Origin of the sequence: Mitsuaria sp. BK037 (genome assembly GCF_014193045.1) — a bacterium.
Lineage (GTDB): Bacteria > Pseudomonadota > Gammaproteobacteria > Burkholderiales > Burkholderiaceae_C > Roseateles.
In genome coordinates, this window is record NZ_JACHYS010000001.1 from 565,788 (window position 1) to 678,581 (window position 112,794).

Below are 112,794 nucleotides of genomic sequence, written 5' to 3' on the forward strand. Positions count from 1 at the left end.
GCGCACCGGCTCCTCGGCCAGTTTGGGATTGCGCTCCTCCAGCAGCACGCCCTCGACCAGGCGGCGCAGTTGGCCCTCGTCCAGCTCGGCCTTGCAGCTCGCCTGGTAGAGCTTGGGCACGTGGTACTTCGGGCTGGTGAGCTTGTGCTGCAGCGGGCCGTCGTCGGTCAGCAGCAGCAGGCCGGTGGTGTCCTCGTCGAGCCGGCCCACCGGCTGGATGTCGCGGTTGCGCAGCGGCTCGGGCAGCAGCGAGAACACGCTCGGATGGTGGCTGGGCTTGCGCGAGCACTCGTAGCCCGCCGGCTTGTGCAGCAGGATCAGCGCCTTCTCGTGATACGGCCAGGCCTGGCCTTCGACCTCGAAGACCAGGCCGGTGGTGTCGAAGGCCTGCCGCGGGTCCTCGACGAGCTCGCCGGCGACCGACACCAGGCCGTGCTCGACCAGCGCCGCGCAATGCCGGCGGGTGCCGAAGCCCTGGCTGAAGAGGATCTGCGCGATGGCGACCGGCTTGGCGGCCTTGGCGGGGGTGGGGGAACTCGAACTCATGGGGCGGGATTGTCGCCGCGGCCGCGGGGCCGCCCGCCCTCCGGTCGTCCGTCAGCCCGGCCGGACCGCGTCCACCACGGCCCGGGCCACGACCTCGGCGGCCAGCGCGCCGAGCAACGTCATGTCGCCGTCGACCTCGGCGGCGCCGGTCGCCAGCGCGAACAGCACGTCGCCGTCCATCACCGTGTGCACCGGCTGGATCGCGCGGGCCAGCCCGTCGTGCGCGATCTGCGCCAGCTTGGTCGCCTGGGGCTTGCTCAGGCGCGCATCGGTGGCGATGACGCCGATCGTCGTCGCGCTGCCTTGCAGCGCGCGGCCGGGACGCTCACCGTCCAGCAGGGCCCGAACCGTCGAGCAGGCGCGGCCGTCCGGGCCGCGCGGGCCGGCGAGCACCTGGCCGCCGCGCGGGTCGACCACGTCGCCCACCGCGTTCACCACGACCATCGCCGCCAGCGTGACGTCGCCCAGGCGCAGCGAGGCCATGCCCAGGCCGCCGGGCATCGCGCGGTCCACGCCCAGCAGCTTGCCCACCGTCGCGCCGGTGCCGGCGCCGACCGGGCCGCGCGCGCGCTCGGCTGCGGAGGCCGCGTCGCAGGCCGCGCGGCCCGCGGCGGCATCGGGCGCGGTCGCCGCGTCGTGGCGCCACAGGTCGAAGATCACCGCCGCCGGCACGATGGGCACGCGCACCTGGCCGACCGGGAAGCCGTGGCCGCGTTCGGCCAGCCAGCGCATCACGCCGTCCGCGGCCGCCAGGCCGAAGGCGCTGCCGCCGCTCAGCAGGACCGCGTGGATTTGCTGGACCGTGTTCTCGGGACGCAGCAGGTCGGTCTCGCGGGTCCCGGGCGCGGCGCCGCGCACATCGACGCCGGCGGTCGCGCCGGCCTCGCACAGCACGACGCTGCAGCCGGTGGGGGCCGAGGGATGGGTGAAGTGGCCGAGCTTCAGCCCGGCGACGTCGCACAGGCTGCCGGTGTCGGCGCGCGCGGCGCCGGCGGGGGCGACCGGCTCGCTCAAGGCTTGCCGCCCTGGCTCGGCCCCTGAGGCTGCGACTGCGGCTGCGGTTGCGGCTTGAGGCTGCCGCAGTCGGCGCCGAGGTAGCGCGCCTCGCCGGTGGAGCGCAGCACCTCGGTCTTGCCGTCGCGCTGCACGCGGACCTCGCTCCTGGTCCGGTAATGGTCGGTGCCCAGGAAGGTGATCTCGTTCGTCCCCTCGGACGCAGGGTTGGTGCAGCGGAAGTTGACCAGCATCCGGTCGCCGGTGCGCTTGCTGTCGTGCTCGCACTTGCCTTCGGTCTTCGGGATGCCGGCGCGGTCCGCCTGTTCCCGCGTCACGCAGGACTTGAGCGTCAGTTCGCCGCCCTGGAAGTTCATGCTGACGCCGTTCTTCGACATCATCGATTCCAGCTGCTTGCGCTGCTCCGGCGGCAGCGCGGCCATCTGCTTCTGCATCTGCTCCATCTGCGCCTGGCGCTGCGGATCGAGCTCGGGCTTCTGCTTGATCTCCCACAGCCCGGGCTTGAAGTCCTGGGCGGCGGCGGTCATCGCCGCGCCGGCCAGCAGCAGGCCGGCGAGGAAGGAGGCGGCGGCGGAGGTCGCGTTCGACATGGCGTTCTCCCTGCTGCGAAGGCAGCGAGGCTCGCCGAGTGTAGGGGCCGCCGCCGGGCGGTGTCAGGCGTCAGGCGAAGACGCCGGCCGTGTCCTGCATGCGGCGGCTGACCTCGCCCAGGTGATGCAGCGAATCGCCGTACTGCATCTCCATGAGCGTGAGCCGCTTGAAGTAATGGCTGCCGACATACTCGTCGGTCACGCCGATGCCGCCATGCAGCTGGATGCACTGCTGGCCGACGAAGCGCATCGCCTGGCCGAGCTGTACCTTGGCCTGCGAAACCGCGCGGCGGCGTGCCTCGGCTGGCTCGCCCAGCTTGAGCGTGGCGAAGTAGCTCATCGAGCGCGCCAGCTCCAGCTGCATCTTGATGTCGGCCATGCGATGGCGCAGCGCCTGGAAACTGGCGATGGCGACGCCGAACTGCTTGCGCGTGTTCAGGTATTCCGCCGTCAGCGCGACGAAGCGGTCCATCGCGCCGACCGCCTCCGCCGCCTGCGCCGCGATGGCGATGTCGACGGCGTGTTCCAGCACCGCGAGGCCACGGTCGGGACCGACCAGCAGCGTGGCGGGCGTGTCCTGCAGCGTCAGCTCGGCGGCGCGCGAGCCGTCGTGCAGCGCATAACCGCGCAGCGCGACGCCACTTGCCTCCTTGGCGACCAGGTAGAGCGCGATGCCTGCGTCGGCGCCGCCGGCGCGCGCCGGCACGATGAAGGCGTCGGCCGCGTCACCGGCCGGCACCACGCTCTTCAGGCCGGTGAGCCGGTGATCCGCCGTGGCCAGCGTGTCGCAGACCTCGAGCCGGTAGCGCGCGCGGCGCTCCTGGTGCGCGAGCACGACCAGCGCCTCGCCGCCCGCGATGCGCGGCAGCCACTCGCCCTGCGCGTCCTCGCCGGACTGCGCCAGCACCGCCGGCGCGACCAGCCCGCCCTGCGCATAGGGCTCCATCACCAGGCCGCGGCCCAGTTCCTCCATGACGACCATCGCCTCGACCGGGCCGAAGCCCAGGCCGCCGTGGGCCTCGGGCACCGCCAGCGCGGTCAGGCCCAGGCCGGCCAGGGCGTTCCAGACCTCGCGCGAGAAGCCGCCCGCGCGCACGATCGCGCGGCGCTGCTCGAAGCCGTAATCCTTGTCGACGTAGCGCCGCACTGCGTCGCGCAGCGAGTTCTGGTCTTCGGTGAAATCGAAATCCATGTCGTGTCTCCTGCCTCAGCCCAGCACGGTCTGCGCGACGATGTTGCGCTGCACCTCGTTGGAGCCGCCGTAGATCGTCGTCTTGCGATAGTTGAAGTAGTGGCTCGCGAGCGGCGCGCAATGGGCCGCGCCGACGTGGTCGCCCTGCCAGCCCGCCTCCATGGCCTCGTGGATGAAGGGCGTCGCGTAGGGGCCGGCGGCCAGCATCATCAGCTCGGTGTAGCGCTGCTGGATCTCGCTGCCGCGGATCTTCAGCAGCCCCGCCACGTCCAGCGACTGCTTGCCGCTGCTCTCGGCCGAGAGCACCCGCAGCACCATCATCTCCAGCGCGACGATGTCCACCTCCAGCAGCGCGATCTGGTCGCGGAAACGTGCGTCCTCGCGATCGCCGCCGAGCAGCCCTTCGGCCTTGGCGATGCGCTTGAGCCGCTCCAGCTCGCGCTTGGCGCGGTTCACGTCGGCGATGTTGGTGCGCTCGTGCGCGAGCAGGTACTTGGCGTAGGTCCAGCCCTTGTTCTCCTCGCCGACCAGGTTCTCCGCGGGGACCTCGACGTTGTCGAAGAACACCTCGTTCACCTCGTGCTCGCCGTCGAGCATGATGATCGGCCGCACGGTCACGCCGGGCGACTTCATGTCGATCAGCAGGAAGGAGATGCCGGCCTGCGGCTTGACCGAGGCGTCGGTGCGCACGAGGCAGAAGATCCAGTCGCCGTACTGGCCCAGCGTGGTCCAGGTCTTCTGGCCGTTGACGATGTACTTGTCGCCCCGGCGCTCGGCGCGGGTCTTCACCGAGGCCAGGTCCGAGCCCGAGCCCGGTTCGCTGTAGCCCTGGCTCCACCAGACGTCGCCGCTCATGATCCCCGGGAGGTGGCGCTCCTGCTGCTCGCGCGAGCCGAAGGCCATGATCACCGGCGCCACCATCACCGGTCCGAAGGGCACCACGCGTGGCGCGCCGGCCAGGGCGCATTCCTCTTCGAAGAGATGGCGCTGCACCGCGTTCCAGCCCGGCCCGCCGAACTGCCTGGGCCAGGCCCAGCCGTGCCAGCCCTGCTTGCCCAGGATGCGGGCCCAGCGCTGCAGATCGTCCTTGTTCAGGCGCAGCGCGTTGTGCACCTTGTGGCTGATGTCCTGAGGGAGGTGCTCGGCCACCCAGCGGCGGATGTCGGCCCGGAAGGCCTGCTCCTCGGGCGTGAAGTTGAGGTCCATGCGTGTCTCCTGCGGTCTTCGATGTCGGGCCGGCGCTCTGGCGCGTGGTGGGCGCGGTCGGCGCTGTCGGTGAGCTGCGCGGGGTTTTAGCACGAGCGTTCGCTTTTGCCCTGTCCCGACCGGGACAAGCCCAGGGACATGCCCGAGCCGCGCGAGAATGCGCGGCTTCCCGGTTCCCGCTCCGCCGCCGCCACGCCATGACCGCTGCCTTCCCGACCGCCCTGCCGCGCCCCGTGCTCGCCCTCCATGGCGGCGCCGGAACCATCCGCCGCGACCGCATGAGCGCCGCGATGGAAGCGGCCTACCGCGCCGCGCTGACGGCGATCCTGGCCGACGGCGCCCGGCAGCTCGCGCGCGGCGACGCGGCGATGGACGTCGCGGTCGAGGCGGTGCGCCGGCTCGAGGAGTGCGAGCTGTTCAACGCCGGCAAGGGCGCCGTCTACACCGCCGACGAGCGCCATGAACTGGACGCCAGCGTGATGGACGGGCGCGACCGCGCGGCGGGCGCGGTCGCCGGCGTGACGCGGGTGCGCAACCCGGTGCTCGCGGCGCGCGCGGTGATGGACCACAGCGGCCATGTGCTGCTGATCGGCCCGGCCGCCGAGACCTTCGCGTTCGACCAGGGCCTGGAGCGCGTCGCGCCGACCTGGTTCGGCACGCCGCAGCGCCTGGCGCAGCTGCGGCAGGCGAGGGCGCTCGCACAGGGGCAGGTGCTCGATCACGACGGGCAGTCGGCCATGGCGGCCGATGCGCAGGCCGCCGCGCCGGAGCCGGGCGGCCCGATCGACGACCGGACCAAGTTCGGCACCGTCGGCGCGGTCGTGCGCGACGCCGCCGGCCACCTGGCCGCCGCGACCTCCACCGGCGGCATGACCAACAAGCGGCCGGGGCGCGTGGGCGATTCGCCGATCCCGGGCGCGGGCTGTTATGCCGACGATCGCAGCGTGGCGGTCTCGTGCACCGGCACGGGCGAGGCCTTCATCCGCGCCGCCGCCGCGCACGAGGTGGGCGCGCTGATGCGCATCGGCGGACTGCCGCTGACCGAGGCCTGCGCGCGCGTCGTCTTCGACGAGCTGCCCCAGGTCGGCGGCGACGGCGGCCTGATCGCCGTCGACGGGCTGGGCAATGTCTGGCTGGGCTTCAACACCGAGGGCATGTACCGCGGCTGGGTCGAGGCCGGCGGCGAGCCGCTCGTGGGCATCTACCGCGACGAATGACGCGCCCGCTCCTGGAACGACCGATGCGCCATCGATCCGCCGTCCTGCTGATGCTGCTGGTGACGCTGCTGTGGAGCAGCGCCGGCGCGGTGTCGCGCCACCTGGACTCGGCGCGCGGCTTCGAGGTGACCTTCTGGCGCAGCGCCTTCAACGCGCTGGCGCTGACGCTGCTGCTGCCGATGCTGCGCGGGCGCGACTACTGGCGCCAGGCGCTGCCGCGGCTGCGGTGCTCGCCGTCGGTGCTGGGCTCGGGCCTGTGCTGGGCGGTGATGTACACCGCCTTCATGCTGGCGCTGACGATGACCGGCGTGGCCAACGTGCTGGTGACGATGGCGCTGGGGCCCTTGCTGACGGCGCTGTTCGCGCGCGTGTTCCTGCATCAGCGCCTGGCGGCGCGGACCTGGGTCGCGATCTGGATCGCGAGCGCCGGCATCGCCTGGATGTTCGCGAGCGAGATGCGCGCCGGCGCCCACGCCTGGCTGGGCATGGGCGTGGCGCTGGCCGTGCCCGTCGCGGCGGCCAGCAACTGGACGCTGCTGCAGGCGCGGGCCGGCGACGGCGCGACGGACCTGCTGCCGGCCGTGTGGCTGGGCGCGATGCTGTCCGCCGCCGCGACGCTGCCGCTGGCCTGGCCCTTCGAGGCCTCCGGCCGCGACCTGCTGCTGCTGGCCGGGCTGGGCGTGTTCCAGCTGGCCGTGCCCTGCCTGATCGTCGTGCGCCTGACGCGGGTGCTGCCGGCGGCGGAGGTGGCGCTGCTGGGCCTGATGGAAGTGCTGCTGGGGGTGCTCTGGGCCTGGCTGATCGCGGGGGAGGCGCCGTCCCCGGCGGCGCTGCTCGGCGGTGTTATGGTGCTGGCCGCGTTGATTGGCAATGAGCTGCTGGGCGCCTGGCGCCGCCCGGCCGCTTCCAAGAGTGGAGAGATGTCGTTGTGATTCCGTCGCTGCAATCCGAAGGACTGGTCCTGGCCGAGGTCAATGGCTGCCTCGGCCTGATCACCTTGAACCGTCCGCAGGCGCTCAACGCGCTGTCGCTGGCCATGATCCGCGACATGACCGTGCTGCTGAGCGCCTGGCGCGACGATCCGCGCATCCAGGCCGTGGCGGTGCTGGGCGCGGGGCGCGAGGGCAAGCCCGCGGCCTTCTGCGCCGGCGGCGACATCCGCTTCTTCCACCAGGCCGCGCTGGCGGGCGACGCCGCGCTGGACGCGTTCTTCACCGAGGAATACGCGCTCAACCACCTGATCCACCAGTTCCCCAAGCCCTACATCGCGCTGATGGACGGCGTGGTGATGGGCGGCGGCATGGGGATCAGCCAGGGCGCCAAGCTGCGGGTGCTGACCGAGCACTCGAAGCTGGCGATGCCCGAGACCAACATCGGCCTGTTCCCGGACGTGGGCGGCGGTTATTTCCTGTCGCGCTGCCCGGGGCACAGCGGCGAATGGCTGGCGCTGACCGGCCAGGTCATCGGCGCGGGCGATGCGATCGAGCTGGGCCTGGGCGACGTGTTCGTGCGCAGCAGCGAGCTGCCGGCGATCATCGCGGCCTTCAAGACCGGCGCGCAGGACAGCGCCGAGCATGTCGTGGCGACGGTGATGGAGCGCGTGGACCTGGCGCCGGTGGCCGAGCACTGGAACGCGCGGGCGCTGATCAACCGCCATTTCTCGGCGGCGTCGGTGCCGGCGCTGTTCGCGTCGCTGGCGGCGGATGCGGATCCCTGGGCGCAGCAGGTGCTGGCGACGCTGGGCAAGCGCTCACCGCTGATGATGGCGGTGACGCTGGAGCAGATCCGGAGGGCGCGCGCGATGAGCCTGGCGGACGACCTGCGCATGGAACGCGACCTGGTGCACCACTGCTTCCACCTGCGGCCCGGCGCGGCCAGCGAGACGGTGGAGGGCGTGCGCGCGCTGGCGGTCGACAAGGACCATGCGCCGAAGTGGAATCCGGCGCGGGTCGAGGACGTGTGCCGTGCCGACGTCGAGGCCTTCTTCCGCAGCCCCTGGCCGGCGGCGGAGCATCCGCTGCGGGCGCTGGACTGAGCGCCCCGGCCGCCGCCGACTGATGCTGCGCTGACGCGCCGGGACGGCCCGTCAGCGCAGGGGGGATGGCCTACTCGTCTGAGTGCCCCCCAACGAAACGCTCTTCCGAGGGAATCGACAAACGCGTCTTCGCGCCGAAACTGCTGGCCTTCCCGGGATGAGTCCCGCAAGCAGGAGTTGCAGCGATGACGATGAACGAGCAGTTGGCGCGGGCGCGATCCGTGGTGGCGAATCTGCCGCCGTTGGCGCCGAGGCCGCAAGTGGGCGATGACGATCTGATGGCCGTGCTGCAGGAACCGAGCGCTCTGTTCGGCGAACCTGGCGGCGCTTCGGTCTCGTCGCGCGAAGCGGCGAGGACGGTCGAGTGGGACCTGCTGCCGCAGGTGCTTCAGGACGTGGACGCCCAATACAACCTGTCGTGTTCCGAATTGATGGAGGGGCTGCAGGTCGCCGCTGATCTGCTGCGCAGGAACGGGCTCAGGCTGGCCCGGGGCAATCCCGCGGCGATGCATGTGTTCGTGCCGGAGATGGAGGAGGTGGGTTTCCGCTACGTGCTCCGGATCGACGCCCCGCAGGAAGTCGCCGACACCTTGAACGACGCCGTGCGATCGCGCTGGATCGATCTCGATCTCTGCCGGGATGGTTTTCTCTTCTCGTTCATTGGGCAGGAGGACGAGGGGGCCCTCGCCGAGGGCCCCGAAGTCGCCGAGGACGGCGTTCACGGAGGTGCAGTCCATGGGCATCACCACGCATGACCTGCTGGCGCAGGCCAGGGAACGCGGGCGCATTCCAACGGAAGCGAGGCTGCGGATGCTGGTGGGGCGGGCCTACTACGCCTGCTATCACCGCTGCATGGATTGGGAGAAATCCCAGCCAGCGGCCGGGACGCGCCGCACCCGAGCAAAGGGTGTTCATCAGCAACTGATCGAACGTCTGAAGAAACCAGATCATCGCTGCGCCATTGACGACGCGAAGCGATCGAAATGGTTGGGAAAGACGCTGGCTGAGTTGCGAGAGCTTCGGGTGCGAGCTGACTACAAGCTCGGCGAATCCGTGTCGATCCAGGAGGTGCAGAGTCATGTGCAGCTCGCGGGGCGCGTCTTCGACTGCTGCGACGGTCTGGGCAAGCCCTGGGTCCGTCGCCCCGCAAATCGCACGTGACCCTGGGCGGTTCCTCGGCTCAGTCACTCGCTGATGGTCTTCGTCACCAAGGCCGGGTCCTTCGTGATGTCAGCCTCGGAGAACGGCATCCGCTGCCACTGTCCCGCGCTGTAGGCGCGCGTGTAGTCGCCGAAGTGCGGGGACGCCGGATCGTCGCTCTGAGAGAAGGTGAGGAAGGTGTAGGCCTCGACGCCCTCACTCGGGAAACGCACCACCTGCATGTAGCTGTTGGCGCTGGTCGCCGTGTTGAGGTCATAACCGCCCTGGTCGAGCCGGCTGAGCGCGCAGGCCACGGTGAAGTAGCCCTGCGCACCGCAGCCGCCGAACATCGGGATCTTTTCGGTGCCGCGGGTCGCGAACAGCGTCTCGCCCCGGGTCGCCGTCAGCGCGAAGCCACTGGCCTGCACCCGCAGGATGGCCGCGCCGAAGGCCTGCAGCAGCGTGGACCGCAGCGCGGGATTCAGGTCGCGCGGCGTGCGCAGCGGATCGGCGCTGCTGAAGGGCACCTGGAACAGCGAGGCCTCGGGCACCCGCGACGCGCGGGTCCAGAACTCGTCCCACAGGTGCGCGCCGCGCGAGCCCACCAGCCCCTTGCCATCCCAGGCCTGCAGCGCCGCGCAGGCCTCGGCGGGGTCGACGTTGCGCGCCGGGCTGAAGGTCTCGCCGGTGGCGGAGTCGCCGGTCACTGCGATCGTCGTCGCCGGCGCGCAGAACATCGCCAGCGCCTGGTCCTTGAAGAGCTCCGCGGTGAGCGCGCGGCTGTTGATCACCATCGCGCGCACGGTCTCGCTGGTGGCCTTGTTGCCGGCAAGGCCGTCGCTGCCGGCCAGCCGGTCCTGGACCAGCAGGTGCGCCAGCCGCGAGCGGAAGCTGATCGACGCGGTGCCGGCCGGCCCGAGGATGTCCGGATAACCGGTGAGCGGCGCGGCCGCGTTGGCGAGCCAGTAGCTGTCGTTGCTGTTGAGCACGTAGTCGTCGCGCAGCAGGCTGGGCATGCGGGAGGTGCCGAGCGCGCCCGGCTGCTTGGAATCGGCATCGGTCTGCCAGTCGCAGCTGCTCCGCGATCCGTCGAGCACCGGCGTGCGAGGCAGGGCGGCGCTGAGCGCCGCCGTCAGCGCGGTCGCGCAGCTGCTCAGCTGCGACGGCGAGACATTGGGCATCGCGCCGATGTCGGCGTACCAGGCCTGCGCGCTGCCCCGGGCCACGGCCACCGTGTTGACCCAGGGGATGGCCGATTCCTCGCGCTGGATGGTCGCCACCTCGTCCAGCGTCCTGGCCTGGCTCCAGCGCAGCCAGACGCGGAACACGCGGAAGTTCTCCGCGTTGATGTCGCGGATCGCGAAGACGGTGTTGCTGTTCCAACCCAGCGCCGCGTTGAGCGCGCCGAGGTTGACGATCGGGCCGTACTGGGACTCATAGAGCGTGCGCGTGACCGGCGCGACGCTGCCGTCGGCCTGCTTCACCTGCACGGTGATCTCGCGGGCGGTCATCTTCGTCGCGACGCCGTCGCGCAGGTAGCTGGTCGGGTCGCCGGGCACCAGCGTCAGCTGGAACAGGCCGTAGCGCCGCGCCGTCGACACGGTGTGGCTCCAGGCGATGTGGTCGGTGTAGCCGATCTGGATGACCGGCACCGCCAGGAAGGAGGTGCCGGCGACGTCGAGTTCACCCGGAATGGTGAGGTGCGCCTGGTAGAAGCGATCCGGGCCGCGCCAGTACCAGTGGGGATTGCCGAACAGCAGCGGGCTGCCGTCGCCGGTGGCCGCGGTGCCGAAGCCGATCATGTTGCTGCCCACGCCGTCATGGCCGCCGACCTGGAAGGTCGGCAGACGGTCCATGGCCAGCTGCAGGCGCCCGGAGGGACGCGCCGCCGCCTTCGTCGCCGTTGCCGTCACCGCAGCCGTCGCCGGACTGGCCGCGGCCGGCGGCGTCGCGTTGGCGATCGGCGCGACGAAGTTGCTGTAGCCCGCCGCGAAGTGCGCCGCGTACAGGCGCCGGAAGACGTCGGTGTCGCTGATCGGCACGACCCAGGCCTCGTTGCGGCAGGCCGCATGGGCGCTGGGCTCGGCGCCGGCCTTGATCTCGCGGACATAGCGGTTGTAGCCGGCGGCAAAACCCGCCACGAGCTGCTTGAGCTTGTCCGGCTGCGCGGCGATGAGCCGCTGCATCACCGCGTCGTTGAGCACGTGCCGGTGATAGAAGTCGGCATCGAGGTTGCGCGGCTGGCCGATGGTGCCCTGGAAGGGGATGGTCGCGTCAGCGCCGAAGTGGCGGGAGCGCTCGCCGCGGAAGGTCAGCATCGAATTGGCGATCGTGCACAGGTCGTCCTGGGCCTGCGCATAACCGTAGCCGTAGCCGGCACCTCCCCAGTCCGGCGCCTTGATGTGCGGCACCCCCATCGTGGTGCGGCGGATCTCCGCGCGGTAGGTGGCGGCGGGCTCGCCGCCGTCGTCGCCGTCGCCGTTGCAGCCGGCCAGCAGCGCGGCCATTCCCAAGGTCAGCGCGAGCAGCGGCCGCCGGCCGCCTCGAACGGAAATTCGCATGTCTTGTCTCCCTTGTGCCTGTCTCGGCCCGGGCGGGCCGGAGCGCCACAAGAATAGGGCGAGGAGCGCCAGTCGAGCGGACCGCACCGCGTTTCCAGGCGTTTCCGCCACTATGATGCGAGGAATTCTCATTTGAGAACTGTTCGCACTGATGACATGAACGTCACCGTCTCACCGACCCCCTCCGCGCGCCGCGTCGGCGCCTCTTCCGCCGGCGGGCTGGCGCGGCTGCGGGCCGTGCTGCCCTTGATCTCGCGCATCGTCGCGGCGGTGGGCGGCGGTTACGCGCTCGCCGCGCTGGCCAGCGTCGCCGTGCTGGCGCTGCCCGTCAGCCGCATCCAGGCCGTCATCGGCGGCATGCTGGGCAGCTTCGCGGTCTACGCTGCGGCGGTCGTGTGGGTCTTCGCTGTGCGCAGCGCCACCCGCGCCTGGATGGGCCTGCTGGTGGCCGCGCTGCCGCTGCTGCCGTTGGCGTGGTCCGTCTGGCATGGCGCCGCGCCGGCCGTCTCGCCATGAGCGCCCCTGACCTTTCCCCTCACGCCACGCCCGACGCCGCCAGCGGTATCGGAGCGCGCGTCCCGGCCGCGCCGCGCGGCCTCCGGCAGACGATGTCCGACCTGCACATCTGGACCGGATTGCTGCTCGGCTGGTTCCTGTTCGCGATGTTCCTCACCGGGACGGTCAGCTATTTCAAGGAAGAGCTGTCGCAATGGATGCGGCCCGAGATCGCGCACCAGGCCGACCGGCCGGAAGCGGCCGTCGTGGCGGGACGCATCGCCAAGACGCTGGAGACCGTCGCGCCGGGCACGACCCAGTGGAGCCTGCGCCTGCCCGACGAGCGCCACCCGATCGCGAACGCCTTCTGGCGCGTGCCGCCCAAGGATGGCGCCAAGCGTGCCTTCAAGGACGCCAACTTCGATCCGCAGACCGGCCTCAAGGTCGCGGCCCGCGAGACGCCGGGCGGTGAATTCTTCTACCGCTTCCACTTCCAGTTCCATTACATGCCGGTGGCCTGGGGGCGCTGGCTGGCCGGGCTGGCGGCGATGTTCATGCTGGTGGCCATCGTCAGCGGCGTGATCACCCACAAGAAGATCTTCACGGACTTCTTCACCTTCCGATGGGGGAAGGGCCAGCGGTCCTGGCTGGACGCGCACAACGCGCTGTCGGTGTTCGGGCTGCCCTTCCACCTGATGATCACGTACACCGGGCTGGTGACGCTGATGACGCTCTACATGCCGTGGCCTGAAATGGCCGGCATCGAGTCGCCGGCGATGAAGCGTCAGCTGACCTCGGAGATGAATGCCTTCCTCCAGCCGGCCAAGCCGTCCGGCGAGGCGGCGCCGCTCGCGTCGATCGAGGCGATGGTGCGCGAGGCCGAGCGGCGCTGGGGCCCGGGCAGCGTGGCGCGGGTGACCGCGGCCAATCCGGGCGACGCGGCGGCGCGCGTGGCGATCGCGCGCGGCGAGGGCGGGCGCTTGTCGATGAGCCCCCAGTACCTGCTGTTCGACGGCGTCTCCGGTCGCGTGGTCGAGGAGAAGCAGGGCGTGGGCGCGGCGGCCGAGACGCGGGGCGTGATGTACGGGCTGCACCTGGGGCGCTTCGGCGATGGCGCGATGCGCTGGCTGTATTTCCTCGTCAGCCTGGCCGGCACCGCGATGGTGGGCAGTGGCCTGGTGATGTGGACGGTCAAGCGACGCCAGAAGCTGGCCGATCCGGAGCGGCCTCACCTGGGTTTCCGGATCGTGGAGCGGCTCAACATCGCCGCGATCGCCGGCCTGCCGCTGGCGATGGCGGCCATGCTCTGGGCCAACCGCCTGCTGCCGCTGGACCTGTCGCGGCGCGGCGAGTGGGAGATCCACGTCGTCTTCATCGTCTGGGCACTGGCGCTGGCGCATGCGGTGCTGCGGCCGCCCCGGCGCGCCTGGATCGAGCTGTTCGCGCTGGGCGCCGCGGCCCTGGCGCTGCTGCCGGTGCTCAATGCGCTGACGACGGATCGCCCGTTGTGGCGAAGCCTGGCGCAGGGCGACTGGGCCTTCGCCGGCGTCGAGCTCGTGGGACTGGCCTTCGCGGCGCTGCTCGCCGGGCTGGCGAGGCGTGTGGCGCGGCATCGGCTCAAGGGCGCGCGGCCAGGCCGGGCGAGGGCCATCGGAACGCCAGCACGACCAGCGGCCGACGCCGCCGCGGCGGTGGAGGGCGCGCGATGACGCACTTCGCCAGCCTGCTGATCTGCGTCGGGGCCTTCGCCGCGCTGGCGATGGCGACGGAGCGCGCCCAGCAGGACGTCCTTGAGCGGACGTTGTCGCGAGACGCGACGCGCGCGCTGCGGATCATCGGCTGGGCGCTGCTGCTCGCGAGCCTGGCGATCGTCGTCGGCGCGCAGGGCTGGGGCCTGGGGCTGGTGAGCTACAGCGGGCACACGAGCGTCGCGGCCGGCCTTGTCTTCCTGGGCCTGATCGCGCGCCAGCGGCGCAAGGGCTGAGGGCGACCGGGCGGGTTTTGGGCCGGCAAAGCGTCAGCGAGCCGGTGCCGATGCCGGCGTCGACACCGCCGCCGCAGCGGCGGCGGCCGGCAGCAGCGTGGCGCGGGCCTCGGCCTGGCGCAGGAAGTTGTCGTAGGCGCGGGTGGCGTCGTCGGCGTCGCGGCTGCGCAGCATCATGACCACCGTGCTGTGGCGGGTGAGGGCGGCGAAATATTCCTGCGTCTCCGCGCTCCAGACCAGGCGCACGACCTCGTCGCCAAAGCGCTGGCGGCGCAGGGTCTCCACCGCGCTGCCGAAGAAGCGCAGGTCCGGGCCGTCGGAGATCGGCGTCAGCGGCACGGCCGGCAGCAGCGGCTCGGGGAGCGTGGCCTCGGTCATCCGGCCGAGCAGCACCGGGCGCCCGACCTCGCCCGCGGCGGCCATGCGCCGGAAACTGTCGAAGCGTTGCCAAGCCTCGGCCTCGTCGGACGACACCAGTGTGCGCCGCAGCTCGCCGTGCTGCAGGACGGCGACGTAGAAGCGCCGTGGCATGGCGTTCGACCAGACCTCGATCGAGACATCGTCGACCTCGACGCGCCGCATCAGCAGCAGCGTGCGAGCGGCCAGACGCGCGCGCAGCTCGTCGATGTCCGCGGCCTCGGCGTTCACCGCCGGCGCGGCGGTGGCGACCGTGGAGATGGATGCCGTCGCCGCAGCCGTCGCTGCCAGCGCCGTCGCTTTCGGGGTGCCGACCGGCTTGGCGATGCCCGTCGACGTCGAGCGTCTGGCGTCCTTCGAGCCCGTCGATGCCTTCGACGCTAGCGAGGCCTTCGATGGCTTCGAAGCCTTTGATGCCTTCGAGGCTTTCGGGCCCGTCGACGTCTTCGCGGCGCTCGTCGTTTTCGCGACTGGCGCGGCTTTCGCGGTTTTTGGGGCCCGCGTGGACGACGCCCAGTTCCGCTTGGACGACTGGGCGCTGGTGGTCTTCGCGCTGTTCGCGACCTTCGCCGGCGCCGCGGTCTCGGTCGCGGCCAGGGCTCGCGGCAGAGGCAGCCACGCTGAGATCAACAGCGCGAGGACGGAGCCGCGGAGACGCCAAAGGCTCCGGAGCGGGCGAGGGGACGGGTACATGAGCGGTCGGCATGGTACGACGCCGCGTGCTTCCTTGGCAGGCGGGCGCCGCGCCCGGGCGTGTGGGGATTCGCGCTCCGGGATAATCCGCGCCCATGTCCCCGACGTTCTCCCCTTGGCGCCTGTCCGTCGCTCCCATGCTGGACTGGACGACCGCCGATTGCCGTTTCCTGCATCGGCTGCTGACGCGTCACACGCTGCTCTACACCGAGATGGTGACCACTGGCGCCATCCTGCACGGCGACCAGCCGCGCCACCTCGACTTCAATCCGGAGGAGCATCCGGTCGCGCTGCAGCTGGGGGGCTCCGAGCCGGCCGACCTGGCCGCCTGCGCCCGGCTGGCCGAGCAGTGGGGCTATGACGAGGTCAACCTGAATTGCGGCTGCCCGAGCGAGCGCGTGCAGCGCGGCGCGTTCGGCGCCTGCCTGATGGCCGAGCCGGCGCTGGTCGCCGATGGCGTCAAGGCGATGCGCGATGCCGTCTCCATCCCGGTCACCGTCAAGCACCGCATCGGCATCGACCGGATCGAGAGCTACGACTTCGTGAGGGACTTCGTCGGCCAGGTCGCCGAGGCCGGCTGCGAGGTCTTCATCGTCCATGCGCGCAACGCCTGGCTGCAGGGGCTGTCGCCGAAGGAGAACCGCGACATCCCGCCGCTGCGCTACGAGCTGGTTCATCGGCTCAAGCGCGAGTTCCCGCGGCTGACGATCGCGATCAACGGCGGCTTGAAGTCGGACGACGAGATCGCCGAACAGCTGAACCACGTCGACGGCGTGATGATCGGCCGGCAGGCGTATCACGAGCCCTGGCAGATGGCGCACTGGGACCAGCGCTTCTTCGGCGAGGCGCAGCCGCGGGTCACGCGCCGCGAGGAGGTCGAGGAACAGTGGCTGGCCTACCTGGACCGCCAGGTCGCGCTCGGCCGGCCGTGGTCGCAGGCGATGCGCCACGCGTTGGGACTGTGGAACGGCCTGCCCGGCGCGCGCCGCTGGCGCCAGGTGTGGTCCGACCACAAACTCAAGGCGATGGCGCCGCGCGAAGTAGCCCGCCTCGCGACCGAGGCCCGGCTGCAAGCCGCCGAGATCGCCAGCCAGCATCCGGCGTTCAAGCCGCCCGTCGAGTCCGCTCCTGCCACGGGCTGACCGCGTCGCGGATCAGGATCGCGCCATGGCTCCGCAGGTGTTCTTCCATTGCTATCCGACGGTGCTCGGCCACTGCGGCATCGCGTGGACCGAGCGTGGCGTCGTCGGATCGCAGCTGCCGGAGGAGACGCCGTCGCTGACCCGCGATCGCATGTGGGTGCGATTTCCGGCGGCGCGCGAGGTGGCGGCGTTCGGGGAACTGCCCGCGGCGGTGCAAGCGGCCTGCGAGGGCGTGCGGGCGCTGCTCGCGGGCGAGGCGCGCGACCTGCTCGAGGTCGAGCTCGACGACAGCGCGGTGCCGGCCTTCGATCGCGAGGTGCTGGCGCTGACGCGCCGCATTCCGGTCGGGCAGACGCTGACCTACGGCGAGGTCGCGATGCGGCTGGGCCAGCCCGGCGCGGCGCGCGCCGTCGGCCGCGCGGAGGGGCACAACCCGTTCGCGCCGATCGTGCCCTGCCACCGCGTGATGGGCGCCCCGTCGGCGGGCAAGGCGGCGAACCTCACGGGGTTCTCCGCGGCAGGCGGCGTGGCGACGAAGCTGAAGATCCTGGCGATCGAGGCCCGGGCCACCGGTCAGCAGGCGGGCGAACAGCAGGACCTGTTCTGAGCGGCGTTTCCCTGCGGACCACCGTTCCCGCTTGAGGGAGAGCCCCCTCACCCTAGCCCTCTCCCCCTCTGGGGGCGAGGGGATGGCTCGCTGACGAGGGGAAATCTGGTTGAGGGCTGCTCCCGGAGCGTTGACTTGGGAGCGGGCGGCGGACTGTGCGCTGAACACTCCCTCTCCCGCTTGCGGGAGAGGGCAGGGGTGAGGGTCGTCGCAGCGCGCGGTGCCTCAATCCCAGGGCGCCGCTTCGGTGGCCAGGTCCTCATCCTTGGCCGGCGAGGCCGCCGCAGGCGCGGGCGCCTTCGCGCCGCCCGGCGCATGCTCGGCCGCGATCTTGGCCGACTGGCCGATGAAGTCCAGTTCGCCGCCCAGGCCCTCGATCATGTCGGGGATCAACTGCGCGAGCTCACCGGTCGCCAGCGCCGCGTCCACGTCGAAGGCCTCGTCCTTGGCCGGCTTGTCCCGCCCGTCGAAGACCACGTCCAGGAACTTGATGCCCTTGATCTGCATCGTGTCCGTCAGGGTGAAGGACACGCGCTCCTTCCAGGTCATCGCCAGGCGCGTGGGCATCTTGCCGCTGGTCAGGTGCGCCTTGACCTCGTCGGTGTCCAGGTTGTGGCGGGCGTAGCGCACCGCCGCCTTCATCTCGTCGGCGGCCTTGAGCTCGCAATCGCGGTCGATCACGAAGTCCTTGGGCGGCACGCCGTCCATCAGCCACGCCGCCATGCAGGCGGCCGGCGATTCGGCGCTCTGCAGCAGGTGCAGGTTGATCGACGAATCGGCCTTCACCAGCAGCGTGATCAGCTCGTCGGCCTTGCCGATCGAGCCCGCATCCACCATCAGCAGGCCCTGCTTGGGCGAGATCCACACCCGCAGGTGCGATTGCAGCGTGAACGCGCGCGGCAGCAGCTCCAGCGTGGCCTGCTCCTTCATGTCGCGCTGCTGCTTCTTGCCGGGCCGGCGGCCGGTCTCGAGCTCGATCCGCTCGACCATCTCCTCGACCTTCTCCCGCACCACCGAGCCGGGCAGCACCCGCTTCTCCATGCGCAGGCTCAGCAGCCAGTGGCCGTCGATCTCCTCCAGCAGCCGGGCGCCGGGCTCGCCGCGCGGCGGCACCCAGCCGGCCGACAGGGCTTCCGTGGCGCCGCAGGGCGCGAAACGCTCGTTCTCGAGGGCGTCCTCGAGCTTCTCGGCATTGGGCTGCCAGTCGTTGGACAGGCGGTAAACGATCAGGTTCTTGAACATCTGGAAACTGCGTCAGGCGGTGACGGCGCGCGCACGCGCCAGGAATGACAACGGGGCCAAGCGGACGACGCGTGGCCCCGTTCAAACGATGGGCGGATTGTCTCAAATCCGGCGGCCGGTCCGGACGCGGATCAACCCCCTTGCGTGACGACCCGTGCGCGTGCTCCAGGACGCCGAAGCGTGCCGGTCAGGCCTGCCCCGCTTCGGCGGCGATCTGGCGCAGCGCCTGCTCGAAGGCCTCCGGCGGCTGGCCGCCCTGGATCAGGTACTTCTCGTTGATCACCACCGCCGGCACCGAGCTGATGCCGCGGCCCAGCCACAGCGACTCCGTCTCGCGCACGTCCTCGGCGAACTCGCCGCTGTCGACGACGCGGGCGGCCTCGGCGGCGTCCAGGCCGATCTCGCGGACCGCCGCCAGCAGCGTCTCGCGGTCACCCGGATTGCGGCCATGGGTGTGATATGCGGTCAGCAGCGCCAGCTTCAGGTCGCGCTGCGCCTGCGCGGACTGCAGGCCCGCCCAGTGCAGCAGCCGGTGCGCGTCGAAGGTGTTCCAGATGCGGCTGCGAGCGCCCTCGGTGAAGGTGAATCCCACGTCGGCGCCGCGTTGGCGCAGGTGCGCCCGGATCTGCTGGCGCTGCTCGCTGGTCGAGCCGTACTTGCGGGTGAGGTGCTCCTCGATGTCCTCCCCCTCCGGGGCCATCTGGGGGTTGAGCTCGAAGGGCTGGAAGTGCAGGTCGACGGCCACGTCCGGCAGGCGGGCGAGGGCGGTCTCCAGCGACTTCAATCCCACCGCGCACCAGGGGCAGGCGACGTCGGAGACGAAGTCGATGCGCAGCGGGGGGAGGGTGGGGGCGGTGGCGGCGGGGGTGTCGTTCATGCCGGCGACTCTAGCCAGAAGCTCAAGTCAACACGCGGTCGCTGGGCTTTGCCAGGTAGAACCACTCGTGGCCGGGCTCGGCGTTGTTGTTGGGGAACACGATGCGGCCGCCGAAGGGCGCCAGCACCGGCGTGCCGTCGGCGCGCGTGCCGATGCGCTCGCCTTCGGCGATCGGGTCGAAGCTGGCCCACTGGCGCTCGAAGCGGTCGTCGACGCTTTCGCGGTCGATGACCTCGTAGAGTTGCAGCAGCTCGACCGGCCGCTTCGGATCGGCCGGCTCCACCGCCTCCGGCGCGACCATGCCCAGCAGCGCCAGCGTGCGCAGGATCGCCTTGAAGGCGACCTCCGGCCCCTGCGGGTCGGCGTGCTGGCCGCACTCCAGCGTGATGCAGTAGCCGCCGGTGCTGCGCATGTACTCGGTGGTGCCGACGCCGTAATGCGGATCCTGCTGCAGCGCCATGCGGCGCGAGCCGTCGGCGGCCTTCTCGGCGCGGCGCTTCAGGCCGAGCGCATACGTCGAGAGCCAGCCCTCGACGATGCGCGACGTGCCCACCGCCAGCGCCAGCGCGCTCTCGGCGGCCTGGTGGCGGAAGGGCTCGAGCTCGCCGTCGTTGTCGCGCGGGCCGAGCATCGCGAAGGCCGGCCCGGGATTGTTGAAGCTGTGCAGGTCCAGCATCACGTCGCTGGCGGCGATCCAGGGGCACAGGCGGTTGGCGATGCGGTCCTCGAAGTCCTGCGGGATCGGGTTCACGCGCAGGTTGCGGTTGAGGTTGCGCTCGCCCTCGCGGCGCTGCAGCCGGTGCGCCAGCGGGTTGACGATGGGGATCATCGTCAGTGTGCCCTTGAGCAGCGTGAGCCGGCCCTCGTCGAGCATCCGCATCACGCGCTCGATCGCGCCGACGCCGGCGACCTCGTTGCCATGCACGGCTGCTGTCACCAGCAGCTTCGGGCCGGGTTTCAGGCCGGCGAACTGGTGGACGCGGAGGTGGGTCGGGGGGGCGGTGCGGGCGTCGCTCATGGGGTGAGGGAGGGAGCTCGAAAGAGGGAAGCGCCGAGCATAGGCCCGCCGCGCGGACGCGCGTGCGCGCCGCGTATGCCGAAAGCGCGACCGGCGATGAGTTCAGGTTGGGGCGCGGACGGCGCTCAACCGCCGAGCAGCGCCTTCGCGTCGAGCGGCGTGTCGCAGGACCAGTGCGTGCTGGGCAGGTCGCTGGCGGGCGCGCCGTCGACCCAGCGCGTCAGCCGGTACAGCGTGCCGAAGGCGAAGTCCGGCGGCGCCTCGCCCGCGCCGGCGAGCAGCTCGCCACCGCGACGCACGTTGTCGGCCATCCAGGCCGGCAGGCGCAGGTGATACGGATTGCGCGCAATCTCGCCGTGGTGGCAGGCCAGCGCGCGCACCAGCCGGGCGGTGTCGCGCTGGCCGGTCTCGATCAGCGTGGTCGGCGCCGGCTGTGTCGCCCAGAACTCGGTGTGGGCGAAGACGGTGGAGATCCGCGCCTGGGTCAGCGCCTCGGTGACCAGCAGGTGGACGCCGATGTGGGTCGGAATGCCGTCGCCCGCATGCGGCACGAGGATCAGCGCCGGCTGCTCCGCCGCCAGCAACTCGGCGACCAGCCTGACCTGTTCCTGCCACAGCGCCGTGCGCGCGGCCGCCGCTTCGGGCTTGACCTGCTCGAAGCCGTCGGCGGCCAGCAGGCGCAGGTCGAAGCCCAGCACGTCGCAGGCGGCGCCCAGTTCGGCCCAGCGCTCGGCACGGCGTTGCTGCTTGCTGCCCAGGGTCACCGCGATGTTGGTCACCCGCCAGCCGGCTTCCTGGCGCAGGCGCAGCGGCAGCGCGCCGACGATGCATTCGTCGTCCGGATGCGGTGCGAAGACCAGGACGTGCGGGGACGGATGGGCCGAGGCATCGGCAGCGCCGCGGGCGCCCGAAGGCGCCAAAGGACTGACACCGGTACGCAGTGGCTGCCCCAGGAGGGTATACCAGCTGCTGATCCAAGACTCCCAGTCCGCCTGGCTGGCGGTGGCGGCGACGACGGTCGGAAGCGGAGGCGTGAGGGCCGGGGAAGGGGCGTTCGCGTTCATCGGCGGGGATGGGCGGTTCGGAAGCGAGCGCTTCCGGCAAGTTCGATCAGCCCATCTTAGCGGGTGAATCCCTAAATGGTATTACATTGGTAGTAAAACTGGACTAAGACCGGTGGAATCCCTGGGTTCGACTGGTCTGGCGCGCCGGCCAGGTGGCGAGCATCACGCCGCCAAGCGCCAGCGCATAGGCCACCAGCTGGATGGCGTTCATGCGTTCGCCGAGGAAGACCAGTCCCACCAGCGCCGTCGACACCGGCAGGAACACCATGAAGACGCCGGCCTTGGCCGCGCTGACGTGCTGCAGGCCCTTCATCCAGAGCCAGACCGTGATGGTGCTGGCGGCGATCGCGTAGAAGAGCAGCAGGCCCCAGTCCTTCACCGCGACGGCGCCGAAGTCGAAGTCCATCGCCTGCCACAGGCCCAGCGGCGTGACCAGCACCAGGCCCCAGAGGTTGATCAGCGCGCTGATGCGGCGCGGCGGCAGGTCCGCGGTCAGGCGCTTGCCGATGACGACGTAGCTGGCCTCGCAGCACATCGCGCCGACCAGCAGCAGCGCGCCCCAGCCCGAGGTCGGCGCGCCGGCGCCGTCGCCGTGCTTGCTGAGCGCCACCAGCGCGATGCCGCCGACCGCCATCGCGATGCCGGCCAGCGTGCGCGGGGCGATGCGCTCGCGCAGGAAGAGCCAGCTCATCAGCGCGACCGTCGCCGGGATGCCGGCCATGATCACGCCGGCCACGACCGCCGAGCTGTGCTTCATCCCGAACAGCAGGCAGATCGAGAACAGGAAGTTGCCGAAGAAGGATTCGAGGAAGAGCAGCCATCGGGTGCGGCGGGAGAGCGGTGCCTCGGCCGGCCCGCGACGCAGCCACGGCAGCATGAACACCGCGGCCATGCCAAAGCGCAGGAAGGCCAGCAGGAAGACCGGAAAGACCAGCACCAGCAGCTTGGACAGCCCGACGTAGCTGCCGATCACGCTGGTGCTGGCGGCCAGGCTCAGGTAGGAGAGCCAGGGGACGTGATGGCCCGGATGGCCGGGAAGGCCGTGAGGGTCGTGTGGGCCGTGCGGCGCGGGGCTGTCGGGCGGTGTGAGCGCCGCGGCGGGCGCGGCAGGCGTATCGGTCGTGACGCTGGACATGGGGCGGGATGATGCCCGAGGCCGCGGCGGGCGCGCCCGGCCTCGGGGCGGGGTTACTTCAGGCGTCGCAAGGCCACGCGGATCGCGTCGATCATGCGGTCCAGGTGCTCGCGCTCCGCGATCAGCGGGGGCGACAGCGCCAGGATGTCGCCCGTGGTGCGGATCAGCACGCCTTGCTGCCAGCAGTCGAGGAAGGTCTCGAAGGCGCGTCGGGTCGGCTCCCCGGCGCGCGGCGACAGCTCGACGCCGCCCACCAGCCCGAGGTTGCGCACGTCGATCACATGCGGCTCGCCGCGCAGCGCATGCAGCTGCTCGGCGAAGTAGCCCTGGAGCTCCGCGGCCCGCGTCAGCAGGCCGTCCTCGGCATAGGTGTCCAGCGTCGCCAGGCCCGCCGCGCAGGCCAGCGGATGCGCCGAGTAGGTGTAGCCGTGAAAGAACTCGATCAGGTGGTCCGGCCCGGTCATGAAGGCGTCGTGGATGCGCTGCTGCGCCAGCACCGCGCCCATCGGCACGCAGCCGTTGGTCAGGCCCTTGGCGACCGTCATCAGGTCCGGCGTCACGCCGAAGGTCTGGGCCGCGAAGGCCTGGCCGGTGCGGCCGAAGCCGGTGATGACCTCGTCGAAGATCAGCAGGATGCCGTGCCGGTCGCAGATCTCGCGCAGGCGCTGCAGGTAGCCCTGCGGTGGGATCAGCACGCCCGCCGAGCCGGCCACCGGCTCGACGATCACCGCCGCGATCGTCGACGCGTCATGCAGCGCCACCAGGCGCTCCAGGTCGTCGGCCAGTTCCGCGCCATGCGCCGGCAGGCCGACGCTGAAGGCATTGCGGGCGATGTCGTGGGTGTGGCGCAGGTGGTCGACGCCGGCCAGCAGCGTCCCGAACATCTTGCGGTTGGCGACCATGCCGCCCACCGACATGCCGCCGAAGTTGACGCCGTGATAACCGCGCTCGCGGCCGATCAGGCGGGTGCGCTGGCCTTCGCCGCGGGCGCGGTGGTAGGCCAGCGCGATCTTCAGCGCCGTCTCCACCGACTCCGAGCCGGAGTTGGTGAAGAACACCTTGTTCATGCCCTCGGGCGCGATGCCCGCCAGCCGCGAGGCCAGCTCGAAGGCCTTGGGATGGCCCATCTGGAAGGGCGGGGCGAAGTCCAGCTCCGCCGCCTGTTCCTGGATCGCCCGCACGATGCGCGGCCGGTTGTGGCCCGCGTTCACGCACCACAGGCCGGCGACGCCGTCCAGGATCTGCCGCCCCTGGTCGTCGGTGAAGTACATGCCGTCCGCGCGCGTCAGCAGGCGAGGCGACTGCTTGAACTGCCGGTTGGCGGTGAACGGCATCCAGTAGGCGTCGAGATCGGGACGGGTGGGGGTGGACATGGCGGTGCTCCCGGGGCGGCGCATTCGGCGCGGGTGATCGATCGGGGCAGTCTAGGCAAGCCGGCGCGCAATCGGTGAGCGTTCCGGCAGCGGGTAAACCCGCGACGGCGCAATCCAATGCGGCTGCGAACGCATTTCGTCGAACACAATGCCGCCCATGCTCAAGGAAGTGCAATTGGATGCGATCGACCGCGCGATCCTCGCGGTCTTGCAGCGCGACGCGCGGATCTCCAACCAGGACCTCGCCCAGCAGGTCCACCTGTCGCCGTCGGCCTGCCTGCGGCGCGTGAAGCGGCTGGAGGACAGCGGCGTCGTCGACCGCGTCGTCGCGCTGCTGAATCCGAAGGCGATCGGCAAGCCCGGCACCAGCTGGACCATCGTCAACCTGGAGCGCATGACCCCGGCGGCGCTGGCCGAGTTCGAGCAGGCGGTGAAGGATGCGCCGGAGCTGCTCGACTGCTTCTACGTCGCCGGCACCAACGACTACCTGCTGCGCTTCGCCTACAAGGACGCCGAGGACCTGGAACGCCTGCACACCCACGTGCTGATGCAGCTGCCGGGCGTGGCCAAGGCCAATTCGATGCTGGTGCTGCGCACGGTGAAGAAGACCAGCGCCTTTCCGCTGGACTGAGCGCGACGTCGGGCGCTCAGGCCGCGCGCGGCCGCAGCACGCGCAGCATCGGCAGCAGCTGGATCAGCAGCATCGCGCCCAGGATCAGCGCGCAGCCCAGCAGGCCGGCGGCATTGAGCCGGTCGCCCATCATCAGGTAGCCGAAGACGGCGGCGAACAGCGTCTCGGACGACAGGATGATCGCGGCGTCCGCCGCGTGGGCATAGCGCTGCGCCACCACCTGCCCGGTGAAGGCGATGCCCACCGACAGCACGCCGGTGTAGAGGATGGGCCCGGCGGCGGCCTGGATGCCGGCCCAGCTCCAGGACTCGAAGGCGAGGGCCCAGGCCAGCGCCACCACGCCGCAGAACAGGAACTGGCCGCCGGCCACGGTGAACGGCGCGTTCATCCGGTCCGCGACCATGCCCACCAGCAGCACGTGCACCGCCCAGGGCAGCGCGGAGGCGATCACCCAGGCGTCGCCCAGGCCGATGTCCAGTTCATGCGCGCCCGACAGCAGGAAGGCGCCGACCAGGCAGGCCAGCGCGCCCGGCCACACCGACCAGTGCGGCAGGTGGCGCAGCAGCAGCCAGCCCAGCAGCGGCACCAGCGGCACGTACAGCGCGGTCAGGAAGCCGGCGTTGGTGACGGTCGTGTACTGGATGCCGATCTGCTGCAGCGCCGCGCCGGTGGTCAGCAGCGCGCCCAGGCCCATGATCTTCAGCGCGTCGCCGCCGCGCAGCACCGTCGCGCCGGGCGCGCGGCGTTCCCGCACGATCAGCGGCAGCACCACCAGCGCGCCGATCAGGAAGCGGATGCCGGTGAACATCATCGGCCCGATGCTCTCCATCCCGTGGGCCTGGGCGACGAAGGCCGAGCCCCAGATCATCGCGATGAGGGTCAGCAGCAGGTTGGCTTGGATGCGGGTCATGGGGCGGAGTGTCGACGATGGCGGAGGACGGGCCGGGGCGCAGCTTCGCGCCAGCCTTCATGAGCGGAGATAGGCCAGTTCTTCGTCGCTGAAGCCGGCGCCGCCGCGGGCCTCGAGGTTGAAGGGCGGGCGCAGCTTCGGGGCCTCGTGGCGCTCGACCAGCTCGGGGTAGAGCGCGACCGGATCCAGGCCGCGCTCGCGGCACAGGTGGCGGTACCAGTGGTTGCCGATGCGCACATGGCCGACCTCGTCGCGCAGGATCACGCCGAGGATCTCCACCGCGCGCGCGTCGCCGGCCTTGGCGAACTTGGCCTGCAGCGGCGGCGTCGCGTCCAGCCCGCGCGCTTCCAGCGTGCGCGGCACCAGCGCCATGCGGGCGAGCACGTCGCCGGCGGTGCGCATCGCCATCGTCCACAGGCCGTCGTGCGCGTCGAAGTCGCCATAGGCGCGGCCCAGGCCGCGCAGGTGCTCATCGAGCAGGGTGAAGTGCAGCGCCTCCTCGGCCGCGACCCGCAGCCAGTCGAGGTAGTAGGCGCGCGGCATGTCGGGGAAGCGCCAGACGGCGTCCAGCGCCAGGTTGATCGCGTTGAACTCGATGTGCGCGATCGCGTGCAGCAGCGCCGCGCGACCTTCCGGCGTGTAGGGCGACCGCGAGGCCACCTGCAGCGCGGCCACCAGCCGGGGCCGGGCCTGACGGCCGGGGGGCTCGGTCTCCGGGACCAGGATGGCGCTGGTGTCGAGCCAGACCTCGGGCGCGAGGGCGGGGCTGGTGCCGCAGTCGGGGCTGGGGGTGATGGGCGCGCCGTCGGCGGCGGGCGAGGCGGACGGTGTGCCTGTCATGGCCGTCGCGGCGGCGTGCAGCTCGCGAGCCGCGGCCGCCTTGGCCTGCGGGTCCGCGATCAGAAGGACCTGCAGCGCGCGGGTTCGAAGTTCCATTCGTAGAATTATCCCTTTTGGAGAAACGCATGGCCGTCTACCGCCTCGGCGAGCACACGCCGGAACTCGGCGCCGGCGTCTGGGTCGCCGAGAGCGCGCAGGTCATCGGCCGCGTCACGCTCGAGGACGAGGTCAGCATCTGGTTCAACGCGGTGCTGCGCGGCGACAGCGACCACCTCACCATCGGCGCCGGCAGCAACATCCAGGACGGCAGCGTGCTGCACGCGGATGCCGGCATGCCGCTCACGCTCGGGCGCAACGTCACGGTGGGCCACCAGGCGATGCTGCATGGGTGCACCATCGGCGACAACGCGCTGATCGGCATCGGCGCCGTGGTGCTCAACGGCGCGCGCATTGGCGCGAACTGCCTGGTGGGCGCCGGCTCGCTGGTCACCGAGGGCAAGGCGTTCCCCGACGGCAGCCTGATCATGGGCTCGCCGGCCAAGGTCGTGCGCGCGCTCACCCCGGAGCAGATCCAGGGCCTGGCCATGAGCGCGGCCCATTACGTGCGCAACGGGCGCCGCTATGCCGAAGAGCTGGTCCGCATTGACGATCCGCGTTCCGCCCCCAGATCACCCGAATTCAAAGGAGTCCCATGACCACGTCGACCAAGCCCGCGCCCAGCGAGCTCCACAAGTTCCTCTTCGAAGGCCTGCCGGTGCGCGGCATGCTGGTCCGCCTGGACGAGAGCTGGAAGGAGTTGCTGGGCCGGCGCAAGGAGCCGCTGACGCCGGCGGTGCGCGACCTGCTGGGCCAGATGACGGCGGCGGGCGTGCTGATGCAGGCCAACATCAAGTTCAACGGCGCACTGGTCTTCCAGGTGATGGGGGACGGCCCGCTGAAGCTGGCGGTGGTCGAGGTCCAGCCGGACATGAGCTTCCGCTCGACGGCCAAGACGCGCGAGGCTGTGCCGGATAACGCGACGCTGCAGCAGATGCTCAACGTCCACGGCCAGGGGCGCTGCGCGATCACGCTCGATCCGAAGGACCGCCTGCCGGGCCAGCAGCCTTACCAAGGCGTGGTGCCGCTGAGCGGGCCGGACGGACAGCCGCTGGAAAAGCTCAGCGATGTGCTGCAGCACTACATGCGCCAGTCGGAGCAGCTCGAGAGCACGCTGGTGCTGGCAGCGAACGACCAGCTCGCGGCGGGCCTGCTGATCCAGCGCCTGCCCATCGAAGGCGAGGGCAACCTCGAGGCGGGCGCCAGTTCCGGCGTCGTGCGCGAGGAGATGGAAGAGGCCTACAACCGCATCAGCATGCTGGCCGCCACCTTGACGGCCGAGGAGCTGCTGACGCTGGACAGCGACACCATCCTGCGCCGGCTGTTCTGGGAGGAGACGGTGCGCCGCTTCGACCCGCAGTACCCGCGCTTCGCCTGCACCTGCTCGCGCGAGCGCGTCGGCCGCATGCTGCTGGGGCTGGGTCGCCAGGAAGTGGACGAGGTGCTGGCGGAGCTGGGCGGCGTCGAGATCGGCTGCGAGTTCTGCGGCAACCACTACGTCTTCGACGCGGTCGATGTCGGCGAGCTCTTCACCGACCCGCAGAACCAGGCTCCGGGCTCCAGACAGGTCCAGTGAGCTTCAGCGCGGATCCTGGTCCACGCGGATCACGCGATCCAGCGCGGTGGCCTTCACCCGCCCATTGCCCTGCGCCTTGAAGTAGGCCTCCAGGGCCTCGACGTCCATCGGCCCGGTCTGCAGGAAGCGGGCTTCGGTGAAGGTCTTGAAGCTGTCCCCACCGACCTGCAGGAAGTTGTTGATGGCGACGCGGACCTTCTGCTCGGGCGCGATCACGCGGCCGTCCAGCGTCATGCTGCCGGGCACCACGCGCGACCCGACCGGGCGGCGCTTGTCCCAGCGGTAGCTGAAGCCCTGCGAAGTCTGCAGCGGCAGCCACTTGGCGTCGCCGGCCCACCACTGTTCCTCGAGCGCCCGCTGCAGTTGGGCGCCCGACATCTCCACGACCACCAGCGCGTTCGAGAACGGCAGCGCCGCGAACAGGTCGCCGAAGGTGACGCTGTCGTCCGGGCGATGGATCAGGCCGGTGCGCACGCCGCCGACGTTCTGGAAGGCGACCTGCGCGCCGCCGTTCTCCGGCGCGCGCGTCGCGGCCAGCATCGCATCGGCCACGAGCTGGCCCATCGTCGTGCCGCCGCCGTCGCCGCGGTCGTCGCCTTCCTTGCTCAGCGCCTGCGCCAGGAAACCGACCCGGCGCTCGATCAGCGGCTGCGCCACCTGCTGGTAGCTGCTGATCAGCAGGGTCTGGCGCGGGTCCCTGGCGGTCTCCGGACGCACGATCACGTTGTTGGCGCGGGCCTCGGTCAGGGTGCCGGTGGCGCGGTCCAGCGTCAGGTCGATCTCGGTGACCAGGGTGCCGTACTTGTCGCCGCTGGTGACCAGGCGGCCGTCGATGCGGCAGTTGTAGGCGCGGTGCGTGTGGCCCGACACGATCAGCCCGACGCGCTTGTCCAGCTTCTTGACGATGTCCACGATCGGCCCGGAGATCTCGGGGCAGTCGTTGATGCCGCCGCTCGGGTAACCGCCCTCGTGGATCAGCACGACGATCGCATGCACGCCCTGGCGCTCGAGTTCGGGTACCAGGCGGTTGATGGTCTCGGCCTCGTCGTCGAAACGCAGCCCGCGGATGCCGATGGGGCTCACCAGTTCCGGCGTGCCCTTCAGCGACAGCCCGATGAAGCCCACCGGCACGCCGTCGAAGCGCTTGATCGCATAGGCGGGCAGCACCGGCTGGCCGGTCTTCTCGTCGATGGTGCTGGCGGCCAGGTACTGGTACTTCGCGCCCTTGAACTCGGTCGGGCCCTTGCAGCCGTCCTTCGGGTGGCAGCCGCCGCGCTGCTTGCGCAGCAGTTCGGTGATGCCCTGGTCGAACTCGTGGTTGCCGACCGAGGAGATGTCCAGCCCCATCAGGCCCAGCGACTCGATCGTCGATTCGTCATGGAACAGCGCCGACAGCAAGGGGCTGGCGCCGACCAGGTCACCGGCGGCCACGAACACGTGATTGGGATTCTTCGCCTTGAGTTGCGCGACCAGCGTCGCCATGCGTTCGGCGCCGCCGGCCTGCAGGGTGACCGTCTTGGCCGGATCCTGCGGGTCCGGCAGCTTGATGCCGCCGGCCGGGGGCAGCAGGTTGCCGTGGAAATCGTTGATCGCCAGCACCTTGACGGCGACCGTCCCGGTGGCGGCCTTGGCCGGCGTCACCGGCGCGTCCAACGTGGGCGGCAGCGGCGCCTGGGGGGCGGTGGAACTCAGCGAGCCGCAGGCGGCGAGCAGCGCCGCGCTCAGCAGCATCGACAGCGCGCCCAGCGGGCGGCGCACGGAAGGACGGGTCATCGGGAAGGCTCCTGGGGCGCCAGATCAGAGGATCGCAAATGTTTGCGGTCCGGAACGCGGCGGATTGTGCCTCGCCCGCATGGCCGGATCGTGAGGGCGGCGTTCAGGCGCGCGGCTGGCGTTCCAGGAGGCGGGCGGCGTGCTCGCAGGCCGGGTCGTCGCAGCGTTCGCAGCGCCAGTCGCCGCCCAGCTGTTCGCCGCGCTGCAGCAGCCGGCCGAAGAGACCGTCCTCGCGACCGAGGTGCGGACGCAGCAGCGGCCCGAGCGCGTTGAGCGCCTGCCGCAGCCGCTCCGGACCGGCGCCCGACACCAGGCTGTAGCCCAGTCCCGCGTCCCGCAGCGCCCGCCGCAGCAGGCGATCGGTGGGCTGCTGCGCATGGGGGCCGTCGCGCATGCCATCGCCGACCCACGGCAGGTCCAGCGCCATCAGCAGGGTCGCATCCATGCGGGCCTGGATGCGCAGCGCGAAGGGATGGAGCGAGGTGTCGCCGAAGAGCTGCTCGCTGTAGACCGCGGTCATCAGCGGCGTGGTGTCGTGCAGGACCAGGTCGTGGTCGGCGGCGACGGCCTCGGCGCGGCGCCACTGTTCCTCGGCGATCGAGCGCTGCTCGTCGGGGCGCGGCGTGCGGCCTTCGCGCTCGCACCACTCGCGCAGGAATTCGCCCACCAGCGAGCAGCGCAGCCGCGTCTGTGACCGCAGGTGATCGAGCAGGTCCACGCCGAGCTGGCTCTTGCCGGTGCTCTCGGCGCCGACCAGGGCGATGTGCAGCGTCATGAGGGAGGGCCTGCGAGGACGGCGGCGATCGGCCGCGGGATCAGGCGGCGACCGTCGCCGGCCGCAGCTGTCGCTGCCACGCGCGCCAGCCGGCCACCGACATCGGCACGAACACCGCGTACAGCACCACCGTCAGCCAGTAGCCCTTCAGCGCGAAGAGCCCGATGCTGACCAGGTTGACCATCACCCAGACGGGCCAGTTCTCCTGGTACTTCCGGCCCAGCAGCCACTGGCCGGTGATGCTGGCCACCGTGGGGAGGGCATCCCAATAGGGGAGGGGGGAATCGGTACGGTGCTGCAGGAACAGCCCCAGTAGCGGCCAGGCGGCCAGCGTGACCAGCAGCGCGGTGACGCGGCCCTTGGGGCCGAGCGTGCGCACATGCAGCGTGTCGCCCTCGGCGGTGCGGCCGCGCAGCCATTGCCACCAGCCCCACAGCGCCAGCGCGGCGAAGAGCAGCTGCAGCGAGGCCTCGCCGTAGAGCTTGCCGCTCCAGAACAGCAGGAAGTAGAGCAGCGAGCTGGTCAGCGCCAGCGGCCAGGCCAGCACCTGCACCCGCATGTTGCACACGACCATCCAGATCGCGAGCACGAAGGCGACCAGCTCCAGCCAGCTGATAGGGCTGCCCAGCGCGGTGAACGCCGGCGCGAGGGCCAGGTTGAGCGATTGATCGAGGGCGGCCGACAACGGCCCGAGCAGCGCATCCATCCGCGAGAGCATGCAGGAAGTGGGGAAGTTCAGCGGCGCAGCGGGACGAAGACCTCGTCCGGCTTGACCATGCCCAGTTCCATGCGGGCCTTTTCCTCGACCATCTCGAGGCCTTCGCGCAGGTCGAGCAGTTCGGCCTGCAGCTGCGCGTTGCGCGCGCGGGCCTTCTCATTGGCCTCGGCCTGCTCGCGCAGTTCGGCGCGCAACTGGACACCACGGGCCAGACCGCCCTTGCCGAACCAGAGCTGGGCCTGGATGGCGACAAGGAAGGCGGTGAGGACGATGGCCAGGGCTTTCACAGGCCGCGAGTGTAGCCGCCTCGCGTGGCAGCCCGTGCCCAGGCCGCCCGCGCGAGCCCCGGATTCACGGGGATCCGTGGCGTTCGCGACGCATCCGGCAGTGCAAAAGGGCGAGCCCGATGGACTCGCCCTTCTTCGTCGCCAGGCGGCCGGACCCCGAGGGGGTCAGGCCGCGCGCAGGCTCAGCGCAGGTTGTAGAACGCGGCGCGGCCGGGGTAGACGGCGACGTCGCCCAGGTCTTCCTCGATGCGCAGCAGCTGGTTGTACTTGGCCATGCGGTCCGAGCGCGACAGCGAGCCCGTCTTGATCTGGCCGGCGTTCAGGCCGACGGCGATGTCGGAGATGGTCGAGTCCTCGGTCTCGCCCGAGCGGTGCGAGATCACGGCGGTGTAACCGGCGCGCTTGGCCATCTCGATGGCGGCGAAGGTCTCGGTCAGCGTGCCGATCTGGTTGATCTTGATCAGGATCGAGTTGGCGATGCCCTTGTCGATGCCTTCCTTCAGGATCTTGGTGTTGGTGACGAACAGGTCGTCGCCCACCAGCTGCACCTTGTCGCCCAGCTTCTCGGTGATGTGCTTCCAGCCGTCCCAGTCGCCTTCGGCCATGCCGTCCTCGATCGAGATGATCGGGTACTTGTCGACCCAGGTGGCCAGCATGTCGGTCCACTGCTCGGCCGTCAGCTGGATGCCGCCTTCGCCTTCCAGCACGTACTTGCCGTCCTTGTAGAACTCGCTGGCGGCGCAGTCCAGGCCCAGCGCGATCTGCTCGCCGGCGGTGTAGCCGGCCTTGTCGATCGCCTCCAGGATCATCTGGATCGCGGCTTCGTGGTTCTCGACGTTCGGGGCGAAGCCGCCTTCGTCGCCGACGGCCGTGGACATGCCCTTGGCGTCGATGATCTTCTTCAGCGCATGGAAGACCTCGGCGCCCCAGCGCAGCGCTTCGCGGAACGACGGCGCGCCCACGGGGATGATCATCAGCTCCTGCAGGTCGATCGAGTTGTTGGCGTGCGCGCCGCCGTTGATGACGTTCATCATCGGCACCGGCAGCTGGTTGCCGGCCATGCCGCCGAAGTAGCGGTACAGCGGGAGGCCCGACTCTTCCGCGGCGGCGCGCGCCACGGCCATCGACACGGCCAGCATCGCGTTGGCGCCCAGGCGGCTCTTGTTCTCGGTGCCGTCCAGGTCGATCAGGGTCTTGTCCAGGAAGGCCTGCTCGGAGGCGTCCAGGCCCAGCACGGCTTCCGAGATCTCGGTGTTGATGTGCTCGACGGCCTTGAGCACGCCCTTGCCCAGGTAGCGCGACTTGTCGCCGTCACGCAGTTCGATGGCTTCGCGCGAACCGGTCGACGCGCCCGACGGCACGGCGGCACGGCCCATCACGCCGGATTCCAGCAGCACGTCGCATTCCACGGTGGGGTTGCCGCGGCTGTCGAGGATCTCGCGGCCGACGATGTCAACAATGGCGCTCATGGGAACAGTCTCCAGAAGTGAAAAAACTCGGTCGGCGCGCATGGTGCCAGCAACGGGTTACCTGTGCTGAACAAGCTGCGGCCAGAAAGGGGGACGAAAGAGGGGCGAAAAAAAGCCACCGGGCCGCATCGCCCGTCTGGACGGGGAATGGGCGCGATGGCTGGTGCGGGGCATGGCGAAGGATCAGACGCCGTCGACGACGACCATGTGCATCACGCCGGCCTGCTGGCGCAGCGACTTCGCATGCTGGTAGGTCTCGGATTCGTAGAAGCGCCGGGCCGCCGTGCGGTCCGGGAACTTCAGCACGACCAGCCGGCTCGGCGTCCAGTCGCCTTCCAGCACCTCGATCGTGCCGCCGCGCACCAGGACCTCCGCGCCATGCTCCTGCATCGCCTTCGTGCTCCATTCGCGGTACTTCGCCATCTGGTCGGCGTCGGTCACGGTCACGTCGGCAATGATGAAGGCGGGCATGCGCGGTGTCTCTTTCGTCGTGGATCGGGAAGTCGCCGGAGGCACGGCCTCTGACGCCAGGCGTCAGGCGGCCGCGGGAGCGCTGACCTCATGGCCGACCTTGGCCTTGTGTTCCAGCGCGGCCTTGATGAAGGCGATGAACAGCGGGTGGCCGTCCCACGGCGTCGACTTGAACTCGGGGTGGAACTGCACGCCCATGTACCACGGGTGCACGTTGCGCGGCAGCTCGACGATCTCGGTCAGCTTCTCGCGCTGGGTGATCGCCGAGATCACCAGGCCGGCATCCTGCAGCTGGTCCAGGTACTGCTCGTTGGCTTCATAGCGGTGACGGTGGCGCTCGTTGACGACCGGACCGTAGATCTCGTAGGCCAGCGTGCCGGGCTTGACGTCCGAGCTCTGCGCGCCCAGGCGCATGGTGCCGCCGAGGTCGGACTGAGCGGTGCGCTTCTGGATCGAGCCATCCGCGTCCTGCCATTCGTCGATCAGCGCGATCACCTTGTGCGGCGCGTCGGGTTCGAACTCGGTCGAGTTCGCACCGTCCAGCTGCGCCTTGTGGCGCGCGTACTCGATGGTCGCGACCTGCATGCCCAGGCAGATGCCGAGGTAGGGCGTCTTGTGCTCGCGGGCGTACTGGGCGGCGAGGATCTTGCCCTCGACGCCGCGCTTGCCGAAGCCGCCGGGCACCAGGATCGCGTCGTACTTGTCGAGCTGCTTGACGTGCTCGGCGTCCAGCGTCTCGGAGTCGACGTATTCGATGTTGACGCGGGCATGGTTGTGGATGCCGGCGTGGCGCAGCGCCTCGTTCAGCGACTTGTAGCTGTCCGACAGGTCGGTGTACTTGCCGCACATCGCGATCGTGACTTCGGTCTTCGGGTTCTCGACCTCGTTGACCAGCATGTCCCAGCGCTTGAGGTCGGTGGACTTGGTGTTGAGCTGCAGCTTGGTGCAGATCAGCTGGTCCAGGCCTTGCTCATGCAGCACGCGCGGGACCTTGTAGATCGTGTTCACGTCCCACATCGAGATCACGCCGTACTCGGGCACGTTGGTGAACAGCGAGATCTTCTCGCGCTCGTCGTCGGGCACGCGGCGGTCGGCGCGGCACAGCAGCGCGTCGGGCTGGATGCCGATCTCGCGCAGCTTCTGCACGGTGTGCTGGGTGGGCTTGGTCTTGAGTTCGCCCGCGGCGGCAATCCACGGCACGTAGGTCAGGTGCACGAACGCGACGTTCGTGGGACCCATCTTCAGGCTCATCTGGCGGGCGGCTTCCAGGAAGGGCAGCGACTCGATGTCGCCGACGGTGCCGCCGATCTCGACGATCGCCACGTCCACCGCATCGGCAGTGCCGTGACCGGCGCCGCGACGGATGAATTCCTGCATCTCGTTGGTGATGTGCGGGATCACCTGGACGGTCTTGCCGAGGTAGTCGCCGCGGCGCTCCTTCTCCAGGACCGACATGTAGATCTGTCCGGTCGTGAAGTTGTTGGAGCGCTTCATCCGCGTGGTGATGAAGCGTTCGTAGTGGCCCAGGTCCAGGTCGGTCTCGGCGCCGTCGTCGGTGACGAAGACTTCGCCGTGCTGGAACGGGGACATCGTGCCCGGATCCACGTTGATGTAGGGATCCAGCTTGATCAGGGTGACTTTGAGGCCGCGGGACTCGAGAAGGGCCGCGAGAGAGGCCGATGCGATGCCCTTGCCGAGGGAGGACACGACACCGCCGGTGACGAAGACGTACTTGGTCATTGTCTTGCAGCGCCTGATTGCGTCCGGATGCGTCGTACCGGACCTCAAAACGCCGTGGTGGTAAAGCGCGATTATAGCGACGCCGTCCTGCCCTTCATTTCGTCGATCAACTCGAGCACCAGCCGGGCCGTGTCGTCGGGACGCTCGAAGGGGTAGAGGTGGGTGCCCTCGAACCAGCGGAACAGGTCCTTGGCCAGGGCCTTGGAGCCAGCGGCCGTGGCCTGGCGCAGTTCCTCGGATTGCGTGCCCGCGACGAAGGCCACCGGGCACTTCGGCGCGTGGCGTCTGAGGATGCGCGGCAGGTTGTGCGGCAGCGTGTTGTAGATGCGGGTCTCGATCTCGCGGGTGAAGCCCAGTCGCACCTGGCCGTCGGCGTGGTCGTCGAAGCCGCTGTCGACATAGTCCTTCAACACGCGCGGATCCCAGCGCGCGAACTTGCTCTTGGACGCGAAATGCGCATGCACGTCCTGGCGGCTGGGCCATTCGTAGCGGCGCTGGTGCGAGATCTTGCCGGGCGACACCTTCTTGATGAGGCCGGCGGACTTCGCCACCCGCAGGCTGTGCGCGCGCCATCCGTCGACGACCGGTGAATCCAGCATCACCAGCCCCTGGGCCAGCGCCGGCTTGCGACACGCCGCCAGCAGCGACAGCAGGCCGCCGAGCGAATGCCCCACCAGCATCACCGGTCCGGTCGGCTTCACCTGGTCCTGGATGAACTGCAGGAGTTCGTCGCGCAGGTGCGGCCAGTTGCTGGTGACCGGATAACGCGGGTCGTGGCCGATGCGCGGCAGCGCGTGCACGGTCCAACCCGCGTCGCGCCACACCTCGAAGAGCACGCGGTAGCAGCCGGAGGGGAAGCCGTTGGCGTGCGAGAAGACGAGGGTGCGGGAGGGTGCCATGGCGTGGGGCGGCGGGGCGGCGGGTCGTTGCGGCGGCCGGCGGCTCAGGCGCGCGTCGTCGCCAGCGTCTTGAGCTGGTAGAGCGCCGCGAGCGCCTCGCGCGGGCTGAGCGCGTCGGGATCCAGGTCCCGCAGCGCGTCGAGCAGCTCCGAGGGCTCCGCGGCCGAGGCGCCGGGCGCCGGCTCGGGCGGCGGGGCGAACAGGTCGATCTGCGTCTCGCCTTCGGTGGCGCGGGCCTCCAGGGCCTCGAGCGCGGCGCGGGCCTGACGCACCACCGGCGAGGGCATGCCGGCGAGGCGCGCGACCTGCACGCCGTAGCTGCGGCTGGCCGGGCCGGGCTGGATCTCGTGCAGGAAGATGATGTTCTCGCCGCTCTCGACCGCCGACACATGCATGTTGACCGCCTGCGGGTGCTTGGCCGGGAACTCGGTCAGCTCGAAGTAGTGGGTCGCGAACAGGGTGAAGGCGCGGCACTTGTCGTGTAGGTGGGTCGCGATGGCCCCGGCCAGCGCCAGGCCGTCGAAGGTCGAGGTGCCGCGGCCGATCTCGTCCATCAGCACCAGCGATTGCTCCGTGGCCGCGTGCAGGATCGCGGCGGCCTCGGTCATCTCCAGCATGAAGGTCGACTGCGCGTTGGCCAGGTCGTCGGCGGCGCCGATGCGGGTGTGGATCGCATCGATCGGCCCCAGCCGGCAGGCGGTGGCCGGCACGTAGGCGCCGATCGCCGCCAGCAGCGCGATCAGCGCGACCTGCCGCATGAAGGTGCTCTTGCCGCCCATGTTCGGGCCGGTGATGACCAGCAGCTTGGTACGCGCGTCGAGCCGGCAGTCGTTGGCCATGAACTCGCCGGCGCCAGTCTCGCGCAGTCGCGCCTCGACGACCGGGTGGCGGCCGCCCTGGATGTCGATGCAGGGATGCGAGACGAACTCGGGGCGGCACCAGTTCAGCGTGGCGGCGCGCTCGGCCAGCGCGGCGAGCACGTCCAGCGCGGCCAGCGAGCGCGCCAGCCGGCCCAGCGCCTGCATTTCCTCGGACAGCTGGTCGATGACCAGCTCGTACAGCATCTTCTCGCGGGCCAGCGCCCGTTCGTTCGCCGACAGCGCCTTGTCCTCGAAGGCCTTGAGCTCCGGCGTGATGAAGCGCTCGGCGTTCTTCAGCGTCTGGCGGCGGGTGTAGTCGGCCGGGATCTTCTCCAGGCCGCTGTTGGTGACCTCGATGTAGAAGCCATGCACCTTGTTGTACTGGACGCGCAGGTTGGCGATGCCGGTGCGGGCGCGCTCGCGGGTCTCCAGCGCGATCAGGAAATCGTCGCAGTTGGTCTGGACGGCGCGCAGGTCGTCGAGCTCCTCGTCGAAGCCCTTGGCGATGACGCCGCCCTCGCGGATCAGCGCGGCCGGTTCCTCGGCGATCGCGCGCGTCAGCAGCTCGGCGATGTGCGGCGAGGCGCGCAGGCCTTCGCCCAGCTGATCCAGCAGCGCGGCGCCGGCGGGCACCGTCTGCGCCAGTTCCGGCAGGATCTGCAGCGTGGCGCGCAGGCCGGCCAGTTCGCGCGGACGCACCTGGCGCAGCGCGATGCGCGCCGCAATGCGCTCGACATCGGAAACTTGCCGCAGCGCTTCGCGCAGCGGTTCGAAGCCGGTCGTCATCAGCTCGGCGATCGCGTCCTGGCGCGCATGGGCCGTGGCGCGCTCGCGCTGGGGATGCAGCAGCCAGTGGCGCAGCGCGCGGCTGCCCATGCCGGTGCGGCAGGTGTCCAGCAGCGACAGCAGCGTCGGCGAGGTCTCGCCGCGCAGCGTCTGCGTCAGTTCCAGGTTGCGCTGGGTGGCGGGGGGCAGGTCCAGCAGGTCGGTGGCGCGCAGCACCTGCAGCCGCTTCACATGCGTCAGCGCGCGGCTGCCCTGGGTGCTCTCGGCATAGGCCAGCAGGCAGGAGGCGGCCGCATGCGCGGCGGGCAGGTCCTGGGCGTTCAGGCCTTGCAGGCTGGCCACGCCGAGCTGCGTGCAGAGCTTGCGCAGGCCCAGCGCCGCGTCGAACTGCCAGGCCTGGCGGTTGGTGATCGGCAGCCGCGCGGCGAGCACCGCCTGCGGATGCTTCTCGCGGTCGACCAGCACCTCGGCCGGCGACAGGCGCGCCAGCCACGCACCGAGTTCGCGCTCGCCACATTGCGCCAGGCCGATCTCGCCCTGCGTCATCGACAGCCAGGCCAGGCCGATGGTCTTGCCCTGGGTCGAGAGCGACAGCAGGATCGCGTCCTGCTTGTCGGCCAGCAGCTCCGAATCGGTGATGGTGCCGGGCGTCACGACGCGTACCACCTTGCGCTCGACCGGACCCTTGGTCGCGCCGACCTCGCCGACCTGCTCGGCGATCGCCACCGATTCGCCGAGCCGGATCAGCTTGCCCAGGTAGGACTCGAGCGCATGCACCGGCACCCCGGCCATGACGACCGGTTCGCCGCCGCTCTGGCCGCGCGTGGTCAGCGTGACGTCCAGCAGCGCATTGGCCTTGCGGGCATCGTCGAAGAAGACCTCGTAGAAGTCCCCCATGCGATAGAACACCAGCGTGTCGGGATGCTCGGCCTTGATGCGGAAGTACTGCTGCATCATCGGCGTGTGCTGGCTGAAATCGTCGGTCGCGGCGCTGCTCATCGGAGGAGGGAAATGGACAACGCCCTCGGTGGGAGGGCGTCGCGTTGGGTGGCTGGGAAGGGAGTGTAGGGCATGGCCGCACGCGGCGAGAGAGGCAGGAGGCCATGCTAGGTCCGATGCGGCGCGGGCGGCTCGATGCACTTGCGCCAAAAGCGACAAAGCCCTCCAAGGGAGGGCTTCGCGATACTGGCGTCAGGAACGCCGCGGCGGCTGTTCAGGCCGATGGCATCGGGGATGGCGTCAGGCCTCGGCGCCGTCGTCCGACTTCTTGATCCGGACCGGGCCCCGCTTCTTGGGGGCGTCGCCTTCCGCGGCGGCCTTCTTTTTGGGGGCGGGTTTGTCGGCCGGCGTCTCGGTGGCCGCCGCGTCGGCGTCCAGGTCGTCCTGCGAGATCACGCGGGAGTAGGGCGCCAGGATCTGCACCAGCGGGCCGTAGATGCGCGGCGTGCCGGCGACGATCTCGCGCTGGTGCAGGAAGTCCGGCTCACCGGTGAAGTTGCCCACCAGGCCGCCGGCCTCGGTGATGATCAGCGAGCCCGCGGCCACGTCCCACGGGTTCAGGCCGGTCTCGAAGAAGCCGTCGTAGTGACCGGCCGCCACGTAGCAGAGGTCCAGCGCCGCGGCGCCGGGGCGGCGCACGCCGGCGACCTGCTGCGAGATCTCCTCGAACATCTTCAGGTAGCGCTTGAAGTTGTCGCCGCGGCGGAACGGGAAGCCGGTGCCGATCAGCGCATCGCTCATGCGGGTGCGCTTGGACACGCGGATGCGCTTGTCGTTGAGGAAGGCGCCGCGGCCGCGCGTCGCGTAGAACAGGTCGTTGCGGGTCGGGTCGTACACGACGGCCTGCTGCACGACGCCACGGTGCGCCAGCGCGACCGACACGCAATAGAAGGGCAGGCCGTGAATGAAGTTGGTGGTGCCGTCCAGCGGGTCGATGATCCACTGGAACTCCGAGTGCTTGGCGCCGTGTTCGCGGCCGGACTCTTCGGCCAGGATGCCGTGGTCGGGGTAGGCCTGCAGCAGCGTCTCGATGATCGCCTGCTCGGCGGCCTGGTCCACTTCGGTCACGAAGTCATTGGGCGACTTGGTGTTGATCTTCAGGATGTCCAGGTCCAGCGACGCGCGGTTGATGATCGCGCCGGCGGTACGCGCCGCCTTGATGGCGACGTTGAGCATGGGATGGAGGGCGGCTTGCGTCATGCGGGACGATTCCTGTGGAAGAAGTGGACTGGCGAAGGGAAAGAGCAAGCGCCGGACGTCGATGTCGACCAACGTCCGGCGCGGATAATGCGCGATTTTGGCACAGACTCGTGGTTTCCCCTATGCCCCCGGCTGACTCCGGCCTGAACGCAACCCCCCTGGCGTCCGATCCGACACGCTTCGTGCTGATCGAGACCAGCCATCCCGGCAACGTCGGCTCGACCGCCCGGGCGATGAAGGTGATGGGCTTCCGCGACCTGGTCCTGGTGCGTCCGCGCTTCGCGGACGTGCTCAGCCAGGAGGAGACCGTCGCGATGGCCAGCGGCGCGGCCGACATCCTCGCCCGCGCCCGCATCGTCGACCGGCTGGAGGACGCGCTGGACGGCTGCACCTTCGTCTGCGCCACCGCGATGACGCCGCGCGATTTCGGTCCGCCGACCCACCAGCCGCGCGAGCTCTTCGCGCGACTCGCCAATCCCGCCGACCCCGCCGACCCCGCCGGCCACCCCCATCGGGTGGCCTTCCTCTTCGGTTCCGAGCGCTACGGCATGAGCAACGAGGATGTCTATCGCGCGCATGCGGTGCTGTCGATCCCGACGCATCCCGACTACGGCTCGCTGAACCTGGCCCAGGCGGTGCAGCTGCTGGCCTACGACTGGCGCCAGGCGCTGGGCGGCTACGAGGTCGCGGCGCGCACCGCCGATCCGCAGCTGGCCGACGCGCGGGCGGTGCAGGGCCTGCTCACCCATCTGGAGGGCAGCCTGGTTCACCTGGGCTACCTGGATCCCGCCGCGCCGAAGAAGCTGATGCCGCGGTTGAACCAGCTCTTCAACCGCGCCGGGCTGACGCAGGAAGAGGTCCACATCCTGCGCGGCATCGCCCGTGCGATCGAGAAGACCCGCCCGGCGGCGGACACGCCCCCCGCACTCGGGGGAGACGAGTAGCCGGACGTGCTCCCCATAAGGCCTGAGGCGGGCAAGGTTGAGGCCCGCCGCTAAACTGGCCGACCCTCATCACCGAGCCCCACGCGGGCTTGCATCGGGTTCCCCCACCATGTTCCAGCGTCTTCGCGAAGACATCGCCTGCATCCTCGAACGCGACCCCGCCGCCCGCTCGGCCTGGGAGGTGCTGACCTGTTATCCGGGTCTGCATGCGCTGATGGTGCATCGCTGCGCGCACTGGTTCTGGACCCGTGGTTTCCGGTGGCTGGGGCGCTTCACCTCGCACATCGGCCGCTTCCTGACCGGGATCGAGATCCACCCCGGCGCGACCATCGGCCGGCGGGTCTTCATCGATCACGGCATGGGCATCGTCATCGGCGAGATGACCGAGATCCACGACGAGGTCACGATCTACCAGGGCGTCACCCTGGGCGGGACCTCGCTGGTGAAGGGCGCCAAGCGGCATCCGACGCTGGAGCGCGGTGTGATCGTCGGCGCCAACGCCTGCATCCTCGGCGGCTTCACCGTCGGCGAGGGCGCGCGGGTCGGTTCCGGCGCGGTCGTGACCAAGCCGGTGCCGCCGGGCGCGACGGCGGTCGGCAACCCGGCCCGGATCATCGAAGCCAAGGTCGAGGCGCAGCGCGAGGAGGCCGCGGCCCGCATGGGATTCTCGGCCTACGGCGTGACGCAGGGCGACGACCCGGTCGCGCAGGCCATGAAGGGCCTGATCGACAACGCGGCGGGGCACGAGCACCAGATCGCGCTGCTGTGGCAGGCGATCGCGAAGCTGTCGGAGGCGGAGCGCAAGGACTGCGTGCCGCAAGAGGCCCAGCAGGCCGAGAACTTCGACGCCGCCGAGCTGTCGAGATTGGTGAAGTGAGTCGCTGACGCGGCGCTCTCCAACTCCCTCTCCCCCTCGCGGGGGAGAGGGAATGAGAGATCAGTGATGGTGGCCGTGATCGCCGTGGGCGTGGCCGTGCTCGATCTCTTCCTGCGTGGCGGCGCGCACGTCCTTGACCTTGACGCTGATCTTCAGGTGCTGGCCCGCCAGCGGATGGTTGCCGTCCAGGTGCACGGTGTCGCCCTTGATCTTCACGACGGTGAAGACGTGGAATCCGTCATCCGCGGCCGGTTCCTCCTCGCCCTCCTTGGCCTGGCGGATCTGCAGCTGGCCGCCGACCTTCACGCCGGGCGGGAAGTCCTTCTTGGGGATGGTGATCAGCAGGCTTTCGTCGCGCTCGCCGAAGCCGGTCTCTGGCGTCAGTTCGATGGTGGTGGCGAAGCCCTTTTCCTGACCTTCCAGCGCGGTCTCGATGGCCGGCAGCGTGTTGCCGTAGCCGCCGATCAGCAGCGCCATCGGCTCGTCGGTCTTCTCGATGACCTGGCCGAGCTTGTTGGCGACCTTCAGCTCGACGGTGGCGATGGTGTCCTTGGTGATCTTCATGGGGTGTCGTTTCTCGTTGGGGCTTCTCGTGGAAGCGGTTGAAGCGTCGGCGGGGCAGGGGCCTGCGGCGGCCGCCGTCGTCGCGGTCACGCCGGACGCGGTGGGCGCTGCGCGGTCTTGGGACGGAACGCGGCGCAGACCGCGTCGCGGGTTTCCAGATAGGGGCCGCCGAGCAGATCGATGCAGTAGGGCACCGCGGCGAAGATGCCGCTGGCCGCGGCGTGGCCGGCCAGCGTCTCCGCGATTGCCTTGGGCTGACCTGGCAGGTTGATGATCAGCGCGCGGCCGCGGATCACCGCGACCTGCCGGGAGAGGATGGCCGTGGGCACGAAGTGCAGCGAGATCTGCCGCATCTGCTCGCCGAAGCCCGGCATCACCCGGTCGGCGACGTCCATCGTCGCCTCGGGCGTGACGTCGCGGATCGCGGGGCCGGTGCCGCCGGTGGTCAGCACCAGGTCGCAGGCGGCCTCGTCGACCAGGTCCCGCAGCGTGGCGGCGATCTGCTCGCGCTCGTCGGGGATCAGCCGCGGCTGGAACTCGATCGGATTGATCAGCGCGGAGCGCAGCCAGTCCTGCAGCGCGGGCAGGCCCTTGTCCTCGTAGACGCCGCTGGAGGCGCGGTCGCTGATCGAGACGATGCCGATCCGCACCGGCTCGGGCGGGGGCAGCGCGGCGGCGTCGACCGGGGCGGCGTCACTCATCGTCGCTCTCGTCGTCACCATCGTCCGCGGCGTCTTCGTCGCGCGACCCGCCCTTGGCGGCCAGCAGGTGCGCCTTGATGAACTGGAACAGCTCGCGCCAGGCGCGGCCGTTGCGCTGCTCGACCGCCTGCGCGCGGTCCTTGCGGGCGGCGCGGATCAGGCTGCGCAGTTGCTGCACGTCGACCGCTTCGAAGCTGTCGATGAAGCCCTGCAGCGCGTTGTCGTCCTCGACGAGGCGGTCGCGCCAGCGCTCGGCCTGGTGCAGCTCGAGCGAATCCTGCGCGCGACCAAGCTTGAACTCGGCCACGGCCTCGCGGATCGGCGCTGGATCGACCTGGCGCATCAGCTTGCCGATCAGCTGCAGATGGCGCTTCTTGCCGCTGCGGGCGGTGCCGGCCACGATGCGGCGGCCTTCCTTGATCGCGTCCATCAGCGCCTCGGGCAGGTCGAGCGCGGCCACGCGCTTCTCGGGCAGCGTCAGCAGTTCGGCGCCCAGCGCCTGCAGCGCGTCCATGTCGCGCTTGAGCTGGCTCTTGCTGGGGCGGTCGTCTTCGAAGTCGTCGAAGTCCGCGCGGTCGTCGTGGTCGTCGTGATCGGGGTGCATGGGGGAAGAAAGCGAGAAGCCCCGACCGGAAGGGGCGGGGCACAGCGCCCGTATGATAGTCGCCACCCCGCCGCGGCCTCGGATCTCCCCAGGCCGCGCTGCTTTCACAGAGACCGCATTCATGAGTCAAGCCGAGCAAGGATTCGCCTACAGCCAGGACCATTTCCGCCAGTTGATCGAGGACGTCCTGGCCGAGGCCAAGCGCCTGGGCGCCAGCGACGCCGGCGCGGAAGTGTCCGAGGGCAGCGGCATGTCGGTGTCCGTGCGGCGCGGCGCGCTGGAGAACGTCGAGCGCAACCGCGACAAGTCGCTGGGCATCTCGGTCTACCTGGGCCAGCGCAGAGGCAACGCCAGCACCTCGGACTTCTCGCCGCAGGCGCTGCGCGACACCGTGCGCGCCGCCTACGACATCGCCCGCTTCACCGCCGAGGACGAGTTCGCCGGCCTGCCTGACGAGCAGGACCTGTCGCTGGACGAAGCCGCGCGGCCGTCGCTGGACCTGTTCCATCCCTGGGCGATCACCGCCGAGCAGGCGGCCGAGCTGGCGCTGCGCTGCGAGGACGCGGCGCTGAAGACCGACCCGCGCATCACCAATTCGGAAGGCGCGGCGGTGTCGGCGCAGCAGTCGCACTTCTTCTCGGGCAACTCGCGCGGCTTCCGCGGCGGTTATGCGAGTTCGCGGCATTCGGTGTCGGTGGCGCCGATCGCCGGCCGCGGCGCCGGCATGGAGCGCGACGCCTGGTACAGCTCGATGCGCGACGCGGCCGAGCTGTCGTCGCCCGAATCGATCGGCCGCTATGCCGCCGAGCGCGCGCTGGCCCGCCTCAAGGGCCGCAAGGTCAGAACGGCGAGCGTGCCGGTGCTGTTCGAGGCGCCGGTCGCCGCCGGCCTGCTGGGCGCGCTGGTGCAGGCCACCAGCGGCGGCGCGCTGTACCGCCGCGCGAGCTTCCTGCTCGACAGCCTGGATCAGCAAGTCCTGGCACCGCACGTGGAGGTGGTCGAGGACCCGCATGTGCTCAAGGGCAAGGGCAGCTCGCCCTTCGACGACGAAGGCGTGACGACCAAGGCCCGCACCGTGGTCGAGGCCGGCGTGCTCAAGGGCTACTTCCTGTCGACCTACTCGGCGCGCAAGCTGGGCATGCGCACGACCGGGCACGCCGGCGGCTCCCACAACCTGACGATGCGCAGCAAGGCCACCGCGCCCGGCGACGACCTGCCGACGATGCTGCGCCGGCTGGGCACCGGCCTGTTCGTGACCGAGCTGATGGGGCAGGGCGTCAATTACGTGACCGGCGACTATTCGCGCGGCGCGAGCGGCTACTGGGTCGAGAACGGCGTGATCGCGCATCCGGTCCACGAGATCACCATCGCCGGCAACGTCAAGGAGATGTTCCAGCAGATCGTCGGCATCGGCGCGGATACCTACACGCTGGGCAGCAAGACGGTGGGATCGATCCTGATCGAGCGCATGAAGCTGGCCGGCGCCTGAACGGCCCGGGCTGCTCCGTTTTCCGATGAAGCGGCGCCTCGGCGCCGCTTCTGTTTTTTCGCGCCGCCGTCCTGGGCGCCCCCCGGGCTTGTCAGGTTGACGCCAGCCCGGCGGTGGTTAATCCTGCGTGCGCCCAAGGCCGCCCCGGGAGGGTGGTCCATACCAACGAAAGCAGCGAAACAGGAGACTTCATGGAGCGTCGTTCCTTCGTCAAGAATGCCGGCCTGGCCGGCGTGCTGGCCGCCGGTGCGGCCCCGGCCATCGTGCATGCGCAGGCCAACATCCGCTGGCGCATGGCTTCGAGCTTCCCCAAGCAGCTCGACACGATCTACGGCGGCGGCGAGGTCTTCGCCAAGAAGGTCAGCGAGCTCAGCGGCGGCAAGTTCCAGATCAGCGTGCATGCGGGCGGCGAACTGATGCCGGCCTTCGGCGTCGTCGACGGCGTGCAGAACGCGACGGTGGAGATCGCGCACACGGTGCCGTACTACTTCTTCGGCAAGGACGAGACCTTCGCGATCGGCGCGTCGATCCCGTTCGGGCTGAACTCGCGGCAGATGACCGCGTGGACCTTCCACGGCAATGGCCTGAAGCTGATGCGCGAGTTCTACCGGAACTACAACATCATCAACTTCCCCGGCGGCAACACCGGCGCGCAGATGGCGGGCTGGTATCGCAAGGAGATCAAGTCGGCGGCCGACTTCAAGGGCCTCAAGTTCCGCATCGGTGGCTTCGCCGGCCGGGTGATCGAGCGCATGGGCGGCGTGCCGCAGAACCTGCCGGGCGGCGAGCTCTATTCGGCGCTGGAGAAAGGCACGATTGATGCGGCCGAGTGGGTGGGACCGTATGACGACCTGAAGCTGGGCTTCAACAAGGTCGCGCCGTTCTACTACTACCCCGGTTGGTGGGAAGGCGGCCCGCAGGTCGACTTCTACATCAACACCAAGGCCTACGAGGGCCTGTCGGCGGAGTACAAGGCGATCGTCGAGGCGGCCTCGGCCTACACCCATGTGGACATGCAGGCCAAGTACGACGTGCTGAACCCGCAGGCGCTCAAGCAGCTGGTGGCGGCCAAGACCAAGCTGATGCGCTTCCCGAAGGATGCGATGGACCTGGCGTTCAAGGAGTCGATGGCGCTGTACAGCGAGCTGTCGGCGAAGAACCCGAACTGGAAGAAGGTGTACGAGGATTACGCCAACTTCCGGCGCGACCAGAACCTGTGGTTCCGCTTCGCGGAAGCGGGCTTCGACGACTTCATGCAGTCGCAGCGGTTCTGAGCGAGCTCAGGCCTGATTGAAGCGAGCCGTGTCCGGGAGGGCACGGCTTGTTGGCTTTTGGAGGGGCGTGTTGCTGACCAGCCGGAAGCGAGGCATCGCGGGTGGCCGGATCTAGTCGTCAGCTTCGTCCCGAATCCGCGTTTTGCTTGGCCGCGCGCACCATCGCGCGATAGTCCATCAGTCTTCGAACTAGATCCTCGTCCCGAGCGTAAAAGACCTCAGGGCAGGGGGTGGTGGGACGAACGGCGTTGACGATCAACTGCCCAAGGCGTAGGTCAGGTGACTCTTCCCAAGCGGCTCGCAACGCTGACAGGATCTCGTCGATTCGGGCGGGATTTCGCATGGGGCAAAGCCTACTCCAAGCAGCCGTCCGACTGGCCCCAAGTCGATTCATTGAAAAGAGAGACAGCCTCGGCCGCGGCGCTCAACTGCGGCGGCCGGCCACGCCCATCGGCCCGTTCATTTGATGCGGCGGTCGTAGTGCCATGCTCGCAGCTTGCTGGCCGTGATGTCCTTGATCGCTGGATGGATCGGATTGATGAGCACGTTCGATTCTTCGGGAACGATCACCGACGGCACCACCAGGAGCGGTGATTCGCCTTGCGTCAGCCATGCGTCCCCGATGTCCAGCGAAACCCGCCCCTCGGGAATAGCGCTCCAACCCGGGTTCAGGTCTTCCGCCCGAAGAACGGACTTGCAGGCCCACACCTCCTCCGGCACGTCGATCCGAATGAGATAGCGATTGAGCGGGAGCGAGCCATCTTGCAGATGCACGACAGTTTCCAGGCAGGACAGGGAGGCGGTGACCGAGGTGTAGACAACCGGACGCCCAGCACGATTCCAACGGCCGCCCGAGATTTCCGCGCCCTTGCCGCTGAGGTCCTCGGCCAGGTACTCGCGGGTGTCCGTCGCGATCCGCCAGAGCTGGATGCTCACGCGTAGGCTCCACTCTGCATGCGCGCGATCAGGTTGGACACCAACTGCTGACCTTCCGCGGTATCCATGAAATCAGCGGGCTTCCTGCCTCCCAACGCCGGCAGCGGACGATCCAGCCACGTCGCGGTCCAGGCGGGTGCATCGAAGTCCGTCGGGTCGCCGGACTCCTCGACCATCGCCTGCACCTGGCCGACCAGGCGCGCCATGCCGATGACCTTCGAGCTTTCGTCCGGCGAGAGCAGCTTGTTCTCGCGAGCCTTGCGCTCAACGGTCGCACGCGCCAATCCGAGCGTGCCCAGAAACTTCTCCTTCGGCATCGCCATCTGCTTCGCGAGGTCTTCTACGACGCAGGGATGGATGCCCTGCTTGACGATGACGACCCGTTCCATGGGCTCGGCGTAGAACAGGATCCGGTAGGTCTCGGCGTTCAGATGTTCCGTGCAGGCGAACGCCAATACCTTCCTGGTCGATGTGAGCCGTCCGCTCTGGGTGAGCGCCTTGGATGAGGTCTTCATTGCTTGGCGTGCTGCTGAAATCGACTTGGCCATGATGCGCTCCTTCGAGCGCTCAGTATTGCTCATTTGAGCGGGCGATGCATCCATGGCGGAGCCCGGTGGGAATGGCCAGCTAATTCCAGGGGGCGCGGAGCGGGGTAGGGAAGGGCTTGCTCGCATGAAGCAAGTGTTCTCCCTTCACCGATGGCGAGCCATCCGTCAAAGCTGCGCTGATGACGTCATGGGCGACGTGAGCGAGTGGGGCCGCCGACTGGAATCAGTGGGGATATGTCCACAGCACTTGCCGCGCGCGTCCCCTCAATCCGCCCCAGTCCTTCGCCCCAACACCTCCTGGATCGTCCGCGTCAGCGCCCCCAGCTCGATCGGCTTGGCGACATACCCCTGGAACCCCGCCGCCAGTCCCTCCTGCCGGTCCGCGACCATCGCGAAGGCCGTCAGCGCCAGCGCCGGCAACTCCTCCGCGCTGCCGCCCGGCAGCTGCCTCACCGCCCGGATCAGCGAGCGGCCATCCATCTCCGGCATGCCGATGTCGGACACCAGCAGGTCGAAGCGCTCGCCGTCCGTCAGGCGCGACAGCACCTCCGCCGCGCTGCCCGCGACGCTGACCTTCGCGCCCAGCCGGCTCAGCGCCACCTGGCCCACTTCGCGCGCGTCCTCCTCGTCATCGACCAGCAGCACCCGCACGCCCGACAGCGTCTCCTCCGACAGCTCCACCGGCGCCGCGCTCGGCGGTGGCGGCAGGGCCTGGTCGGCCAGCATCGGCAGGCGCAGCTCGAAGCAGGCGCCGCCGCCCGGGCCGGGACTGGCGGCGCTGATGCGGCCCTTGTGCAATTGCGCGATGGCGCGCGCGATCGCCAGGCCCAGGCCGAGGCCGCCGACCTTGCGTGTCGACGAGCCGTCCTCCTGCCGCAGCCGGTCGAAGACATAGGGCAGGAATTCCGGCGAGATGCCGCGCCCGGTGTCCTGCACGCGCAGCAGCGCCTCGCCGTCCGCGACCTCGACCTGCACGTCCACGCGTCCGCCGCCGTCGGTGAACTTGATCGCGTTGCCGATCAGGTTGGTCAGCACCTGCGCCAGCCGCTGCGCGTCGCCGGCGATCCACACCGGCTCGGGCGCGGCGCAGTTCAGCGCGACGCCCTTGCCCTGCGCCTCGTGCAGCGCGCCCAGCACCGACTCCGAGGCCAGCGCCGACAGGTCCAGCGGCGCCGTCTGCAGCACCAGCTTGCCGGCGGCCACCGCGCTCATGTCGAGCAGGTCGTTGATCATCCGGCCCTGCAGCTGCGCATTGCGCCGGATCACCGCCGCGGCCTTGCCCAGCATCGGATGCGCGTCCGAGAAATTAGACAGGATGTCCGCCCAGCCGGTGATCGCGCTCAGCGGCGAGCGCAGCTCGTGCGACAGCACCGCCAGGAACTGGTCCTTGAGCTCGTTGGCCCGCTCCGCCTCTTCCTTGCCCTGGCGCAGCGCCTGCTGCGCCTCGTAGGCCGGCGTGGAGTCGCGGATGATCTTCGAGAACCCGGTCAGCGCGCCCGACGCGCTGAACAGCGGCGTCACCACGCCCTCGGCGCGCAGCCGCGTGCCGTCCTGGCGCATCAGCCAGCGGTCATCCCGGGCCGCGCCCTGCGTCAGCGCGAGCGCCAGTTCGTTCTCGAGCACGTCGGCGGCGCGGTCCTCCGGCGTCAGCAGGATCTCCGCCGACATGCCCCGCACCGCCTCCAGCGCATGGCCGAAGATCGTGCCGGCGGCGCGGTTCCAGTCGCGGATCCGGCCCTCGGCGTCGAGCAGGATGACCGCATGGTCCTGCAGCGAATCCACCACCCGCGCATATAGCGCGTCGGCCTCGCGCAGCTGCGCCTCGACCTGCCGCTGCGCGTCGCGCTGGCGCACCTCGCGCAGCGCGCGGTCGATGGCCACCGGCAACCGCGCCAGCCGGCCCTTCATCACGTAGTCGGTGGCGCCGCGCTTGAGCAGCTCCACCGTGTTCTCCTCGCCGATCACGCCCGACACGAAGATGAAGGGCGTGCCCGGCACCAGCCGCTGCGCCAGCGCCAGCGCCTCCGCGCCGGTGAAGCCCGGCAGCTGGTAGTCCGACAGGATCAGGTCGAAGCGCTGCGTCTCCAGCGCGCCCAGCAGTCCCGGCTCGTCCTTCACCCAGGTCACGCGCGCCCGCGGATGCGTGGTCTCCAGCGAGGCCAGCAGCAGCTCCGCGTCGAAGGTGGAATCCTCCAGCAGCAGGATCTCCAGCGGCGGCGCGTCAGCCGAGACGGCGGATGCGGCGCTGGTCGGCGCGCCGGGCGGGGGAAGGGGCGCGGAATCTGCCATCGGTTCATTCATAACGCCGCGCGGCGCGCAGCGAGCCCGGTGGCGGCTCGTTCAGCACCGCCCAGAACACGCCCAGGTCGGCGATCGCGGCGACGAACTGCTTGAAGTCCACCGGCTTGACCACGTAGGCATTCACCCCCAGCGCATAGCTCTGCACCACGTCCGACTCCGTCTGCGACGAGGTCAGCATCACCACCGGGATGCTCTTGAGCGCCTCGGTGGCGCGCACCGCCTTGAGCACCTCCAGCCCGTTGACCTTGGGCAGTTTCAGGTCGAGCAGGATGACCGCCGGATTGCCCTCCGCGCGGTCGGCATGGGCGCCTTCGCGGTTGAGGTAGTCCAGCGCCTCGGCGCCGTCGCGCACGATGATCACCTCGTTGGCGAGCTGGCTGCGTTCGAGCGCGACCAGCGTCAGCTCGAGGTCGCGGGCGTCGTCTTCGACAAGCAGGATGGGCTTGAGCATGGCGTTCGGCTTCAGGAATCAGGAGAGAGGGAATCGGCGGCGCGAGGCGCCCCTGCGCCGCCGGGGGACAGTGATCCGTGGGTGTCGGTGTTGGTCTCGGCCGCCGCGTCGCCCTCGGGCGCCTGGGCCTCCTGCATCGCGCGCGTGGGCAGGGTGAAGCTGAAGCGGGCGCCGCGCTCGGGCTCGCCCCAGGCGTCGACCTGGCCGCCATGGCGCTCGACGATGCGCCGCACGCTGGCCAGGCCGATGCCGGTGCCCTCGAAGCTCTCGCTCTGGTGCAGCCGCTGGAACACGCCGAACAGCTTGCCCACGTACTTCATCTGGAAGCCCACGCCGTTGTCGGCGATGCTCAGGCCCACGCCGGTCTCGTCCTCGACGGCGCTGATCTCGATGCGCGCGACCTCGCGCGGACGCGTGTACTTCACCGCGTTGGCCACCAGGTTGCGCACGGCCACCTGCAGCAGCACCGGGTCGCCCCACAGCCGCGGCAGCGGCCGCTGGATCACCCAGTCGATGCGGCGGTCCTTGTTCATCGCGTTCTGCTCGGCCACCAGGTCGTCGATCAGGGGACCGGTGTGGATGGACGCATGCTTGATCGCCGAGCGTCCCATCCGCGAGAAGTCCAGCAGCGCGTCCACCAGCTGACCGGCATGGGCGGAGGCCTCCTTCACATGCGCGAGGTAGCGCTGCGAGCGGGCCGACAGCCCCTGGCCCTCCATCTCCAGCACCAGGTCGACGAAGCCCGCGATGTGGCGCATCGGCGCGCGCAGGTCATGCGACACGGTGTAGGAGAAGGCTTCCAGCTCCTTGTTCACGCGGCCGAGCTCCATGGCCACCTCGGCCATCTCCTCGGCGCGGCGCAGCACCACGCCGATCAGCGCCTGCCGCAGCTCCTGCACCGCATGGACCTCGCCCGAGGTCCAGGGCAGGGAGCGGCCGCCGACCTGCTCCTTCCAGCTCGAGAAGCTGCGGCGCGGATGCAGCCGCGTGTCGCGCTCCGTCGTGGGTGTCTTGTGCGGATTGCCGGCCCACACCACGGTCTGCACGATCTCGGGACGGAACCAGACGATGTGGTGGCGATGCAGCCGGGAGATCGAGATCGCCAGCACGCCCGCGGTGCCGGCCAGCGCCGCGGCCAGCGACGGCGGCGCGTCCAGCGCCAGGCGGTCGCTGTGCCAGACCGGGTCGGCGCGATTGGCCAGCCACTGGCCCAGCGTCAGCAGCGTCTCGCGGTCCGGTGTCTCGCCCACCGACCAGCAGCTGTCGTTCAGGATCACCGCCGCGCCGCAGGCCCGGCCCAGTCGCAGCAGCGGCCCCGGCTCCTCCACCAGGCGCTGCAGCGTCGCGTCGCTGTCCGCCAGGTGCGCGACGATCGCCAGCGTCAGCTGGCGCAGGCGCAGCTGCTCGGTGACCTGCTCGTTCTCTTCCTTCGCCTCGATCTGCAGCGACAGCAGCTGCCCCAGGTGCTCACAGGCCATGCGCGTCTGCCAGGACAGCTGGCGCGGCGCGTGGTCGTGGCAGGACACCAGCCCCCACAGCTGTCCGCGCACGATGATGGACACCGACATCGACGCCAGCGTCCGCATGTTGCGCATGTATTCGAGGTGGACCGGCGACACGCTGCGCAGCGCGGCCTGGGACAAGTCCAGCGCCGTCCCGTCGCGGCCGTCGACGAAGCGCACCGGCACCGGCTCGTAATGGGCGTCGGCGATCAGGCGGATGTGGTTGAGGCGGTACAGCTCGCGCGCCTGCGGCGGGATGTCCGAGGCCGGGAAGCGATGGCCGGCATAGGCGTCGTAGCCGCCGTCGAGCGCCTCGGCGAGCACCTCGCCATGGCCCTCGGCATCGAAGCGGTAGGCCAGGCAGCGGCCGAAGCCGGTCAGGCGCTTCATCTCCGCGACCACCACCCGGCACAGCTCGTCCACCGCGGCGGTGCGCTGCATCATCGGCACCAGGTGCCGGGCCAGGCTGTAGATCGGCGCCCGGTTGCCGCTCTCCTCGACGTCGGCCTCCAGCTCGAAATAACCGCGCTCGCCGAGCCGATGGCCCGACACATGCAAGCGACGCCCCCCGATCACCAGCGTGCCGCAGGACACCGGGCCCTCGCCGTCGATCCACGCATGGCGGGCCGCGCGTACCGGATCGAGCACGCCCTCGATGCGCGCCGGCAGCAGGTCGCCCGACTCCGGCAGCAGCGTGCGCCAGTTCTCGCTGTAGGCGACCAGCGCGCCATCGCGCCAGTCCACCGCGACCAGCCAGCCGTGGGGCTGGATCGCGCCGGGGATGCGGATCGGCTCATTGGCGCACTGCGCGATCTGGCGGTCCATCGACGTCGGCGACGGCCCCTGGCTCATGGTGGCGACGTCCCCGTTCATTGCGGGGTTGCGACCGAGGTGGCCGCGGCGGTCGAGACGAATGACATCGACGGAGCGGTCGATGCGACCGGCAGGTCCGGCGCCCCGGCGCCCACCGACGCGAAGGTCTCGATCAGCGCCTGGAAGGTCTGGACGGCCGCGCGGCAGGCGGCGTTGCGATCTGTCTCCTCGGCGCCGGCCTGCGCATCGGCGAGCTGTCGGAACTCGCGCCACATCGCGCCGGTGCGCTCGCCGAAGCCGTGGAAATAGGCGGCGCCGCGCTCCGGGGTCAGGCCGTGCCGCGCGAGCAGCATCGGCGTCAGCACCTGGCCGCCCAGCGCCGAGCCCTCCAGCACGTACAGCGAGCCGAAGGCGGCGGCCGGGCTGTCCAGTCGCAGCCGGTGCTGCGAGGCCCGGGCCGCGGCGCGCATCGTGTCGTCGTGGGGGAGCGCGAGCACGGCCAGGTCGTGCGCGGCGAACGGGGCGCGCCGGCGCGCGTCGAACCACGGCCGCAGCGACTCGGGCAGCGCGTGGCGCACGCGCTGTTCCCAGAGCTGAAGGAATTCATGGAAGCCGCGCAGGATCCGACCGTAGCGTGCGAGCGGCATCGGCGCCCCGAGCCGGAGCAGCGCCTCGATCTCGTCGTGCAGGGGGGCGGTGCAGCGGCGCAGGCGGGGCAGCAACTCGGTGGAAATGGGAGCGTCGGTCGTCGTCATGGAACTCGGCGGGCGGTCGGGCGCGCGGACGGCGGGGGCGGCGCGAGGGCCGGACCCGGTCGCCAAGGCGCGGATTATGGTCAGAAAGGCGCAGGGCAAAGATCCGTCCCGACCCGGGGTGGAATCGCCGTCCCCCCATTCCGGTGGCAGCCTGAAGCGTCGTTCGTTCCTCGGCACGCCGAAGATGGCGAGGGCACGGGAATTGCCAACAGAGGGCCATGCCTGCCCGTCGAGCGCCGCTGGCGCGCATGTACGGGAACTTCTCCGTGGACCTCTTGCCGCAGGGTTTGCCATGCAACCGTACGCCGTCATCGTCGACGACAACCTCGAATCCAGCGAGACGCTGGCCATCCTTCTGGAGCTGGAGGGCTACACCGCCGCCACCGCCGCGACCCTGGCCGAGGCGCGCGCCCGCATTGCCGCGCGGCGGCCGGACGCGCTGATCCTGGACCGGGCACTGCCGGACGGGCAGGGCATGGACTTCGTCAGCGAGGCGCTCAGCGGTGGTCCGATGACGATCGTCATGCTGACCGGTACCTCGGATCCGGGCGATGCCGCCGAGGCGATCCGGCGCGGCGCCAGCGCCTACCTGGTCAAGCCCGCCACCATCCAGCAGCTCAAGGCGGTGCTGGACGAGGCGCAGCAGGGCGTGCGTCAGGCTGCCTGAACCTGGCGCGACGCCGTCTGGGAAGGCCTCGGTGCGGGGCCGTCGCAGGACGGTGACGTGTCGGGGTATGGGGGAGGGGTTTTCGCGGCCTGCCGGGAAAATCTCTCCCCCATGCTGGCGCAGAGAGATGGCAGGAAGGTAGCGCTTCAGCAAGCACCGAGCGCCGTGGGGAGTGAGAAGACCCTCACCCCTCCCTCTCCCGCAAGCGGGAGAGGGTGAAACTCCCCCCGTCCTCTCGCACGCACAAGGGGCACATTCATCCCCTCGCCCCCAGAGGGGGAGAGGGTTAGGGTGAGGGGGTTCCCCCTCGTTCGACGTGTCAACGGAAATCGTCGAGCTGGATCCCGTGCCGGTGCAGCTTGTCGTACAGCGTCTTGCGCGGCGTTCCCAGCAGTTCCATCGCCGCCGGCACCTTGCCGCCGGAGCGGCGCAGCGCCTGCTCGATCAGCGCCTTCTCGACCATCTCCATCTGGCGCGCCAGCGCCAGGTTGGGCACCGCCTGGATCGCGGCGGTGGAGTCCAGGTCGTCCAGCGCGAGCACGAAGCGGTCGGCCGCGTTGCGGATCTCCCGCACGTTGCCGGGCCAGTCGTGGGCCATCAGCTCGCGCAGCTTGTCCGGCGTGAGCTCGGGCGCCTCGCGCTCATAGCGCTTGCAGGCCTGCGCGACGAAGTGCTCGAACAGCAGCGGGATGTCCTCGCGGCGCTCGCGCAGCGGCGGCAGCACCAGCGTGGCGATGTTGAGCCGGTAGTAGAGGTCGCTGCGGAACTGCCCGCGCTCGCCCATTTCCTTGAGGTCGGCCTTGCTCGCGGCGATGAAGCGCACGTTGATGACCTGCTCCTCGTTGGAGCCCAGCCGCTCGACGCGGCGCTCCTGCAGCACGCGTAGCAGCTTGATCTGCAGTGGCACCGGCATGGTCTCGATCTCGTCGAGCAGCAGGGTGCCGCCGTTGGCATGCTCGATCTTGCCGATGCGGCGCTTGCCGGCCGAGGTGAACGCGCCCGACTCGTGGCCGAACAGCTCGCTCTCGAACAGCGCCTCGGGCAGGCCGCCGCAGTTGATGGCGACGAAGTGCCGGTCGCGGCGCGGGCTCTGGTCGTGCAGGCAGCGCGCGACGAGCTCCTTGCCGGTGCCGGTCTCGCCCAGGATCATCACGTCGGCCGAGGTGGAGGCCAGGTTCAGCACCTGGCGCCGCAGCTGCTGCATCGCCGGGGACTTGCCCAGCAGCGCCGCCTCGATGCCGCTGGCGGCCGAGAGCTGCGCGCGCAGTTCGTCCGCGGAGTGGCGCAGCATCCGCAGGTCCAGCGCACGGCGCGCGGTGTCCAGCAGCCGCTCCGGCGCGAAGGGCTTCTCGATGAAGTCGTAGGCGCCGTTGCGCATCGCCTGCACGGCCATGTTCACGTCGCCGTGCGCGGTGATCAGGATCACCGGGATCTGGGGATCGGTCGCCTGGACGTGCGCCAGCAGCGCGCGGCCATCCATGCCGGGCAGCCGCACGTCGGTGATCACGATCACCTGCGCGCCGGGCTGCACGTGCGGCAGCGCCTCCTCGGCCGAGCGGCAGGGCACGACGCTCAGCCCCTCGAGCTCCAGCGTCTGGGTCAGGCTGACCCGCACCGGCAGGTCGTCCTCGACGAACACGACCTTGTAGCCCTCAAACATACTGACCCTCCTCGGCCTGCCAGGTGTCGACCTCCAGGTCGAATTCGAAAATCATGCCCTGGTCCAGCCGGTGCGCCCGCAGCGCGCCGCCGAACTCGTGGACGATCTTGGACGAGATCACCAGTCCCAGCCCCAGGCCTTCGCCGGCGGGCTTGGTGGTGAAGAACGGCTCGAACAGCCGCGGCAGCAGCGCCTCGCTCAAGCCCGGCCCGCTGTCCTGCACCTGCACGAGCACGCGCCGGCCTTCGTCCGCCGGCACCGCCGCCACGCGCAGCCGGCGCGGGTCCTCGGGGCCGTCGGGCGGCGGCTCCGACGCGATCGCGTCGATGCCGTTGCCCAGCAGATTCACCAGCACCTGCTCGAGCCGGTTGGACTCGGCGCTGACGCGCAGCCCCGGCGGCACGTCGACCTCCACCGCCAGGTCCAGCGCGCGGGTGCGGTGTTCCAGCAGCAGCCGCGCGTTGTTCACGCAGGCCAGCAGCGACACGGCCGTGCGCGCCGGCTCCGCCTTGCGGGCGAAGCTCTTGAGCTGGCGGGTGATTTGTCCCATGCGCTCGACCATGTCGTCCATCGTCTGCAGGTTGTCCGCGACCGCTTGCAGGCGGCCGGCCTCCAGCAGCCGTTGCGAATTCCGTGCCAGCGCGCGCAAGGCCGTCAGCGGCTGGTTGACCTCATGCGACAAACCGGCCGACATCTGCCCCAGCACCGCGAGTTTGCTGGTCTGCAGCAGCTCGCCCTCGGCCTGTCTGCGCTGGGCGATCTGGTCGAGCAGTTCCTCGTTGATCTGGCGGAGTTCCGCCGTGCGTTCGTCGACGATTCTTTCCAGCTGCGCGTGCGCGTTCTGCAATTCGGTCTTGGCCTGGAAGAGTTGTCGCAGCGCGCGCCGGCGCGACGCGAGGTACAGCAGCAGCATCCCGATCGCCGCGCCGAAGGCCGCGCCGCTCCAGGCCGCCAGCCGCGCCTGGCGCCGCACCTCGGACAGGTCGGACAGCGCCAGCAGCCGCAGGCCCAGCGGCAACAGCTGGCGCTCCTGCGCCAGCAGCGTCGTGCTGGCCGGCGCCGGCGCGCGCACCAGCAGGCTGTTGTAGGCCTCCAGCGCGCCGGGCAGGCCCAGGTCCGGACCAACGCGCGGATAACGCGCGCTGGCCTGCAGCCGGTCGCGCTCGGACGCGTCGGCGCGGTTGAGCACCGCGTAGCGCCATTCCTCCACCGAGCTCATGATCACCACGCCCTGGTCGTCGGAGACCAGGATGCGCTCCCCCTGCGAACGCAGGCCCAGGTCGACCCAGGTGGATTCCAGCGGCGCCAGGTTGAGCTTGACCACGATCACGCCCTGCAGCTGCTGGTGGCGGCGCAGCGGATGCAGCAGGAAGAAGTTGGTCGAGCCGCTCAGCCCCGCCTGGCCGGCGTCGGAGGCGAAGAAGTGGTGGCGGTCCTGCTCGATGGCCTGCTGCAGGCGCAGCGGCGGGGTCAGCGGCTCGCTGGAGGCGAGCACGCGGCCCTCGGGATCGGCGACGAAGATCTGGGTCGTGCCCGCGCGCACGTTGACCCGCGCCAGCGCCAGGCTGGCCGACTTGCGCAGGGCCTCGTCGTCGGGATGCTCGACCAGCCGGGTGACGTCCCCGTCGATGGCCAGCAGGCTGGGCAGGTAGGCATGGCGGCCCAGCTCGGTCTGCAGGTTGGACGCGTAGAGCTCCAGCCGCTCGGTGGCCAGGGCGCTGAGCTGGTCGAGGCTGGCGCGCTCGCTGAGGCGGTGGCCCAGCAGCAGCCCCAGCAGCATCAGCACGCCGGTCAGGTAGAGGTAGAAGGTCGGCCGGCCCAGGAAGTACGCCAGCCGCTGGCGGGCGGAGGAGGTGGCGAAGGAGGAGGTGACGACCGGTTCCATGGGAGACGAAAAATCGCCGTCCAGTGTGCCCAAGTTGGCGCGCGCCTTGCACCCGGCGTACCGGCTTTTTTGCGACTGGCGAGGATTCGCCCGGCTGGCTAGGCGGTTTGTGCGGATTTCCGCACTTCGTTGCGTCGCCGAGACTGGGGAGACATGCCCGGCGGGTGCGCATGGTGGCGCCCGCGTCGGTGAATACCCTTGAAACGGACGGATTGGCACGCGGGTTGCACCCGCAAGCGCCGTCACGCGGCGCGAGCCGTGTCCAACAACATGCTGGGGCCTTATGGAGATACTTTTTCAGCAGATCATCAACGGGCTGGTGCTCGGGAGCATGTATGCCCTCGTCGCGCTGGGCTACACGATGGTTTACGGGATCATCAACCTCATCAACTTCGCGCACGGCGAGGTGCTGATGGCAGGCGCCCTGGTGAGCTGGACCGTCGTCACGGCGCTGGCTGGCCTGGGCCTGCCGGGCTGGCTGCTGATGATCATCGCGCTGGCCTGCGCGATCGTCGTCTGCACGCTGCTCAACTTCGCGATCGAGAAGATCGCCTACCGACCGCTGCGCAACGCCCCCAGACTCGCGCCGCTGATCACCGCCATGGGCATGTCGCTGCTGCTGCAGACGCTGGCCATGATCATCTGGAAGCCGAACCCCAAGCCCTTCCCGCAGCTGCTGCCCACCGACCCGATCCAGATCGGCGGCGCGGTGATCACGGTGACGCAGGTGCTGATCCTGGTCACCACGGTCGTGATCCTGGGCGGCCTGCTGTTCCTGGTGAACCACACCAAGATGGGACGCGCGATGCGCGCCACCGCCGAGAACCCGCGCGTGGCCGCGCTGATGGGCGTCAAGCCTGACGCGGTCATCTCGCTGACCTTCATCATCGGCGCCGCGCTGGCCGCGGTGGCCGGCCTGATGTGGGCCGCCAACTACGGCACCGTGCAGCACTCGATGGGCTTCATGCCCGGCCTGAAGGCCTTCACCGCCGCGGTGCTGGGCGGCATCGGCAACCTCGCCGGCGCGATGGTCGGCGGCGTGCTGCTCGGCCTGATCGAGGCCATCGGCGCCGGTTACCTCGGCGACCTGACCGGCGGCGTGCTGGGCAGCCATTACGCCGACATCTTCGCCTTCATCGCGCTGATCCTGGTGCTGACGCTGCGTCCGTCGGGCCTGCTGGGCGAACGCGTCGCCGATCGCGCCTGAGGAGCCACACATGCACAACAAATCCAAGCTGATCACCTTCCTGATCGCCGGCGTGCTGCTGCTGGTGCTGCCGCTGTTCGCGCAGTCCTTCGGCAATGGCCCGGTGCGCATCATCGACCTGGCGCTGCTGTACGTGCTGCTGGCGCTGGGCCTGAACATCGTCGTGGGCTACGCCGGCCTGCTGGACCTGGGCTACGTCGCGTTCTACGCGGTGGGCGCGTATCTCTTCGCGCTGCTCAACAGCCCGCACCTGGCGGAGAACTTCGAGCACATCGCCGCCGCCTTCCCCAACGGGCTGCACCTGCCGCTGCTGCTGGCCATCGCGCTGGCGGCGCTGCTGGCGGGGCTGTTCGGCGTGCTGCTGGGCGCGCCGACGCTGAAGCTGCGCGGCGACTACCTGGCCATCGTGACGCTGGGCTTCGGCGAGATCATCCGCGTGTTCCTGAACAACATGGAATACCCGTTGAACATCACCAACGGCCCCCGCGGCATCGGCCAGATCGACGGCGTCCACTTCCTGGGCTTCCAGTTCAGCCAGAACCACACCTTCTTCGGGATCGAGGTCAACTCGGTGTCGATGTACTACTACCTGTTCCTGGCGCTGGTGATCGCGTCGGTGGTGATCTGCTACCGGCTCGAGAACTCCCGCATCGGCCGCGCCTGGATGGCCATCCGCGAGGATGAGATCGCCGCCAAGGCCATGGGCATCAACACCCGCAACATGAAGCTGCTGGCTTTCGGCATGGGCGCGACCTTCGGCGGCGTGGCCGGCTCGATGTTCGGCGCCTTCCAGGGCTTCGTCTCGCCGGAGTCGTTCAGCCTGCAGGAGTCGGTGATGATCGTGGCCATGGTCGTGCTGGGCGGCATCGGCCACATCCCGGGCGTGATCCTGGGCGCGCTGCTGCTGGCGGCGCTGCCGGAAGTGCTGCGCTACGTCGCCGGTCCGCTGCAGGAGATGACCGACGGCCGCCTGGACGCGGCCATCCTGCGGCAGCTGCTGATCGCGCTGGCGATGATCGTGATCATGCTCATGCGTCCGCGCGGCCTGTGGCCGTCGCCCGAGCACGGCAAGTCGCGGCCGCTGCCGCCCGGGGCGCAGCCGCCCGCGAACGCCGGCAGCGCCATCAACGCCTGATCCGTGCCAGGAGCCAGAAAGAATGACTGAAACCGTACTGAAAGTGGCCGGCGCGTCCAAGCGCTTCGGCGGCCTGCAGGCGCTGTCGGATGTGGGCATCGAGATCAAGAAGGGCCAGGTCTATGGCCTGATCGGTCCCAACGGCGCCGGCAAGACGACCTTCTTCAATGTGATCACCGGCCTGTACGTGCCCGATGGCGGCACCTTCGAGCTGGGCGGCCAGGCCTACAAGCCGCAGGCCGTGCACCAGGTGGCCAAGACCGGCATCGCGCGCACCTTCCAGAACATCCGGCTGTTCGCCGAGATGACCGCGCTGGAGAACGTGATGGTGGGCCGCCATGTGCGCACCCATTCGGGCCTGATGGGCGCCGTGTTCCGCACACCCGGCTTCAAGAAGGAAGAGGCCGAGATCACCGCCCGCGCCCGCGAACTGCTGGCCTATGTCGGCATCGAGCGGCATGCCGACTTCAAGGCCCGCACGCTGTCCTACGGCGACCAGCGCCGGCTGGAGATCGCGCGCGCGCTGGCGACCGATCCCAAGCTGATCGCGCTGGACGAGCCCGCCGCCGGCATGAACGCGACCGAGAAGGTGGTGCTGCGCGAGCTGATCGACCGCATCCGCAACGACGGCCGCACCATCCTGCTGATCGAGCACGACGTGAAGCTGGTGATGGGCCTGTGCGACCACGTGTCGGTGCTGGACTACGGCAAGCTCATCGCCTCCGGCACGCCGGCGGAAGTGCAGCGCAACCCCAAGGTGATCGAGGCCTACCTCGGCGCCCACGCGGCGCAGGAAGCGCACGCGGCCCCCTGATCCCGACCTACGGAAATCGAAAAGATGGCAGACAACATCCTCCTCCAGGTCGAGGGCCTCAAGGTGGCCTACGGCGGCATCCAGGCAGTCAAGGGCGTGGACTTCGACGTGCGCGAGGGCGAGCTCGTCTCGCTGATCGGCGCCAACGGCGCAGGCAAGACCACCACGCTCAAGGCGGTCACCGGGCTGCAGCCGGTGGCCGTGGGCGACATCAAGTTCCTGGGCCGCTCGATCAAGGGCCAGGGCGCCTGGAACCTGGCCAAGCAGGGTCTGGTGATGGTGCCGGAAGGCCGTGGCACGTTCACGCGCATGACCATCACCGAGAACCTGCAGATGGGCGCGTTCATCCGCAACGACAACGAGATCCAGGCCGACATCGAGAAAGTCTTCGGCCTGTTCCCTCGCTTGAAGGAGCGCCGCGCGCAGCTTGCCGGCACCATGTCCGGCGGCGAGCAGCAGATGCTGGCGATGGGCCGCGCGCTGATGGCGCGTCCCAAGCTGCTGCTGCTGGACGAGCCGTCGATGGGCCTGTCGCCGATCATGGTCGACAAGATCTTCGAGGTCGTGAACGACATCCACCAGCAGGGCGTGACGGTGCTGCTGGTCGAGCAGAACGCCAGCCGCGCGCTGGAACTGGCCACACGTGGCTACGTGATGGAGTCGGGCGCGATCACGATGAAGGGCGACGGCAAGGCGCTGCTGAACGATCCGAAGGTGCGCGCGGCCTACCTCGGCGAGTGAGCGACCTCGCGACGGGACCCACCCGTCGCCGCCAACGACACAGGGCCCCGCTGGGGCCCTGATTCATTTGCGGTCAGCGCGCGCGGCTCAGGCCTCGCCCGGGCGGTCGCGCGGCACCATCTCGAGGTAGTCCGCGATGCGGCCGCCATCCAGCGGCTTGACCATCACCCGCAGCGAGTTGACGCGCTGGCCCATGCTGATGCCATCGCGCCGGCGCACCTCGGCAAAGCCCTGGCGCTCCCAGAAGCGTTCCGCGCGGTCGTTGCCGACGACCACCCCCAGCCGCACCCACGCGGCGCCGCGGCGCCGCATCCAGCGTTCGAGTTCAGCGTAGATCTCGCGCGCGGCCGGCGAGCCATGCAATTCGGTGGCGACGATGAACAGTCCCACCAGCCAGACCCGCGGCGCCATCAGGTCCGACACCAGCGAGGCCATCGCGACCAGTTCGCCCTGGTCGTCCGCATAACCCAGCAAGCGCTTGGCGCTGAAGCTCCATCCTTCGGGGGGAAGGTCGCGGATTTCCTCGCGGGCCTCGTCCGGACGGGGTGGGGCGCCGTTGACCTGCTCGAAGTAGAGGGGGTTCCGTTCATAGAACCGCTGCAGCAGGTCCTCGTCGCTGGCCTGCAGTTCGAGCACGTGAACGCGGGGCAGAGACAAGGAGGGGGGAAGGGGGATCGGCATCGGCGAGGTCCACGAGCCGGCGCCTCGCGGCGCCGTCCATCGGAAAGATCACCGAGCGTACCAAACGTCACGCCAGCCGAAATCCCGCGTGGCCCTTCCCCCGAAGGTGGGGGAAGGGCAGCGGCGGGTCACGCCGCGTCGACGATCACTGGCGGATGAAGGCCAGCAGATCGGCGTTGACGCGCTCCTTGTGCGTGTCGGTCAGGCCGTGCGGCGCGCCCGGGTAGACGATCAGCTTCGCGCCCTTGATCAGCTTGGCCGACGCGCGGCCGGAGATGTCGATCGGCACGATCTGGTCGTCGTCGCCATGGATGACCAGCGTGGGCTTGTCGAACTTCTTCAGGTCCTCGGTGAAGTCGGTCTCGGAGAACGCCTTGATCGAGTCATAGGTGTTCTTGTGGCCGCCTTGCATGCCCTGGAACCACCAGTTGTCGATCAGGCCCTGCGAGACCTTGGCGCCGGGGCGGTTGAAGCCGTAGAACGGGCCGCTGGGGATGTCCTTGTAGAGCTGCGAGCGGTTGCCCAGCTGCGCGGCGCGGATGCCGTCGAAGACCTCCTTGGGCACGCCGTTGGGGTTCTTGTCGGACTTGACCATGATCGGCGGCACGGCCGAGACCAGCACCGCCTTGGCCACGCGCGCGGTGCCGTGGCGGCCGATGTAGCGGGCGACCTCGCCGCCGCCGGTGGAGAAGCCGACCAGCACCGCGTTCTTCAGGTCCAGCGTCTCGATCACGGCGGCCAGGTCGTCGGCGTAGTGGTCCATGTCGTTGCCGTCCCAGGGCTGGCTGGAGCGGCCGTGGCCACGGCGGTCATGGGCGATCACGCGATAGCCCTGGTCGGCCAGGAAGATCATCTGCGACTCCCAGCTGTCCGAGTTCAGCGGCCAGCCGTGGCTGAAGACGACGGGCTGGCCGTTCTTCGGACCCCAGTCCTTGTAATAGAGCTGCACGCCGTCCTTGGTCGTGATGAAACTGCCGGACGGCTGCGCGCTGGCCACCGGCGCGGGCGCGGCCTTGGCGCCGGCGGCCAGCGCGGGCGTGGCGACCGCGCCGGCGGCGGCGATGGCCAGGGTCGAGAGCGCCAGCAACTGGCGGCGCGATTGACGGGCGAGGGTGGAGAGGGCGTTCATGGTGGTGGCTCCTTCAGGGGATCGCGACAAGGCGCGGTGGTGGGATGCGGAGGGCAAGCGGGCGGATGTCTGATTGCTTGCTAATAGTTTGTGTGCGAATTAAATGGCGGGCATGCGGGCGGTTATTGGCGGTGAGAGGAAGGTGAGGAGGGGGTGAGAGGAGGACGGCTTCAACCGGATTTGCGGGCCATCCGCTCGCGCAGGGCGAGCAGGCGGTCGCGCAGGTCGATGAGTTCGGCCAGTTCGGTGTCCGAGGCATCGACGATGCATTGGGGCAAGTGGCTCGCGCGCTGGCGCAGGCCGCGGCCGGCAGGGGTCAGCGTGATCAGCACCTGGCGCTCGTCCTGCGGCGAACGATCGCGGCTGACCAGGCCGGCGGCCTCCAGGCGCTTGAGGAGCGGCGTCACCGTCGGGGAATCGAGGAAGACCCGCTCCGCGATCTCGCCGACGGTCAGGCCGTCGCGCTCCCACAGCACCAGCATCACGAGGTATTGCGGGTAGGTGATGTCGAGGTCCTTCAGCAGCTCGCGGTAGACCTTGTTCAGTCCCAGCATCGTCGAGTAGATCGCGAAGCAGAGCTGTTCATCGATCTGCTGCGGGACACAGACGGCGGGCGTGCCGGTCGTGGTCTGCTGCTTGGAGGAGGTGGTGCGTGCCATGGGAACGAAATTTACTTTGCATGCGAATTAATGGCAAGCGAAAAGATTTACCGGGGTTCGCGAGAGGGGCTTCGGCTGGGCAGAATGCGCCGCGGGAGGAAATGAACGATGCAAGACCAACAGAATGAGCCGGCGCCCGGCCCCGGCGCGACAGCTCTGGATGCGATCACGCGTCATCCCCGTACCTGGGGGCGCCGTGGCTGGGTGGCGGTGCTGGTGGGGGCGCTGTACGGGTTGCTGATGCGCGTGATGTTCGGGAAGGTCCAGGTCTGGGCGCCATGGCTGGGGCTTTCCCGGGACGACGGCTACGTGATGAGCCTGGGCTTCGTGCACCTGACGCCGATGGTGGTGGGCGCGATCACGATCTATGGCATGCGCGCGTCGCGGCCCACCTGGACGCAGGCGGCCTTCGCGCCCTGGGCGGCCACGGCGCTGATGATGATCGGCGCGATGGTGACGCTGCTGGAAGGCGCGATCTGCGTGGTGCTGATGACGCCGCTCTTTCTCGCGATGGCGTCGATCGGCGGCGTGGTGATGAACCTGGTCCTGCGCCACACGCGCCTGGGGACGCTGCAACTGGGCGTGCTGGCGGTCCTGCCCTTGCTGGTCGCCGCGTTCGACGGCCCCTTGACCGCGGAGCGTTGGCAGCGCATCGACCGGTCGGTGATCGTCGAGGCGCCGCCGGAGCGTCTCTGGGCGGAGATCGTCGCCGCGCGGGACATCCGGCGCGAAGAGTTTCCCCGCACCTGGATCCATCTGATCGGCGTGCCGCGGCCCGTCGAGGGCATCCAGCAGATGACCCCGCACGGCGAGGTCCGCGTGTCGCGCTGGGAGCGCGGCGTGCATTTCCTCGGCCATGTGACCGAGCGCGTCGAGGGACGGCGGCTGGCGTGGCGCTACGAGTTCTCACCGGACTCGTTCCCGCCGGGCACGATGGACGAGCATGTCGTCATCGGCGGACGTTACTTCGACCTCGGCGAGACACGCTTCACCCTGACGCCGCTGCCGGCCGGCCGCACGCGGCTGGACATCGAGTCCCACTTCCGCGTCACCTCCAGCTTCAACGGTTATGCGGTGGCCGTGGCGGAGTTCCTCGGCCGGGACTTCGTGGACGGCTTGCTCGTGCTCTACAAGCGCCGCGCCGAGACCCCGGCCTGAGCGCGGTCGCAGGGTCAGCCCGAGGCCCGGTCCGGCGCGCGGTCCGGGCGTGGCGGGCGGGCCTTGCTTGAACCGTGCTCAGCCCCCCTCGCTTGCCCGATGGCGCGACGGTCCCGACGGGAGCAAGATCGCGCCCCGAGGAGACCTATCGATGAACGTCCGCCGCCCTGCCGGGTTGGGCCGCCGCACCCTGTCGGTCGCGGTGGTGGCCGGTCTCGCACTGGCCGCCGCGGCGCAGGCCTCGTCCGGCCCGACCGCCCCGCCGGGGGCGAGCAAGGAAGCGCCGCGCCGGGTGACCTTCATCGCGCAGGATTTCCGCAACGGCGGCATCGCCGCCGTCTTCCGCGGTTTCGAGGAGGCTTGCCGCGAACTGGGCTGGACGCTCACCGTCAGCAACGGCAACGGTGAACGCGCCAAGGTGCGCGCGCATTTCGAGCGCGCGGTCGCCAGCAGCGCCGAGGGCATCGTGCTGGGCGGCTTCAACGAGACCGACATCGCCGACCTGATGCCGACCGAGGCCGGCGCCGCCAAGCCCATGCTGGTGGGCTGGCACGCAGCCGCCCGCCCGGGCGCCACGCCGCTGCTGCAGGCCAACGTGACGACGGAACCGGCCGCCGTCGCCGAGAAGGCGGTGGAACTGGTGGTGCAGTCCGAGCGGGCGCGCGTGGGGGTGGTGATCTTCAGCGACAGCCGCTTCGAGATCGCCAACGTCAAGACGCGGCGCATGGTCGAGGTGCTGCAGCGCTGCGCGCGCTGCGAGGTGCTTGGCGTCGAGGACATGCCGATCTCCGACGCCTCGCGCGCGATGCCGGCGGCGCTGACGCGGCTGCAGCAGCGCCACGGCGCGCGCTGGACCCATGTGCTGGCGATCAACGACGTCTACATGGATTCGCTGAGTTTTCCGCTGCGCGCGATGGGGCGGTCGGACATCGTCGGCATCGCGGCCGGGGACGGCTCGCGCACCGCGCTCAGCCGCATCCGGTCGGGCCGCTCGATGCAGTTCGCCACGATCGCCGAACCGACCGGGTTGCAAGGCTGGCAGCTGGCGGACGAGCTGCGGCGGGGCTTCGCCGGTCAGCCGCCGAGCGGTCGCGTCGCGCAGCCGGTCGCGGTGACGACCGCGCTGCTGCAGGGGCTGTCGGCGACGGCCGGCATCGACGATGCGCTGTCGTACCGCGAGACCTATCGGCTGGAGTGGTTCGGCGCGCCGGGGGGCTCACCGCGTCCCTGAGCGGCCACGCGCTCATGCATCGAGCGCGGGCGAGGGCAGCGCATCCATCTCGCCGTGATCACGCTTGCGGCGGCAGAAGAACTCCCACACCGACTTCGGCCTGCCGTAGCGGCTCAGCGTGCGCTTGTCCAGGTGCTCGATCTCGAAGCAGGCCGTGAGCACCTCCTCGAGTTTCGCGCGAGTGAAGAACTGCTTGGCGACACCATCGACCGGCGTCAGCGCCCAGCTCGAGGCGTCGTCCGGCGCGCCGTAGTGCCAGTCATCCTCCGCGTTCACGCAGCCGATGAGCTTGCCCTCCGGCGCCAGCACGCGCGCAATCTCGCACAGCGCGCGGCGGGTGTCCTCGCGGTCGAAGTAATGCAGCGACAGCTGCGCGACGGCCAGGTCAAACTCACCGTCACGCAGCATCGGCATCGCCCGCACATCCGCCAGCAGGTGGCGCGCCCGCGGCGAATGCCGCCGGCAGCGCGCCAGCGCCTCGGCGGAAATGTCGATGCCAGTGACGTCGACGCCCAGCTCCAACAAGGCAGCCGTCTCCCAACCATCGCCACAGCCGATGTCCAGCGCGCGTCGCACGCCCGGCAATCGATGCTGCCAGCCAGTGAGCCACGCATCCTGATGGCTCAGCGGGTGGGCGGCGTAGCGGCGGTCCCAGACGGCGGAAGGAGGCTCGTCGCTTGGCGGCTCGTCGGCTTCGGTTGGGGGCGGCTCCAAGGCCTCCTGCGGCGACCGAGCACCAGCGGAAGGCGCCGGGGCCCCTTTCCGCTCAATCGCCTCCTCACGCTCGGCATTCGCTTCAAGGGGCCCCGGCGCCTCCCGCTTCGAGGCGGCCAGCGGTTCGTCGTGAGCGCGGGGGGAGGGCGCGGTGGCTGTCGCAGTGGCGGCGGTGCGGTCGGGCGGCGGTGCAGTCATGCACCGCAGCCTACCAAGACCACGACCGCTTCGCCGTGCGCCAAACCACCTTCGCCCGATCCAGGCGACAGGGGCCGCGCCCGGCGGCGCGGGCGCGGCCCGTGGGCTCAGAACTCCTTCGTCAGGCTGACATAGACCGTGCGGCGCTGGCCGTACTGCGGCGCGCCGACGCCGATGCCGGAGCCGTCACGCAACTGGTAGACCTTGTCGAACAGGTTCACCACCGACAGCCGCGCCTCCACCGGACCGCCGCCGCCCAGGTCCAGGCGCTTGCTGAGGTCGGCATTGACCGTGGTGTAGGACGGCAGGTGCGTGGTGTTGGCGAAACCGTTGCGCAGGCCCGACCCGAACAACGCGCTCGCGCCAACCGCATAACCGTCGCCGACCCGCACATTGACCCCGGCCGAAGCGCTCAGCTTCTGCTCGTGGTCCAGGTGCACCCAGTTGCTGGCGATGAAGTCGAGCTCGTCCTGCTCGAAGTTGAACTGGCCCGTCTCGACCTGCTTCGCCCGCGCGTGCGTGGTGCCCAGGTTGGCGTAGGCGGACCAGTCCTTCTCCTTGTAGTTCGCCGTCAGGTCCACGCCGTAGATGCGGCCATGCGCGTAGTTGAAGGCGGAATAGATCAGCGCGTTGCCGAACTGGCCCTCGTCCTGCAGGTGCTGCACGGCGCGGTAGTAGCCGTCCACGCCGAGGGTGAGCTTGGGCGTGACCTGCCAGACCGCGCCGGCATCGTAGTAGTTCGAGCGCTCGGAGCGCACCGCGGTGTTGGCGTCCGACGGCAGCGCGTTGGTCGTGCCGGCGAAGGCGCTGACCGAGGTGGTGTCGATCTTCTCCGTCGGCGGCGGCGTGAAGTAGCGCGCGTAGCCGGCATGCAGGCGCAGCGCGGGCGTGGCGTCCCAGACCAGGCCCACGCGCGGGCTCAGCTGGTGTTCCTTGGTGACGGTATCGACCTGGTCGTAGCGCGCGCCGTAGTTCAGCGTCAGCGTGCGGTCCAGCTTCCATTCGTCCTGCAGGTAGGCGCCCCAGAGGTGGCCGCCCAGGCGGCCGCTGTCGGCGATGCTGATCGGCGTGGCGCTGGTGGCGTTGCCGTCGTCGTCGGCGGGGAAGACCAGCGCGTCGTTGCGCGTGCTGGCGTGCTCGCGCTGGGCGAAGAGGCCGCTGCGCAGCGTGTGCGCGCTGTCCAGACGCCAGCTCATGTCGGCCTGCACGCCGTTGGCCTCGTTGCGGCGCAGGATGTCCGCCGCGACGCCCAGGTACTGCAGGTCGCCGACCGCGTCGGGCGAGTAATGCACGTCGGTGTAGCGGTGGAAGAGCGAGACCTGGTAGTCGACCGTGTCGCCGATCGCGGCCTGGTAGCTCACGACGGCGAAGCGGTTGCGCTCGCGCTGGTGCGCGTCGAGCGTGCTCGAGTCCTTGTCCGGCGTGCCGTCCAGCGCGAACGCGGTCGACTGCCCCGGCGAGTTGGGAATCTGGAACCGGTTGTTGGTGACGCCGGCCATGGCGGTGATGCGGCTGTCGTCGCCCAGCAGGTAGGACACGAGGCCGAAGGCCTTGCCTTGGTGCGTGCGGTCGTGGAGCGCGTCGCGCGAGGCCGTCGGGTTCTCGATGCCCAGGTCGTTGCCGAGGAAGGAGCCGCTGAACTCGTAGCTGAGCCGGCCCTGCGTGCCGTGGACCGAAAGGTCGAGCTCGCGCGAGCGCTGCGTGCCCAGCGTGATGCCGGCGCTGCCGGCGAAGGGCTTGTCGTCGTCGCCGACGCCCTGGGTGGTGATGTCGACGATGCCGGCGGTCCGGTAGCCGTATTGCGCCGGCAAGGCGCCGGTGAGCAGGCTGATGCGGTCGGCGAAGCGGGTCTCCAGCGTCTGGCCGAAGCCGCTGATCGCCTCCGGAATGACGACGCCGTTGATGCGGTACTGCAGGTTGGCATGGTCGCCGCGCACGTGCAGGCCGCCATAGGAGTCCTGCACCACGCCCGGGGCCTGCAGCAGAACCTGGTTCAGCGGCGTGTCGTCGCCTTGCGGGAGGCGGCCGATGTCGGCCTTGCTGAACTTGTAGATCGTGCTGCCGGTGTCGGGCGACAGGCCGTTGCGCGCGGCATCCAGGCGACTGCGCGCGCCCTGGACCTGGACCGTGGGCAGCGCCTGGTCGGCGGTGGGCGTCGCGTCGGCGCTGGCGGACGAGGAGGAGGGCGAGGGCGAGGCGGGGGCAGCGTCGTCGGCGCGCGCGGGCAGGGCGAGCAGCAGCGGATAGGCGAGCGACAGGGACAGCGCGAGGACGCGCAGCGGAGGTTGAGTCATGGTGTTTCTCTGGAAATCTGGAATCGGTCGAGCGCGCGCCGGGCGCCCCGCCTGCGCTTCAAGAAAGCGTTCAGGCGCGGGCGGCAGGCGTCGCGGTCAGGCGGGGATTCAGATCGCCAGGGGCGGGCCGCGGCTGCGCGGCGGCGGCGCGGGGAGCGCGCGCGGGGCGAGCTCGGCGGGCGCCGTCTGGACGTGGGTGGCCTCGGCGAGCACGAACACGGGCGCTTCGGCGCGCGCCGAGGCGGCCAGGTCGTCGAAGGCCAGGCAGGTTTCGCACAGCGGGTCGACGGGCAGCGGATCCGCGTCGGCATGGGGCTGGCCGTCCTGCGCGTCGGTGCCATGCGCGACCGTCGCGGCGGTGGCGCCGGCCGGCGCATGCCCCCGCGCATCGGTCAGGTGACCGATGCCGTGCCACACCGCGCCCTGCTGCGACAGCAGCATGAGCAGCGGGAGCAACCAGTGCAGGAGGTGCTTGCGCATGGGGCGCGATTATGGGGCCGCCGCGATCCGCGCAATTCGTCACGCGCGCTGTCGCCTTGTCCCGTCAACCCCCCGCGAGGGCGATGGGGCGTCGCTTGGCCGGTGGATAGTGTGGCGCGTCGCTCGCGGACCGCCGCGCGCACGGCGGCATGGCCCGCACCGATTTCCCCCTTGTCTCGTCCTCGATCCATGACCGCCTCTGCGTTCGTCCCCGACCTCGTCGGCATTGACCTCGGTACCACCCACTCGCTGGTCGCCTACTGGCGCGACGGCGCCTCCCACCTGATCCCCAACGCGCTGGGCCAGACGCTCACGCCGTCGGTGGTGAGCCTGGACGAGGACGGCAGCGTGCTGGTCGGCGTCGCGGCGCGCGAGCGGCTGCAATCGCATCCGGACCGCACGGTGGCGAGCTTCAAGCGCGGCATGGGCACGGCGACCAGCTACGCGCTGGGCGACCGGAAGTTCCGCGCCGAGGAGCTGTCGGCGATGGTGCTGCGCGCGCTGCGCGCCGACGTGCGGGCCTGCTTCGGACAGGACGTCGACCGCGCCGTGATCACCCTGCCGGCCTACTTCTCCGACGCGCAGCGGGCGGCGACGCGCAACGCCGGCCTGATCGCCGGCTTCGTCGAGGTCAGCCTGCTCAACGAGCCGACCGCCGCCGCGCTGGCCTACGGCCTCAACGAGCAGGAAGACAGCCAGTTCCTCGTGTTCGACTTCGGCGGCGGCACCTTCGACGTGTCCATCCTCGAGCTGTTCTCCGGCGTGATGGAGGTGCGCGCCACGGCGGGCGACAACCAGCTCGGCGGCGACGACGTGGACGCCTGCCTCGAGCGCTGGGTGATGAGCGCGGCCGGCCTGCCCGATGCGCTGCTGCGCGATGAGCGCTTCGTCTCCAGGCTCAAGGCGCGCTGCGAAGCGGCCAAGCGCGCGCTGGGGCCGTCCGGCGCGGTGCCGATCGCGTTCCAGCACGAGTCGCACACCGTCGACCTGACGCTGCACGCCGAGGAGTTCGAGCGGCTGATCCAGCCCGTGCTGGAGCGCCTGCGCCAGCCGGTGGAGACCGCGATCCGCGACGCCCGCATCGGCACCGCCGACCTGTCGGCGATCGTGCTGGCCGGCGGCAGCTCGCGCCTGCACGCGGTGCGGCAGCTGGTGACGCGGATGTTCGGCAAGTTCCCGAACGCCAGCATCAACCCGGACGAGGTCGTCGCGCTGGGCGCGGCGGTGCAAGCCGGGCTGAAGGCCAATGCGGCGGAACTGGCCGAGCGGGTGATGACCGACGTCTGCCCGTATTCCCTGGGCATCGAGAGCGCCAGGCAGGTGAGCGCCGACCGGCTGACGGCCGGCTTCATGTCGCCGATCCTGCCGCGCAACACCGTCGTGCCGGCCAGCCGCGTCGAGTCGTTCTCGCCCATCCATCCGCAGCAGAAGTCCATCCAGGTCCGCGTGTACCAGGGCGAGGCGCGGCTGGTGAAGGACAACATCCTGCTCGGCCAGTTCGACGTGGACCTGCCGCGCTTCAGCGCCGAGCACCGGCCCCACATCGACGTGCGCTTCACCTACGACATCGACGGCCTGCTCGAGGTCGAGGCCACGCCGATGCTGGCCGATCGCTCCGCGGGCGAGCCGCAGCGTCTGGTGATCCAGAACTCCGACGAGCGGCTGTCGCCGCAGGAGGTGGCGCAGCGGCTGAAGGCCCTGTCCGAGCTGAAGCTGCATCCGCGCGAGCGCATGGAGGTGCGCGCGCTGGTCGCTCGCGCCGAGCGCCTGTTCATGCAGGTCGGCCGCGAGGACCGTGAGCAGCTGGGCACGGCGATCACGCGCTTCGAGCTCGACCTCGACTCGCAGGAGCCGCGTCGCATCGAGCAGGGCGGCGAGATGCTGCAGCGCCTGGTGCGCGCGATCGAGGCCGACTCGCCGCTGGGGGTCTGATGCCGGTCTTCCTGCCCAGCTACTTCGTCGCGCTCGGCCTGGACGAGCGGGCCACGGAGGCGGACGTCAAGGCCGCCTACGCCGCCCGGCTCAAGCGCCTGGACCGCGCGCGCGACCCCCAAGGGTTCCAGGCCTTGCGGGGTCACTACGAGGCGGCGATCGCGCACCTGCGCGAAGGGCGCGGGTTCCACGAGATCGAGCCACCCCAACCCCAACCCGACCTGGAGGTGGATCCGGAGCGGGTCGCCGGGGTCGCCTATGAGGACTTCCTTGCGGCGTTCTGGCGCGTCGACGCCCGCGCGCTGGCCGCCGCGGTCGGCTTGCTGCGGAACGCGCTGGCATTGCCGGCGCTGGCCTCGCTGGCGGTCCGCGAGGCGTTTGAACGCCGTGTCGTCGGCGCGCTGTTGAGCCGTAGCCTGCGCCGCCGCTCCGGCCTGCTGCTCTTCGCCGCCATCGAGGCCTTCCGCTGGTCGGAGCGCCAGCCGCTGCTGCCGGCGGACGGTGATGAAGCCGGCCTGCATCGATGGATCGACGCGGCCTTGCTGCTCGACGAGCGCACCCGCACGATCTGGCTGTGGCTGGCGGAGGAGCCGCGCCCGGCGCTGATCGACGCAGTGCCGCTGCATCGCGAGTTCGACTGGAACAGCGCCGTGCGCGAGATCTGCTGCCAGCCGGGCGAGCTCGGACGCTGGCACGCGTTGGCGGTCGGCGAGCCGGCCGCGCCGGCGCCGCGGGAAGCGCCGCCGCCCCGGCTCGGCGATCCGCCGCCGCCGTCGCGCACCACCTGGCGCGAGTGGCTGCAGTGGTTGAGGTCGCCAGCCTTCCTGCTGCTGATCGCGCCGCTGCTGACGGCGGGCCTCGTCATGTCCCTGCTGTGGATGCGCGGCGAGGATCCCAACGCGCCCAAGCCGCTGAGCTGCGCCGACCGTTTCGCCGCCGCGTCGCAGGCGCACTGGAAGGCGCTGAGCATCGGGCAGGTCGAGCTGCTGAACCGCTGCGCCCACGAGGCGCCGCCACCGAAGTGCCAGGACCGCGAGCACCTGAAGCGCCTGACCCGACTGGCGGTGCTGATCGTCAGCTCGCGTGACGGCGGCTCCGCCGACATGACGTATTTCTTCGGCAAGGACGAGGTGGTGCTCGACCCGGAGGATGGGCTGCTGGTCGCGACGCGCGGGGAGCCCTGCGACCGGGCGGCCTGGGAGCTCTATCGACAGGGCAGCTGGCTGCGGATGGGGCATGGGCCGACGGCGGAGGCGATCGTGCGCCGGGCTGCCGTCTGCACGCAGATGGCCGGGCCGACGCGGGGCGATGCCGCGCCGTCGATGCTCAGCCTGGCGAGCGAGTGGTCGGCCGACGACTGGGCCTTCAAGCTGCTGAGCCGGACCGATGTCTGGCAGGTGGCCACGCACCCGAACGGCTTGGCGGGCCTCCCGCCGGCGCCGATCAAACTGGATTCGCTGGTCACCACCGACCCCAAGCTCACCGAGGCGAGGGTCGAAAGCTGGGAAGAGAAGGCACCGGCCTGCGTGGCCGGCGGCCGCTGACGCTGGCGGTCGAGCGCGTGCTGTCGACCGCGTGCTCACCGCCATCCGCCCGCGATTTCCTGCCATCCACCGCAGCGCGGGCGATGGCGGCGATCGGCGCGACCCACACTGGGCGCTCATCCACCCAGACCCGGAGCGTGCCGCATGTCGTCCCCGAAGCATCCCCCGATCGCCCGTCTGCGCGAGCTGCTGCGCGAGAACCGCGGCTTCCTGCTGTTCCTGGTCGGCTTCCTGTTCTTCCGCACCGCGATCGCGGACTGGAACCCGGTGCCCAGCGGCTCGATGCGGCCGACCATCCTCGAAGGCGACGTCGTCTTCGTCGAGCGCGTGGCCTACGACTGGAAGCTGCCGCTGACCGACATCTCGCTGCGGCGCGCCGGTGAGCCGCGCCGCGGCGACGTGGTCACCTTCGGCTCGCCGCGCGACGGCACCCGGCTGATCAAGCGCATCGTCGCCGTGCCCGGCGACACGGTGGAGCTGCGCGGCGACCGGTTGATCCTCAACGGTCAGCCCGCGACCTACGCGCCGGTCGAGGAAGTGGACGAGACGCTGGTGCCCGGCGTGGCGGTGCGCGGCCTGCGCGAGATCGAGCAATGGGGCGACCAGCGCCGCGTCGTGCAGTTCCTGCCGGAGGTCCGCGCGCGGCGCGACTTCGGCCCGGTGGTCGTGCCCGCCGACCAGTTCTTCATGATGGGCGACAACCGCGACAACAGCGAGGACTCGCGCTTCATCGGCTTCGTGCCGCGCCGGCTCATCATCGGACAGGCGCATCGCGTGCTGGTCTCGGCCGACATCACCGGCCGCTGGGCGCCGCGCTGGGACCGGTTCGCCGCGCCGCTGCGCTGAGGCGCGTCAACCACACCGGCCCTGCAGCACGGTCCGCATTGACCTGTGTCGCGCAGGGTCTCTGAGGCCGCGCCGAGAATCGCACGTCCCCTTCATCCAACGATCGACGGAACCCTCATGACGGACCTCTCCCGCTTTCCCATCACGAAGAAGTGGCCCGCGCAGCATCCCGAGCGGCTGCAGCTCTACTCGCTGCCCACGCCCAATGGCGTGAAGGTCTCGATCGCGCTCGAGGAACTGGGCCTGCCGTACGAGCCGCACCTGGTCAGCTTCCAGACCGACGACCAGCTCACGCCCGAGTTCCTGTCGCTCAACCCGAACAACAAGATCCCCGCGATCATCGATCCGGACGGCCCCGGCGGCGCGCCGCTGCCGCTGTTCGAGTCGGGCGCGATCCTGGTCTACCTGGCCGAGAAGACCGGCCGGCTGATCCCGCAAGACCCGGCACGCCGCTACGAGACGCTGCAGTGGGTGATGTTCCAGATGGGCGGGATCGGGCCGATGTTCGGCCAGGTCGGCTTCTTCCATAAATTCGCCGGCAAGGACTACGAGGACAAGCGCCCGCGCGATCGCTACCTCAACGAATCGAAGCGCCTGCTGGGCGTGCTCGAGCAGCGCGTGACCGGCCGCGGCTGGATCATGGGCGACGAGTACACGATCGCCGACATCGCGATCTGGCCCTGGGTCAACAACCTGGTGGGCTTCTACGGCGCCGGCGAGCTGGTGGGCTTCAGCGAGTTCAAGGAAGTCCAGCGCGTGCTCGCGGCCTTCCTGGCGCGCGACGCGGTCAAGCGCGGCCTCAACATTCCCGCGCGCCCGACCGCCTGAGCACGCTCTTCGACTCCCTCTCCCGCTTGCGGGAGAGGGCAGGGGTGAGGGCCAGCGGCCGTCGAAGGACCTCAGTAGTGCGGCGGCAGCTCATCGCGCAGCGAGCCCGCGCCATCGCCTCGTCCCTCGGGCACCTGCTTGCGCAGCTGCGCGATCTCGCGCACCAGCGCGTCGATCTGCTCCTGCTGCCGCGCGACCTGCGCGTTGAGGTGATCGACCAGGTCCTCGGCGAAGCTGGCCTTGATCTCGAGCTCGGTGACCCGCGCCTCCAGGACCCGGACCTCCGCGGCCACATCTGCTCCGCTCGCGCTCATGGCTGTGCCTTGGGCGCCGCGACGGCCGGCTGCGACATCAGTTCCGCGATCACCGACACCGGCGCGCTGCCGTAGCTCAGGAACTGCTCGTTGAAGGCCTTGACGCTGAAGTCCTTGCCCAGCGCCTGCCGGCGCCGCTCGCGCAATTCCATGATGTCGCTGTAGCCGCTGAAGTAGCTCGTCAGCTGCACCGAGCTCAACTGCACGCGACGCCACTTCTCGCGCGCCTCGCGCTCGGTCTGGAAGGCCTGGCGCTGCAGCAGGTCCAGCGCCTGCGCCTCGGTCATGCCCAGCACATGGACGCTGTAGTCGAGGATCGTGTTGGTGACGCTGCGCAGGTTCCACTTGCCCCACATCAGCCACATCTCCGGCGCGTTCCCGCCGTAGCCGGACTCCAGCATCATCCGCTCGCCGAAGACGGCCCAGCCCTCGACCATCGCGCCGTTGCCGAAGAGGGTCTTGACCAGCGACGGCGACTTGTTGGCGTAGACCAGCTGCGTGTAATGGCCGGGCACGGCCTCGTGGATGTTGAGGATCTGCAGGATCCAGTGGTTGTATTCCCGCAGCGAGCTCTCGGCCTGCTCGGGGGTGAGGTCGTCCAGCGGCGTGACGTTGTAGTAGGTGCGGTCCTGCGGGCGATAGGGCCCGGGCGCCTCGATGCCGGCGCCGGCGACGCCGCGCTGGTACACCGGCGTCTCGCGCACGATCAGCGGCTTGCTCGCGTCCTGCGTCAACAGGTCGTGGTCGTTGATCCAGCGCTCCAGCTGCGGGATCTGCGCGCGGATCTCCTTGACGAAGTCCTCGCGCTTGACGTGCCGCTCGCTGAGCTTGCCGATCACCGCGCCGATGCGCGCGAAGCGGTCCTCGGGCTTGGGCGCGTCGCCCATCGTCTGCGTCCAGAGCTGGTCCGACAGCTGCGCCATCTGCGTCAGCAGCGCCTCGCGCGCCTGCAGCGCCCGCTGGTACATCTGCTCGGCCGAATGCGTGGACTGGATGTCGTAGCCGAACTTCTTCTCGTACAGCGCCTGGCCGAGCCGGAAGCTGCGCGCCTTGCCGCTGGCCTTGCCCTCGGCCAGCCATTGCTTCAGCCGCGCGGTATAGCCGTTGACGGCCGCCTTCGCCGCGGCGATGCGGACGGTGAGTTGCTGGCGCTCGGCCGCGGTCAGCGACGCGGCGTCCGGGCCTTGCGCGGCCTTGGCCACTTCGTCCAGCACGCTCAGCACGCCCGGCGCCTGGTCGATCGCCAGCTGCGTGTGCTCCAGCGTCGGTTGCTTCAGCAGCGCCGCGCCGGCCCGGTAATAGGCCGGCACCTGCGTCAGTCGCGCCGAGATCGTCTTCAGGCGCGCCGGCAGCGGCGCGTAGTCGGTGGCGAGGATGTAGTCGATCGGCCCGGCGATGTTGAGGAAGGACGGGTTCCACTCGTACTCGCGCAGCTCGGTCAGCTGAAAGCGGTCGCTGCGCAGCTTGTTGAGCAACTGGCCCAGGTCGGTGCGCGAGGCCGCGCTCAGCGTCGCCGCGTCGACGGCCTCGAAGCGCCGGAGCCAGTCCGACGCGAAGGCCAGCGTGCGCGCGCGCATCGCGCTGTCTGGCGCGGGCAGGCGGTCGGCGTATTCATAACGGCCCGCGGCGATGGCGGCGTCCGGATCCAGGCGCCACAGCGCCTCGATGTAGTCGTTGGCCAGGCGCTGGAAGCGCGCGTCGGCGGTAGCCGACGCGTCGGGTTCGGGGCGCAGGACGTTGCGGGTCGGCTGGGCGGCGGGATCGGCCGCGAGCGCGGGCAGGGTGGTCCAGGCGCCGACGGTGGTCAGCGCGGCCACGGCCAGCGCGCGAAGGGTGGGGCGGTGCGTCATGGGGCGCGAGCATAGCCCGCCCGGGCCCGCAGGGCGCGCGCCGGCCGCCCTCAGGCCAGCAGCCAGCGGCTGATGTGGAAGGTCAGCCAGGACGCCAGGTAGGCCAGGCCGAACAGGTAGGCCAGCATGACGGCCGGGATCTTGTAGCCGCCGGTCTCGCGCTTGACCGCGGCGAGCGTCGAGATGCACTGCGGCGCGAAGATGAACCAGGCCAGCAGCGAGAACGCGGTCGGCAGGCCCCAGGTCGACGAGATCAGCGGCGTCAGCGCCTGCGCGGTGGCGTCGTCACCGGTGGCCGACAGCGCGTACACCGTGCCCAGCGCGCTGACCGCGATCTCGCGCGCCGCCATGCCCGGCACCAGCGCCAGGCTGATCTGCCAGTTGAAGCCGATGGGCTCGAAGATCGTCGCCAGGCCGCGGCCCAGGTAGCCGGCGAAGCTGTACTCGATCGCCGGGCCGGTGGCGCCCTCGGGCGCGCCGGGGAAGGTCGACAGCACCCACAGCAGCAGCGTCAGCGCCAGGATGATGCCGCCCACGCGCTTGATGAAGATCTCCGCGCGCTGCCACAGTCCGATCGCGACGTTGCGCGCATGCGGCCAGTGGTAGCTGGGCAGTTCCATCATCAGCGGACGCACCTGGCGGCCCGCGTCGGTGAAGCGCTTGAGCACCCAGGCCACCGCCATCGCCGCGAGGATGCCGGCGAAGTACAGGACGAAGAGCACCAGCCCCTGCAGCTCGATGCCGCCCCACAGCTCGCGCTGCGGGATGAAGGCGCCGATCAGCAGCGCATACACCGGCAGCCGCGCCGAGCAGGTCATCAGCGGCGCGATCAGGATGGTCACCAGCCGGTCGCGCGGATTGGCGATCGAGCGCGTGGCCATGATCCCGGGGATCGCGCAGGCGAAGCTCGACAGCAGCGGGATGAAGCTGCGGCCCGACAGCCCCACCGAGCCCATCAGCCGGTCCAGCAGGAAGGCCGCGCGCGGCAGGTAGCCCGATTCCTCCAGCAGCAGGATGAAGAAGAACAGGATCAGGATCTGCGGCAGGAACACCAGCACGCCGCCGACGCCCGCGATCAGGCCATCGACCACGAGGCTGCGCAGATGGCCCTCGGGCAGCAGCGCGCCGGCCTGCTCGCCGAGCCAGCCGGTGCCGGCCTCGATCCAGCCCTTGGGCACCTCGGCCCACGCGAACACCGCCTGGAACAGGAAGAACAGCAGCACCGCCAGCAGGATCGGCCCGAAGACCGGATGCAGCACGACGCGGTCGACCTTGTCGCTGGGCAGCTCGCCCTGCAGCGTGTCCAGGCCGAGTTCCTTGAGGATGTGGCCGATGCGGGCGTTGTCCTCGCCCTCGGGCACGGGGCTGGCGGTCTTCCACAGCTCGGGCTGGTCCAGCACCGCGCGCAGGTCGTCCAGGCCGTGGCCGTCGGTGGCGACCGTGCGGATCACCGGCACGCCCAGCAGCGCGGACAGCCTGGCCGTGTCGATCTCGATGCCGCGGCGCTGGGCCAGGTCGGCCATGTTCAGCGCGACCACGCAGGGCAGGCCCTGGCGCTGCACCGACAGGAACAGGCGCAGGTTGCGGCGCAGGTTGGTCGCGTCCAGCACGCAGACGATCAGGTCGGGCCGCTTCTCGCCCTGCGCGCGGCCGGCGAGGACGTCGACGGTGACGCGCTCGTCCGGCGAGCGCGGGTACAGCGAGTAGGTGCCTGGCAGGTCCAGTACCCGCAGCAGCTTGCCGGCGGCCGTCTTGAGCCGGCCTTCCTTGCGCTCGACCGTCACGCCGGCGTAGTTGGCGACCTTCTGGCGGCTGCCCGTCAGGCGGTTGAAGAGGGCGGTCTTGCCGCAGTTCGGATTGCCCACCAGCGCCAGCAGCGGCCCGGCCGGATGAATGTGGACGACGGCCTCACGCATGGGCGGCCCCCGCCTGGCCGGTCGCGGCATCGGTCGCTGCGTCGAAGGGCGCGGTGAGCCCGCCGCTCGTGCCGCCCTCGAGCAGCACGCAGTCCGCCTCCGCCCGGCGCAGCGCGAAGGTCGACTGGCCGATGCGCACCACCAGCGGGTCGGCGCCGGGCATCGCGCGGGCCAGCACGGCGACGTGCTCGCCGGCGACGAAGCCGAGCTCCTCCAGCATCTGCTTCCATTCCGGCGCATGGGCCGGCGCCTGCAGCGACTTGACGCGGTGCGCCTGGCCGAGGACGGCCTGCGCGAGGGTGGGGACGGGAAGGACAGCGCTCATGTCGTGGGGGTCTCGGAAGGAGCCTGCGGGCTTGCGAAGCGAAACATTCTAAATGATAGTAATTCTCAACTTGCTCGACCGAGCCGGGGTGATGTTTCGGTCAATCCGAGGGCGTTTGGCGATCCGCGCGAGCCGGCACGGGAACTGCTAGCCACTAGCCCGCATTCCAGCTGGGTGCAATGGCCTGATTTAGTGAGGCGGCCCCTGATTTGATGAGCCCGCAAACGTTTAGCGTTTTCCTTGACGTGGCTTACACTCGCGCCTTCTTAGAATGCCCGGCTGCTCCTCACCCCTTCGCATCGAGATCGCAATGATGAAGCCCTTCCTGTCGTTCGCCCCGACCGTCACCTCGATCGCCGCCGGCCTGGTGCTGGCCCTGGCGACCGGCGCCGCGGCCGCGCAGACCACCCCGGCGGTGATCTTCGACATGGGCGGCAAGTTCGACAAGTCGTTCAACGAAGCCGCCTACCGCGGCGTCGAGCAGTGGAAGAAGGACACCGGCGGCAAGTACCTCGAGTTCGAGATCAGCAACGAGACCCAGCGCGTGCAGGCGATCCGCCGCATGGCCGAGCGCGGCGCGAGCCCCATCATCTCGGTGGGCTTCGCCCAGGCCTCGGCGCTGAACCAGGTGGCCAAGGATTTCCCGAAGACCAAGTTCGTCATCATCGACGAGAAGGTCAACCAGCCCAACGTGCAGTCGGTGCTGTTCAAGGAGCAGGAAGGCAGCTTCCTCGTCGGCGCGCTGGCCGCGCTGACCAGCAAGACCGGCAAGGTCGGCTTCGTCGGCGGCATGGACATCCCGCTGATCCGCAAGTTCGAGTGCGGTTATGAGCAGGGCGCCAAGGCCGCCAACGGCAAGGTCGAGGTCTTCAAGAACATGACCGGCACGACCGCCTCGGCCTGGAACGACCCGACCCGCGGCGGCGAACTGGCCAAGGCGCAGTTCGCCAAGGGCGTGGACGTGGTCTTCGCCGCGGCCGGCGGCACCGGCGTGGGCGTGTACCAGGCGGCCAAGGACGCCGGCAAGTTCGCCATCGGCGTGGACAGCAACCAGAACCACCTGCAGCCCGGCACCATGCTGAGCTCCATGGTCAAGCGCGTGGACGTGGCCGTCTACAACGTGCTCAAGGAATGGAAGCCCGGCATCAGCGTGCTGGGCCTGAAGGAAGGCGGCGTGGAGTACGCCGTCGACGCCAACAACGCCAAGCTGATCGCGCCCGCGGTCAAGGCCAAGCTCGACGGCTACAAGGCCGACATCATCGCCGGCAAGATCAAGGTCGCCGACTACATGGCCGACAACGCCTGCAAGAACTGACCCATCGCGAGCGAGCGTCCCTGACATGACACAGTCCCCACGCGGCGCCGCCGCGCCCGCGGTCCGTCTGTGCGAGATCTCCAAGCGCTTCGGCGCGGTGCAGGCCAACCGGGCGGTGAGCCTGGCCGTCGAGCGCGGCACGGTGCATGGCCTGGTCGGCGAGAACGGCGCCGGCAAGAGCACGCTGATGGCGATCCTCTACGGCTACTACCACGCCGACGAGGGCCACATCGAGGTCGACGGCCAGCGCGTCTCGATCGCCAATTCGCATCAGGCCATCGCGCTGGGCATCGGCATGGTCCATCAGCATTTCATGCTGGTGGACACGCTGTCCGCGCTGGACAACGTGATGCTGGGCGCCGAGCCGGCGTTCTTCCTGTCGCGCGCCAAGCGCCAGGTGCGACGCGAGCTCGAAACGCTGATGCGCGACACCGGCCTGACGGTGCGGCTGGACGCGACGGTGGCCGACCTCCCGGTGGGCGAGCTGCAGCGGCTGGAGATCCTGAAGGCGCTGTACCGCGGCGCCCGGATCCTGATCCTGGACGAGCCGACCGCGGTGCTGACGCCGCAGGAGACGGACCAGCTGTTCGAGGTGCTGCGCCGCCTGCGCGAGCGCGGCACGACCATCCTGCTGATCACGCACAAGCTGCGCGAGGTGATGGCGCTGTGCGACGCGGTGACCGTGATGCGCGCGGGCACCGTGATCAAGACGGCCGCGATCGGCGACACCAGTCCCGAGGACCTGGCCGAGAGCATGGTGGGCCGCAAGGTCAACCTGGGCCGCGACGGCGGCGCGGTCAAACCGCGGTCGGAGCAGCCGGTGCTGAAGGCCGAGGGCCTGACGGTGGCGAGCGACTCCGGCTCCGGCGTGCACCTGCTGAGCCAGGCGACGCTGGCGCTGCGTCCGGGCGAGATCGTCGGCGTGGCCGGCGTGTCCGGCAACGGCCAGAGCGAGCTGCTGGAAGTGCTGGCCGGCATGCGCGCGCCCGACGCGGGCGCGCTGCATGTCGCGGGCCGCGACTTCACGGCCCAGGCGTGGATGGACCCGCGCACCGCGCGCGAGCTCAAGCTCGCGCACGTGCCGGAGGACCGTCACGCGCTGGGCATGGTGCTGAGCTTCCCGGCCTGGGAGACGGCCGCGCTGGGCTATCACGGGCAGGACCAGTACCGCGCCGGCCCGCTGGGCCTGGGCATGAACCAGCGCCACCTGCGCGCGCGGACCGCCGGGATGATGGAGCGCTTCGACGTGCGCCCGCGCAACGCGGAACTGGGCTCGTCCAAGTTCTCCGGCGGCAACCAGCAGAAGCTGATCCTGGCGCGCGAGATCGGCCAGCAGCCGGCGGTGCTGCTGGTGGGCCAGCCCACGCGCGGCGTGGACATCGGCGCGATCGAATTCATCCACAACCAGCTGCGCCGCCTGCGCGACGCGGGCTGCGCGATCCTGGTCGTGTCCAGCGAGCTCGACGAGATCCTGGCGCTGGCCGACCGCGTCATCGTCATGAACGCCGGCCGGATCACCGGCGAGCTCGCGATCGACGCCTGCACCGAGAAGAACCTGGGCCTGCTGATGTCCGCTTCCCCCTCCCACGAGAACGCCGCGGCCGCGGCGACCGCCGCATGAGCGCCCAAGCCTTGCAGATGCCGCGCTGGATGGACCTCGTCCTGCTGCCGCTGTGGAACCTGCTGATCGCGCTGGCGGTGGCCGGCGGCGTGGTGCTGCTGATCGGCGCCAGCCCGGTGCAGGCGCTGTCGGTGCTGCTCGAGGGCGCGCTGGGCAGCGCGCGCGGCCTGGGCTACACGCTCTACTACACGACCACCTTCGTCTTCACCGGCCTGGCCGTGGCGGTCGCCTTCCACGGCGGGCTGTTCAACATCGGCGGGGAAGGGCAGGCGACGCTGGGCGGCATCGGCGTGGCGCTGCTCTCGCTGTGGCTGGCGCCCAAGCTGCCGGGCTTCGTGATGATCCCGCTGGCGATCCTCGCGGCGGCGCTGTTCGGCATGGTCTGGGCCGCGGTGCCCGGTTACCTGCAGGCCTGGCGCGGCAGCCATGTGGTCATCACGACCATCATGTTCAACTTCCTCGCCGCCGGCCTGAACGGCTACCTGCTGGTGAACTGGCTGCGTCCGGCGGGTTCGATGTCGGTGGAGAGCGATGCCTTCGCCGACTCGGCGCGCATGCCGGCGGTCCATGAGCTGCTCGCGAAGCTGGGCATCGAGTGGCCGTCCTCGCCGCTGAACCTGTCCATCCTGCTGGCGCTGGCCGCCAGCGTCTTCGTCTGGTGGTTCCTGTGGAAGAGCCGCGCCGGCTACGTGCTGCGCGCGGTCGGCTCCAATCCGAGCGCCGCCCATTACGCCGGCATCCGGCCGCGCTGGCAGGTGCTGGCGGCGATGGGCTTGTCGGGCGCGCTGGCCGGGCTGGTCGGCGTCAACGAGATCGCCGGCGTGCAGGGCAAGCTGACGCTGGACTTCGTCGCCGGCGCCGGCTTCACCGGCATCGCCGTGGCGCTGATGGGCCGCAACCACCCGGTGGGCATCGTGCTGGCCTCGCTGCTGTTCGGCACGCTGTACCAGGGCGGCGTCGAGGTCTCCTTCGAGGTGCCCGGCTTCAGCCGCGAGATGGTGGTGACGGTGCAGGGCCTGATCGTGCTGTTCGCCGGCGCGATGGCGATGGTGAGCGCGCCGATGTTCGCGAAGCTCTACGCGGCATTCGCGCGCAAGCAGCGCGCGGCGGAGGGGAAGTCCCATGGATGAGGTGCTGATCGGCTCGGTGCTGGCGTCGACGCTGCGCGTCACCACGCCGCTGCTGTTCGCCGCGCTCGCGGGCCTGCTGTCGGAGCGCTCCGGCGTGGTCGACATCGGCCTGGAAGGCAAGATGCTCTCGGCCGCCTTCGCCGCGGCCGCGGTGGCCAGCGTGTCGCACTCGACGACGCTGGGCCTGCTGGCCGCGATCGGCGTGGCGATCGCGATGTCGATGGTCCACGGCTTCGCCACGGTGACGCACCGGGGCGACCAGGTCGTCTCCGGCGTCGCGCTGAACATGGTGGCCGCCGGCCTGACGGTGGTGCTGGGCATCGCCTGGTTCGCGCAGGGCGGCCAGACGCCGCCGATCGCCGCCGAGCAGCGCATCACCGGCCTGCTGCCGCAGTGGGCCGAGCCAGCGCGGGGGAGCTGGGCCGCATCGGTCATCGGCCACGGCCTGCTCAGTCACAACGCGCTGGTCTACCTGGCTTTCGCGCTGGTCGTCGTGGTGTGGTTCTTCCTGGAGCGCACCCGCCCGGGGCTGCGCCTGCGCGCGGTCGGCGAGAACCCGGCGATGGTCGACGCCGCCGGCGTGTCCGTGCCGCGGCTGCGCTACACCGCGCTGGCGCTCAACGGCATCCTGTGCGGCCTGGGCGGCGCCTACCTGACGCTGGCGCAGAATGCTTCGTTCTCACCCAACATGACGGCGGGCCGCGGCTTCATCGCGCTGGCCGCGATGATCTTCGGCAAGTGGAAGCCGGTGCCGACGCTGTGCGCCTGCCTGCTGTTCGGCTTCCTGGACGCCGTCGCCATCCGCCTGCAGGGCGTGTCGCTGCCGGGCATCGGCGAGGTGCCGGTGCAACTGATCCAGGCGCTGCCCTATCTCCTGACGGTGGTGCTGCTGGCCGGCTTCATCGGCCAGGCGATCGCGCCCAAGGCGCTGAGCAAGCCCTACGTGAAGGAGCGCTGAACATGAGCCCGCAGAACCTCATCGCCTCGATCCCGCTGCCCGCCGACGTCATCGAGCGCCTGCTGAAGGCCGCGCTCGACGCGCGCCAGCATGCGCATGCGCCGTACTCGAAGTACTTCGTCGGCGCCGCGGTGCTGGACGAGCACGGCCGCATCCATGCCGGCTGCAACATCGAGAACGCTGCCTACCCGCAAGGCTGGTGCGCGGAGACCAATGCGCTGGGCCACATGATCATGGGCGGCGGGCGCATCGCCCGCGCGGTGATGGTGACCGGCGCCGGCTCGGAAATCATCACGCCCTGCGGCGGCTGCCGCCAGAAGCTGCGCGAATTCGCGCGGCCCGAAGAGTTGATCGTGATCGCGGGCGACGCCAGCGGCGTGCGCGCGCACTGGACCCTGGAGCAGCTGCTGCCGGCGAGCTTCGGTCCCGACCATCTGAAGAACTGACATCGACGCGGCCACGACGGCCGCGACAGGAGAGAACCATGTCCATGCCCCTGCACGGCGCCGAGCTCGACGCCGCCATCACCACGTCCATCGCCACGCTGAAGGCCACCTTCGGCGAGCAAGGCCCCGAAGTGGCCGTGGTGCTGGGCTCCGGCTGGGCCGGCGCCGTCGACCAGCTGCAGGACGCGAAGCACCTGCCGTATGCGCAGCTGCCGGCCTTCCCCCAGCCCAAGGTCGAGGGCCACGTGGCCGAGATCGCCGTCGGCCGCGTCGGCCAGCAGCGCGTGGCGATGCTGCGCGGCCGCGCGCACACCTACGAGAGCGGCGACTGCACCGGCATGGCCGGCGCGATCCGCAGCCTGAAGGCCTGGGGCGTGAAGGTGCTGGTGCTGACGAATGCGTCGGGCAGCCTGCGCTCGCACCAGCCGCCGGGCAGCCTGATGCTGATCTCGGACCACATCAATGCGCCGCAGCGCTCGCCGCTGACCGGCCTGCCGGGCAGCGACCGCTTCTGCGACATGAGCGTCGCCTACGACGCCGAGCTGCGTCAGCAGGGCTTCAAGGTCGCGCGCGACCTCAACATGGTGCTGACCGAAGGCGTGTACGTGTGGGCCGTCGGTCCGCACTTCGAGACGCCGGCCGAGATCCGCATGTTCGCCGCCTGGGGCGCGGACGCGGTCGGCATGAGCACCGTGCCGGAGACCATCCTGGCGCGTCATGCCGGGCTGCGCGTCGCAGGTCTGGCGCTGATCACCAACATGGCCGCGGGCATGTCGGACGAGGCGCTGACGCACGCGCTGACGCTGCAGCAGGCCAAGGCCTCGGGCGAGCGCGCGGCGGCCTTCCTGGGCCAGTACTTGGCCTCGTTGGCGACGCTGGCATCGCTCAAGGGCTGATCCGCCCGGAAGGCGCAAGATCGGGCCGGTGGTCCGGCCTCGCGAGGCCGTGATCGCCCCTCCGTCCGGAGCACGGGGCGCGCGGCGCCGTGCGCCGGCCAGCCAACGCCGCGCGCTGCGTGACGCAGCCCTGGGAGCAGTAGATGAAGACCGAGATGAGTCTTGAACAAGCGGCGCGACTGGCGCTGCAATGCCTGGACCTGACCAGCCTGAACGACGGCGACACCGCGGCCGACATCGACGCGCTGTGCGCCCGCGCCATCGGCGCGCCGGAGCGCGGCCATGTCGCCGCGGTCTGCGTCTGGCCGCGCTTCGTCGCGCAGGCGCGTGCCGCCTTGCCCGCGGACATCCGGGTCGCGGCGGTCGCCAATTTCCCCGACGGCAGCCTCGACCTGCCGCGCGTGCTGGCCGAGGTCGACGCGATCGCGCAGGCCGGCGCGCAGGAGGTCGACGTGGTGCTGCCGTACAAGGCGCTGATGGCGGGGCAATCGACCGAGGTGGCGGAGTTCCTCGCGGAGGTCCGCCACGCGACGCGCCCGCTGACCTTGAAGGTGATCATCGAATCGGGCGAGCTGGGCTCGCCGGCGCGCATCGCCGAGGCCACGCGCCAGGCGCTGATGGCCGGGGCCGACTTCGTCAAGACCAGCACCGGCAAGAGCCCGGTGTCGGCCACGCCCGAAGCGGCCGCGACGATGCTGCGCGAGATCGCGGCGAGCGGCCTGGGCAACGCGGGCTTCAAGGCCTCGGGCGGGATCCGCTCGGTGGCGGATGCGCGCGGCTACCTGCAGCTCGCCGCCGATGCGCTGGGCGTGAGCGCGCTGACGGCCCACCGCATGCGCTTCGGCGCCAGCGGGCTGCTGGGCGACATCGAGGCGGTGCTGGCCGGGCAGGACAGCGCGGCCGTCAGCGCGGCCTACTGACGCGACGACGCACGGGCGCAGAAGCGGCAAAGACGCGACAAAGAAGCGGCTCGGCGAGCGGCGCATCGCGACGAATCCGCGACGCTGCCGCGATGACCATCACGAAGCGACGCCCCGGCCGACAAGGGGCGCTGAGACAACGACCACACATCGAAGGGACGTGGCGATCATGCTGGCGCAGGAAATCATTCGGGCCAAGCGCGAGGGGCGCGCGCTGGACGGGGCCCAGATCCGGCACTTCGTGCGCGGGCTGGTGGACGGCAGCTGGAGCGAGGGCCAGGTGGCCGCGCTCGGCATGGCGGTGTTCCTGCGCGGCATGGGACGGGACGAGGCGGTCGCGCTGACGCGCGCGATGATGGACAGCGGCCGCGTGATGCGCTGGCCCGACATGCCGGGGCCGGTGCTGGACAAGCACTCGAGCGGCGGCGTGGGCGACAAGCTGAGCCTGATGATCGCGCCGATGGTGGCGGCCTGCGACGGCTACGTGCCGATGATCGCGGGCCGCGGCCTGGGGCACACCGGCGGCACCGTCGACAAGCTCGAGGCCATCCCCGGCTACACGACGACGCCGGCGCCGGCGGACTTCGACCGCATCGTCCGCACGCTGGGCTGCGCCATCATCGGCCAGACCAGCGACCTGGCGCCCGCCGACAAGCGCTTCTACGCGGTGCGCGACATCACCGCCACCGTCGAGAGCGTGCCGCTGATCACCGCGAGCATCCTGTCGAAGAAGCTGGCGGCCGGCCTGCAGGGCCTGGCGATGGACATCAAGTGCGGCAACGGCGCCTTCGCGGCGACGCCCGAGTTCGGCCAGGAGCTGGCGCGCAGCATCGTCGAGGTGGCCGGCGGCGCAGGCCTGCGCACGCGGGCGTTGATCACCGACATGAACCAGGTGCTGGGGCGGGAAGTGGGCAACGCGCTGGAGGTGCGCGGGGCCATCGACTACCTGAAGGGCGACGGGCCGCGCGAGGCCCGCACCCATGAACTGACGCTCGCGCTGTGCGCCGAGATGCTGGTGCTGGGTGGGCTGGCGCCTGACACGGCGGCCGCGCGCCTGAAGCTGCAGGCGGCGCTGGACAGCGGCGCGGCGGCGGAGCGCTTCGCGAAGATGGTCGCGGCGCTGGGCGGGCCGGCGGACCTGATGGAGAGGCCGGATGCGTATCTCGCGGCCGCGCCGGTCGTGCGCGCGGTGCCTGCGCCGCGCGCGGGGCGGGTCGTCGGGATGAAGACGCGGGACATCGGGCTGGTGATCGTGGAGCTGGGCGGCGGCCGGCGCCTGCCGGGCGACGCGCTCGACATGCGGGTCGGGCTGGATCGCTTCGCGCAATCGGGCGACGTGTTGTCGGCGGGCGATCCGATCGCCTTCGTCCACGCGGCGGACGAGGCCTCCGCGGAACGCGCGATCGCGCAGGTGCTGGCGGCAGTCACCATCGAGGACGCGCCGAACTGGGCGCCGGCACCGCTCGTCATGGCTGAGTTGGGCTGACTGCGGGGCGATGCCGATCGGTAGAATCCCGCCCCTCGTTCCCTGATTCCCGCCATGCCCGATTCCATCGACCCCAACGACGATCCCATCGACAGCGACGACGCCAGCGAATCGCCGGCGGGCGAGGGCGCCAACCACCCGCGCGCCCGCATCCGCAGCTTCGTCGTGCGCGCGGGTCGCATGGGCACCGGGCAGATCAAGGCGCTCGCGGAACTCGGCCCCAAGTTCGTGCTGCCGTTCAAGCCCGAAGCGCTCGACTACGAAGCCACCTTCGGCCGAAAGGCGCCCGTGGTCTTCGAGATCGGCTTCGGCATGGGCGGCCCGACCGCCCAGATCGCCCGGACCTTGCCGGGGACCGACTTCATCGGCTGCGAGGTCCACGAGCCCGGCGTCGGTGCGCTGCTCAAGCTGATCGGCGAGCAGGACATCCCGAACATCCGCATCTTCCAGCACGACGCCGTCGAGGTGCTGGACCAGATGATCCCGCCGGGCTCGCTGGCCGGCGTGCACATCTACTTCCCTGACCCCTGGCACAAGAAGCGGCACAACAAGCGCCGCCTGGTGCAGCCGCCGTTCGTCGCCAAGCTGGTGAAGCACCTCGCGCCGGGCGGCTACCTGCACCTGGCCACCGACTGGGAGCCCTACGCCCAGCAGATGCTGGAAGTGCTGAGCGCCGATCCGGACCTGGTGAATGCCTCGTCCCGCGCCGACGGCTACGCCGACAAGCCGGACTACCGCCCGCTCACCAAGTTCGAGCATCGCGGCCTGAAGCTGGGTCACGGCGTCTGGGACCTGGTCTTCAAGCGCAAGGGCTGAATCGCGCCGCTGGCCCCGCGACCGCGCGGCCGCGGTGCATCGCTGCGTGACCAAGGTCAGGCACGGACCGGCCCGCAAGGCCATTCAAGGCCGTCAAAAGGGGCGCGCTGGTAGAGTTCCGCCCCATGTCCGAATCCAACTCCCTCGCCGGTCGGCACATCCTGCTGGGCCTGTCCGGCGGCATCGCCTGCTACAAGATCGCCGAGCTCACCCGGCTGCTGGTCAAGGCCGGCGCCACGGTGCAGGTCGTGATGACCGAGGCCGCCGAGGCCTTCATCACGCCGGTGACGATGCAGGCGCTGTCGAACCGGCCGGTCTTCACCAGCCAATGGGATGCGCGGCCCGAGAACAACATGGCGCACATCAACCTCACCCGCGAGGCCGATGTGATGCTGATCGCGCCGGCCAGCGCGGACATGATCGCCAAGCTGGCCCAGGGCCGCGCCGACGAACTGCTGTCGCTGACCGCGCTGGCGCGCCCGGCCCAGCGCTGCGCGCTGCTGCTGGCGCCGGCGATGAACCGCGAGATGTGGGCCCATCCCGCCACGCAGCGCAACCTGGCGCAGGTCCGGGCCGACGGCGCGCAGGTGCTGGGCGTCGGCAGCGGCGACCAGGCCTGCGGCGAGGTCGGCGATGGCCGGATGCTGGAGCCGCAGCAGTTGCTCGAGCACGTCGTCTCCCACTTCCAGCCCAAGGTGCTGGCCGGTCGCAAGCTGCTGATCACCGCGGGCCCGACCTACGAGGCGATCGATCCGGTGCGCGGCATCACCAACCGCTCCAGCGGCAAGATGGGGTTCGCCATCGCGCGCGCGGCGGCGGAGGCCGGGGCCGAGGTGACGCTGGTGGCCGGCCCGGTGCACCTGCCCACGCCGCTGGGCGTGACCCGCATCGACGTGCAGAGCGCGCGCGAGATGCTGGACGCGGTGCTGCCGCGCGCGGCGACGCACCAGGTCTTCGTCGCCACGGCGGCGGTGGCGGACTGGCGGCCGGCGCAGGCGGCCGAGCACAAGATCAAGAAGAACGCCAAGGCCGGCGAGGCGGTCGCGCCCGCGCTGGCGCTGGCCGAGAACCCCGACATCCTGGCCACGGTGGCCGCGCTGCCGCAGCCGCCGCTGTGCGTCGGTTTCGCGGCGGAGAGCCAGGACCTGATCAAGCACGCGCGCGAGAAGCGCCAGCGCAAGAACGTGCCGCTGATCGTGGCCAATGTCGGACCGGCGACCTTCGGCCAGGACGACAACGCGCTGACGCTGGTCGACGCGCGCGGCGAGCGCGAGCTCTCCCGTGCCGACAAGCTGACGCTGGCCCGCGAGCTGGTGCGCGAGATCGCGCAGCGGCTCACCACCTACACTGCCTGACTTTCCGCCGCGCGCGGTGCGCCGTCCGGCGCGCGCGTCGCCCGAAGCGCTCACGCCGCCCCGGCCGTTCCGGGGGCGAGGGCGGCGATGGGCGATGGCGGCATCCCGACTCTCTTCCCGTTGACTCCATGACCACCATCGATCTCAAGGTGCTCGACCGCCGCATGGCCGAGCAGCTTCCCGCCTACGCGACGACCGGCAGCGCCGGCCTGGACCTGCGCGCCTGCCTGGACGAGGCGATCACGCTCGCGCCGGGCGACACGGTGCTGGTGCCGACGGGCCTGGCGATCCACATCGGCGACGCCGGCCTGGCGGCGATGATCCTGCCGCGCTCGGGTCTGGGCCACAAGCATGGCGTGGTGCTGGGCAACCTCGTGGGCCTGATCGACTCCGACTACCAGGGCCAGCTGATGGTCAGCGTGTGGAACCGTGGCAAGGACAGCTTCACCATCCAGCCGATGGAGCGCATCGCGCAGATGGTGATCGTGCCGGTGGTGCAGCCGACCTTCCGCGTGGTCGATGACTTCGACGCCTCCTCGCGCGGCGAGGGTGGTTTCGGCTCGACCGGCAAGGCCTGACCCGGGCCACCACCCCGCGCAGCCCACGCTGCGACTCGCAGGCCGGAGTCAGCGAGCGCGTGTGGGGCCGGAATGGGGCTTGGGGTTCCCGGACGGGAGGCCCCATGCCCCGTGGAGAGCCCGCGCCTGGCCGTCCGAGGTCAATCCCCGTGCCCGTGCCCGTGCTCCACGCCCGCCGCCTCGGCATCCACCGGCACGCTCGCATTGACGCCATCGAAGAAGAACGGCTTGCGCGCCTTCTTCACGGGCCAGACCTCGTTCATCGACGGGATGTCGAAGACCTTGCCGCCCTGCATGACCTGCGAGATCCGATCGCTCTGCCGGATGTCCTTGAGCACGTCCCCGTCGAGGATCACCAGGTCCGCGAGCTTGCCCGGCTCGAGTGAGCCGATGTCCTTGTCCAGCCCCAGGTAGCGCGCCGGATTGAGCGTCGCGGTGCGGATCGCCTCGAGCGAGGACATGCCGCCCAGGCCCATCATCCACATCTCCCAATGCGCGCCCAGGCCTTCGCGCTGACCGTGCGCGCCGATGTTCACCGGCACGCCGGCGCGCTGCAGCTCGGTCGCGGTCTTCGCGACCTGGATGACGTTGAAGTCCTCCTCCGGCGCCGTTTCGCGGCGCACGCTGCGCGGCTCGAGCACGGCCTTGGGCACGAACCTGCTCAGCAGCGGATGGCGCCACACGTCGGTGCGCGCGTACCAGTAGTGCTCGCCGTCCAGGCCGCCGTAGGCGACGTTGAGCGTCGGCGTGTAGCCGACCTGCGTCTGCGGCCACAGCTGCTTCACGTCGTCGTAGACCTTGGCCACCGGCAGCGCATGCTCGATGCCGGTGTGGCCGTCGATGACCATGTTCATGTTCATCTGGAACAGCGAGCCGCCTTCCGGCACGACCATCATCTGCGTTTCGCGCGCGGCCTCGAGCACCTGCTGGCGCTGGTCGCGGCGCGGCTGGTTGTAGCTCTTGACGCTGATCGCGCCGGCGGACTTGAGCCGCTTCAGATGGGTGAGGGCGTCGTCCAGGCTGTTGATCACGGCGGAGAAGTCGCCTTTCGCGCCGTACAGCACCGTGCCGGTCGAGAAGATCCGCGGCCCCACCACGCGGCCGGTGCGCTGCATCTCGGACTGGGTGTAGATGTCGCTGGTGCGGTTGGACGGGTCGTGCAGCGTAGTCAGGCCGAAAGCCAGCGAGGCGTAGTTGATCCAGCTCTGCTGCGGGATGATTTCGCTCTCGGCCATCGTGCCGTGCCAGTGGGCGTCGATCAGGCCCGGGATCACCGTCTTGCCAGCGGCCTGGATCGTCTCCGTGCCCGCAGGGAGGGTCACCGAGGCGCGCGGCCCGATCGCCGCGATGCGGTCGCCGTCGACCAGGATGACGCCGTCCTCGATGACTTCATCGGGCTTGGCCGCGTTCATCGTGACGACGCGCGCGCCGACGATGGCGATGCGGCCCTTGGGCTTGTCGGCGGTCAGCGTCAGCTGGATAGTCGCACCGCGCTCGGCCGGCTTGAAGCCCGGCTGCAGCGCCTGCGCCAGCGGCACGGTGAACAGCTCGTTGCCGAGCGCGTAGTGCAGCGCGTAGGGCCGGGCCTTGCCGTCGCCGGACCACTGCAGGTCGTCGCCGGCATTGACGTCGAGCTTGCTGACCGGCATCGCCTCGGCCTTGGGGCCGACGGTCTGCAGCTTGCCGGCCGGCGCGAGCGGCGTGACGTAGGTGTGGAAGCGTTCGGTGAAGCCCAGCCACTGGCCGTCCGGCGACACGGTGAAGCGCGTCGCGAATTCGCTCTTGGCGACCGCCACTTCGCTGCGTTCGACGAGGTTCAGGCGGATCAGCTGGCGATTGGCATCGACCTCGCCGGTGGTCTGCTTGCGGGTGACGTAGAGCGTGTCGTTGTCGGCGCCGAACTGCGGCGCCTCGCCGTCCTTGGTGACGCGGCGCGCCTGGCCCTTGCCATCGGCCGGTGCGACGTAGATGCCGGGTTCCAGGCTGTTCCAGGGCGAGGTCAGGTAGCCGCCCTTGGCCTTCTGGTACGCGATGGTGCGGCCGTCGGGCGAGAAGGCCGGCGCCAGGTACTTGCCGGGCTCCGGCGTGACGACGGTGTCGCGGCCGCTGGCCAGGTCGAGCACGCGCACGCGGCCCTGGTCGGCGTCGCTCCAGCCGAGGTAGACCAGCTGGCGGCCATCGCGCGAGAAGGCCGGGAAGTATTCGAAGCGCTCGGTCTGCGAGGTCAGGCGCTTGGCTTCGCCGATCGGCTGGCCGTCGCGCAGCTCGCTCGTGTAGAGGTAGCCCGCGGACGAGAACACCACCCGCATGCCGTCGGGCGAGACCTTCACCCAGCGCAGCATCTTCGACTCGAAGCTGGCCGGCGCGACCTCATGCGAGAAGCGGACCGCGGGCGTGAACTGGCGCTCGTCCTTCACGTGGAAAGGGATCTCGGCGGCCGAGCCCTTGAACGGGTCGATGCGCCAGAGCTTGCCCTGCGCCCAGGCGACGAGCTGGCGGGCATCGGGCGTCCAGGCGATGCCGGGGTAGACGCCGTGCACGGACCAGGACTCCTGCAGGTCGCGCTCCATGCCGGTCCAGGCGGGGAACTCGCGGCCCGTCTTCAGGTCCTTGAGGAACAGCGTGGTGCGGCTGCCCGAGGCGTCGCGCAGGCGGCGGATGAAGGCGAGGTACTTGCCGTCGGGCGAGGGCGTGGGCCGGATGGCGCCGCCGGGGCCGGTGACGAAGGGCTCGCTGGTGCCGTCGGTCAGGTCCTGGCGATAGATCCGGAAGATCTCGCCGGTGCTGTCCTTGTTGTATTCGAACTGGCGGCCGGGCGTGCTGTCCTGCGAGTAGTAGAGGAACTTGCCATCGGGCGAGAGCGCGGGCTCGCCGAGGTCCTTCTGCCAGTTCGGCTTCTCGTTGAGCTGCTGGCCCTTGCCGCCGTCGACGTGATAGAGCCAGATCTCGCCGCTGCCCAGTGAGCGGGTGCCAGTGAAGTGCTTGCGGGCGGCGATGTATTTGCCGCTGGGGTGCCAGACGGGGTTGTTGAGCAGGCGGAAGTCTTCGGTGGAGATCGCGCGGGCGTTGCTGCCGTCGGCGTTCATGACCCAGATGTTGTCGCCGCCGCCGGCGTCGGAGACGAAGGCGATCTGCTGGCCGTCGGGGGAGAAGCGGGGCTGCATCTCCCAGGCGACCGAGTGGGTGAGGGCGGTGGCCTCGCCGCCGTCGATCGGCATCACGTACAGGTCGCCGAGCAGGTCGAAGACGATGCGCTTGCCATCGGGGCTGACGTCCACGGACATCCAGGTGCCGGAGCGGACGTCGAGCTTGGCGATGCGCTGCTCGCCGCGGGGCTGGTTGACGTTCCACTTGGGGGCGGAGGCCGCGGCGGCGGGCGCTGGCGCTGCGGCGGGGGCATCGGCGGCGAACGCCGCGGCCTGCAGCGCGAGCCCGAAAGCAATCACGCCCGCGCGGGCGGGCGTGACGGGGAAGAGGCTGGTGAGCGAGGTCGGCTTCGTGAGCGTCTTGGTCGGCATTGGGGCACCCTGGGATGAGAGTGCCGGGAGCATATTCGTCGACCCTTGGCAAACCCGGGAGGGTTTGCGAGGGCATGACGAATGGACGTGCGAGGGGCGGAAAAAACATGGACACGTCAGGTGCCCCCCAGTTCCTGAAGGGGGTGTTGCCACCCATTTTTGGCGTTTGACTGACTTGAGTAAGCTAAGTATCAGTCCGAAGAGAAATTTCTAATGTCATTGCGTAGATTTCGTCCGACTCGGAATTCAAATTCAGGGCATGACGAAACTGGCTCTCACGGACGCGCAATATTCAGCGCTCTCCTGCTTCTGTTACCTCGCTCAAAAATACCGCATGCGGGTTGCGGTTTCAGATCTCGCTCAAGCGAAGAGCTTTGATACGAGCCTTGCGCCTTCTGAAATGGTGCGTGTCCTCGCGCCCGATCATCATCTGAAAATCCAGTCATTCAAACTGACGGGAGTTGAGTGGAAGAAACTGCACCTCCCGGTGATGGCAGAGCGTCTCGGAGGCACTTGGACGGCACTGGTCGCGCGCAATGAGTTTGAGTTCATCGCCGTTGATAGCGTGTCAGGAGGCGTCCATCGCTTTCAGATTGATGGTTTTTCCGACGCTTTTACTGGGCGCGTCTTGGCGCTGAAGGAGCGGCGCGACATGCCCGAAACCCATCGGGTTTTTGGATTGTCGTGGTTGACCCGTCGGGCGAACCAGATGCGAGGGTTGCTGGTTCAGATACTCGTCGCCTCGCTCGTCATGCAGATATTCGCGACGGCGATGCCGTTGTTCAGCCAGGTCGTCATCGACAAGGTTCTGGTCCACCACAACATCTCCGCCTTGTACGTGCTAGGAGTGGGCATGGGCATCCTCACGGTCTTCGAATTCGTGCTCATGCTGCTGCGAACCCAGCTCCAGGCCCACGTCGCGAGCAAGGTGGATCTGGAGCTGGGCGTTCGCATCAAGCAGAAGCTGCTGCGTTTGCCCATGCACTATTTCCAGAGCCGCAGCAGCGGGCACGTGCTCGGGCTGTTCAAGGAACTCGACACCGTTCGCCAGTTCATCACTGGCCCGTCGGCGACCAGCCTCGTGGATGTCACATTTCTGGTGGTATTCCTGCCGCTGATGCTTTGCTACAGCCCGACCCTCACCGGCATCACGGTCGTCACCGCGTTGGCAATGATGGCGGTGTCCTTCCTGACGAAGCCTGGACTTACCCGCCGCATGTCAGAGCATTCCAGGGCGGCCACCGAGTGCCAGAGTGCCTTGGTCGAGAACCTTGCTGGGATCGGCACCATCAAGGCCCTGGCGGCTGAGCCCGTCATGCAGCGGCGTTGGGAATCGGCATTCGCCCTCAACGTACTGGCGACCTTGCGCTCGGCGAACGCGCAAGGCGCATCCGCCGCGGCCAGCACATTCATTCAACGTGCGTCGACGCTGGGCATCCTCTGGGTCGGGGCCGATCTGGCACTGCAGAACCGGATCAGCGTCGGGCAGATGATTGCCTTCCAGATGCTATCCGCTCGTGTCCTGCATCCGATGATGCGGATGTCGCAGCTATGGCAGGACCTGTGCCAGGTCCAGCACTCGATGTCGCGCCTGGGGGACATCATGAACGCCCCCGGCGAGGAGACGTCGGGTGATCGCGCGTTGATCCTTGCGCCTCGGCCGGGCAGCATCGAGATTGCCGACCTCCGTTTCGCTTACCCCGGCAGCCAAACGCCGGTACTTCGGAACCTGTCGGTGCACATTCCGTTCGGCCAGACCGTGGCGTTGGTGGGCCGGAGCGGCTCCGGCAAGAGCACCCTCGTCAAGCTGCTCCTGCGGTTGCACATCGCGGAGCAGGGCCGGATCCGTTACGGCGACGTCGACATTCGCAACATCGATTTGTCCGCGTTGCGACGTCGCGTGGCGCTGGTGCCTCAGGACACTGAGCTCTTCAATGGAACGATCGCCCAGAACATTGCGATTCATTCCCCTTGGGCGAGTCTTGAGCGCATCGCCGAGGTCGCACGCGCCGCGGTGGCCGACGTGTTCATCGCTGAACTGAAAGAGGGCTATCAAACGCTTGTCGGCAGTGCTGGTGTTCAGCTGTCCGGAGGGCAGCGCCAGCGCATCGCCCTGGCCAGGGCGCTTCTGCACGAGCCGGACGTCCTGATCCTCGACGAGGCCACAAGCGCCATTGACTACGCCACGGAACTCCAGATCCACGACAACCTCTCACGCCTGTTGAAGGGGCGAACCCTGATCCATATCACCCACCGTCTGCGGTCGATACGACACGTCGACATGGTTCATGTCCTGGCAGGGGGACATCTTTCGGAGAGCGGCACGCATGCGGAACTGATGGAGCGTGGGGGCTCCTATCGCGCGCTCTACGGTCAAGTAGAAGAGACCGTGCTCGCCGCCGTCGCCTGAGCACCGTGAAACTTAAGCTGGCGTGGATCTGATGCAAGCCAAGGGCGATTGGGCCGTCGCACCCGCGGACGTCGATGGAGTGGATGTAGAGCAAGTCGAAGGCCTGCAGTTGCCGCAATCGCACAGGGTGCTACTCACGAGCATCCTGGTCGTGTCGCTGATGCTGTTGGTCTGGCTGTGGCTGAGCGAAGTCGACATCGTGTCGACAGCATCCGGCAAGGTCATGCCAGAAGGCCGATTGAAGGTCGTTCAGGCGGCGGAGGCGGGCGTCATCGTTGGCATCCATGGCACGGAAGGCCAGTCGGTGCGGAAGGGGGACCTGCTGTTTGAGTTCGACCCGACGATCAGCGAGTCGGAACAGCGCTCCGTCGGTGCCCGGCTCGCCCTCGCGACGCTCGAATTCGCCCGTATCGAGGCGGAGATCGCTGGCCGCGATCCCGTCTATCCGGAAGGTGACCAGCATCCTGAGGCGGTTGCCCTGCAGGAGCAACTGCGCATGGCCCGCGTGTCGAGCTTTGGGAGCCGGATCGCCCAGGCTGAGGTCAACGTTGACAGCGCTCGCAACAGCTTGGCTTCGGCCCGGGCGATGGTCGGCAATCTCGAGGAGATCGCGGCCTATACCCGCGAGCAGGAACAGATGCTCAGGCCGCATGTGGGCAAGGTCGTCTCCCGATTCAACTACGAATCGACGCGGCAATCGCTGCTCGACAAGGAGAACGACCTTGCGATGCAGCGAAGCAAGGCCGCAGCCGCTGAGGGCGAACTGCAGGTGGCGCAGAAGCGGCTGCGGCTCGTCAAGGACGAGCACCAGAGTCTGTTGGTCGAAGAGCTCAATGGCAAGCGCAATGAGTTGACGCTGCTGCGGGCCGAGGCCAGGAAGATCGAACGCATTCAGGGATTGAAGGAACTGCGATCACCGATTGATGGGCAGATCCAGTCGGTGGGTGTCACCACCGCAGGCGGTGTGGTGACTGCCGCGCAGACGCTCGCCACCATTGTCCCGGAAGGCATGCCGCTCGTGATCGATGCGAACCTGTCCAGCGCCGACGTGGGTTTCGTGCAGGCGGGCCAGGTGGTGAAGATCAAGTTGGACGCTTATCCGTTCATGCAATACGGCGCGCTGTCGGGCGTCGTGGATCAGATTAGTCCGGACTCCGAGAACGCCGTGGGGAGCGTCATGGGCAGCCGCGCCACCCCGTCGGCCTATTACCGAGTACGCATCACGACGGAGCTTCAACAGGGCGGGATCGATCCGCGGATTCGTGTCAAGCCAGGCATGACGGTACAGGCCGACATCACGACGGGACGCCGTCGATTGATCCAGTTCTTCATTCAGCCGCTGGTCCGCCATTGGGAAGACACGCTGACCATGCGCTGAAACAGGGCGATGGCTCGAGGCCCATCGGAGCCATTTGAAGCAGCCATTTCTCAAACCTCGCTCTGCAAGCAGAGCCTCACCATGCAGGAGATGACGAGATGTCCAGTCCAAAGAACGGAAAGCGGCGAATTGCCGCGCTGATAGCGCTTGCCGCGGGCGCCCCCTTGTCGGGGACTGCCGGCACAAGCGCTCAACTTGGCGGCTACCGGATTCAGTTCAAAACGCAATCTCAGGAGCGCAGCACCATGGCCGCGGATCTCATGCCCCAGTCGGTGATCGAGATTACGCGAGCAGGTAGCGGAGCGCCGATATACAAGGAGCAGTCGCTATTGGAGCCCGGCTGCGGGAAAGTGCCAGCCGCTGCCTTGGTCACGGATCAATATGTGGCTTTATGCGGGCACCTGGGCGGCCGCCATTACACCCACCGCGTCTTCCGCATCGGGAGCGCCGGGCCGGAAAGCGCCACGCTCGACGCCTTTGACGACCCGGCGCCGATGAAGGCAGATGCGCGAGGTGTCCTCACCGCGCTGGTAGCCCGCCGGGACCAGTTCCCGGGCGAGCTCGTCGGTCCGCTGTACTTCCCCTACGTGTATGCACTGCGTGCTGACGACAGCACCTTTGGATTCGTCCCGACCTTTGGCCTCGGCGTGAAGCAGCAATACCTGGACTACTACTCCGGAATCAGGGCAAGTCAGGACTTGTCGCAGTTCCTTCCAGTCTTGTTGGCCGCTTTGATCGCAACGCAAGACCCGGAGCTAATTTGCCAGGAAGTGCAGCAGTGGAGGAGGGATCAATTGGAAGCGAAAGGGAACACGAACGCCTTTGACAGTGCCATCCGCCACTGGGTCGCAAAGCTGCCAGTGGTCGGCTACCCGGCCCTCGACTTGACGCGCTGCTGAGGACCTCGCCATGGCATGCCCCAACGCATCGAATCTGAGCGCGGCCCAAAAGGACATTGCTGCCCGCATCATCACAGCAGGAGACAAACGAGGCTTCAGCGACGAGATGATCAACTTCGCCCTGAAGGCCGCATTCATCGAATCCAGCATGGGAACCAACTTGGGCGCTTCCCGTCCAGGTGGGGACCACATCGGGCTCTATCAGTACGACACGGTGACTTGGAATGGGTTGAACCATGTCGGGAGCCGCAACAGCATCGACGCGCAAATCAACGCGTTCTACGACGACATCAACAAGTACTCGGGACGCTACAACGCATTGCAACCGGCAGAGCGCGGTTACCTGACGCAAGAGCAGTACATCTATTTGAAGCACCACGACGGAAACAATTACACCAACTGGTCTGGCTCTCCGGGCGTGAAGATCTTCAACAGCACCTGCTTCGATATGCAGGTCAAGACCTCTGACGGCGGAGGGGGCGGCGCAGGCGCTGGAAGCGGCGAAGCCGTGGAGATTCCGCCCTGGGTGGGCTGGGATCACATCGAGGCGGGCATGCGCGGCGGCTCTGTGACCGTATCGGAGCCTACTTTGGCGCTGCCCAAGGATCCGCCACCGGGCGAAGACGGTGATGGCGAGTACTGATTGCCCCCATTCTTGATCGCCGTGTGGTCGGGTCTCGACCGCCATGCTTGCAGCCGCCATCTGGCTTGCGGCTGTTGCCTAGCATGGCGGTCTGAGGAGTCGACCGCCGCTCACTCAGAACACCGTCATGATCGATCTGAACCTGACTCGTGAAGAGTTTTTCGCGCGATGCTTCGAAACCCGCTTCCACCACCAGCGCGCAGCATTGCGCGAGGTCGTGTTCGGTTGGAAGGACGTCAACGAGTTGCTGTACGTCATGGACCCGGGCGCGCACGGTGTCCGGCTGTTCCAGGACGGCCCGGTGGACGAGACGAAATTCGTCGAGACCTACTCCGAACTCGGTGTTAACCGCCGACGGATCAACAAGGAGGCGCTCTATCGCCTCATGGGCGAAGGCGGAACCCTGGTGATGAATCGGTTGGAGCTCGTGTCGTCGACGATTCGGCGCTTATGCATGAGCGTGTCCGAGCTCTGCGGCGCTCCCACCATTGCGAACGGCTACGTGGCGTTTGATGGCAATGGCAGTTTCGGCAAGCATTGGGACACGCACGATGTCTTCGCCGTGCAGTTGTTCGGGCGCAAGCGTTGGAAGCTGTACGAGCCGACGCATCCCTTGCCGACGCGGCATCAGACCAGCCGCCACCTCAAGGAGTTCTGTCCGCCCATGCCGGTTTTCGACGACGTCCTTGAGGCAGGAGATGTCCTCTACGTTCCCCGTGGCTGGTGGCACGAGGCCTTGCCGATGGGCGAGGAAACCTGCCACGTCGCCATCGGAACCCATGGACCGACTCTGGCCGACTATGCCGTCTGGTGCTGTCAGAGGCATTTGCGGGATCACTTCGTCTGTCGCAAGTCCGCCCGCTTGGACGATACGGCAAGCAACAACTTGGTGGGTGTCGGCGAAGTCGTGGCGGAAGTCATCGCCAATCCAGTGACGTTCGAAGAGTTCCAGCGCGACCTCGTCGCGAGCGAGCGCCTGTCTACGCCGTTCCACCTGGAGCATTTCGTCGCACCGCGTCGTTACCCGATCGACGATGAGACGGAGCTTCAGATCAATTCGATGCTGCGCGTGGATGTTGATCGGCAGTTTCTTTCCGTCAATGGCGCGGAGGCCCCTCGCGATCTCCGCATCCGCGAGGTTCTCGGCTGCTTGACCGTCCGATCGCACATGACGATCGCCGACATGATCATCGCGCTGCCCCATTTATCAGCGGAAGAAGTGCGAGCCGCCGCTTGTGCGCTGGTGATGGGGAATCGCGCGCTGATTCGTAGCGGCTCACTCGGGCCGATCTCTTGATGAAGGGGCGTGCCTGGCGCAGCGCGCCAACGCGGTGGGATATCCAAAGCGACGTGACCGTCAGTCGTCGTCATCCCGTGCGAAGCGTTCCGCCAACTCTTCTATCGTCGGCATCCCCGCCTTCTCAAAGCGGATGCGCAGGCCGAGCGCCCGCGTGACGCACATGAGCGAGCTCACGGAGGATTCCTGACCCGCTTCGAGTCGATAGATCACTTCCCGAACTCTGAAGGCATCTCGCGCGAGCGCCGATATGGACATGCCGCGCGCTTCGCGGCGTGCCTTCAGGATCAGTCCGACGTCTTCGGGGAAGCTTGCGGTCTCGAGCATGACTCTCGCTTTCGGTTGCATCGACTCATTCTGCAAGCGTTGGCGAACACCAGATTCATTGAGCGTGTCAACCATGCCTTGCAAAACAGGCCGGAAATCGAGAATCTGCAAGCCATGGCTGGCATGTTGGGTGGCAAAGGCGAGATCAAGCGCAGAAATGAAATCGGGCCGCGAATGCGGCCCGTCCCTTTACTGCAACGCGCGTCGCGCGTTCACTTGGCTCGCGCCGTCATGATCGCGTCCGCGACGTTCTTCGGCGCCTCGGAGTAGTGCTTGAACTCCATCGTGTAGGTCGCGCGGCCCTGCGTGGCCGAACGCAGCGAGGTGGAGTAGCCGAACATCTCCGACAGCGGCACCTCCGCCTTGATGATCTTGCCGCCGCCGACCATGTCGTCCATGCCCTGCACCATGCCGCGGCGGCTGGACAGGTCGCCCATCACCGTGCCCGCGTAGTCCTCCGGCGTCTCGACCTCCACGGCCATCATCGGCTCCAGGATCACCGGGCTGGCGCGCCGGCAGGCTTCCTTGAAGCCCATCGACGCGGCCATCTTGAACGCGTTCTCGTTCGAGTCCACGTCGTGGTACGAGCCGAAGGTCAGCGTGACCTTCACGTCCACCACCGGGTAGCCCGCCAGCACGCCGTTGGGCAGCGTGTCGATCACGCCTTTCTCCACCGCGGGGATGTACTCGCGCGGCACCACGCCGCCCTTGATGGCGTCGACGAACTCGAAGCCCTTGCCCGGCTCCAGCGGCTCCACCGTCAGCACCACGTGGCCGTACTGGCCCTTGCCGCCGGACTGCCGCACGAACTTGCCTTCGACGTCCTCGACCTTCTTGCGCACCGTCTCGCGATACGCCACCTGCGGCTTGCCGACGTTGGCCTCGACGCTGAACTCGCGCTTCATCCGGTCGACGATGATCTCCAGGTGCAGTTCGCCCATGCCCGAGATGATGGTCTGCCCCGATTCCTCGTCGGTCCGCACGCGGAAGGACGGATCCTCCGCCGCCAACCGGCCCAGCGCGATGCCCATCTTTTCCTGGTCGGCCTTGGTCTTGGGCTCCACGGCCTGCGAGATCACCGGCTCCGGGAACACCATCTTCTCGAGCGTGATGATCGCCTCCGGATCGCACAGCGTCTCGCCCGTGGTCACGTCCTTGAGGCCCACGCAGGCCGCGATGTCCCCGGCCAGGATCTCCTTGATCTCCTCGCGCTGGTTCGCATGCATCTGCAGGATCCGGCCGATGCGCTCCTTCTTGCCGCGCGTCGGGTTGTAGACCGAGTCGCCCGATTTCAGGATGCCGGAGTACACCCGCACGAAGGTCAGTTGGCCCACATACGGATCGGTCATCAGCTTGAAGGCGAGGGCGCTGAACTTCTCGTTGTCATCGGCCTTGCGGGTCGTGTCCTGCTCGTCGTCATCGGTGCCGTGCACCGGCGGGATGTCGATCGGCGAAGGCATGAAGTCGATCACCGCGTCCAGCATGCGCTGCACGCCCTTGTTCTTGAACGCGGTGCCGCACAGCATCGGCTGGATCTCGCCGGCGATGGTGCGCTGGCGGATCGCGCGCTTGATCTCGTCCTCGCTCAGCTCGCCGCTCTCGAGGTACTTGTTCATCAGTTCCTCGTCCGCCTCGGCGGCGGCCTCGACCATCTTCTCGCGCCATTCCTCGGCCTTGGCCTTGAGGTCGGCGGGGATCTCCTGGTACTCGAACTTCATGCCCTGCGAGGCCTCGTCCCAGACGATGGCCTTCATCTTGAGCAGGTCGATCACGCCCTTGAACTGGTCCTCGGCGCCGATGGGCAGCACGATGGGCACCGGGTTGGCCTTGAGCCGGTCCACCATCATCTGGCGCACGCGGTAGAAGTCCGCGCCGATGCGGTCCATCTTGTTCACGAAGGCCAGTCGCGGCACCTTGTACTTGTTGGCCTGGCGCCAGACGGTCTCGGACTGCGGCTGCACGCCGCCCACCGAGTCGTACACCATCACCGCGCCGTCCAGCACGCGCATGGACCGCTCCACCTCGATGGTGAAGTCCACGTGCCCCGGGGTGTCGATGATGTTGATGCGGTGCTCCGGGTAGGACAGGTCCATGCCCTTCCAGAAGCAGGTCGTCGCGGCCGAGGTGATCGTGATGCCGCGCTCCTGCTCCTGCTCCATCCAGTCCATCGTGGCGGCGCCGTCGTGCACCTCGCCGATCTTGTGGTTGACCCCGGTGTAGAACAGGATGCGCTCCGTCGTCGTCGTCTTGCCGGCGTCGATGTGCGCCGAGATGCCGATGTTGCGGTAGTGCTCGATGGGGGTCTTGCGGGACATGGTGGTCTCCAGTGGCGATGAACGACCCGGGGACGCCAGCTTCATGGGAGGCGGCCGTCGGGTCCGAAAGCCGATCAATGTAGCGACAAGCCATGACGGCCGCCATCCGCCGCATGGAAGAGCCCCGGCGCCCTGGGGATGAGGCTTCCGGCCCCCGTCCGGGGGCATCGAGGCGCCACTTTTTCCTCCGGCGCGACCGGCATCCCCTGAATGAGGGGCACCGTTGCGGGCGAATTCCGGAGTTCCCGGGCGGTTACGTCACGTCACATCGATACATTCGCTCACTCGAACGAGATATCAGGGAGTTGCGGTGAGATCAAATGTTTTTGTCAGCCTGTTGGCATCAGGCGCCCTGGGCATGAGCGTCATGGCGGGCCCGGTCGTCGCCCGGGCCGCCCCGGTGGTGGAAGTCGGCATGAACTGCACGGTGGCCGATGGCTGGTGGTCGCTGGATCGCGAGCGGCCGGTGCAGCCCGAGCCGGTCAAGGTGGTGGCGATCAAGGCCCTGACCACCGGTGCGCCGGGGGCCTGGGTGCAGCCCTCGCGGGGCAAGCTGACCGAGCACCAGCTGCACATCGCGCTGGACCGCCTCAGCGAGTGCCGCTGAAGGGGGAACGGGAGGGCGCCCCAAGGTCGGTCCGGGAGGGCCGCCGAAGGGGCGTGCCGGCCGGGGTAAACCCGGGTCGTCCGGCGGCGCTGGCTAGAATGCCGGGCTTCACCGCCGCGGCGCGCGCGGCGCAACCCCCTGGGATCCCATGGCCAGCACCACCTCCTCCAAGCATCTGATTCACTTCGAGGGGGGCAATGCCCTCTCGTCCTTCCGGGCCGCGGCGCTGCTGGCGCGTCTGCAGGCCGTCAGCGACCGCATCACCGCGGTGCATGCCCGTCATGTCCACTGGGTCTGGACCGACGCGGCGCTGGACGCGCAAGGCCGCGACAAGCTGGCTTCGCTGCTGGACTACGGCGACCGCTACGACGGCGCCACCGAGGGCGCGCTGATCGTCGTCGCCCCGCGCCTGGGCACGCTGAGCCCCTGGGCGTCCAAGGCCACCGACATCGCCCACAACTGCGGCCTGGCCCTGCACCGGGTGGAGCGCGTCACCGAGTTCCGCCTGACGCTCAAGTCCGGGCTGCTGGCCGGGCTGACCGGCGGCGCCAAGCCGCTGACGCAGGAGGAACTGCTGGCCTGCGCCGACCTGCTGCATGACCGCATGACCGAAAGCGTGCTGCTGTCGCGCGAGGATGCCGCCCACCTCTTCGACGACAAGCAGGCCCAGCCGCTCGCGCACGTGCCGGTGCAGGCCCGCGGCCGCGCGGCGCTCGAGGAAGCCAACGGCGCCTGGGGCCTGGCGCTCTCCGACGACGAGATCGACTACCTCGTCGCCGCCTTCCAGAAGCTGGGCCGCGACCCCAGCGACGTCGAGCTGATGATGTTCGCGCAGGCCAACAGCGAGCACTGCCGCCACAAGATCTTCAACGCCCAGTTCACCATCGACGGTGAAGCGCAGCCGCTGTCGCTCTTCGGCATGATCCGCAACACCGAGAAGGTGTCGCCGCAGCACACCGTCATCGCCTACGCCGACAACGCCGCGGTGATGGAAGGCCACGCCATCGAGCGCTGGATGGCGGCCGGCGATCGCCGCGCGCCGAAGTACGAGGCCCGTGCCGAGACCGCGCACGTGCTGATGAAGGTCGAGACCCACAACCACCCGACGGCCATCTCCCCGCATCCGGGCGCGTCCACCGGCGCCGGCGGCGAGATCCGCGACGAGGGCGCCACCGGTCGCGGCGCCAAGCCCAAGGCCGGCCTGACCGGCTTCTCGGTCTCCAACCTGCATCTGCCGGGCCTGAGCGAGCCGTGGGAGAAAGACCCGGTCGGCAAGCCCGCGCACATCGCCAGCGCGCTGCAGATCATGACCGAGGGGCCGCTCGGCGGCGCGGCCTTCAACAACGAGTTCGGCCGGCCCGCGCTGGGCGGCTACTTCCGCGTCTTCGAGCAGGACGTCGACGGCATCCGCCGCGGGTACCACAAGCCGATCATGATCGCCGGCGGCCTGGGCGCGATCCGCGCCGACCTCACCAAGAAGATCCAGTTCCCCGCCGGCTCGCTGCTGATCCAGCTCGGCGGCCCCGGCATGCGCATCGGCATGGGCGGCAGCGCCGCCAGCTCGATGGCCGCGGGCACCAACACCGCCGACCTGGACTTCGACTCGGTCCAGCGCGGCAACCCCGAGATCCAGCGCCGCGCGCAGGAAGTGCTCAACCATTGCTGGGGCCTGGCCGAGCGCAACCCCATCCTGGCGGTCCATGACGTCGGCGCGGGCGGCATCTCCAACGCCTTCCCGGAACTGGTCAACGATGCCGGCCGCGGCGCCATCTTCGACCTGCGCAAGGTCCCGCTCGAGGAAAGCGGCCTGGCGCCCAAGGAGATCTGGTGCAACGAGAGCCAGGAGCGCTACGTCCTGGTGATCGCGCCGGAAAGCCTGCCGCTCTTCACCGCCATGTGCGAGCGCGAACGCTGCCCCTTCGCCGTTGTCGGCGTCACCACCGAGCAGCGCGAGCTGGTGCTGGAGGACGGCCCGCAAGGCGAGCGCGCCATCGACATGCCGATGGACGTCCTGCTGGGCAAGCCGCCCAAGATGCACCGCGACGTGACGCGCGTGGCGCGCTCGGGCGGCGCGCTCTCGCTGGACGGCGTCGACCTGGCCACGGCCGCGCGCACCGTGCTGCGCCACCCCACGGTGGCCAGCAAGCGCTTCCTGGTCACCATCGGCGACCGCACCGTCGGCGGCCTGAACCACCGCGACCAGATGGTCGGCCCCTGGCAGGTGCCGGTGGCGGACTGCGCGGTCACGCTCTCCGACTTCAAGGGCTTCAGCGGCGAGGCGATGAGCATGGGCGAGCGCACCCCGCTGGCCGCCGTCGATGCGCCCGCGTCCGGCCGCGTCGCGGTCGCCGAGGCCATCCTCAACTTGCTGGCCGCGCCGATCGAGCTGCCGCGGGTGAAGCTCTCGGCCAACTGGATGGCGGCCTGCGGCGAGCCCGGCGAGGACGCCGCGCTCTACGACACCGTCAAGGCTGTCGGCATGGACCTGTGCCCCGCGCTGGGCATCTCCATCCCGGTGGGCAAGGACTCCTTGTCGATGCGCACCCGCTGGTCCGAGGACGGCGTCACCAAACAGGTCACCGCGCCGGTCTCGCTCATCGTCACGGCCTTCGCCTCGCTGGCCGACGTGCGGGGCACGCTCACGCCGCAACTGCGGGACGGCGACACCACGCTGGTGCTGGTCGACCTCGGCCAGGGCCGCATGCGCATGGGCGGCTCGATCCTGGCGCAGACCCTGAACCAGTTCGGCCCCGAGGTGCCCGACCTCGATGAGCCCGCGCTGCTCAAGGCGCTGGTGGCCGCGGTCAACGAGCTGCGCGGCCAGGGCCGCCTGCTGGCCTACCACGACCGCAGCGACGGCGGCCTCTTCGCCGCGGCGCTGGAGATGGGCTTTGCCGGCCAGCGCGGCGTCAGCCTCAACGTCGACATGCTGGTCACCGAGGGCGACGGCATCAGCGACAGCCGCGCCGAGATGGGCGACTCCAAGAACTGGGCCTCGCAGGTCAGCGCGCGCCGCGAGGAACTGACGCTCAAGGCCCTGTTCAACGAGGAACTGGGCGTCCTGCTGCAGGTCCCCACCGCCGACCGCGACGCCGTCCTGCAGACGCTGCGCGCGCACGGCCTGTCGAAGATCTCGCACGTCGTCGGCAAGACCAACGACACGAAGCAGGCCGAGGTCTGGCGCGACGCCAAGAAGGTCTTCGCCGCGCCGCTCAACGAGCTGCAGCAGGAATGGGACCAGGTGTCCTGGCGCATCGCCCGCGATCGCGACAACCCGGCCTGCGCGGACCAGGAGCATGCGCTGGCCGGCACGCCCGGCAAGGGCCTGCACTGGCTGCCGACCTTCGACGTCAAGGAGGACGTCGCCGCCCCCTTCATCGCCAGCGGCGTGCGCCCCAAGGTCGCGATCCTGCGCGAGCAGGGCGTCAACTCGCATGTCGAGATGGCCTACGCCATGGCGCAGGCCGGCTTCGACGCCTACGACGTGCACATGAGCGACCTGCAGGCCGGCGCGGTCGACCTGAAGGACTTCAAGGGCTTCGTCGCCTGCGGTGGTTTCAGCTACGGCGACACGCTGGGCGCGGGCGAGGGCTGGGCGCGCTCCATCCTCTTCAACCCGGTGCTGAAGGCCGCGTTCGAGGCCTTCTTCGCCCGTCCGGACAGCTTCGCGCTGGGCGTCTGCAACGGCTGCCAGATGCTGGCGGCGCTGTCGCCGATGATCCCGGGCGCCGAGCACTGGCCCAAGTTCGTCCGCAACCGCAGCGAGCAGTTCGAGGCCCGCCTGGCGCAGGTCGAGATCGTCGATTCGCCGAGCATCTTCTTCACCGGCATGGCCGGCAGCCGCCTGCCGATCGCGGTCGCACACGGCGAGGGCTTCGCGGACTTCTCGCAGCGCGGCAATCCCGACGAAGTGCTGCGCGCGATGCGTTATGTCGATGGCGACGGCCAGCCGACCGAGCAATACCCGCTCAACCCCAACGGCAGTCCGCAGGGCCTGACCGCGGTCACCACGGCGGATGGTCGTTTCACTGCGCTGATGCCGCACCCGGAGCGTGTCTTCCGCAACATCCAGATGAGCTGGACCGGTGGCGACGCTGGCCAGTTCAGCCCCTGGATGCGGATGTTTCGCAACGCCCGCAAGTGGGTGGGCTGAACACGCCCCCCTGAACCCCACGCGCCAAACGACGCATAAATCGACGCATAAATCGACGCATCAATCGACGCGCAAGACAAAGGGCCACGCTCACGCGTGGCCCTTTTCATTGGCTGCTCCGACCTGCGCGTCACGCCTTCCGGGCTCTCCCGCACGCCCCTACCGCCAAACCGTGGAAGTAGGCTGATGTGTCGGTGTATGGGGGAAGGGTTTTCGCGGCGGAGCCGGGAAAATCTTTCCCCCATGCGGACCCAGAGAGAGGGCAGGCGGAGAGCGCCCTCTCACCCCGCCATCACGCCCGCCAGCAGCTCATAAGACCGCCTTCGCGCCGCCGCATCGTGGACTGCGCAAGCGACGATGAACTCGTCCGCCCCGGTGCGTTCGAGCGTCGCCGCGAGCCCTTCACGCACCGTCCGCGGCGACCCGACGATGGATTCCGACAGCATGCGTTCCACCGCCAGTTGCTCGCCCGCGGTCCACAGGTCCGCCATCTGGTCGACTGGCCGCGGCAGTGGCCCGCGCTGCCCGCGCTGCATGCCGAGGAAGCGCTGCTGCAGCGAGGTGAACAGGCGCTGCGCCTGGGCGTCGGTATCGGCCACGATGACGTTCAGCCCCACCGCCGCGTAGGGCTGGGGATGCCGGGCGCTGGGCCGGTACTGAGCCCGGTACATCTCGAGCGCCTGCATGAGCATCGCCGGCGCGAAGTGCGACGCGAACGCGAACGGCAGGCCGAGGTAGGCCGCGAGCTGCGCGCCATAAAGGCTCGACCCCAGCAGCCAGATCGGCACTTCGGTGCCCTGACCTGGGATCGCGCGCACGACCTGACCCTCCTGCTCGGGCGCGAGGTAGGCGGTCAGTTCCAGCACGTCCTCGGGGAAGCGGTCTTCGTGCGCCGTCGACAGGTGACGGCGCAGCGCGCGCATCGTCGGACCATCGGTGCCGGGCGCGCGGCCCAGCCCCAGGTCGATGCGGCCGGGGAACAGCGTCGCCAGCGTGCCGAACTGCTCCGCGATGGTCAGCGGTGCGTGGTTGGGCAGCATGATCCCGCCCGAGCCGACCCGGATCGTCGAGGTCGCCGCCGCGATCTGGCCGATCAGCACCGCGGTGGCCGAGGACGCGACGCCGTCCATGTTGTGATGTTCGGCGACCCAGTAGCGGGTGTAGCCCAACCGCTCCGCGTGCTGCGCGAGCGCGATGCTGTCGTGGAGCGCCTGGGCGGCGGTGCCGCCCTCGACGATGGGGGCGAGGTCGAGGATCGAAAGACGGGGATGCATGGCCGCGGAGTCTAGGCGCGGGTCCGGGACCGGGGCGGCGGCAGGGTTATCGCCGGATGGGGTAGGGGCGGTGGCCCGTCAATCGCTGCCGAGCTCCGCCTGCACCTGCCGCGTCTTGCCGCCGTTCCACACCGTCAGCGTGACCTTGTCGCCGACCCGGCGCTCCTCGAGCTCGCTGAGCAGCTCGTCGAGATCGGCCACCGGCTTGCCGTTTACCGCGGTGATGACGTCGCCACCGACGATGCGCCCGTCGCGCCCCCGCATGAAGGGCTGCAAGCCCGCCCGCTGCGCGCCACCGCCGGCCTGCAGGCCGATCAGCACCACGCCCTTGGGCAGGCGCAGCACCTGGCGCAATTGCTCGGTGCCCGCGGTCAGCCCGAGCGCCGGGCGGATCACGCGGCCATGCTGGATCAGCTGCGGCACGACGCGGTTCACCTCGTCGGCGGGAATCGCGAAGCCGATGCCATTGCTGCCGCCGCTGGGGCTGAAGATCGACGTGTTCACGCCGATCAACCGGCCCGCCGAATCGAGCAGCGGCCCGCCCGAGTTGCCGGGGTTGATCGCCGCATCGGTCTGGATCGCGCCGCGGATCGTGCGCTGCGTCATCGACTCGATCTCGCGATTCAGCGCCGAGACGATGCCGCGCGTGAGCGTCTGGTCCAGGCCGAACGGGTTGCCGATCGCGTACACCGTCTGGCCCACCTGCAGCTCGCGGCTGCTGCCCATCGGCACCGGCTGCAGTTTCTCCCGCGGCGCGGCGATGCGCAGCACGGCCAGGTCGCGGTCGGGATCGACACCGACCAGCGTCGCGTCATACGCCGTCTGGTCCGACAGCGTGACCTTCGCCGCCGAGGCGCCGCGGATCACATGGAAGTTGGTGACGATGTGACCGCGCTCATCCCACAGGAAGCCCGAGCCGGTGCCGCTGGGTACCTCGGTCACGTTGCGCGAGAAGAAGTCGCGCTGCTGCGCCAGCGTCGTGATGTGCACCACCGACGGCGACACCTTGCGGAACACCGCGATGTTGTTCTGCTCCTGGGCGTCGAGCGGACCGCGTGGCGTCACCGGGCGCGGTTGTTGGGCGAAGGCCCCGGTGGCGAGGAAGAAGGTGGCAAGCAGGAGGATGGTCGTGCGGCGCATGGCGCGGGATTATGGAGCGCTGGCGCGTTTGCGGGACGCTCCCGTCCTGCGGAGGCCCGGGCGTTGGCCGCCGATGCATGGGGCACCGGCGGCAAGCGCCGGTACCCCACGCATCACCGTCCCCGATCACCGAGATTCTTCGACGACATGCGATGGTGGACTGCGGTGGGGGCGGACTGCGGGGAGGCGTGGGTCATTCGGGGGCGGCCATCGTCGATTCGATCCAGTCCCGCTTGCGGCGCAGCGTCTCGTCGTCGTCGGCGAAACGGCGCGCGATGTCCTGGAACTCGTCCTGGATGCGCAGGAAGGCGTCGACGACCTCCGGATCGAAATGGCTGCCGCGGCCCTCGACGATGATCGCGGCCGCCTCGCCATGCGGCATCGCGTCCTTGTAGACGCGGCGGCTGATCAGCGCGTCGTAGACGTCGGCCAGCGCCATCAGCCGCGCCGACAGCGGGATGGCCTCGCCGCGCAGGCCCTCCGGATAACCGGAGCCGTCCCATTTCTCCTGGTGGCCGTAGGCGATGTCCTTGGCCGTGGACAGGAAGGCGACCGGCGTGCCGAGCTGGGCCTCGGCCTGCGCGATCGCGTCGCGGCCCAGCGCCGGGTGGGACTTCATGATCTCGAATTCGTCCGGCGTGAAGCGTCCCGGCTTGAGCAGGATGCGGTCGGGGATGCCCACCTTGCCGATGTCGTGCAGCGGCGCCGACTTGAACAGCGTGGCGATGTACTCCGGCGTGAGCAGCGCCTGCCAGCGTGGATGCCCGCGCAGCGCCTGCGCCAGCGCCTTGACGTAATGCTGGGTGCGCCGGATGTGGTTGCCGGTGTCGCTGTCCCGCGTCTCGGCCAGCGAGGCCATCGCCAGGATGGTCACGTCCTGGATCGCCGCCAGCTCCTCGGTGCGGCGCGCGACCTCGGCCTCCAGGTAGGCCGCCTTGTCGCGCAGGAAGTCCGCGCTGGCCTTGAGCCGCAGGTGCGTGCGCACGCGCGCCATCACGATCGGCGGGCTGATCGGCTTGGTGATGTAGTCGACCGCGCCCAGCGCCAGTCCGCGCGTTTCGTCGGCCACGTCGGAGCGGGCGGTGAGGAAGATGACCGGCACGTCGCGTGTGGCCGGGTCGGCCTTGAGCCGCTCGCAGACCTCGTGGCCGTCCATGCCCGGCATCATCACGTCCAGCAGGATCAGGTCGGGCCGCGGCTCGGCGCCGGCGATGCGCAGCGCCTTCTCGCCGTTGTTGGCGATCTTGACGCGGTAGCGGTCGCGCAGCAGCTCGCTCATGAGCGCGAGGTTGTCGGGCGTGTCATCGACGACCAGCACGGTGGCGCCGTCGGTCGGGTCGGAGGGCGGCGCGGGGTGCGAGGTCATGCGGGGCTCCCGGATGACGTGGGATCGGTGTCGGCCTGGCTCGCGGGACCGCGGCGGCCGGTGGCATCGGCGCGGACCAGCACGAGCGCGCCATCGAAGTCGAAGCGCTGCGCGGCGTCGGCCGCGCGGCGCAGCGTCCGCAGCCGGGCGGTCGGCAGCGGCAGGCGGTCGAGCAGGGCGCCCAGTTCCTGCCCCGCGTCGGCGGCGCCGGAATCGCTGTCCTCCAGCAGGGCCTCGAGCCGCGCCAGCAGCGCGTCGAGCCCGGCCAGCGCCGCCGCGTCGAGCACCGCCGGTGCCGCGGCCGAGGGGACAGCCGGTGGGGCGGCCTGCAGCATCGCCTCGCGCGCCAGGTGGCGACCCAGCGAGACCAGCAGCGCGGCCAGCAGCGATTGCGCGCGGAT

At 69.6% G+C, this 112,794-nt stretch carries 99 protein-coding genes (2 of these 99 running past the window's edge); 46 read left to right on the forward strand and 53 right to left on the reverse strand.

Annotated elements, in window-relative coordinates; all coding sequences use genetic code 11:
- The 5 genes from FHT37_RS02510 to FHT37_RS02530 form a co-directional block, all read right to left on the reverse strand.
- On the reverse strand, positions 1–546 hold the 5' portion of the coding sequence (locus FHT37_RS02510; protein ID WP_091723577.1) for a pseudouridine synthase. 252 nt of this gene lie to the left of the window's left edge; 546 of the gene's 798 nt are visible here — the first part of the coding sequence; it begins with the start codon at positions 544–546; the stop codon falls past the left edge of the window.
- A 51-nt stretch (positions 547–597) separates the two neighbouring features.
- Positions 598–1,560 carry a P1 family peptidase gene (locus tag FHT37_RS02515; protein WP_183478674.1) on the reverse strand — a complete coding sequence of 321 codons (963 nt, stop codon included), beginning with the start codon at positions 1,558–1,560 and terminating at the stop codon, positions 598–600.
- Positions 1,557–2,150 (reverse strand): DUF3617 domain-containing protein, encoded by a 594-nt coding sequence (locus tag FHT37_RS02520; RefSeq protein ID WP_183478675.1) that lies wholly within the window; start codon positions 2,148–2,150, stop codon positions 1,557–1,559. The genes FHT37_RS02515 and FHT37_RS02520 overlap by 4 nt, the downstream gene beginning before the upstream one ends.
- A gap of 70 nt (positions 2,151–2,220) precedes the next feature.
- On the reverse strand, positions 2,221–3,342 hold the full coding sequence (locus FHT37_RS02525; protein WP_183478676.1) for an acyl-CoA dehydrogenase family protein: 1,122 nt from the start codon (positions 3,340–3,342) through the stop codon (positions 2,221–2,223).
- Positions 3,343–3,357: 15 nt separating this feature from the next.
- Positions 3,358–4,548: an acyl-CoA dehydrogenase family protein gene (locus FHT37_RS02530; protein ID WP_091723586.1), complete on the reverse strand. Its 1,191-nt coding sequence runs from the start codon at positions 4,546–4,548 to the stop codon at positions 3,358–3,360.
- A gap of 197 nt (positions 4,549–4,745) precedes the next feature.
- Between FHT37_RS02530 and FHT37_RS02535 the strand changes: the two genes are divergently transcribed.
- The 5 genes from FHT37_RS02535 (at position 4,746) to FHT37_RS02555 (ending at position 8,961) form a co-directional block, all read left to right on the forward strand.
- A complete protein-coding gene (locus FHT37_RS02535) occupies positions 4,746–5,765 on the forward strand; it encodes an isoaspartyl peptidase/L-asparaginase family protein (protein WP_255489474.1) in 1,020 nt (339 codons plus the stop codon).
- Between the two features lie 23 nt (positions 5,766–5,788).
- A complete protein-coding gene (locus FHT37_RS02540; protein WP_091723589.1) occupies positions 5,789–6,697 on the forward strand; it encodes a DMT family transporter in 909 nt (302 codons plus the stop codon).
- Positions 6,694–7,800, forward strand: coding sequence for an enoyl-CoA hydratase/isomerase family protein (locus tag FHT37_RS02545; RefSeq protein ID WP_091723591.1), 1,107 nt, complete (start codon positions 6,694–6,696; stop codon positions 7,798–7,800). Before FHT37_RS02540 ends, FHT37_RS02545 begins: the two co-directional genes overlap by 4 nt.
- A gap of 185 nt (positions 7,801–7,985) precedes the next feature.
- Positions 7,986–8,555, forward strand: coding sequence for a hypothetical protein (locus FHT37_RS02550; RefSeq protein WP_183478677.1), 570 nt, complete (start codon positions 7,986–7,988; stop codon positions 8,553–8,555).
- Positions 8,536–8,961 (forward strand): hypothetical protein, encoded by a 426-nt coding sequence (locus FHT37_RS02555; RefSeq protein ID WP_183478678.1) that lies wholly within the window; start codon positions 8,536–8,538, stop codon positions 8,959–8,961. Before FHT37_RS02550 ends, FHT37_RS02555 begins: the two co-directional genes overlap by 20 nt.
- Positions 8,962–8,984: 23 nt before the next feature.
- Here FHT37_RS02555 and FHT37_RS02560 read toward each other — a convergent pair whose 3' ends face one another.
- Positions 8,985–11,501, reverse strand: a complete 2,517-nt coding sequence (locus FHT37_RS02560) for a penicillin acylase family protein (RefSeq protein WP_183478679.1) — start codon at positions 11,499–11,501, stop codon at positions 8,985–8,987.
- Positions 11,502–11,657: 156 nt separating this feature from the next.
- Here FHT37_RS02560 and FHT37_RS02565 point away from each other — a divergent pair, with 156 nt between their 5' ends.
- The 3 genes from FHT37_RS02565 (at position 11,658) to FHT37_RS02575 (ending at position 13,980) form a co-directional block, all read left to right on the forward strand.
- Positions 11,658–12,017 carry a DUF3649 domain-containing protein gene (locus FHT37_RS02565; RefSeq protein WP_183478680.1) on the forward strand — a complete coding sequence of 120 codons (360 nt, stop codon included), beginning with the start codon at positions 11,658–11,660 and terminating at the stop codon, positions 12,015–12,017.
- A 92-nt stretch (positions 12,018–12,109) separates the two neighbouring features.
- The gene (locus FHT37_RS02570; RefSeq protein WP_310739708.1) at positions 12,110–13,705 is read left to right on the forward strand and encodes a PepSY-associated TM helix domain-containing protein; all 1,596 of its coding nucleotides are present in this window, start codon (positions 12,110–12,112) and stop codon (positions 13,703–13,705) included.
- Positions 13,702–13,980 (forward strand): DUF3325 domain-containing protein, encoded by a 279-nt coding sequence (locus FHT37_RS02575; protein ID WP_183478682.1) that lies wholly within the window; start codon positions 13,702–13,704, stop codon positions 13,978–13,980. Before FHT37_RS02570 ends, FHT37_RS02575 begins: the two co-directional genes overlap by 4 nt.
- 33 nt (positions 13,981–14,013) lie before the next feature.
- On the opposite strand, the gene FHT37_RS02580 is transcribed toward FHT37_RS02575, so the two are convergent.
- Entirely contained in the window at positions 14,014–15,090 is a 1,077-nt protein-coding gene (locus FHT37_RS02580; RefSeq protein ID WP_183478683.1) for a hypothetical protein, read from the reverse strand.
- A gap of 95 nt (positions 15,091–15,185) precedes the next feature.
- On the opposite strand from FHT37_RS02580, the gene dusA reads away from it, so the two are divergent.
- Complete coding sequence (gene dusA, locus FHT37_RS02585) at positions 15,186–16,232, forward strand: tRNA dihydrouridine(20/20a) synthase DusA (protein ID WP_091723615.1); 1,047 nt, start codon at positions 15,186–15,188, stop codon at positions 16,230–16,232.
- Between the two features lie 25 nt (positions 16,233–16,257).
- Positions 16,258–16,839, forward strand: a complete 582-nt coding sequence (locus FHT37_RS02590) for a methylated-DNA--[protein]-cysteine S-methyltransferase (protein ID WP_091723618.1) — start codon at positions 16,258–16,260, stop codon at positions 16,837–16,839.
- Positions 16,840–17,064: 225 nt separating this feature from the next.
- Here the strand turns inward: FHT37_RS02590 and FHT37_RS02595 are convergent, their stop codons facing one another.
- From FHT37_RS02595 to FHT37_RS02620, 6 genes are all read right to left on the reverse strand, one after another.
- Positions 17,065–18,081: a recombination-associated protein RdgC gene (locus FHT37_RS02595; RefSeq protein WP_091723621.1), complete on the reverse strand. Its 1,017-nt coding sequence runs from the start codon at positions 18,079–18,081 to the stop codon at positions 17,065–17,067.
- Between the two features lie 187 nt (positions 18,082–18,268).
- Positions 18,269–18,958, reverse strand: a complete 690-nt coding sequence (locus FHT37_RS02600; RefSeq protein WP_183478684.1) for a DsbA family oxidoreductase — start codon at positions 18,956–18,958, stop codon at positions 18,269–18,271.
- Between the two features lie 22 nt (positions 18,959–18,980).
- Positions 18,981–19,976 (reverse strand): succinylglutamate desuccinylase/aspartoacylase family protein, encoded by a 996-nt coding sequence (locus FHT37_RS02605; protein ID WP_183478685.1) that lies wholly within the window; start codon positions 19,974–19,976, stop codon positions 18,981–18,983.
- A 125-nt stretch (positions 19,977–20,101) separates the two neighbouring features.
- Entirely contained in the window at positions 20,102–21,040 is a 939-nt protein-coding gene (locus FHT37_RS02610; RefSeq protein ID WP_183478686.1) for a PIG-L deacetylase family protein, read from the reverse strand.
- A gap of 103 nt (positions 21,041–21,143) precedes the next feature.
- Positions 21,144–22,175: a DMT family transporter gene (locus FHT37_RS02615; protein ID WP_183478687.1), complete on the reverse strand. Its 1,032-nt coding sequence runs from the start codon at positions 22,173–22,175 to the stop codon at positions 21,144–21,146.
- A gap of 53 nt (positions 22,176–22,228) precedes the next feature.
- Positions 22,229–23,548: an aspartate aminotransferase family protein gene (locus tag FHT37_RS02620; RefSeq protein ID WP_183490744.1), complete on the reverse strand. Its 1,320-nt coding sequence runs from the start codon at positions 23,546–23,548 to the stop codon at positions 22,229–22,231.
- A gap of 148 nt (positions 23,549–23,696) precedes the next feature.
- On the opposite strand from FHT37_RS02620, the gene FHT37_RS02625 reads away from it, so the two are divergent.
- Positions 23,697–24,179 carry an Lrp/AsnC family transcriptional regulator gene (locus tag FHT37_RS02625; RefSeq protein WP_217648392.1) on the forward strand — a complete coding sequence of 161 codons (483 nt, stop codon included), beginning with the start codon at positions 23,697–23,699 and terminating at the stop codon, positions 24,177–24,179.
- A 16-nt stretch (positions 24,180–24,195) separates the two neighbouring features.
- On the opposite strand, the gene FHT37_RS02630 is transcribed toward FHT37_RS02625, so the two are convergent.
- Both FHT37_RS02630 and FHT37_RS02635 read right to left on the reverse strand, forming a co-directional pair.
- On the reverse strand, positions 24,196–25,089 hold the full coding sequence (locus FHT37_RS02630; protein ID WP_147240107.1) for a DMT family transporter: 894 nt from the start codon (positions 25,087–25,089) through the stop codon (positions 24,196–24,198).
- Between the two features lie 57 nt (positions 25,090–25,146).
- Positions 25,147–26,025 (reverse strand): ferritin-like domain-containing protein, encoded by an 879-nt coding sequence (locus FHT37_RS02635; RefSeq protein WP_183478689.1) that lies wholly within the window; start codon positions 26,023–26,025, stop codon positions 25,147–25,149.
- Positions 26,026–26,054: 29 nt separating this feature from the next.
- Between FHT37_RS02635 and FHT37_RS02640 the strand changes: the two genes are divergently transcribed.
- Both FHT37_RS02640 and FHT37_RS02645 read left to right on the forward strand, forming a co-directional pair.
- The gene (locus FHT37_RS02640) at positions 26,055–26,624 is read left to right on the forward strand and encodes a gamma carbonic anhydrase family protein (RefSeq protein ID WP_183478690.1); all 570 of its coding nucleotides are present in this window, start codon (positions 26,055–26,057) and stop codon (positions 26,622–26,624) included.
- Positions 26,621–27,601 (forward strand): Hsp33 family molecular chaperone HslO, encoded by a 981-nt coding sequence (locus tag FHT37_RS02645; RefSeq protein WP_183478691.1) that lies wholly within the window; start codon positions 26,621–26,623, stop codon positions 27,599–27,601. The genes FHT37_RS02640 and FHT37_RS02645 overlap by 4 nt, the downstream gene beginning before the upstream one ends.
- 3 nt (positions 27,602–27,604) lie before the next feature.
- Here the strand turns inward: FHT37_RS02645 and FHT37_RS02650 are convergent, their stop codons facing one another.
- The 10 genes from FHT37_RS02650 to FHT37_RS02695 form a co-directional block, all read right to left on the reverse strand.
- Positions 27,605–29,374 (reverse strand): bifunctional UDP-sugar hydrolase/5'-nucleotidase, encoded by a 1,770-nt coding sequence (locus tag FHT37_RS02650; protein ID WP_183478692.1) that lies wholly within the window; start codon positions 29,372–29,374, stop codon positions 27,605–27,607.
- A 103-nt stretch (positions 29,375–29,477) separates the two neighbouring features.
- The gene (locus FHT37_RS02655; protein ID WP_183478693.1) at positions 29,478–30,149 is read right to left on the reverse strand and encodes an AAA family ATPase; all 672 of its coding nucleotides are present in this window, start codon (positions 30,147–30,149) and stop codon (positions 29,478–29,480) included.
- A 40-nt stretch (positions 30,150–30,189) separates the two neighbouring features.
- On the reverse strand, positions 30,190–30,855 hold the full coding sequence (gene pnuC, locus FHT37_RS02660; RefSeq protein ID WP_183481153.1) for a nicotinamide riboside transporter PnuC: 666 nt from the start codon (positions 30,853–30,855) through the stop codon (positions 30,190–30,192).
- A 29-nt stretch (positions 30,856–30,884) separates the two neighbouring features.
- Positions 30,885–31,154 (reverse strand): cell division protein FtsB, encoded by a 270-nt coding sequence (ftsB, locus tag FHT37_RS02665; protein WP_091723656.1) that lies wholly within the window; start codon positions 31,152–31,154, stop codon positions 30,885–30,887.
- Between the two features lie 182 nt (positions 31,155–31,336).
- The gene (eno, locus tag FHT37_RS02670) at positions 31,337–32,623 is read right to left on the reverse strand and encodes a phosphopyruvate hydratase (RefSeq protein ID WP_091723658.1); all 1,287 of its coding nucleotides are present in this window, start codon (positions 32,621–32,623) and stop codon (positions 31,337–31,339) included.
- 183 nt (positions 32,624–32,806) lie between these two features.
- Positions 32,807–33,094: a DUF1330 domain-containing protein gene (locus tag FHT37_RS02675; RefSeq protein WP_183478694.1), complete on the reverse strand. Its 288-nt coding sequence runs from the start codon at positions 33,092–33,094 to the stop codon at positions 32,807–32,809.
- 63 nt (positions 33,095–33,157) lie between these two features.
- A complete protein-coding gene (locus FHT37_RS02680) occupies positions 33,158–34,834 on the reverse strand; it encodes a CTP synthase (protein WP_091723663.1) in 1,677 nt (558 codons plus the stop codon).
- Between the two features lie 71 nt (positions 34,835–34,905).
- Complete coding sequence (locus tag FHT37_RS02685) at positions 34,906–35,733, reverse strand: alpha/beta fold hydrolase (RefSeq protein WP_091723666.1); 828 nt, start codon at positions 35,731–35,733, stop codon at positions 34,906–34,908.
- 44 nt (positions 35,734–35,777) lie between these two features.
- Positions 35,778–38,378, reverse strand: coding sequence for a DNA mismatch repair protein MutS (gene mutS / locus FHT37_RS02690; protein WP_255488616.1), 2,601 nt, complete (start codon positions 38,376–38,378; stop codon positions 35,778–35,780).
- 240 nt (positions 38,379–38,618) lie between these two features.
- On the reverse strand, positions 38,619–39,578 hold the full coding sequence (locus FHT37_RS02695; protein WP_091723668.1) for an inositol monophosphatase family protein: 960 nt from the start codon (positions 39,576–39,578) through the stop codon (positions 38,619–38,621).
- Between the two features lie 122 nt (positions 39,579–39,700).
- On the opposite strand from FHT37_RS02695, the gene FHT37_RS02700 reads away from it, so the two are divergent.
- Together FHT37_RS02700 and cysE are read left to right on the forward strand one after the other, a co-directional pair.
- A complete protein-coding gene (locus FHT37_RS02700; RefSeq protein WP_091723670.1) occupies positions 39,701–40,522 on the forward strand; it encodes an RNA methyltransferase in 822 nt (273 codons plus the stop codon).
- A gap of 109 nt (positions 40,523–40,631) precedes the next feature.
- Positions 40,632–41,399, forward strand: coding sequence for a serine O-acetyltransferase (cysE, locus tag FHT37_RS02705; protein WP_091723672.1), 768 nt, complete (start codon positions 40,632–40,634; stop codon positions 41,397–41,399).
- 60 nt (positions 41,400–41,459) lie between these two features.
- Here cysE and FHT37_RS02710 read toward each other — a convergent pair whose 3' ends face one another.
- The 3 genes from FHT37_RS02710 to yjgA all read right to left on the reverse strand — a co-directional run bounded on the left by FHT37_RS02710 (position 41,460) and on the right by yjgA (position 43,268).
- Positions 41,460–41,963, reverse strand: coding sequence for a peptidylprolyl isomerase (locus FHT37_RS02710; RefSeq protein WP_091723675.1), 504 nt, complete (start codon positions 41,961–41,963; stop codon positions 41,460–41,462).
- Positions 41,964–42,049: 86 nt separating this feature from the next.
- Positions 42,050–42,664 (reverse strand): molybdopterin adenylyltransferase, encoded by a 615-nt coding sequence (mog, locus tag FHT37_RS02715; RefSeq protein WP_091723678.1) that lies wholly within the window; start codon positions 42,662–42,664, stop codon positions 42,050–42,052.
- Entirely contained in the window at positions 42,657–43,268 is a 612-nt protein-coding gene (gene yjgA / locus FHT37_RS02720) for a ribosome biogenesis factor YjgA (RefSeq protein ID WP_183478695.1), read from the reverse strand. The genes mog and yjgA overlap by 8 nt, the downstream gene beginning before the upstream one ends.
- Before the next feature lie 121 nt (positions 43,269–43,389).
- Here yjgA and pmbA point away from each other — a divergent pair, with 121 nt between their 5' ends.
- Together pmbA and FHT37_RS02730 are read left to right on the forward strand one after the other, a co-directional pair.
- Positions 43,390–44,757, forward strand: coding sequence for a metalloprotease PmbA (gene pmbA / locus FHT37_RS02725; protein WP_091723683.1), 1,368 nt, complete (start codon positions 43,390–43,392; stop codon positions 44,755–44,757).
- 191 nt (positions 44,758–44,948) lie between these two features.
- Positions 44,949–46,031 carry a TRAP transporter substrate-binding protein gene (locus tag FHT37_RS02730; RefSeq protein ID WP_091723686.1) on the forward strand — a complete coding sequence of 361 codons (1,083 nt, stop codon included), beginning with the start codon at positions 44,949–44,951 and terminating at the stop codon, positions 46,029–46,031.
- Between the two features lie 459 nt (positions 46,032–46,490).
- Here the strand turns inward: FHT37_RS02730 and FHT37_RS02735 are convergent, their stop codons facing one another.
- From FHT37_RS02735 to FHT37_RS02760, 6 genes are all read right to left on the reverse strand, one after another.
- Positions 46,491–46,967: an RES family NAD+ phosphorylase gene (locus tag FHT37_RS02735; protein WP_183478696.1), complete on the reverse strand. Its 477-nt coding sequence runs from the start codon at positions 46,965–46,967 to the stop codon at positions 46,491–46,493.
- Positions 46,964–47,515: an antitoxin Xre/MbcA/ParS toxin-binding domain-containing protein gene (locus tag FHT37_RS02740; protein WP_254783228.1), complete on the reverse strand. Its 552-nt coding sequence runs from the start codon at positions 47,513–47,515 to the stop codon at positions 46,964–46,966. Before FHT37_RS02740 ends, FHT37_RS02735 begins: the two co-directional genes overlap by 4 nt.
- 264 nt (positions 47,516–47,779) lie before the next feature.
- Entirely contained in the window at positions 47,780–49,804 is a 2,025-nt protein-coding gene (locus tag FHT37_RS02745; RefSeq protein WP_183478697.1) for a hybrid sensor histidine kinase/response regulator, read from the reverse strand.
- Positions 49,805–49,808: 4 nt separating this feature from the next.
- Positions 49,809–50,267: a response regulator gene (locus FHT37_RS02750; protein ID WP_091723694.1), complete on the reverse strand. Its 459-nt coding sequence runs from the start codon at positions 50,265–50,267 to the stop codon at positions 49,809–49,811.
- 11 nt (positions 50,268–50,278) lie between these two features.
- Positions 50,279–52,642 carry an ATP-binding protein gene (locus FHT37_RS02755; protein WP_255489476.1) on the reverse strand — a complete coding sequence of 788 codons (2,364 nt, stop codon included), beginning with the start codon at positions 52,640–52,642 and terminating at the stop codon, positions 50,279–50,281.
- Positions 52,639–53,337: a biliverdin-producing heme oxygenase gene (locus FHT37_RS02760; RefSeq protein WP_183478698.1), complete on the reverse strand. Its 699-nt coding sequence runs from the start codon at positions 53,335–53,337 to the stop codon at positions 52,639–52,641. The genes FHT37_RS02755 and FHT37_RS02760 overlap by 4 nt, the downstream gene beginning before the upstream one ends.
- 292 nt (positions 53,338–53,629) lie before the next feature.
- Between FHT37_RS02760 and FHT37_RS02765 the strand changes: the two genes are divergently transcribed.
- Positions 53,630–54,004 (forward strand): response regulator, encoded by a 375-nt coding sequence (locus FHT37_RS02765; RefSeq protein ID WP_175538209.1) that lies wholly within the window; start codon positions 53,630–53,632, stop codon positions 54,002–54,004.
- A 319-nt stretch (positions 54,005–54,323) separates the two neighbouring features.
- Here FHT37_RS02765 and FHT37_RS02770 read toward each other — a convergent pair whose 3' ends face one another.
- Both FHT37_RS02770 and FHT37_RS02775 read right to left on the reverse strand, forming a co-directional pair.
- The gene (locus FHT37_RS02770; RefSeq protein ID WP_091723698.1) at positions 54,324–55,664 is read right to left on the reverse strand and encodes a sigma-54 dependent transcriptional regulator; all 1,341 of its coding nucleotides are present in this window, start codon (positions 55,662–55,664) and stop codon (positions 54,324–54,326) included.
- Positions 55,657–57,549 carry an ATP-binding protein gene (locus tag FHT37_RS02775; protein ID WP_183478699.1) on the reverse strand — a complete coding sequence of 631 codons (1,893 nt, stop codon included), beginning with the start codon at positions 57,547–57,549 and terminating at the stop codon, positions 55,657–55,659. Before FHT37_RS02775 ends, FHT37_RS02770 begins: the two co-directional genes overlap by 8 nt.
- A gap of 283 nt (positions 57,550–57,832) precedes the next feature.
- Between FHT37_RS02775 and FHT37_RS02780 the strand changes: the two genes are divergently transcribed.
- The 4 genes from FHT37_RS02780 to FHT37_RS02795 are packed head-to-tail and all read left to right on the forward strand — an operon-like array spanning position 57,833 to position 61,446.
- Positions 57,833–58,756: a branched-chain amino acid ABC transporter permease gene (locus tag FHT37_RS02780; RefSeq protein ID WP_091723702.1), complete on the forward strand. Its 924-nt coding sequence runs from the start codon at positions 57,833–57,835 to the stop codon at positions 58,754–58,756.
- Between the two features lie 10 nt (positions 58,757–58,766).
- Complete coding sequence (locus FHT37_RS02785) at positions 58,767–59,891, forward strand: ABC transporter permease subunit (RefSeq protein ID WP_183478700.1); 1,125 nt, start codon at positions 58,767–58,769, stop codon at positions 59,889–59,891.
- Between the two features lie 22 nt (positions 59,892–59,913).
- The gene (locus tag FHT37_RS02790; RefSeq protein ID WP_091723707.1) at positions 59,914–60,705 is read left to right on the forward strand and encodes an ABC transporter ATP-binding protein; all 792 of its coding nucleotides are present in this window, start codon (positions 59,914–59,916) and stop codon (positions 60,703–60,705) included.
- Between the two features lie 24 nt (positions 60,706–60,729).
- Positions 60,730–61,446 (forward strand): ABC transporter ATP-binding protein, encoded by a 717-nt coding sequence (locus FHT37_RS02795; protein ID WP_147242487.1) that lies wholly within the window; start codon positions 60,730–60,732, stop codon positions 61,444–61,446.
- An 87-nt stretch (positions 61,447–61,533) separates the two neighbouring features.
- On the opposite strand, the gene FHT37_RS02800 is transcribed toward FHT37_RS02795, so the two are convergent.
- From FHT37_RS02800 to FHT37_RS02810, 3 genes are all read right to left on the reverse strand, one after another.
- Positions 61,534–62,103, reverse strand: coding sequence for an N-acetyltransferase (locus FHT37_RS02800; protein WP_183478701.1), 570 nt, complete (start codon positions 62,101–62,103; stop codon positions 61,534–61,536).
- A 169-nt stretch (positions 62,104–62,272) separates the two neighbouring features.
- Positions 62,273–63,256, reverse strand: coding sequence for an alpha/beta fold hydrolase (locus tag FHT37_RS02805; protein ID WP_183478702.1), 984 nt, complete (start codon positions 63,254–63,256; stop codon positions 62,273–62,275).
- 170 nt (positions 63,257–63,426) lie between these two features.
- Positions 63,427–63,915, reverse strand: coding sequence for a MarR family winged helix-turn-helix transcriptional regulator (locus FHT37_RS02810; protein WP_183478703.1), 489 nt, complete (start codon positions 63,913–63,915; stop codon positions 63,427–63,429).
- Between the two features lie 108 nt (positions 63,916–64,023).
- Between FHT37_RS02810 and FHT37_RS02815 the strand changes: the two genes are divergently transcribed.
- Positions 64,024–65,073, forward strand: coding sequence for an SRPBCC family protein (locus FHT37_RS02815; RefSeq protein ID WP_183478704.1), 1,050 nt, complete (start codon positions 64,024–64,026; stop codon positions 65,071–65,073).
- A gap of 151 nt (positions 65,074–65,224) precedes the next feature.
- The gene (locus FHT37_RS02820; protein ID WP_183478706.1) at positions 65,225–66,304 is read left to right on the forward strand and encodes a substrate-binding domain-containing protein; all 1,080 of its coding nucleotides are present in this window, start codon (positions 65,225–65,227) and stop codon (positions 66,302–66,304) included.
- 12 nt (positions 66,305–66,316) lie between these two features.
- Here the strand turns inward: FHT37_RS02820 and FHT37_RS02825 are convergent, their stop codons facing one another.
- The 3 genes from FHT37_RS02825 to FHT37_RS02835 all read right to left on the reverse strand — a co-directional run bounded on the left by FHT37_RS02825 (position 66,317) and on the right by FHT37_RS02835 (position 69,990).
- Positions 66,317–67,216 (reverse strand): class I SAM-dependent methyltransferase, encoded by a 900-nt coding sequence (locus FHT37_RS02825; protein WP_183478708.1) that lies wholly within the window; start codon positions 67,214–67,216, stop codon positions 66,317–66,319.
- A gap of 107 nt (positions 67,217–67,323) precedes the next feature.
- The gene (locus FHT37_RS02830; RefSeq protein WP_183478710.1) at positions 67,324–69,510 is read right to left on the reverse strand and encodes a TonB-dependent receptor; all 2,187 of its coding nucleotides are present in this window, start codon (positions 69,508–69,510) and stop codon (positions 67,324–67,326) included.
- A 108-nt stretch (positions 69,511–69,618) separates the two neighbouring features.
- Entirely contained in the window at positions 69,619–69,990 is a 372-nt protein-coding gene (locus tag FHT37_RS02835) for a hypothetical protein (RefSeq protein ID WP_183478712.1), read from the reverse strand.
- Positions 69,991–70,179: 189 nt separating this feature from the next.
- Between FHT37_RS02835 and FHT37_RS02840 the strand changes: the two genes are divergently transcribed.
- The 4 genes from FHT37_RS02840 to FHT37_RS02855 all read left to right on the forward strand — a co-directional run bounded on the left by FHT37_RS02840 (position 70,180) and on the right by FHT37_RS02855 (position 75,140).
- The gene (locus FHT37_RS02840; protein ID WP_183478714.1) at positions 70,180–71,922 is read left to right on the forward strand and encodes an Hsp70 family protein; all 1,743 of its coding nucleotides are present in this window, start codon (positions 70,180–70,182) and stop codon (positions 71,920–71,922) included.
- Positions 71,922–73,466: a hypothetical protein gene (locus tag FHT37_RS02845; RefSeq protein ID WP_183478716.1), complete on the forward strand. Its 1,545-nt coding sequence runs from the start codon at positions 71,922–71,924 to the stop codon at positions 73,464–73,466. The genes FHT37_RS02840 and FHT37_RS02845 overlap by 1 nt, the downstream gene beginning before the upstream one ends.
- A 144-nt stretch (positions 73,467–73,610) precedes the next feature.
- Positions 73,611–74,312: a signal peptidase I gene (lepB, locus tag FHT37_RS02850; protein WP_183478718.1), complete on the forward strand. Its 702-nt coding sequence runs from the start codon at positions 73,611–73,613 to the stop codon at positions 74,310–74,312.
- Between the two features lie 117 nt (positions 74,313–74,429).
- Positions 74,430–75,140 (forward strand): glutathione S-transferase N-terminal domain-containing protein, encoded by a 711-nt coding sequence (locus FHT37_RS02855; RefSeq protein ID WP_091723740.1) that lies wholly within the window; start codon positions 74,430–74,432, stop codon positions 75,138–75,140.
- 71 nt (positions 75,141–75,211) lie between these two features.
- On the opposite strand, the gene FHT37_RS02860 is transcribed toward FHT37_RS02855, so the two are convergent.
- The 4 genes from FHT37_RS02860 to FHT37_RS02875 are packed head-to-tail and all read right to left on the reverse strand — an operon-like array spanning position 75,212 to position 79,545.
- On the reverse strand, positions 75,212–75,454 hold the full coding sequence (locus tag FHT37_RS02860; protein WP_183478720.1) for a SlyX family protein: 243 nt from the start codon (positions 75,452–75,454) through the stop codon (positions 75,212–75,214).
- On the reverse strand, positions 75,451–77,304 hold the full coding sequence (locus tag FHT37_RS02865) for a DUF885 domain-containing protein (protein ID WP_183478722.1): 1,854 nt from the start codon (positions 77,302–77,304) through the stop codon (positions 75,451–75,453). The genes FHT37_RS02860 and FHT37_RS02865 overlap by 4 nt, the downstream gene beginning before the upstream one ends.
- 50 nt (positions 77,305–77,354) lie before the next feature.
- Positions 77,355–79,220 (reverse strand): ferrous iron transporter B, encoded by a 1,866-nt coding sequence (locus FHT37_RS02870; protein WP_183478724.1) that lies wholly within the window; start codon positions 79,218–79,220, stop codon positions 77,355–77,357.
- Complete coding sequence (locus FHT37_RS02875) at positions 79,213–79,545, reverse strand: FeoA family protein (protein WP_183478726.1); 333 nt, start codon at positions 79,543–79,545, stop codon at positions 79,213–79,215. Before FHT37_RS02875 ends, FHT37_RS02870 begins: the two co-directional genes overlap by 8 nt.
- Positions 79,546–79,855: 310 nt before the next feature.
- Between FHT37_RS02875 and FHT37_RS02880 the strand changes: the two genes are divergently transcribed.
- The 11 genes from FHT37_RS02880 (at position 79,856) to dut (ending at position 91,066) form a co-directional block, all read left to right on the forward strand.
- Entirely contained in the window at positions 79,856–80,860 is a 1,005-nt protein-coding gene (locus FHT37_RS02880; protein ID WP_254783229.1) for a BMP family protein, read from the forward strand.
- 25 nt (positions 80,861–80,885) lie between these two features.
- Positions 80,886–82,481, forward strand: coding sequence for an ABC transporter ATP-binding protein (locus FHT37_RS02885; protein ID WP_183478727.1), 1,596 nt, complete (start codon positions 80,886–80,888; stop codon positions 82,479–82,481).
- Positions 82,478–83,611 (forward strand): ABC transporter permease, encoded by a 1,134-nt coding sequence (locus FHT37_RS02890; protein WP_183478729.1) that lies wholly within the window; start codon positions 82,478–82,480, stop codon positions 83,609–83,611. Before FHT37_RS02885 ends, FHT37_RS02890 begins: the two co-directional genes overlap by 4 nt.
- Positions 83,604–84,569, forward strand: coding sequence for an ABC transporter permease (locus FHT37_RS02895; RefSeq protein ID WP_091723758.1), 966 nt, complete (start codon positions 83,604–83,606; stop codon positions 84,567–84,569). The genes FHT37_RS02890 and FHT37_RS02895 overlap by 8 nt, the downstream gene beginning before the upstream one ends.
- A gap of 2 nt (positions 84,570–84,571) precedes the next feature.
- Positions 84,572–85,015 carry a cytidine deaminase gene (locus tag FHT37_RS02900; RefSeq protein ID WP_183478731.1) on the forward strand — a complete coding sequence of 148 codons (444 nt, stop codon included), beginning with the start codon at positions 84,572–84,574 and terminating at the stop codon, positions 85,013–85,015.
- A gap of 38 nt (positions 85,016–85,053) precedes the next feature.
- Entirely contained in the window at positions 85,054–85,911 is an 858-nt protein-coding gene (locus FHT37_RS02905) for a purine-nucleoside phosphorylase (RefSeq protein ID WP_254783231.1), read from the forward strand.
- Positions 85,912–86,066: 155 nt separating this feature from the next.
- Positions 86,067–86,831: a deoxyribose-phosphate aldolase gene (gene deoC, locus FHT37_RS02910; RefSeq protein WP_147242228.1), complete on the forward strand. Its 765-nt coding sequence runs from the start codon at positions 86,067–86,069 to the stop codon at positions 86,829–86,831.
- 166 nt (positions 86,832–86,997) lie between these two features.
- Positions 86,998–88,317 (forward strand): thymidine phosphorylase, encoded by a 1,320-nt coding sequence (gene deoA / locus FHT37_RS02915; protein ID WP_183481170.1) that lies wholly within the window; start codon positions 86,998–87,000, stop codon positions 88,315–88,317.
- Between the two features lie 54 nt (positions 88,318–88,371).
- Positions 88,372–89,133: a tRNA (guanosine(46)-N7)-methyltransferase TrmB gene (gene trmB, locus FHT37_RS02920; RefSeq protein ID WP_091723768.1), complete on the forward strand. Its 762-nt coding sequence runs from the start codon at positions 88,372–88,374 to the stop codon at positions 89,131–89,133.
- Positions 89,134–89,258: 125 nt separating this feature from the next.
- Complete coding sequence (gene coaBC / locus FHT37_RS02925) at positions 89,259–90,488, forward strand: bifunctional phosphopantothenoylcysteine decarboxylase/phosphopantothenate--cysteine ligase CoaBC (protein WP_091723770.1); 1,230 nt, start codon at positions 89,259–89,261, stop codon at positions 90,486–90,488.
- A gap of 128 nt (positions 90,489–90,616) precedes the next feature.
- Entirely contained in the window at positions 90,617–91,066 is a 450-nt protein-coding gene (dut, locus tag FHT37_RS02930; protein ID WP_091723772.1) for a dUTP diphosphatase, read from the forward strand.
- 140 nt (positions 91,067–91,206) lie between these two features.
- Here dut and FHT37_RS02935 read toward each other — a convergent pair whose 3' ends face one another.
- Positions 91,207–94,584, reverse strand: coding sequence for an amidohydrolase family protein (locus FHT37_RS02935; RefSeq protein ID WP_183478733.1), 3,378 nt, complete (start codon positions 94,582–94,584; stop codon positions 91,207–91,209).
- Between the two features lie 259 nt (positions 94,585–94,843).
- Here FHT37_RS02935 and FHT37_RS02940 point away from each other — a divergent pair, with 259 nt between their 5' ends.
- The 5 genes from FHT37_RS02940 (at position 94,844) to FHT37_RS02960 (ending at position 101,211) form a co-directional block, all read left to right on the forward strand.
- The gene (locus tag FHT37_RS02940) at positions 94,844–96,994 is read left to right on the forward strand and encodes a peptidase domain-containing ABC transporter (RefSeq protein WP_183478735.1); all 2,151 of its coding nucleotides are present in this window, start codon (positions 94,844–94,846) and stop codon (positions 96,992–96,994) included.
- Between the two features lie 31 nt (positions 96,995–97,025).
- Entirely contained in the window at positions 97,026–98,372 is a 1,347-nt protein-coding gene (locus FHT37_RS02945; protein ID WP_255489561.1) for an HlyD family type I secretion periplasmic adaptor subunit, read from the forward strand.
- A gap of 98 nt (positions 98,373–98,470) precedes the next feature.
- Positions 98,471–99,271 (forward strand): hypothetical protein, encoded by an 801-nt coding sequence (locus FHT37_RS02950; RefSeq protein ID WP_183478739.1) that lies wholly within the window; start codon positions 98,471–98,473, stop codon positions 99,269–99,271.
- A 10-nt stretch (positions 99,272–99,281) separates the two neighbouring features.
- On the forward strand, positions 99,282–99,914 hold the full coding sequence (locus tag FHT37_RS02955; RefSeq protein WP_183478741.1) for a hypothetical protein: 633 nt from the start codon (positions 99,282–99,284) through the stop codon (positions 99,912–99,914).
- A 127-nt stretch (positions 99,915–100,041) separates the two neighbouring features.
- A complete protein-coding gene (locus tag FHT37_RS02960; RefSeq protein ID WP_183478743.1) occupies positions 100,042–101,211 on the forward strand; it encodes a JmjC domain-containing protein in 1,170 nt (389 codons plus the stop codon).
- Between the two features lie 60 nt (positions 101,212–101,271).
- Here FHT37_RS02960 and FHT37_RS02965 read toward each other — a convergent pair whose 3' ends face one another.
- Together FHT37_RS02965 and fusA are read right to left on the reverse strand one after the other, a co-directional pair.
- Positions 101,272–101,613 carry a transcriptional regulator gene (locus tag FHT37_RS02965; protein ID WP_255489477.1) on the reverse strand — a complete coding sequence of 114 codons (342 nt, stop codon included), beginning with the start codon at positions 101,611–101,613 and terminating at the stop codon, positions 101,272–101,274.
- A gap of 137 nt (positions 101,614–101,750) precedes the next feature.
- Positions 101,751–103,853 carry an elongation factor G gene (gene fusA / locus FHT37_RS02970; protein ID WP_183478745.1) on the reverse strand — a complete coding sequence of 701 codons (2,103 nt, stop codon included), beginning with the start codon at positions 103,851–103,853 and terminating at the stop codon, positions 101,751–101,753.
- Positions 103,854–104,211: 358 nt separating this feature from the next.
- On the opposite strand from fusA, the gene FHT37_RS02975 reads away from it, so the two are divergent.
- Both FHT37_RS02975 and purL read left to right on the forward strand, forming a co-directional pair.
- Entirely contained in the window at positions 104,212–104,460 is a 249-nt protein-coding gene (locus FHT37_RS02975; protein ID WP_091723783.1) for a hypothetical protein, read from the forward strand.
- A gap of 148 nt (positions 104,461–104,608) precedes the next feature.
- A complete protein-coding gene (gene purL / locus FHT37_RS02980; RefSeq protein WP_183478748.1) occupies positions 104,609–108,613 on the forward strand; it encodes a phosphoribosylformylglycinamidine synthase in 4,005 nt (1,334 codons plus the stop codon).
- Positions 108,614–108,894: 281 nt separating this feature from the next.
- On the opposite strand, the gene FHT37_RS02985 is transcribed toward purL, so the two are convergent.
- The 4 genes from FHT37_RS02985 to FHT37_RS03000 all read right to left on the reverse strand — a co-directional run.
- Positions 108,895–109,887 carry an LLM class flavin-dependent oxidoreductase gene (locus FHT37_RS02985; RefSeq protein WP_091723789.1) on the reverse strand — a complete coding sequence of 331 codons (993 nt, stop codon included), beginning with the start codon at positions 109,885–109,887 and terminating at the stop codon, positions 108,895–108,897.
- Between the two features lie 78 nt (positions 109,888–109,965).
- The gene (locus FHT37_RS02990; protein WP_183478750.1) at positions 109,966–111,027 is read right to left on the reverse strand and encodes a S1C family serine protease; all 1,062 of its coding nucleotides are present in this window, start codon (positions 111,025–111,027) and stop codon (positions 109,966–109,968) included.
- A gap of 193 nt (positions 111,028–111,220) precedes the next feature.
- Positions 111,221–112,393, reverse strand: coding sequence for a two-component system response regulator (locus tag FHT37_RS02995; protein WP_183478752.1), 1,173 nt, complete (start codon positions 112,391–112,393; stop codon positions 111,221–111,223).
- Positions 112,390–112,794 carry the end of a response regulator gene (locus tag FHT37_RS03000; protein WP_183478754.1) on the reverse strand. The gene runs 3,321 nt beyond the window's last position, so the window shows 405 of its 3,726 coding nt (coding positions 3,322–3,726); its start codon lies beyond the right edge, outside the window — the gene reads right to left on this strand; its stop codon occupies positions 112,390–112,392. Before FHT37_RS03000 ends, FHT37_RS02995 begins: the two co-directional genes overlap by 4 nt.

Coding starts and splice junctions, on each gene's coding strand:
- FHT37_RS02520 (WP_183478675.1), bottom strand. CDS start 2,150: ATGTCGAACGCGACCTCCGCCGCCGCCTCCTTCCTCGCCGGCCTGCTG.
- FHT37_RS02525 (WP_183478676.1), bottom strand. CDS start 3,342: ATGGATTTCGATTTCACCGAAGACCAGAACTCGCTGCGCGACGCAGTG.
- FHT37_RS02530 (WP_091723586.1), bottom strand. CDS start 4,548: ATGGACCTCAACTTCACGCCCGAGGAGCAGGCCTTCCGGGCCGACATC.
- FHT37_RS02535 (WP_255489474.1), top strand. CDS start 4,746: ATGACCGCTGCCTTCCCGACCGCCCTGCCGCGCCCCGTGCTCGCCCTC.
- FHT37_RS02540 (WP_091723589.1), top strand. CDS start 5,789: ATGCGCCATCGATCCGCCGTCCTGCTGATGCTGCTGGTGACGCTGCTG.
- FHT37_RS02550 (WP_183478677.1), top strand. CDS start 7,986: ATGACGATGAACGAGCAGTTGGCGCGGGCGCGATCCGTGGTGGCGAAT.
- FHT37_RS02555 (WP_183478678.1), top strand. CDS start 8,536: ATGGGCATCACCACGCATGACCTGCTGGCGCAGGCCAGGGAACGCGGG.
- FHT37_RS02560 (WP_183478679.1), bottom strand. CDS start 11,501: ATGCGAATTTCCGTTCGAGGCGGCCGGCGGCCGCTGCTCGCGCTGACC.
- FHT37_RS02565 (WP_183478680.1), top strand. CDS start 11,658: ATGAACGTCACCGTCTCACCGACCCCCTCCGCGCGCCGCGTCGGCGCC.
- FHT37_RS02570 (WP_310739708.1), top strand. CDS start 12,110: ATGTCCGACCTGCACATCTGGACCGGATTGCTGCTCGGCTGGTTCCTG.
- FHT37_RS02575 (WP_183478682.1), top strand. CDS start 13,702: ATGACGCACTTCGCCAGCCTGCTGATCTGCGTCGGGGCCTTCGCCGCG.
- FHT37_RS02580 (WP_183478683.1), bottom strand. CDS start 15,090: ATGTACCCGTCCCCTCGCCCGCTCCGGAGCCTTTGGCGTCTCCGCGGC.
- dusA (WP_091723615.1), top strand. CDS start 15,186: ATGTCCCCGACGTTCTCCCCTTGGCGCCTGTCCGTCGCTCCCATGCTG.
- FHT37_RS02590 (WP_091723618.1), top strand. CDS start 16,258: ATGGCTCCGCAGGTGTTCTTCCATTGCTATCCGACGGTGCTCGGCCAC.
- FHT37_RS02595 (WP_091723621.1), bottom strand. CDS start 18,081: ATGTTCAAGAACCTGATCGTTTACCGCCTGTCCAACGACTGGCAGCCC.
- FHT37_RS02600 (WP_183478684.1), bottom strand. CDS start 18,958: ATGAACGACACCCCCGCCGCCACCGCCCCCACCCTCCCCCCGCTGCGC.
- FHT37_RS02605 (WP_183478685.1), bottom strand. CDS start 19,976: ATGAGCGACGCCCGCACCGCCCCCCCGACCCACCTCCGCGTCCACCAG.
- FHT37_RS02610 (WP_183478686.1), bottom strand. CDS start 21,040: ATGAACGCGAACGCCCCTTCCCCGGCCCTCACGCCTCCGCTTCCGACC.
- FHT37_RS02615 (WP_183478687.1), bottom strand. CDS start 22,175: ATGTCCAGCGTCACGACCGATACGCCTGCCGCGCCCGCCGCGGCGCTC.
- FHT37_RS02620 (WP_183490744.1), bottom strand. CDS start 23,548: ATGTCCACCCCCACCCGTCCCGATCTCGACGCCTACTGGATGCCGTTC.
- FHT37_RS02625 (WP_217648392.1), top strand. CDS start 23,697: ATGCCGCCCATGCTCAAGGAAGTGCAATTGGATGCGATCGACCGCGCG.
- FHT37_RS02630 (WP_147240107.1), bottom strand. CDS start 25,089: ATGACCCGCATCCAAGCCAACCTGCTGCTGACCCTCATCGCGATGATC.
- FHT37_RS02635 (WP_183478689.1), bottom strand. CDS start 26,025: ATGGAACTTCGAACCCGCGCGCTGCAGGTCCTTCTGATCGCGGACCCG.
- FHT37_RS02640 (WP_183478690.1), top strand. CDS start 26,055: ATGGCCGTCTACCGCCTCGGCGAGCACACGCCGGAACTCGGCGCCGGC.
- FHT37_RS02645 (WP_183478691.1), top strand. CDS start 26,621: ATGACCACGTCGACCAAGCCCGCGCCCAGCGAGCTCCACAAGTTCCTC.
- FHT37_RS02650 (WP_183478692.1), bottom strand. CDS start 29,374: ATGACCCGTCCTTCCGTGCGCCGCCCGCTGGGCGCGCTGTCGATGCTG.
- FHT37_RS02655 (WP_183478693.1), bottom strand. CDS start 30,149: ATGACGCTGCACATCGCCCTGGTCGGCGCCGAGAGCACCGGCAAGAGC.
- pnuC (WP_183481153.1), bottom strand. CDS start 30,855: ATGGATGCGCTGCTCGGGCCGTTGTCGGCCGCCCTCGATCAATCGCTC.
- eno (WP_091723658.1), bottom strand. CDS start 32,623: ATGAGCGCCATTGTTGACATCGTCGGCCGCGAGATCCTCGACAGCCGC.
- FHT37_RS02675 (WP_183478694.1), bottom strand. CDS start 33,094: ATGCCCGCCTTCATCATTGCCGACGTGACCGTGACCGACGCCGACCAG.
- FHT37_RS02680 (WP_091723663.1), bottom strand. CDS start 34,834: ATGACCAAGTACGTCTTCGTCACCGGCGGTGTCGTGTCCTCCCTCGGC.
- FHT37_RS02685 (WP_091723666.1), bottom strand. CDS start 35,733: ATGGCACCCTCCCGCACCCTCGTCTTCTCGCACGCCAACGGCTTCCCC.
- mutS (WP_255488616.1), bottom strand. CDS start 38,378: ATGAGCAGCGCCGCGACCGACGATTTCAGCCAGCACACGCCGATGATG.
- FHT37_RS02695 (WP_091723668.1), bottom strand. CDS start 39,578: ATGACGCAAGCCGCCCTCCATCCCATGCTCAACGTCGCCATCAAGGCG.
- FHT37_RS02700 (WP_091723670.1), top strand. CDS start 39,701: ATGCCCCCGGCTGACTCCGGCCTGAACGCAACCCCCCTGGCGTCCGAT.
- cysE (WP_091723672.1), top strand. CDS start 40,632: ATGTTCCAGCGTCTTCGCGAAGACATCGCCTGCATCCTCGAACGCGAC.
- FHT37_RS02710 (WP_091723675.1), bottom strand. CDS start 41,963: ATGAAGATCACCAAGGACACCATCGCCACCGTCGAGCTGAAGGTCGCC.
- mog (WP_091723678.1), bottom strand. CDS start 42,664: ATGAGTGACGCCGCCCCGGTCGACGCCGCCGCGCTGCCCCCGCCCGAG.
- yjgA (WP_183478695.1), bottom strand. CDS start 43,268: ATGCACCCCGATCACGACGACCACGACGACCGCGCGGACTTCGACGAC.
- pmbA (WP_091723683.1), top strand. CDS start 43,390: ATGAGTCAAGCCGAGCAAGGATTCGCCTACAGCCAGGACCATTTCCGC.
- FHT37_RS02730 (WP_091723686.1), top strand. CDS start 44,949: ATGGAGCGTCGTTCCTTCGTCAAGAATGCCGGCCTGGCCGGCGTGCTG.
- FHT37_RS02740 (WP_254783228.1), bottom strand. CDS start 47,515: ATGGCCAAGTCGATTTCAGCAGCACGCCAAGCAATGAAGACCTCATCC.
- FHT37_RS02745 (WP_183478697.1), bottom strand. CDS start 49,804: ATGGCAGATTCCGCGCCCCTTCCCCCGCCCGGCGCGCCGACCAGCGCC.
- FHT37_RS02750 (WP_091723694.1), bottom strand. CDS start 50,267: ATGCTCAAGCCCATCCTGCTTGTCGAAGACGACGCCCGCGACCTCGAG.
- FHT37_RS02755 (WP_255489476.1), bottom strand. CDS start 52,642: ATGAACGGGGACGTCGCCACCATGAGCCAGGGGCCGTCGCCGACGTCG.
- FHT37_RS02760 (WP_183478698.1), bottom strand. CDS start 53,337: ATGACGACGACCGACGCTCCCATTTCCACCGAGTTGCTGCCCCGCCTG.
- FHT37_RS02765 (WP_175538209.1), top strand. CDS start 53,630: ATGCAACCGTACGCCGTCATCGTCGACGACAACCTCGAATCCAGCGAG.
- FHT37_RS02770 (WP_091723698.1), bottom strand. CDS start 55,664: ATGTTTGAGGGCTACAAGGTCGTGTTCGTCGAGGACGACCTGCCGGTG.
- FHT37_RS02775 (WP_183478699.1), bottom strand. CDS start 57,549: ATGGAACCGGTCGTCACCTCCTCCTTCGCCACCTCCTCCGCCCGCCAG.
- FHT37_RS02780 (WP_091723702.1), top strand. CDS start 57,833: ATGGAGATACTTTTTCAGCAGATCATCAACGGGCTGGTGCTCGGGAGC.
- FHT37_RS02785 (WP_183478700.1), top strand. CDS start 58,767: ATGCACAACAAATCCAAGCTGATCACCTTCCTGATCGCCGGCGTGCTG.
- FHT37_RS02790 (WP_091723707.1), top strand. CDS start 59,914: ATGACTGAAACCGTACTGAAAGTGGCCGGCGCGTCCAAGCGCTTCGGC.
- FHT37_RS02795 (WP_147242487.1), top strand. CDS start 60,730: ATGGCAGACAACATCCTCCTCCAGGTCGAGGGCCTCAAGGTGGCCTAC.
- FHT37_RS02805 (WP_183478702.1), bottom strand. CDS start 63,256: ATGAACGCCCTCTCCACCCTCGCCCGTCAATCGCGCCGCCAGTTGCTG.
- FHT37_RS02810 (WP_183478703.1), bottom strand. CDS start 63,915: ATGGCACGCACCACCTCCTCCAAGCAGCAGACCACGACCGGCACGCCC.
- FHT37_RS02815 (WP_183478704.1), top strand. CDS start 64,024: ATGCAAGACCAACAGAATGAGCCGGCGCCCGGCCCCGGCGCGACAGCT.
- FHT37_RS02820 (WP_183478706.1), top strand. CDS start 65,225: ATGAACGTCCGCCGCCCTGCCGGGTTGGGCCGCCGCACCCTGTCGGTC.
- FHT37_RS02825 (WP_183478708.1), bottom strand. CDS start 67,216: ATGACTGCACCGCCGCCCGACCGCACCGCCGCCACTGCGACAGCCACC.
- FHT37_RS02830 (WP_183478710.1), bottom strand. CDS start 69,510: ATGACTCAACCTCCGCTGCGCGTCCTCGCGCTGTCCCTGTCGCTCGCC.
- FHT37_RS02835 (WP_183478712.1), bottom strand. CDS start 69,990: ATGCGCAAGCACCTCCTGCACTGGTTGCTCCCGCTGCTCATGCTGCTG.
- FHT37_RS02840 (WP_183478714.1), top strand. CDS start 70,180: ATGACCGCCTCTGCGTTCGTCCCCGACCTCGTCGGCATTGACCTCGGT.
- FHT37_RS02845 (WP_183478716.1), top strand. CDS start 71,922: ATGCCGGTCTTCCTGCCCAGCTACTTCGTCGCGCTCGGCCTGGACGAG.
- lepB (WP_183478718.1), top strand. CDS start 73,611: ATGTCGTCCCCGAAGCATCCCCCGATCGCCCGTCTGCGCGAGCTGCTG.
- FHT37_RS02855 (WP_091723740.1), top strand. CDS start 74,430: ATGACGGACCTCTCCCGCTTTCCCATCACGAAGAAGTGGCCCGCGCAG.
- FHT37_RS02860 (WP_183478720.1), bottom strand. CDS start 75,454: ATGAGCGCGAGCGGAGCAGATGTGGCCGCGGAGGTCCGGGTCCTGGAG.
- FHT37_RS02865 (WP_183478722.1), bottom strand. CDS start 77,304: ATGACGCACCGCCCCACCCTTCGCGCGCTGGCCGTGGCCGCGCTGACC.
- FHT37_RS02870 (WP_183478724.1), bottom strand. CDS start 79,220: ATGCGTGAGGCCGTCGTCCACATTCATCCGGCCGGGCCGCTGCTGGCG.
- FHT37_RS02875 (WP_183478726.1), bottom strand. CDS start 79,545: ATGAGCGCTGTCCTTCCCGTCCCCACCCTCGCGCAGGCCGTCCTCGGC.
- FHT37_RS02880 (WP_254783229.1), top strand. CDS start 79,856: ATGATGAAGCCCTTCCTGTCGTTCGCCCCGACCGTCACCTCGATCGCC.
- FHT37_RS02885 (WP_183478727.1), top strand. CDS start 80,886: ATGACACAGTCCCCACGCGGCGCCGCCGCGCCCGCGGTCCGTCTGTGC.
- FHT37_RS02890 (WP_183478729.1), top strand. CDS start 82,478: ATGAGCGCCCAAGCCTTGCAGATGCCGCGCTGGATGGACCTCGTCCTG.
- FHT37_RS02895 (WP_091723758.1), top strand. CDS start 83,604: ATGGATGAGGTGCTGATCGGCTCGGTGCTGGCGTCGACGCTGCGCGTC.
- FHT37_RS02900 (WP_183478731.1), top strand. CDS start 84,572: ATGAGCCCGCAGAACCTCATCGCCTCGATCCCGCTGCCCGCCGACGTC.
- FHT37_RS02905 (WP_254783231.1), top strand. CDS start 85,054: ATGTCCATGCCCCTGCACGGCGCCGAGCTCGACGCCGCCATCACCACG.
- deoC (WP_147242228.1), top strand. CDS start 86,067: ATGAGTCTTGAACAAGCGGCGCGACTGGCGCTGCAATGCCTGGACCTG.
- trmB (WP_091723768.1), top strand. CDS start 88,372: ATGCCCGATTCCATCGACCCCAACGACGATCCCATCGACAGCGACGAC.
- coaBC (WP_091723770.1), top strand. CDS start 89,259: ATGTCCGAATCCAACTCCCTCGCCGGTCGGCACATCCTGCTGGGCCTG.
- dut (WP_091723772.1), top strand. CDS start 90,617: ATGACCACCATCGATCTCAAGGTGCTCGACCGCCGCATGGCCGAGCAG.
- FHT37_RS02935 (WP_183478733.1), bottom strand. CDS start 94,584: ATGCCGACCAAGACGCTCACGAAGCCGACCTCGCTCACCAGCCTCTTC.
- FHT37_RS02940 (WP_183478735.1), top strand. CDS start 94,844: ATGACGAAACTGGCTCTCACGGACGCGCAATATTCAGCGCTCTCCTGC.
- FHT37_RS02945 (WP_255489561.1), top strand. CDS start 97,026: ATGCAAGCCAAGGGCGATTGGGCCGTCGCACCCGCGGACGTCGATGGA.
- FHT37_RS02950 (WP_183478739.1), top strand. CDS start 98,471: ATGTCCAGTCCAAAGAACGGAAAGCGGCGAATTGCCGCGCTGATAGCG.
- FHT37_RS02955 (WP_183478741.1), top strand. CDS start 99,282: ATGGCATGCCCCAACGCATCGAATCTGAGCGCGGCCCAAAAGGACATT.
- FHT37_RS02960 (WP_183478743.1), top strand. CDS start 100,042: ATGATCGATCTGAACCTGACTCGTGAAGAGTTTTTCGCGCGATGCTTC.
- FHT37_RS02965 (WP_255489477.1), bottom strand. CDS start 101,613: ATGGTTGACACGCTCAATGAATCTGGTGTTCGCCAACGCTTGCAGAAT.
- fusA (WP_183478745.1), bottom strand. CDS start 103,853: ATGTCCCGCAAGACCCCCATCGAGCACTACCGCAACATCGGCATCTCG.
- FHT37_RS02975 (WP_091723783.1), top strand. CDS start 104,212: ATGAGCGTCATGGCGGGCCCGGTCGTCGCCCGGGCCGCCCCGGTGGTG.
- purL (WP_183478748.1), top strand. CDS start 104,609: ATGGCCAGCACCACCTCCTCCAAGCATCTGATTCACTTCGAGGGGGGC.
- FHT37_RS02985 (WP_091723789.1), bottom strand. CDS start 109,887: ATGCATCCCCGTCTTTCGATCCTCGACCTCGCCCCCATCGTCGAGGGC.
- FHT37_RS02990 (WP_183478750.1), bottom strand. CDS start 111,027: ATGCGCCGCACGACCATCCTCCTGCTTGCCACCTTCTTCCTCGCCACC.
- FHT37_RS02995 (WP_183478752.1), bottom strand. CDS start 112,393: ATGACCTCGCACCCCGCGCCGCCCTCCGACCCGACCGACGGCGCCACC.